Below are 85,674 nucleotides of genomic sequence, written 5' to 3'. Positions count from 1 at the left end.
GCCGGACGTGACGTCCAGCCGGAGGCACGGGCCGCCGCCCGGACCGCCGCGCCGGCGGTCGGCTGGGCTGCCGCCCCAGATCTGGGCGCGCCGGCCACCTTCGTACTGCTGAGGCACGGCGAGACGCCGCTCACCCCCGAGAAGCGCTTCTCCGGCAGCGGCGGCAGCGACCCCTCGCTGTCCGAGGCCGGCCGCCGCCAGGCGGAGGCCGCCGCCGCGGCGCTCGCGGCCCGCGGCACGATCCAGGAGATCGTCAGCTCGCCGCTCACGCGCTGCCGCGAGACCGCGGCGGCCGTCGCCGCGCGCCTCGGCCTGGACGTGCGGATCGAAGACGGCCTGCGCGAGGCGGACTTCGGCGCATGGGAGGGGCTGACCTTCGCGGAGGTGCAGGAGCGGTACCCCTACGACCTCGACGCCTGGCTCTCCTCGGCCAAGGCCGCCCCGAGCGGCGGAGGAGAGAGCTTCGCGGCGGTCGCCCGCCGCGTCGCCGCCGCCCGCGACCGGCTGATCGCCCAGAGCGCCGGACGCACGGTTCTGCTCGTCACCCATGTCGCGCCGATCAAGACGCTGGTCCGGCTGGCCCTGGGCGCGCCGCCGGAATCGCTGTTCCGGATGGAGCTGTCGGCGGCGTCGCTGTCGGCGGTGGCGTACTACGCGGACGGCAACGCGTCGGTGCGGCTGCTCAACGACACATCGCATCTGCGCTGAGCGACGCCCTGTCGTGCCCTGGCAACTGAGCGAGGACGTCGAGGAGTTCCGCCGCGAGACGGATGCGTATCTCGCGGCTGAGGCCGCCCGTGCCACCGCACTGCTCACCGTCAGCGAGACGGTGCGGCGGCACGGCGCGCAGGTGTACGGGGAAGGACCTGCGTCCTTCGGCTGGTGGCGCCGGAACCCCGGCGCGCCGGCCGAGGCCGCCTTCCTCCACACGCCTCCCTGGCCGCCGGCCCTAGGCCCCATGCCGGAGCGGCTCGCGGCGGAACTGGCCGGGGAGCTGCGCGGCCGCGGTGTGCGACTGCCCGGAGTCCGGGGCGGCGACGGGCCCGCGCGGGCGTTCGCCGACGCCTGGGCGGGGCCGGGCGGCTGGCAGCTCACGGGCCGCACCCGCCTGTTCCGGCTGGGCGACCTGACCCCGCCGCACCCCGCCCCGCCGGGCCGCGCGCGCCAAGCGGCCGGTGCGGACCTGGACCTGGCGGCGTCCTGGCTGCGGGAGTTCGCGGCGGCCGTAGGCGAACCGCACGACCTGGACTATGCACAGCTCGCGGAACGGCGCATCGCCGAGGGCGGTCTGCACCTGTGGGAGACCCCGGACGGCCGCCCGGTCTCCATGGCCTCCCATTCGCCGCCGCTCGCGGGCCAGTCCCGCGTCTCCAACGTCTACACCCCGCCCCCGCTGCGCTGCCGGGGATACGCCGCCGGGGCCGCGGCGGCCGTCAGCCACGCAGCCCTGGCGGCGGGCGCGCAACAGGTCCTGCTCTTCACGGACCTGTCCAACCCCACGAGCAACGCGCTCTACCAGCGCCTGGGTTACCGCCTGCTGGCGGACTACGCGGAGATCGCCTTCACGTAGCCCGCCCTCCCGCCTACGCTGTGCCGGAGTACTGCGCCGGCGGCATCCGCCGGACCCGCCCACGGAGCCGGAGGAGGCCGCATGGCCGGCGATCCCACACAGCGGCATCCGCGCGAGGGGGTCCCGCTCGGCCGCAGCGCGGATGCCGTCTGCTTCGGCCCCTGCTACGCCACAGCGACACCGCGCGCCCGGAAGCTGTGCTGGCGCATCAGGGACATCCTGCGCCGGCCGGTGCGGAACAGCGCGGGCCATCGCTGACAGGGCGGCAGAACCGCCCGCGCGACACGTGCCCCCGTGGTGACCGAAGCGCTCGCCGTGCGGCACACCGCGGGCGGTGGCCGCGGTGACGCCGGGCGCGCGCTCTAGTCGGCATGCGGGGCGAGCGGTGCGCGGGTGAGCGCCGCCGCCTCCGCGGCCAGGGCCCGCACCCTGCCCCAGTCCTTCGCGGCGATCGCGTCCGCCGGGAGCATCCACGTGCCGCCCACACAGCCGACGTTGGGCATCGCCAGATACGACGACGCTGAGGCGGCCGTGATCCCGCCGGTCGGACAGAACCGGGCCTGCGGCAGCGGCCCGGCGAGCGCGGCGAGATACGCGGCGCCGCCGGCCGCCTCCGCCGGGAAGAACTTCATCTCGCGCACGCCGCGTTCCAGCAGCCCCACGGTCTCCGACGCCGTCGACACCCCCGGCAGAAACGGCGCCCCCGACTCCCGCATCGCGCCCAGCACCCGCTCGGTCCACCCCGGACTCACCAGAAACCGCGCCCCGGCCGCCGTCGCCGCCGCCACGCCTTCCGCCGAGACGACCGTCCCCGCGCCGACAACCGCCTCGGGTGCCTCCGCCGCGATCGCCCGGATCGCGTCCAGCGCGACGGGCGTCCGCAGCGTCACCTCGACCGCCGGCAGCCCCCCGCCCGCCAACGCCCGCGCGAGCGGCACGGCGTCACGGAGGTCGTCGATGACGACGACGGGCAGGACGGGGGAGAACTCCAGAACAGAGGAGGCGTCGGCCATGCGCGCCATCGTCCCGCCGTACTCCGCACTGCACAATGGTCATTGCGTAATGCGCAACGGGGTCATCCCGTCAGTGGATCGACGTGACCACCACGTCCAGCGCCCACGCCTTGCCCGGCTTCGCCGGAGGCTCCGCCTCCACCACATGGCCCAGGTCGCGCAGCGCCTCCACCAGTTCCGCCGGGTTCGCGGGGCGGGAGCCGGACTCCAGGAGGCTGCGGACGATGCGGCCCTTCGTGGCCTTGTTGAAGTGGCTGACAACGGAGCGCTTCTCGACGCCGGTCACCTTGTCGACCTGCGCATGCAGCACCCGCACCGTGGCCGTACGGCCCGCGACCTCCCCCTTCGGCCGCCAGGCCGTCGTGTACGCGGAGGAGCGCAGGTCCAGCACCAGGCCGTCGCCCGCCGCCTCGGGCAGCACGGAGGCCATCGGGGTCCGCCAGTACGCGCCCAGGGCGCCGAGGCCGGGCAGCTTCACGCCCATCGAGCAGCGGTACGACGGAATCCGGTCGTCGATCCGGACCGCGCCCCAGAGGCCGGAGAACACCAGCAGCGACCGGCGGGCGCGGCGGTGGGCGTCGGCCGAGAGGGTGGCCAGGTCCAGGGCGTCGTACAGCACGCCCGTGTAGACCTCCCCGGCCGGACGCGTGCCCGTGGTCCTCAGCTGCGCGTTCTTGGCGATCTCGCCGCGCAGGCCCTCGCTCAGCCCCAGGACGTCCCGCGCCTTGTCCTCGTCGGCGGAGCACAGCTCCACCAGCTCGTCCAGCACCGCGGCGCGCGCCTCGGCCAGACCCGGCAGCGACAGGGACTCCGGCTTCAGCGCAGCCCCGCGCCCGGGCGCGGCCTTTCCCTCCGACGGCGGCAACAGCACGAGCACGGCGATCTCTCCTTCGTACGCACGGGGGCGGGGGGTGCGGCCCCCGCGCCAGCCTACGGCCCCCGCGGCCGCGGTCCGGGCGTGCGTGACGCCGGCCGGCGGCGTGCGCCCCGCTGGTGCGTCGAGCCCGGCCGGGCCGCCCGGCCGGGCTGTGCCCGCGTCCGCCACCCCGCGCCCGCGTCCGCCACCCCGCGCCCGCGTCCGCCACCCCGCACCCGCACCTGCTCCCCGCACCGGCGTCCCTCGCCCCGCTGCCCACCCGGCGCACGCGCTCCCCGCGTGCCGACCGCCCCCGCCCGCCATAGGCTCGGTGCATGCCCCGCCGCCATCTGCACACCGCGGGCGCAGCAGAGGCCCCGCTCCGGTCCGCCCTGCGCACGCTGCGCACGGAGCTGGACGTCCCCGGCCCCTTCCCGCCCGCGGTCCTCGCCGAGGCGGACGCCGTCGCCAGAGCGCCGCGGCTCCCCGACCGGGACGCGACCGACCTCCCCCTCTTCACCGTCGACCCGCCCGGCTCCACGGACCTCGACCAGGCCATGCACCTGGCCCGCGCGCCCCACGGCGGCGGCTGCACCGTCCACTACGCCATCGCCGACGTCGCCGCCTTCGTCGCACCCGGCGGAGCGCTCGACGCCGAAGCCCACCGCCGCGTGACGACCCTGTACTTCCCCGACGGAAAGATCCCGCTCCACCCGCCCGCCCTGTCCGAAGGCGCGGCCAGCCTCCTCCCCGGCCAGACCGCGCCCGCCCTGCTGTGGCGGATCGACCTCGACGCGGACGGCCGCACCGTGCGTACCGAGGTGCGCAGAGCCCTCGTACGCAGCAGAGCCCGCCTCGACTACGCGGACGTCCAACGCCAGATCGACACCGGCACGGCCGAGGAGCCCCTCGCGCTCCTCGCCGCGGTCGGCCGCCTGCGGCAGCGGCTGGAGATCGCGCGCGGCGGCATCTCGCTCTCCGTCCCCGAGCAGGAGATCGTCGAACGGGAGGGCTCGTACGACCTGGAGTTCCGCGCCCCGCTCCCCGCCGAGGGCTTCAACGCCCAGATCTCCCTGCTCACCGGCATGGCAGCCGCCGATCTGATGACCGCCTGCGGCACCGGCATCCTGCGCACCCTGCCCACGGCCCCGCACGGCGCGGTCGCCCGGCTGCGGCGCACGGCTGCCGCCCTGCGCATCGACTGGCCGCACCATGTCTCGTACGCGGATCTCGTCCGCTCGCTCGATCCGCGCGAGCCGCGCTGCGCCGCGTTCCTCCAGGAGTGCACCATCCTGCTGCGCGGTGCGGGTTACTCGGTCTTCCGCGGCGGCGTCCTGCCCTCGCCGTCGGTGCACGCCGCCGTGGCGGACGAGTACACGCACTGCACCGCCCCGCTGCGACGGCTCGTCGACCGCTACACGGGCGAGCTGTGCGTCGCGGCCGTCGCCGGACGGGAGCCTCCCGAGTGGGTGACGGCGGCGCTCGACGGGCTCCCGAAGGAAATGGAGACCGGCGCGCGGCGCGCCAACACGGTCGAGCGCGAGTGCGTCGACGTCGTCGAGGCGGCGCTGCTGAAGGACCGGCTCGGGGAGACCTTCGATGCCTGTGTGGTGGATGTCCGGGACGACGACCCCGCCGTGGGCACCGCCCAGCTGGCGGACCCGGCCGTCGTGGGCCGCATCGAGAGCGCGGACGGCCCGCTCCCGCTCGGCGAGCGGCTGCTCGTACGGCTCATCGAGGCGAACCCGGGCAGGCAGAAGGTGCTGTTCGCCCCCGCGTGAGCGCCGCGACGACCGCACCAGGGGCATCCGCGTGAAACCTCACCGTCCGCGCGCTGCCCCGCCTCCCCCAGCTCGTCGAGCCGGGCTGCGCCCGCCGCCCGGCGAGCCGGGCAACCATGACGCCGTGGCAGGGTCAGGCACCGCGCGTCCGTACGTCCCCGCACGCCAGGTAGCATGTCAGTCACGGCAGACGAGCCGGGCGGACGGCCGCGTGGAGATCCTCTCCGGATCTCCCCGAGGAACGTCCGGGCTCCACAGGGCAGGGTGGTGGCTAACGGCCACCCGGGGTGACCCGCGGGACAGTGCCACAGAAAACAGACCGCCGGGGGCCTCGCGCCCCAGGTAAGGGTGAAACGGTGGTGTAAGAGACCACCAGCGCCTGAGGTGACTCAGGCGGCTCGGTAAACCCCACCCGGAGCAAGGTCAAAAGGAGCGCCGTGAAACGCGCTCTGCGCGGACGACCGAGGGCTGCCCGCCCGAGTCCGCGGGTAGACCGCACGAGACCGGCGGCAACGCCGGTCCTAGATGGATGGCCGTCTCCCCGGCCGCCGCGAGGCGACCGGGTGACAGAACCCGGCGTATAGGCCGACTCGTCTGCCGCCCCTTCGGGGGCAGGCCCCTGATCAGGTGTTTTACCTGGTCAGGGGCCACTTCTATACCCCCGCAGTCGAGTGAACGCTGCTCACTCTTTGTGACCATTTCCGGGTGTTTCTCGGTGCTGTGTGGCGATCCTGTGGCGGTGGCGACGCACAGCTTGAAGGCCCGGCCCGTCCGCAACGGCGGATGCGACCCGGCCGGGGCCAGGGACTGGCGTCAGGTGGTGTAATCCAGCTCAGTCACGGCGGCCTGGCGTACGGCCGAGGCGAGGTCGTTCATGTCGAGACCGTCCAGGTGCGCCCGAAGCGCCTTGCGGGCCTCGCGTATTCGGTCGGGGAGTGCCGGTCCGGTGATGTCGCCAGGCAGGATGATGCGACGGAACTCCGGGTCCCCGATCGCCTCCGCTACGAGCTTCTCGACCAGCCACAGGGGCGTGCGCTCCCGGATGGCGAACGTCAGGTGGACACTGTGCTCGCCCTCGTCGGTCACGTGAGGGTTGTGGACCCAGCCCCTTGGTAGAAGAAGCGACTGACCGGCCCGCAGGTCGAGTTCCAGGTCCGGGCCCGCGGCTTCCCACTCAGGGATGTAGTGGTCGCGCCAGACGCGCCACGACTCGTTGTACTCCCTCATGGGGGACTCGACGGGCGGGCTCCAGAGCTGCCACCGCTTGGTGCCGGCGACCTGGACGATCACGGCCATCTGCTGATCCCAGTGATGGCGTAGCCCCTGGTTGCCCGGCGGGGTCAGGAAGGCGTGGATGTAGTTGGAGAAGCCCGTCTCTTCCTGAATACCGCGCGAGACCTTCGTCATGAACGGGCTGACTCGTTGCAGGTTGCCGAGCCGGATCGTGTACCCGCTGTCGTACAGCTTGCGGAGCTTGGCCGCGTCGGTGCGGCCATGGGTCATATAGGCGTTCTGGTTCAGAGACGGGGCCGGGGCACGCACAACCGCGATCTCGTTCGCCGGCACGCACCCCGTGAAGGTGCAGCCCGTGAGGAAGCCCTCGGTGACCGTCTCGTCGAGAGCTGTCTTGCCACGCTCGAATACACGCGGCTCGTCAGGCCACGTGTTGAGCAGTTCGATCACACCATCCTCGGGCAGTAAGAGGCTCAGCGACATGGCATCGACTCCTTATGGCGGCGGGAGCGGGCAGGGAATCTCAGGGTGGAACCGGTTCGGGCAGCAGACCACCGAGTACGAGATCAAGTTCTCGGAGGGCATGTAGTACACCCAGCTCACATCGACCCCACGGGGGAGTACGTCCTCGGCGTACTCCAGTTTCCAGTCGAGACCGCAGTACGCCTGGAGCCCGTCAGCGCGCTGGAACGGAGGATTCGCCTCGTAGTGCTTGGTCAGCCAGGCAAGGGCGACACCAACATCAGTCCAGGTGCGGTCAGCGGAGACCAGGTGCTTCTTCATGAGCCAGTAGCCGGTCATCGTCGGTGGCACGTTGCCCGACTGGAACTCGGAGGCAGCCTCGCGGTACCGGTTGAGGGTATCCACCTGCGTCTTGCTCTCGGGGTCCAGCACCATGGGGGCGCCATTGGGATGTGGTGGCCGCCGCCGCCCCTCCCGCCCGTACACCTTCGATGGGCCGACCCACGGGCCGTACCCATGCCAGTGTCCTGACCAGCTCATTTTCGCCTTTCCGGGGGGCGGGCCGCCCTCGGCGATGCCGAGGACGACCCGCTGAAGTGTCCGCCTGACCGAGGGGCAGCCGGGCTAGAAGGTGAGGGAACGCTTCCGGGCCCAGCCGCGCGTGAAGTCGTCCAGCTCCTCCGCGGTGAACCGCAGCTCCAGGCCGGCGCCCTCCGGCTTGGTGTCCCGGACGACGAAGGCCGACTCCGCGCCGGGGATCGCGGCCACGTCGACGCAGGACTCGTGCTCGCCCTGGAGGTTGCCGCCGCAGTAGTTCTCGAACTGAGCGCCCGCGACGGGCAGGTTGTAGAGGTCCATGAGGGGTAGTCCTCCTCAGTGCATCTGCTGTGCGGAGATTCGGTCCCCGCGCCGTCGTGCACTTGCGACCCACCTCGGCCCGACCTGTCCTTGTCTCGGAGCCGGGGTGGGCGTTGAGTTCCGCCCCACGAGGGAAAGCCGCATGGGGGAGCGGGTCGAAGTGACCTCGGAGGCGGAAGATCATGTGGTCAGCCGCCAGTAAGCGGCCATGATCGAGACGGAGGTGAGGATCACGAGGGCCTGGAAGACCCACTGACGCCAGCCGAGCGGACGCGCGTGTCGGCCTCCGGGGCGGCGAAGACGCCGAGCGCCAGGGCGGCCACCAACGCGAGCAGCACCGCGACGTACGCGATCTGTTGTGCCTTGGGGCTCATGGCGCACTGAGCCCGTTCCTCTGGCTGTAGACCCACAGGAAGCGGCGCGTCAGGGCGGCCACCTCGCGCATGTAGAAGTAGGCGACGAAGGTCGGCGCGTCCTGCGAGGGGCGGCGGCTCAGGTCGAGGAGCGCGTAAGCCTGGCGGAACAGCTCTCTGACCGTCTCGTCCTCGTCCGCGCCCAAATCCTCGCTCAGGAGCAGTTGCAGGTGTCCCGTCAGGATCGGCGTCTTCACGTTGATCTGGCTGCGGGTCGTGGTACCCAGCTCTATGAGAAGGGCGGCATCGGTGCTGTCGCCGATCAGTTCCACATCGACGGGCCGGGCATCCTGCATCCGTGTCACGGTGGTCACCACGCGTCTCCCCTCGGTACCGCACGCTGCCGTGGGCTTCTTGGCTGCTTGGGCTTGTTGACGAACGTAGAGCGGTCGATTCCCAAGTCCCAAGCAGATTGCGCGAGTTTGCAGCAAGTCGATTGACGGCGTCGAACTGCCTGGCGACCATCGTCTTGTCGCGCAAACCGGCGCAAGGCAGCGGACGGGAGAGAGGCCATGAAGCTACGGTTCCTTGGTAAGAACTCCACCCCCAGAGACAGTCCCACCCTGTACGCGAGTGACCAGGACACCTACGTGATCCAAGGCTGGAAGGTGTACGCGAACGACTTGCTCATGCAGCTCGACGTGCCGGCGGGACAGAGCGTCATCGAGGTGCCGACCGAGTTGTTCGAGCACCTGGCCAAGGACGGCCACGAGAACGGCGAGATCAAGCGGTTCACGGACCCGATCATGATCCTCACCGACCAGGGAACGTGTGTCCTTCAGGGCCCGGAGATGCGCGATGCTGAAGCCCTGAGCCAGATGCGTATGCCCGATTACGAGACCTGCATCGAGGTCCCCAAGTCCTCGATCGCGGCCCTGCTGGAGGAGACGAGTGGACCTGATCACCAGCGCTGAGCGCGACAAGCTGTTCAACAGGTTCGAGCGGGATGCCTTTCACCTGGAGTTGAGGGACGACTACGGCTCTCCCATCGAGGACACGCCGTACGCCCGATGGAAGAGGGGCGAGCCCGACGACTACGCCTGGCTCGACGACTGGAAGGCGCTGATGAAGCGCGTCACGAGCGAAGGCAAGACGGTACGTCGCGTCCGCGTGGTCACCGAGCCGCACAGCCAGTACGTCACCTGGGAGCACTCGCTCACCCGCCTCAACCTGGAGGTCGGTGAGGACATTCGCTGGCTGCCGCGGCACCGGCTGCCTGAAGGCGTCACCTTCCCCGTGAACGGGAACGACTGGTGGCTGTACGACGATCGACTTCTCGCAGTGGGCCACTTCGACGCTGAGGGGCGGGTGCTCGGGTCCGAGATCATCGAAGACCCCGACATCGTGACCGAGTGCATCCGCTTGCGTGACCTGCTCTGGGCTGTCGCCATCCCGCACGTCGAGTACAAGCCCTGACTCATCAGTGAGCACACAGGCACAAGAAGCACGTGAGGCGCTGGGTGCCCGGCTCCGCGGATTCCGCAAGGATGCGGGATTTGTGAGCGGCCGGGCACTCGCCCGTGCACTCGGCTGGCAGGAGTCGAAGGTCTCACGGCTTGAAAACGGAAAGCAGAACGCCAGTGAGGAGGACATTAGGACCTGGTGCGCGGCGACGGGCCAGGAGCAACACGTCGATGACCTCGTGGCGACGGTGCGCCACATCGACGAGCTATGGCTTGAATGGCGTCGACAGCTCCAGACGGGCGCGGAAAAAAGGCAGAGCAAGGCTCTGCCGGTCTATGCGAAAACCAAGGTTTTCCGCATCTGGCATCCCACGCTAGTGTGGGGGACGCTTCAAACGCCGGAATATGCCGCTAAGACTTTCGAGCAAGTTGTCGCCTTCTATGAGATACCTAATGACACGGAAGCCGCAGTGGCGAAGCGGCTTGAACGACAGCAATACCTGTACCGAGGCGGCCGGATTTTCAATGTGCTACTCGGCGAACAGGCCCTCTACACCAACTTTGGAGGCCCGGAGGTCATGATCGGACAGCTCGATCGACTGCTGTCCGCAATGCGCCTTCCGCGCCTGAGTTTGGGGCTGATCCCCCGATCTTCCCCCCTCAGTGTATGGCCGGGGAACTCATTCTCCATGTTCGACGACAGGCTTGTCCTGGTTGAGACCTACTCGGCGGAGTTCTCTGTTACGCAGCCTCGGGAGATCGAGCTGTACACCAAGGCTTTCGCCTCGCTGAAGCAGTCGGCTGTGTACGGAAACTCCGCACGAGATCTCATTTTCACTGCGATGCAGCATTTCGAGCGCATGCCGCGCGACTAGAAGGGAAAAAATCCTGTGACTCCGAACTGGCGCACCAGCTCCTACACGGGCACGGAAAACTGTGTCGAAGTGGCCGACAACGATCCGAAGAAGGTCATGGTCCGAGACACCAAGGACCGTGACGGCGGAACCCTGGTATTTCCACCGTCGTCTTGGGCTGAGTTCGTGGAATTCGCCCAGCAGTCGTAGACCTCCGTCACACAGTCGGGGTGAGTGTAACCAGGAGTGGCCCGGTGGCCTTGCTCCATTCGAGCCCTGATTCGACCGCCCACTTGCCGGCAGGGCGGCCCGGCCTGCGAGGGCGACCACCTCCGCTCTCCTCGCGGCAGTGGTCCAGCCCGGCACCGTAGCCCTCCAGCGCTGGTCGCCACCGGGCCGAGCAGCCCGGCTGCACCCGGAGGGCGCATGCACGCCTGCTGCCTTCGACCGCAGGCAGGGCGTCCTGGAAATCTGCGAACCTGCCGGGGCGTCATGGCGTTCATGCAGGGCAGCCGGGACGATAAGAGGGCGAACCGCGCATCTTTACACCGGGTGAGGAGCCAGGCATGGCCGAGACCGCCAATGACGCACCCGACGCCCCTGCCGCCGTTGACTGCTGTCCTCAGCTTGAACCGTGCGAGCCCTGCGACACCCTGCACATCGCTTACCGGCTGCCGTACCCAGCGCAGGTCAACGACCGCAGTGTGCCGGTCGAGGTGACGCTGCGTTTTGTGCTGCAGCGCTGTCACGGGCCGCTGGCGCTGGGGCCCTTGGTCTATACGACCACGCTGCTGCCGGGGGAGAAGGTCCGGCTCGCCACTCGTGACCGGCACTCCTCGTTCTCCTTCGACTCGTCGTCCTCTCTCGCCCACCACCACCGCTCCTCCTCCGAGGAGTCCTTCTATACGGCGGGCATGGCCCATGCCGTGTCCGATGTGTCGGTGGTCGACTCCACCCGCCGTGAGTCCACCTACAGCGAATCCGCCGTCTCCGGCGGTGGTGGCGCGGGGCTGGATCTGGGGGTCTTCGAGATCGGCGGATCGGTGAAGGGCTCCAGTTTTGACGCCTCCAGCGTCGCGGAGTCCGTGCGGAACTTCTCCCGGCACGCCGAGTCGTCTCATCACCATGTCCAGGCTGGCGTCCGGGCCGCCAGTTCCGTGTCCGTCGGCGCGGTGTCCTCGCGTGCCCATCGGGAAGGGGAGTCGGAGGACCACTTCGAGGCGTCCTCGCGGGTGTTCTCCAACCCCAACCGCTGCCGGGCCCTGACGTTCTTCTTCCACCAGATCGTCAAGTGCCAGACCGTGAAGTTCTCCCTCGCGGCGATCGACCTGCGGGTGAACGACCCGGCCGCGCCCACGGGCGTGACGCCGGCCAGGCCGCGCCCCCTCACCGGGGTGCAGGTGGTGCCGCAGCAGGTGGTGGCCACCAGTCCCGAGCTGGTCAGGACCGAGGCGGCCGCGCGGCAGGCTGCCGTGGCGCGTACCGCGGAGACCCCGGCCGCCTCGGCGCCGGCCTTCCTCGCGGCCGCCCCGGTGCACGCGGAGCCGCCGCTGAAGAGGCAGGCGATCGAGGTGGTGCGCCGCCAGCTCACGGAGCAGGGGCTGCTGAACCGTGACGGCGCGGTCTCCGCCAAGGCTCAGGAGCGCTACGGATGGGAGCGGGAGCTGGTGCTGCCCACCCCGGGGGTGCGGGTGCGCACCTGCCTGGACGAGTGTGAGGCGTGTGAGCCGGAGCTGAAGAAGCAGATGGAGCTGGAGCTTGAGCGGCTGGCGCTGGAGAACAAGCTGCTGGCGCGCAGGATCGAGCTGATGGACAAGGACCAGGAGCACCGCTGCTGCCCGGGTGAGGCGTCGTCAGAGGGCGGCGGCGCGTAGGCGGTCCCGGTGCGCGAACCGGAAACCAGTGCCGCTCGCTGCCCCAGTGGGCCGTCCGCGACGCGTGCCAGGTGAGCGGTGAAGATCTTGCTTCGTGCTCCGGCGCGCGGGGGCTCTTTGTGTCGAGTCAGGCGTGAAGACGGGCGACTGTGGACCATGTGGGGGAATCCGTCATGTGGGGCAGCCTGCCATGCGGGAGGGGGCGGGGCGGTGTAGGCATGGGGGTGGCGGCATCCGGTTGCCTGCACACGCTCACGCCCGCCTGCCCGCGCCCCGTACGCCCGCCCGTACGCCCGCCCGCACGCATGAGGAGACCCCCGTGGCTATTTCCGTCGACAAGCTCAGCGACCCCGCCGTACGAGAGTTCGTCAGTGCCGTCAACGCGCATGACCGCGAGCGGTTCATGGCGGTCCTCACGCCTGATGCGGCCATGTCCGACGACGGCAGTGAGCGGAACCTCGAAGAGTGGGCCGACCGGGAGATCTTCGAATCGCGCGGGCATATGGACGTCGAGAAGGAGTCCGCCGGGGGGCGGGAGCTGATCGCGCGCTACCGCAATGACACCTGGGGCGAGATGCGCACCAAGTGGCGGTTCACCGTGGAGGACGGGAAGGTCAGCCGCTTCGACACCGGGCAGGCGTAGGGCCCGGTCGGCGCCCGGTTCCGGCTGGCCCGGTTCCGGTCGGCGCCCGGCACCGGTCGTACCGCCGGAAGGGGGGGCGGCGGCTGAGGGCCGAACCCCGGCTCCGGTCGGCCGCGGCCCCAGCCGCGCCCCGCCGCTCAGCCGCGGCCGATATACGGCATCTTCGTCGCCATCACCGTCGCGAACTGCACATTCGCCTCCAGCGGCAGCTCCGCCATATGGCGCACCGTCCGTGCCACGTCCGCCGCGTCCATCACCGGCTCCGCCGCCAGCTCGCCGTTGGCCTGGAGGATGCCCTGCTGCATCGCCGCGGTCATCTCCGTGGCCGCGTTGCCGATGTCGATCTGGCCGCAGGCGATCGAGTAGGCGCGCCCGTCCAGGGACAGTGACTTCGTCAGGCCCGTCAGAGCGTGCTTCGTCGCCGTGTACGGGGCGGAGTGCGGGCGCGGCACATGGGCGGAGATCGAGCCGTTGTTGATGATCCGCCCGCCTTGGGGGGTCTGCTCCTTCATCTGACGGAACGCCGCCTGGGCGCACAGGAACGCGCCGGTGAGATTGACGTCCACCACCGAGCGCCAGGCGTCGTACGTCAGTTCCTCGAAGCGCACCCCGGCGGGCCCGAACGTGCCCGCGTTGTTGAAGAGCAGGTCCAGGCGGCCGAAGCGGTCGCGCACCGCGGCGAAGAGGGCGGCGACGTCCTCAGGGTCTGTCACATCCGTGCGGACGCACAGCAGCTCCGCCGTGGCGTCCGCCAGCGCCGCCGTCTCCTCAAGCGCCTCGACACGCCGGCCCGCCGCGGCCACCGACCAGCCGCTGCGCGCCAGCTCAAGCGCTACGCTCCGGCCGATGCCCGAACCGGCGCCCGTCACCACCGCGACTCTCCGCACACTCTCCACAGCGTTCATGGGGGCGCAGCGTACGCGTACGCCGGGTACCAGGAGCTCATCCGACCGACATATGGATGACATGCACCCGGCAACGTCACGCCCTCGGGCCTCGCTCCAATACGACTGACAACAGCCGTCAGGGGAGGGGCCATGACACCCGAGACGCACCGACGCCACGCTCCTGCCGCCCACCACATGTCAGCCGCTCACCACACGTCAGCCGCCGACCACTCGCCCCAGCTGAGGGCCGCCGCCCGTCACTTCGCACGGCACCTCGGCCGGCGGCGCTTCCTCACCGTCACCTCGGCCGCCGCCGCGCTCGCCTTCGCCGTCGATCTGCCCGGCAGCGCCGAAGCCGCCGCGCCCCGCGAGGCCGACGCCCGCAAACTCGCCGAGTACCCCTTCACGCTCGGCGTGGCCTCCGGCGATCCCCAGCCCGGCTCCGTCGTGCTGTGGACCAGGCTCGCGCCCCGCCCGTACGAGCCGGGCAGCGGCCTGCCCCGCGCACCCTTCCAGGTGAGCTGGGAGGTGGCGCACGACGAGGCCTTCAGCCGCGTCGCCCGCCGCGGAGACGTCCTCGCCCACCCGGAGTTCGACCACAGCGTCCACATCGAGCCGGACGGGCTCGACCCGGACCGCGTCTACTACTACCGCTTCCGCACCGGGGCCTGGATCAGCCCGGCCGGCCGCACCCGCACCGCGCCCGCGCGCGACGCCCGCATCCGCGAGCTGCGCCTCGCCGCCGCCTCCTGCCAGGCGTACTACCACGGCTACTACACCGCCCACCGGCATCTCGCGGCCGAAGACCTCGACGTCGTCTTCCACCTCGGCGACTACCTCTACGAGTATCCGGTGAACTCCGCCGGAGGCGACCGCAAGTACACAGACCGCGTGCTGCCCGCGCACTACAACAAGGAAACCGCCACCCTTGAGGACTACCGGCTGCGCTACGGCCTGTACAAATCCGACCCGGATCTGATGGCCGCGCACGCCGCGCACCCCTTCGTCGTCACCTGGGACGACCACGAGACCGAGAACAACTACGCGGACGACATCCCCGAGAACGACGTGCCTCCGGAGGAGTTCCTGCTGCGCAGGGCCGCCGCCTACCGGGCCTACTGGGAGAACATGCCGCTGCGCGCGCCGCAGCGGCCCGACGGCCCGGACATGCGGCTCTACCGCCGGCTGCACTACGGCCGGCTCGCGCAGTTCGACGTCCTCGACACCCGCCAGTACCGCTCCGACCAGGCGTACGGCGACGGAGCGCAGATACCCGGGCCCGAGTCGCAGGACCCCTCGCGCACCATGACCGGCGCGACCCAGGAGCGCTGGCTGATCGACGGCTGGCACGGCTCCCGGGCGCGGTGGAACGTGCTGCCCCAGCAGGTCACCTTCGCCCAGCGGAAACTGGACCTCAACCCCGTGGCCAGGGTCAGCATGGACGCCTGGGACGGCTACCCGGCCTCCCGCGACCGCGTCCTGGACGGCGCCGAGGCCGCGGGCGTCGAGAATCTGCTGGTGCTCACCGGCGATGTGCACGCGGCGTACGCGTACGACATCAAGCGCGACTACGAGACCCCCGGCGCACGCACGGTCGGCGTCGAGGTCACGGCGACCTCCATCTCCAGCGGCCGGGACGGCGCGGACAAACCCGGCAACTGGGAGACGTACACCCGCGCCAACCCGCATATGAGGCTCTACAACGGCAGGCGCGGCTATGTGAAGGTCACGCTGGGGGAGGAGCTGGCGCGTGTGGACTTCCGGGCCGTGACACATGTCACGACCCCGGGCGGGCAGGTCGGAACAGTCGCCTCATTCGCGATGGAAGCGGGGAATCCCGGCCTCGAACCCATCTGAAACCCTCGAAGAGGCGTGTGAAAGGTGTGCCGGACCGGCTCAGCTCCCTGAGAACATAGGTGAGAGTTAAAGCAATGAGCCTATGAGCTGTGGGAGCCGTCAATGCCAGGCCGTGAACCGGGTCGGATACGCACCGCGGAGCCGCTGCCCTCGTCGTCACCGACCAGGGCAGCGGCTCCGCGCCGGGCGGCCCTGCTGGTCACCCTCGTCCTCGGCGGGCTGACCGCACTGCCGCCGCTGTCGATGGACATGTACCTCCCCGCCCTGCCCGCCGTCACCGACTCCCTCGGCGCACCCGCGGCAACCGTGCAGCTCACCCTCACCGCCTGCCTCGCGGGCATGGCGCTCGGCCAGCTCGTCGTCGGCCCGATGAGCGACAGATGGGGGCGGCGGCGGCCGTTGCTCATCGGCATGGCCGTATACGTCGCGGCCACCGCCGTCTGCGCCCTCGCCCCGACCGCCGAACTCCTCATCGCCTTCCGGCTGGTGCAGGGGCTCGCCGGCGCGGCCGGCATCGTCATCGCCCGGGCCATGGTGCGCGACCTCTACGACGGCGTCGAGATGGCCCGGTTCTTCTCCACCCTGATGCTGATCTCCGGCGCCGCGCCGATCATCGCCCCGCTGATCGGCGGACAGGTGCTGCGGGTGACGAACTGGCGCGGCATCTTCCTCGTCCTGACCGGTGTCGGACTGCTGCTCACCCTTGTCGTCATCGCCTGGCTCAAGGAGACGCTGCCGCCTGAGCGGCGGCACACGGGCGGCGTGGGCCAGGCCCTGCGCACCATGCGCGGGCTGCTCGCCGACCGGGTCTTCACCGGCTATATGCTCACCGGCGGGCTCGCCTTCGCCGCGCTCTTCGCCTATATCTCCGCCTCGCCGTTCGTCGTGCAGGAGATCTACGGCGCGTCCCCGCAGACCTTCAGCCTCCTCTTCGGCCTCAACTCCGTCGGACTGATCGCCGTCGGCCAGATCAACGGCAAGGTGCTCGTCGGGCGGGTCCCGCTCGACAAGGCGCTCGGCTTCGGCCTCGCGGTGATCACCCTGGCCGCGACGGCCCTGCTGCTGATGACAGCCGGCGTCTTCGGGGACGTCGGGCTGGCGCCCGTGGCGGCCGGGCTCTTTGTGCTGATGTCCGCGATGGGGCTGGCGATGCCGAACACCAACGCCTCCGCCCTGATGCGCACCCCGCACGCCGCGGGCTCCGCCTCGGCGCTGCTCGGCACCACCTCGTTCCTCATCGGAGCGCTCGCCTCGCCCCTCGTGGGCATCGCGGGGGAGCAGACCGCGGTCCCGATGGCCGTGGTGCAGCTCGGCTGCGCCGTGGCTGCGGTCGGCTGCTTTCTGCTGCTGTGCCGGCCGTGGCGGCCGCGCCCGGAGCCGTCGGGCGGCGCGCCCGCGTAGCGGCCGGGGACCCGGCGCGCCCGCGTAGTGCTGAGGCCCGGCGCGCCTGCGTCGTGCTGAGGCCGGGGCGCGCCTGCAAGCCCGAGGGCCGCGACCGGCAGCGTTCGCCGGGAAGGGCCGGCAGTTCGCATGCCTAGAATTTCTTGGTGAACGCCTCCCTCCGTATCCCCGTCTCCGACGCCCTGCGCAGCGCCCTGGGCGAGCTGCTTGACGGTCTGCCGCCCCGGCAGGCCGCGCAGGCCGTGGACCGGCTGATCGCCAGCTACCGGGGGCGGACCCCGACCGACGCGCCGGTCCTCCGCGACCGCGCCGACGTCGCCGCATACGCCGCCTACCGGATGCCCGCGACCTTCGAGGCGGTACGGTCCGCCCTGGCCGGGCTGCGCGCCGCGGCTCCCGGATTCGCCCCCCGTACCCATGCCGACATCGGCGGCGGCACGGGCGCGGCGAGCTGGGCCGTCGCCGAGGCATGGGCGGCGGCGGAGCGGCAGGGCGGGCCGCCGCCGCGCACGACAGTGCTCGACTGGGCCGAGCCCGCGCTCGCGCTGGGCCGGGAGCTGGCGCAGGCCTCGGGCGTGCCCGGACTGGACGGCGTCGAGTGGCGGCGCACCCGGATCGGACCCGCGCTCCGCATCGACGACACCGACCTCGTCACCGTCTCGTACGTCCTCAACGAGCTGACGGACGAGGACCGCGCGGCCGTGGTGGACGAGGCGTCGCGTGCGGCGCAGGCCGTCGTCGTGGTCGAGCCCGGCACCCCGGACGGTTACGAACGGATCATCGAGGCCCGCGACCGGCTGACCGCGGCCGGGCTGCGCATCGCCGCGCCCTGCCCGCACAGCGCGCGCTGCCCCATCGAGCCGGGCACGGACTGGTGCCACTTCTCCGCCCGGGTCAGCAGGTCCTCCCTGCACCGGCAGGTCAAGGGCGGGTCGCTGGCGTACGAGGACGAGAAGTTCAGCTACGTCGCCGCCGTGCGGTTCCCGGCGGACCCGGCGCCCGCGCGGGTGACCCGGCGGCCGCAGATCCGCAAGGGGCAGGTGCTGCTGGACCTGTGCGCGGAGGAGGGGCTGCGGCGGGAGACGGTGGCGAAGCGGGAGGGGGCGAGGTATAGGGCGGCGCGGGATGTGGGGTGGGGGGATGCGTGGTCGCCTGGGGCGGCGGGCCGGTAGGCGGTGTCGGGCGGGGCCTTTCCCCTACCGCTCCCCTTCCCATAACCGGGGGCTCCGCCCCCGGACCCCCGCGCCTCAAACGCCGGCGGGGCTGAGTGTGCGCTTGAGGACACGGCCGAAGGCCGTACGGGGGTCTGGGGGCCTGCCCCCAGTTACGGGAAGGGGTGGGGAGGGGAGAAACCAACGCCTACGGCGACGGGCAGCCCGCCGCCCGCAGCTCCTGCGTGCAGCACTTCACGCTGCCGCCCCCCTTCAGCAGCTCCCCGAGATCCATCCCGATCGGCTCAAAGCCCCGCCCCCGCAGCGGCTCGAACAACCCCGTCGCCGCCTGCGGCAGCAGCACATGACGGCCGTCGCTGACCGCGTTCAGCCCGAGCGCCGCCGCGTCCGCCTCCTCGGCGATGAGTGCGTCGGGGAAGAGCCGCGCGAGCACCGCCCGGCTGCCGGGCGAGAACGCCCCCGGGTAGTACATGATCTCGTCGGCCTGGTCGTCCAGCACGCTCAGCGCGGTGTCGAGGTGGTAATACCGCGGGTCGACCAGCTCCAGGCCGATCACCGGGCGGCCGAAGAACTCCTGCGCCTCGTCGTGGGAGAGCGGACTGGACCTAAAGCCGCGCCCGGCCAGCAGATATGAGGCGGTGACCGCGAAGTCGCCCTCGCCCTCGTTGACATGGGCCGGCTCATGGATTCCGGTGAAGCCGTGCGCCCGGAACCAGTCCAGATGGACCGCCGCCTCGGGAGCGCGCTCCACATGGGCGAAGCGCGCGCCGAGCACCCGGCCGTCGACCACGGTCGCGCCGTTCGCCGCGTAGACCATGTCGGGGAGATCGGGCCGCGGGTCGAGCAGCTCGACGGTATGGCCCAGGGAGCGGTAGCGCTCGTACAGGTCTTCCCACTGCGCGAGGGCAAGCGGGAGATCCACGGGCTTGGCCGGGTCCATCCACGGGTTGATGGAGTACGTGACCTTGAAGTGCTCGGGCGGGCACATCAGATAGCGGCGCGGCGAGGCGACGCGGTCGGCGGCGTCCTCACGGGGCGTTGGGCGCAAAGAGAGCTCCTCACGTTCGGCATGGGGCACAGGTGCACAGGGTGTGTGCGTGCAGCCATGGTGCGGCCTGAGACGCCATCCTGCTGTGCCCCGTTCGAGTGATTCACCCCCTTGTGCTTGACGTGTCGCGTGCGATTCGGCTGTGAGACATTCACCACATGGCGCTCGACCGCATGGCGCTCATCGGCAAGACGAACCGTCTCGGTTCGATGCCAGTACATTGACCGACATGACCCACCGCAAGGCGCCCGACTCCAGCCGCCGGAGCGAGGCCTCCCGACGTGCCATCTACGCCGCCGCCCTGGCCCTCGTCGGCGAGACCGGCTACCCGAGGACCACCATCGAGGCAATCGCCGCCCGCGCGGGCGTCGGCAAACAGACCATCTACCGCTGGTGGCCCTCCAAGGCGGCGGTACTCCTCGACGCCTTCCTCGACCTCGCGGAGCAGGCGGCGGACGCCGCCGCCGAGCCCGGGATCCCCGACACCGGCGACCTCGAAGCCGACCTCAAGCTGGTGCTCCGCGCCACCGTCGACGAGCTGAACGACCCCGCCTACGACGCACCGGCCCGCGCCCTCGCCGCCGAGAGCGTGATCGACGCGCGGCTCGCCGCGGAGTTCGTCACCCGGCTCCTCGAACCGCAGCTCCAGCTGTATGTCACACGCCTCACGTCGGCGCGGGAGGCCGGCCAGGTCCGGGCCGGAATCGATCCGCGCATCGCCCTCGAACTGCTCGTCGGCCCGCTCGCGCACCGCTGGCTGCTGCGCACCCTCCCGCTCACCCACGACTACGCGGACACCGTCGTCGACTGCGCCCTGTACGGCCTTGCGCCGCGGCGCGCGAGCCGGGCATAGCGGACCCCGGTTGCTGACTCGGGTCACCCAGGGCGCAGGATGGTGGGACCATGGCAGGGACCGCAGGGGCGAGGACTTAAGTCTGTGAGGGGATACATGGGCGACGGCATCGGCCGCCATCGCGGCACGGGGAGCGGTGCGGAGTCCGGCACGGAGGCCGGGACGGGAACAGAAGCCGGTACAGGAGCAGGGACGGGTACGGGCGCAGGGACGGGGACGGGCGCGTGGCCGGCGGGCCGCGCCTCGGCCGCGGGGAGCAGACCCGAGAGCCGCCTCGCCCAGTGGCTGCGCAGACGCCCCAGGTCCGCCAGGAAGGCACAGGCCGACGCCCCCGACCGCGAGTCGCTGCTGCTGGCCGTCGCCGCCGCGGGACTGCCGCTGGCGCCCGCCGCGTACCCCTCCGGATACCGCTGCTCCTGTGAGCGCATCGGCTGTCCCACCCCCGCCAGGCACCCGGTCTCCTTCGCCTGGCAGACGCAGTCGACCACCGACCGCGCACAGATCGCACGCTGGGCGCAGGCCCAGCCGGAGGCCAACTTCATCACGGCGACCGGAATGGTCCACGACGTCCTCGACGTGCCCCTGGAGGCGGGCCACAGCGCGCTCCGGCGGCTGCTGGAGCGGAACGTCGAGGTGGGCCCGGTCGCCGAGTCCGGCGACGACCGGATGCTGTTCTTCACCGCCACCCGCGGAACCCCCGAGGAGGAGGACGAGTGGTGGCCCTGCGAGCTGGACTGCCACCCCGAGACGATGGATGAGCATCCGGGGCTGCGCTGGCACTGCCGCGGCAGCTATGTCCTGGTGCCGCCCGCCCGGCTGCCCGACGGCCGGGAGGTGGCCTGGGTGCGCGGACCGGAGCATCCGCTGCCCGATCCGCTGACGCTGCTGGAGTCGCTCACGGACGCCTGCGCGCGGTACGCGGGCGAGAACGCGGAGCCGGACCGGCACGAGGTGGCCTGGCCGCTGAGCCGCTGACGCGCGGGGCCGTTGAGCCCCTGAACCGCTGACGCGCCGGCCGGTGGGGGCCGCTGAGCTGTTGAGCCGCTGACTCGCCGCTGAACCCCGGGAGCTCTACGAACCCTTCGCCGCCGTCAGCCCCGCCAGCCTGCCCAGCACCTTCACCTCGCCGCCGCCCGCGCCCGCCGCGGGCACCGTCACCGCCTGGCTGGAGACCCGCTCCTTGGTGAGCGTGGACTTCACCTCGCCCGACAACAGCGCCTGCACATCCGGGTGTACCTTCAGCCGGACGCCCTTGGCGGCCGTCTGCCGCTCGAAGCTGCGCATCGAGAACAGCACGAACGCCCCGCCGTCCTCGGTGGCCAGCCCCAGCGGTGCGAAGGCGCCCTCGTTCAGCGCCTGGTCGCGGTGCTGGGTGGAGATCCCCGGCAGATTGGCCGACTTCTCGCGGCCCGCCCGCCAGCCGGAGGTGTGCGGACCCTCCTTGAAGCGGGCCGGCTTCCCGCTCTGCAGATATCCGGCGTACTGCTCGCTCAGCTCGCCGGGGGCGACCGCCACCGCGGAGCTGTCGGCGGCGACGGGCTCGGCATAGCCGTCCTCATCCGTCGTGAACTCCGGGATCTCGTCCAGGGTGAGCACCGACAGATACGCGGCCCGCCAGGTCTGGTCGGGGCCGGTGCGGATGAAGGCGAGCAGCCAGCGGGTGTCCTGATCGCCCCCGTCCTCGTCGCGGTTGGAGTCCGTGTCCGCGATGAACCAGCGCGGCCAGCCCGCCTTCTTGGGGATGACGAACCGGGCGTCCGTCAGCTCCAGCGGCTTGTGCGACGGATTGCCGTCCGGGTAGTTGACCTGGCGGGAGGCGAGCCCCGCCTGGTTGATCGCGCCGAGCGCCCCGGTGACCACATGCGCGTCGAGGGCGGGGTCGTACGCCCTGTCGGCCGCGTTGTACGCCTCGGTGAAGGCCAGGAGCGCCTGCGCCGCCTCATCCTCTGTCACCGCGGGGACGACCGCCCGCTCACCGTGCACGGTCACGCATCCGCTCGCCGCCAGGGACAGCGCCACTGCCGCCGCGAGCCCTGCCGCCGCCCGACTCAGCCTTCTCATCGGTTGCCTTCTGCTCCTCGACCCCCACTGACCGCCGCAACCCTACCGGGGTCCGGAATCGGCGGTCAGCGGGGACCGTTCGGCTGTGGACGACGGCGGAGCGGGCCGCTCCGGAAGCACCAGCGGCACCCCGGTGCGCGGATGCGGCACCACCTCCACCGGCTGGCGGTAGACCCGGCTGAGCAGCTCCGGGCCGAAGACGCCGGAGGGCGGGCCGCAGGCGGCGATGACGCCCTCGTGCAGCACGGCGACCCGGTCCGCGTACGCCGCGGCCAGGCCGAGGTCGTGCAGCACGACGACGACCGCGTCCCCGGCCTCCGCGCGCTGCCGGGCGAGGCGCAACACCAGCTCCTGATGGCGCAGATCGAGCGCGGCGGTGGGCTCGTCGAGCAGCAGCAGCGGCGCTCGCTGAGCGAGTACGCGGGCGAGGGCGACGCGCGCCCGCTCCCCGCCGGACAGCGCGGAGAAGGGCCGGTCGGCGAAGCCGGTCACCTCGGTCGCCGCCATCGCCTCGGCGACGGCCGCGTCGTCCTCGTCCGCACGGGCCGTCCCGGTCCACGGCGTACGGCCCATCCGGACGACCTCCGCCACCGGGAACGGAAAGGAGAGCTGGGCGGACTGGGGCAGCATGGCGCGGCGCAGGGCCAGCTCGGGCGCGGACCAGTCGGCGGCGGGCCGCCCTGCGATCCGTATCTCCCCCTCGGCCGCGGGCAGATCGGCGGCCAGCGCGGCGAGCAGCGTCGACTTGCCCGCGCCATTGGGTCCGACGAGCGCGAGGACCTCGCCCGCGCGGGCGGACAGCTCCACGCCCCGCAGCACCGGACGGCCGCCCAGCCGGATGTGCAGGGCGTGTGCCTCAGCCAGTACGGTCCCGGGGGCGGCGGGGAAGGGCAGCGCGCGGGCGTGCCGCGGGGCCAGGAGCGTGCACAGGGTGCGCCGGGTCCGCCAGGCGGCGCGTGCGGTCCAGGGTGCGGCGGCGCTCATGCCCAGCCTCCCTGTCGGCGGCGGGTCCTGCGCAGCAGCCAGAAGAAGAACGGGCTGCCGAACAGCGCGGTGAGCACGCCAAGCGGCAGTTCGGCCGGCTCGGCGACCGTGCGGGCGGCGAGGTCCCCGGCGACCAGGACCAGCGCGCCGCCCAGCGCGCTGGCGGGCACCAGGAAGCGGTGGCCGGGGCCGTTCGCCATCCGCAGCAGATGCGGGACGAGCAGACCGACGAAGGTGATGATCCCCGCTACCGCGACCGCCGCCGCGGTGAGCAGCGCGACGACCAGCACCACGGTGATGCGCAGCCGTTCGACGTCCACGCCGAGATGGCGGGCAGGGCGCTCGCCCAGGGCGAGGAGGTCCAGCTTGCGGGAGTGCAGCGGCGCGAGCAGCAGCCCGGCGGCGGCGCAGGGCAGCACCGCGAGAACCTTGGGCCAGGTGGCCTGGGAGAGCGAACCGAGCTGCCAGAAGGCGATCTGCGTGATCTGCGCGTTGTCGGCGAAGAAGATGAACAGGCCGATCAGCGCGCCCGCGAAGGCGTTCACGGCGATGCCGGTGAGGATGAGCGTGACCACCTCGGTGCGGCCGCCGGAACGGGACATCGCATAGACGAGGAGCACGGTGCCGAGCCCGGCGGCGAAGGCGCATGCGGTCACCGTCCAGGAGCCGAGGAAGCTCAGCCCGAGGGCGATCGCCCCGACGGCCCCGGCGGCCGCGCCCGCGGAGATGCCGATGACGCCGGGCTCGGCCAGCGGGTTCCCGAACACGCCCTGCATCAGCGCGCCCGCGCAGCCCAGGGACGCCCCGACGAGCAGCGCGAGGACGACGCGCGGCAGCCGCACGTTCCACAGCACACTCTCCCCGACCCGGTCGAGCGGCGTCCCGCCGAGCCCTATCCGGTGCTGCAGGGACGCGAGTACGTCCCCGAGGGGGATGTGGTACGCCCCCATCCCCGCGGACAGCAGACATGCCGCGACCAGCGCGCCGACGAGCCCGACGGCGAGGACCGGCCCCGACGCGCCGATGCGCGCTCCCGGGCCTGTGGCACCGCCTCCGGGCGGCTGTGTGCCGGTTTCGTGCGCCATGCTGGTTTCGTGCGCTGTGCTAGGCGCGTCAACGCCGCTGTCCGGGCGCGCGGTTGGTGCCGGGGGCCGCCGGTCTGCGGGCGGGGGCGCGGCCCGGCCGCCGTCCGCCGCGGCGGCCCCGGCGACAACGGCCATGCCGGAGGCGGCTGGCCGGTCCTGACGGGCCCTGGAGCCCCGGCCGGCCGCGCTGCCGGTCATTCGCCGGCCCCGTAAAGCTGGTCCACGATCGACTTGAGCGCCCGGTCGGTGCGGGGGCCGTAGCTCAGGAGGGTGCCGTCGTCCACGCTGATGACGCGGCGGTCCAGGCCCGCGGGGGTCTGGGCGACGCCCGGGATCTCCAGCAGGCCGTCGACGCCGCCGACGGACTCAAGTCCCTTCGTCATCACCAGAATCGCGTCGGGCGCGGCCTTTACGAGGGCCTCGCTGGTGATGGGGGTGAAGTCCTTCGTCAGCCCGGACTCCTTGCCCGCGTCCACCGCGCCTGCCGCCTCCAGCAGGGACGCGGCCCCCGAGTCACGGCCGCCGAGCAGATAGACGGACGAGGAGCCCCGCAGATACAGGAAGGCCACCCGCGGCCGCTCACCGCCGCCCGCCGGTTCCGGGATGTCCCGCTGGACCGCCTCGATCCGCTTCCGCGTACGGTCCTTCAGCTCGCCGCCCGCCGCCGGAACGCCCAGCGCGGCCGCGACCGCGTCGATCCGGGCGTCCACGTCGGACAGCGACTTCGCGGGCTCGACCACCACCAGCGGAATGCCCGCGTCACGGATCTGGGCCACGGCCTCGGCGGGACCCGTGGAGGTGTCCGCGATGACGACGGTCGGCTTCAGCGACAGCACGCCCTCCGCGGAGACGTCATGAGCGCGCGTCACCACGGGCAGATCCCTGGCCTGTTCGAACGTGGCGCTGATGTCACGGGCCACCACCCGCTTCCCCAGCCCCAGCGTGAACACGATCTCGTTGAGCGCCCCCGTCAGCGGAACGATTCGGTCCGCCGAGGTGACGGTGACCTGCCGTCCGTCCGCCGACCGCACGGTCGCCGGCAGCCGCGGCACGGGCGCGGAGGCCAGCGGCTCCACCCGGTCGGCGACGGAGGACGCGGCACCCGTTTTGCCCGACGCGCCCGCCGTGTCCGTCGTGCCTGCCGTGCCTGCCGTGTCCGCCGTACGCGTCGTGCCCGGCGGGCTCGCCGAGCCTCCGCCACCGCAGCCCGTCGCCGTCAGCGTGAGCGCGAGCATCGCGACGAGGGCACCCGCCAGCCGGGAAGTGCGCACCGAGAGCACCGCCTTGTCGTTCGTTCCTGGGCTCGTGCTTTCTGCACAAGCTTGCGATAGCTTAGGTTAGCCTTACCTCACTTTCCAGCTCTTGGAGGGGTTCCATGCTGCCGTCCAGACGGGCCGTCCCCGCGCTCGCCGTCGCGCTGCTCGCCGCACTGGCCGGGGTCCTGCTCCCCGCCGCTGCCGCCGTGCGCACGGCTCACGCGGCGTCCGCGGAGGAACGGACGGTCCAGGGGGGTCGGCTCGACTGGGGCGTCAAGTCCTCCTTCCAGCGCTATGTCACCGGCCCCATCGCGGGCGGCAGTTGGAGCCTGACCGGCGGTGCGGCCACCGTCGGCGGCGGTCAGTTCCGCTTCCACTCCGCCCGGGGCTCGTACGACCCCGCGGCCGGCGCCTTCACCGCCGCCTTCTCCGGCGGAGTCCACTTCATCGGCCACCGCACGTCCGACGGCTCCCATGAACTGGACCTCACCATCAGCCGCCCTGCCGTCCGCATCTCCGGCGGCCGCGGCACCCTCCACGCCGACATAGTGAGCAAGGCCAAGTCCACCGGCAAGGTGGCCTCTTCGGCCCAGGTGCCGCTCGCCTCGCTGAATCTCTCCGGTGTGAACATGAAGGGCGGGACCAGTCCCGTACGCCTCACCGGCATACCCGCGACCCTCACCGCACAGGGCGCGCAGGCGTTCGCCGGCTACTACACGGCGGGGACCCCGCTGGACCCAGTGAGCCTCAGCGTCGACGTCGTCTCCGGCGGCGGTGCGGATCCGAAGCCGGAGTCCACGCCGGAGTCCACGCCGGGGGCGAAGCCGAAGCCCGAGCCTGAGGCATCGGCCAGTCCGTCCGCCACGGCCGGCAGCTCCGCGGCCGGATTCCGCGCCGCCGCCGTCGACTGGGGGGTGCGCCGTACCTTCCGCGAGTACGTCACGGGGCCCATCGCCCAGGGGAAGTGGACCCTGTCCGGGGGCGCCCAGGACGGCGGGGCCCTCTTCCGCTTCCCCCGGGGCAAGGGCGTGTACGACCCCGAGAGGCAGACCCTTGACGCCTCCTTCGCCGGAGCCGTGCGCTTCACGGGGAAGCACCTCGACCTCACGCTGACCGGGATCGCCGTCCGTGTCGAGGAGGGCGGCGGAACCCTCCTCGCCGACGTCGTCCACGAGGGAGCGACCGACAAGGCCGTCCCCCTCGTCACCTTCGAAGCACAGGACTTCACGCCCGAGAACGGCCTCGCCGCGCTGACCGAAGCCCCGGCGGTCCTCACGGAGCGCGGCGCGCGGGCCTTCGGCGGCATCTACCGGGCGGGCACGGCGATGGACCCCGTCTCCCTCGCCGTCGCGGTGGCGGACGGGGCCCAGCTGCCCGCCCTCCCTGACCTGGGCAGCGACACCGCGGCCCCCACCGCGGACGCCTCCGCCGACTCGACGGCGGCCGCACCTGCCACGAGCCCCTCCGCGGCATCGGGCTCCCCGACCGGGGCCTATCTCGCCGCCGGAGCCGGAGTGCTCGCCGCCGTGGCGGCCGCCGCGTACGCCGCCATCCGCCGACGCCGCCGCGCGTCGCCGCGGACGGCCGATCCGGCCGACTCCTGGCCTGACCGGCCAACCTGACCCGGCCGGGCCGGCTGGCGGTCCGACCGGCCGACCGGGCCGATCCGGCCGATCCGGGTCAGCATGGCCAACCGGTCAGCCTGACCCCGCGGGTCCGGGCACCCGGGCGGGCTGGCGGTCTGACCAGCCGAACCGGCCGACTGGGCCGATCCGGTCCACCCGGGCCCACCCCGGGCTGACCCGGCTGGCCGGGGGCCTGGCCGGGCGGCTCTCGGCCTGACTGGTCTGCTCGACTGGGTCGATTCGGCTGATTCGGTCAACTGGCCTGACTGGGCCGATCCGGTCCACCCGGGCCCACCCCGGGCTGACCCGGCTGGCCGGGGGCCTGGCCGGCCGGCTCTCGGTCTGAGCGGTCTGCTCGACTGGGTCGATTCGGCTGATTCGGTCAACTGGCCTGACTGGGCCGATCCGGTCCACCCGGGCCCACCCCGGGCCGGCCCGGCTGACCGGGGGCCTGGCCGGGCGGCTCTCGGTCTGAGCGGTCTGCTCGACTGGGGCCGATTCGGCTGATTCGGTCAACTGGCCTGACTGGGTCGATCCGGTCCACCAGGGCACCCGGCCGATCCGGGACACCCGGCGGCCCGGCCGGGTGGCCCGAATCGAACGGGCCACCCAGCGTGGGTGCCGCCGGCCCGGCATGGTCTAACCGGCCGGTCAGGCCTGACCCTCCACCCGGTCGGCCCGGCCCGGCCTGTGTGGCCCGGTCCACCCGGCCGGGGCGATGTGAGCCACCCCCAACCCATCCCAGAACCCGAGGAGATCACCCGACATGGCAGCCACCCGCCGCCCCCTCGTTCTCGCCGCCGCGGTCGCCACCGCGGCCGCGCTCGGCGCGACCGCCTTCGCTCTTCCCGCGCTCGCGGCCACGGACTCCGTCGCCGCCCCCGCGGCCGCGGCTCCGGGCGCGCCGCCCGTCGAGCTGACGGACGGCACGCTGGAGTGGGGCTTCAAGCAGTCGTTCCGCGCGTATGTCACGGGCATGGCCCACGGCGAGATCACCGCCGCCGACGGCGCGACCCAGGCGCCCGGCAATGGCCCGTTCACCTTCACCGACGGCACGGGCGTCTACGACATGGGCACGCATGCCACGGACACGGACTTCAAGGGCAGCGTTCTGTTCGCGTCCAAGGCCCATGGCTTCGAGATAAAGATCGCTGATGTGAAGGTCCTGACCCAGGGCAAGGGCGGCAGCATCCAGGCCGACGTCACCCTCAACGGCGAGACCCAGGACGACATCGACCTCGCCCGGCTCGATCTGACGAACGTCCGCCCCGGTCAGGGTGACGGCGGGGCGATGGTGTTCCAGGACATCCCCTCCACGCTGACCGCGGACGGCGCGAAGGCATTCAACGGCATGTACAAGGAGGGCGACGCGCTCGACCCGGCCACGCTCTCCGTCAAGGCGGCGGGCGGCGGCAAGCCCACCCCGCCGTCCCCGAGCCCCACGACCAGCGCTCCCACCCAGAAGCCCACCGTGGAGCCCACGCCGACCGCGACCGCCACCGGGCCGGGCACGACCGGGAACCCCAGTGGGAAGCCCACCGGCAACCCGACGACGACGCCTGGGGACAAGCCGTCCACGACCGCCGCGGCCGATCCCGGCGCGATCGTCGGCGGAACGCTCGACTGGGGCGTGAAGAAGAGCTTCCGCTCCTATGTCACCGGACCCTTCGCCCACGGCAAGGTCGAACTCAGCGGCGGTGCGACCGGCTCCGGCGACGGCTACCGCTTCCCCGGCGGCAAGGGCTCCTTCGACGCGGACGCCAAGACGCTCGTCGCGTCCTTCGACGGCGGAGTGCGCTTCCTCGGCCACGAGAAGAACGGCGAATACGCCCTCGATCTCTCCTTCTCCGGCTTTGAGATCGAGGTCAGAGGGACCGGCGGCACGCTTGTCGCCGACGTCGTCACCAAGGACCGCGGGACCGGCGAGACCGCCACGTACGAGAACCTCGGCATCGCCTCCCTCACCGTGCCCGCGGGCGGCCTCAAGGCCGAGAACGGCGTGGTGAAGCTGACGGGCGTCCCGGCGAAGCTCACCGCGGACGGGGTGAAGGCCTTCGGCGGCATGTACAAGGAGGGCGACGCGCTCGACCCGCTGACCGTCGCCGTCTCCCTCGACAAGGACGCCCCGCTGCCGGGCAGCGGCGGCACCCAGCCCCAGACCACCGGCGGCACCACGGACGGCGGCACCACCGGCGGCGCCACCGTGGGCGGCACCACCGGCGGCGCCGGGTCCCTCGCCGCCACAGGCGCGGACATCCCGGCCGGCGCGCTGCTCGCCGCGGCCGGAGGCGTCGCCGCCGCGGGCGCGGGCGTCGTCTACGCGGTACGCCGCAGGAACGCCGCCGCGGTGATCTGACCAGCCCTGCTCCACAGTTCATACACGAAAACCCCCGTCTTCTCAGGGCCGCATCGCGCGAACGAGCGCCGGTGCGGCCCTGAGCCCGCGCCGTCCCCGCTCCGAATGCTTCAATGCCCCGGTGACCGATTTCCGACTGCCCACCGCGTCCGAAGTCCCCGAGGTGTCCGGCACCCCGCGCAACGCCCTCGACGTACTCGACGTGCTGCGCGTCTTCTGCGGCCCGGACGGCCGGTTCGGGAACGCCCTCGGAGTCGTACGCGACCCCCGCGGCTACCCGGACGAACCCGCCCGGCAGAAACTGGCCGCCGAACTCGGCTTCAGCGAGACCGTGTTCGTGGACGACCCCGAGCGCGGCGTCGTCGACATCTACACCCCCGGCGCCCGGCTGGCCTTCGCGGGGCATCCGCTCGTCGGCGCGGCCTGGCTGCTTGACCTGGAGTCCGTCAGCCCGCCGGCCGGGGAGGCATGGGCGCGCAGTGACGGGGAGTTCACCTGGATCGAGGCGCGCGCCGAGTGGGCTCCGCCGTGGACCCTGCGGCAGTACGGCTCCGCGGCGGAGGTCGAGGCGCTCGACGTCCCGCCGCCTGGGGTAGGCGCGCCTCCCACGCACGAAGTGCCGTGGGGGAGGCTCTATGCCTGGGCCTGGCAGGACGAGGCGGCGGGCCGGGTGCGGGCCCGCGCGTTCCCGGGGCGAGAGATTGAGCGCGGCGTCAGCCGCTCCAGTGGAGCCGGTGCTTGCACCGGGGGCGTCGAGGAGGACGAGGCGACGGGCGTGGCTGCGCTGCTGCTCAGCGCACAGCTCGGGCGGGCCCTGAACATCACCCAGGGCCGGGGGTCGCAGATCCTCACGGCCCCCGGCCCCGACGGTGTGGTGGAGATCGGCGGCCGCGTCCGCTTCGCAGACGCGGCGGCCCCTGTCACGCGCTGAGCGGGAACCGCGCCCCCAGCTCGTGGAACACGGCGCTGTTGAACGCGAAGGCCCGCTTGCACTCCTCCACGATGCGCTGCTTCTCCAGATCGTCCACGTCCACCTGGTCCAGCAGCTCGCGGTAACCCCGCTTGAACGCGGCCGGGTTGGGGATCCCCTCGAAGACGTAGAACCGCACGCCGTCGCCCTTGCGGGTGAAGCCCCAGGTCTTCTCCGCCTTGTCGCGGATGATCTGGCCGCCGGAGAGGTCGCCGAGATAGCGGGTGTAGTGGTGGGCGACATAGCCCGCGGGCCAGTCGCGGGCGCACTCCGCGATCCGGGCGGAGTAGACGGCGGTGGCGGGCAGCGGCGTCAGCCCCGTGCGCCAGTCGCCGCTGCCGTCGCCGCCGTCGACGCGGGGGCCGCCGTGGCCGTCGCCGCCGTCAGTCCCGTCGCCTTTCGCACCCGCGTAGCCGCCCGCGACGCCGTACAGATGCGCCAGGTCCCGCTCCAGCGCCGCGGTGCGCATCAGCTCGGGCTGTATGAACGGGCCCGCGACCGGATCGTCCCGCAGCGCTTCCGCCGCCTCCTCCAGCGCCCGGTAGACGAACCAGAGCTGCTCGGTGTAGCGGGTGTACGCGTCCACGCCGAGCCTGCCGCCGAGCAGATCGCTCATAAAGGTGGACGTCTCTGCCTCGGTGTGCGCCTCATGGGAGGCCACACGGATGAGCGTCGAGAAGGGCGTGTCCAAGGCGGGCCTCCGAGGGGCCGAAGTGGGACGGGAAGCCGACGGGCGTCGCACGCGCCGCGCGCACGCCCGCTGACATCGCAGATCTTCCTACTTAGGTAAGCCTAAGTCAACCGCTTTCCCGACGGCCTGTCGGTAAATGTGTACCCGCCCGTGGCGTCACGGCAACGTGAGAATCTCCGCCCCGTTCTCGGTCACGGCCAGCGTGTGCTCGAACTGCGCGGTCCGCTTGCGGTCCTTCGTCACCACGGTCCAGCCGTCGTCCCACATGTCGTACTCATGGGTGCCGAGCGTCAGCATCGGCTCGATGGTGAACGTCATGCCCGGCTGCATCACGGTGTTCGCGTGCGGGGCGTCGTAGTGCGGGATGATCAGCCCGGAGTGGAACGAGGAATTGATCCCGTGGCCGGTGAAGTCGCGGACCACGCCATAGCCGAATCGCTTCGCGTAGGACTCGATGACCCGCCCGATGACATTGATCTGGCGGCCCGGCCTGACGGCCTTGATCGCCCGGTTCAGGGACTCCCTGGTGCGCTCCACCAGCAGCCGGGACTCCTCGTCGACGTCACCACACAGATACGTGGCGTTGTTGTCGCCGTGCACCCCGTGGATGTACGCGGTGACGTCCAGGTTCACGATGTCGCCGTCGCGCAGGACGGTGGAGTCCGGGATGCCGTGGCAGATGACTTCGTTGATCGAGGCGCACAGCGACTTGGGGAAGCCGCGGTAGCCGAGGGTGGACGGGTACGCTCCGTGGTCGCACATATAGGTGTGCGCCACCTCGTCCAGCTTGTCCGTGGTCACACCCGGCGCGATCAGCTTGGCGGCCTCCTCCATCGCCTGCGCGGCGATCCGCCCCGCGATGCGCATCCGCTCGATGGTCTCGGCGGACTGCACCTCGGAGCCGGTGTACGGGGTCGGCGCCGGCTTCCCGACGTATTCGGGGCGTCGGATGGCGGCGGGGACGGGGCGGGCGGGGGAGAGCTTCCCGGGTACGAGCAGCGACTGGCCAGACATGACAGCGAGTCTAACCAGCCCGTATGGGGCAGCATGTCCATGAGGGAAGGAGCCGATGATGGCCCTGTTCAAGCGCCGCACAGTGGGCAAGCCCGGTGAGTGGTACTACTGCCTGGAGCACGGCGTGGTCGAGGAGGGCCCGGAGTGCCCGGCGAAGAACCGCTTCGGGCCGTACACCACGCGTGAGGAGGCCTCCCACGCGATGGAGCGGGCCCGGGAACGCAACCTTGAATGGGAGACGGACCCGCGGTGGCACGATGCGCCGAAGCGGGACGACTGACCGGGGGCTCCGCCCCCGGACCCCCCAGTTGGCCGTGGGGCGGGCCACACCCTCCGGCCGGCATATCGCGTCGGTCTGACGATTACACTGAGACCCGTGCCTCAACTTCGCCTCGCTCTGAATCAGATCGACTCGACCGTCGGCGACCTCGCCGGCAACGCCGAATCGATCGTGCACTGGACCCGGCACGCCGCCGGGCAGGGCGCGCATCTCGTCGCGTTCCCCGAGATGGCGCTGACCGGATACCCCGTCGAGGACCTGGCCCTGCGCCCCTCCTTCGTGGAGGCATCGCGGGCCGCGCTGCGGGCGCTCGCCGCGCGGCTCGCGGACGAGGGGTTCGGGGAGCTGCCGGTGATCGTCGGGTATCTGGACCGCTCGGAGCGGGCCCAGCCGCGCTACGGCCAGCCCGCGGGCGCGCCGCAGAACGCCGCCGCCGTGCTGCACCGCGGCGAGGTGGCGCTCAGCTTCGCCAAGCACCATCTGCCCAACTACGGCGTCTTCGACGAGTTCCGGTACTTCGTGCCGGGTGACACGATGCCCGTCATCCGGGTCCACGGCGTCGACGTGGCGCTCGCGATCTGCGAGGACCTGTGGCAGGACGGCGGCCGCGTCCCGGCCGCCCGCTCCGCCGGCGCCGGGCTGCTGGTGTCGATCAACGCCTCGCCGTACGAGCAGAACAAGGACGACACCCGTCTGGAGCTGGTCCGCAAGCGGGCCCAGGAGGCGGGCTGCACCACCGCCTATGTCGCCATGATCGGCGGCCAGGACGAGCTGGTCTTCGACGGCGACTCGATCGTCGTCGACGCCGCGGGCGATGTGGTGGCCCGAGCCCCGCAGTTCGCCGAGGGCAGCGTGATCCTGGACCTGGACCTGCCCGCCGCCTCCGCCGAGCCGGTGAGCGGCGTCGTGGACGACGGGCTGCGCATCGACCGGGCCGTCCTCTCCGGGGAGCCGCTGCCCGCGTACGAGCCCGAGCTGACCGGGGGCTACGCGGAGCGGCTCGACGACGACGAGGAGGTCTACTCCGCCCTCGTCGTCGGTCTGCGCGCCTACGCCGCCAAGAACGGCTTCCGCTCCGTCCTCATCGGCCTGTCCGGCGGCATCGACTCCGCCCTGGTCGCCGCCCTCGCCTGCGATGCGCTGGGCGCGCAGAACGTCTACGGCGTGTCGATGCCGTCCAAGTACTCGTCCGACCACTCCAAGGGCGACGCCGCGGAACTCGCCCGCCGTACCGGGCTCAACTTTCGCACCGTACCGATCGAGCCGATGTTCGACGCCTATATGGGGTCGCTCGGGCTCACGGGCCTCGCTGAGGAGAACCTCCAGTCCCGGCTGCGCGGCACCATGCTGATGGCGATCTCCAATCAGGAGGGCCATATCGTGCTCGCGCCGGGCAACAAGTCCGAGCTGGCGGTGGGCTATTCGACGCTGTACGGCGACTCCGTCGGCGCCTACGGGCCCATCAAGGACGTCTACAAGACATCCGTCTTCCGGCTGGCGCGCTGGCGCAACCGCGCCGCCGAGGAGCGGGGCCAGACCCCGCCCATCCCCGAGGCGTCGATCGTCAAGCCGCCGAGCGCCGAGCTGCGCCCCGGACAGGTCGACACCGACTCGCTGCCGGACTACGACGTGCTGGACCGGATCCTGGAGCTGTACGTCGACCGCGACCAGGGCAAGGACGAGATCGTGGCGGCCGGTTTCGACGAGGAGCTGGTGGCGAAGACGCTGCGCATGGTCGACACGGCCGAGTACAAGCGCCGCCAGTATCCGCCGGGCACCAAGATCTCGGCCAAGGTCTTCGGCAAGGACCGCCGGCTGCCGATCACCAACCGCTGGCGGGAGACGGCCTCCCGCTGAGCGGTCCCGCTGAGCGGTCCGGCTGAGCAGGGCCGCGTGGTCGGTCCCAGCGTGAAGGGGCCCGCCGCACACCGTGCGGCGGGCCCCTTCACGTCTTCGCGTCTTCACGTCACGTCAGAGGTCGACGCGCGCCGCGATCGGCAGATGGTCGCTGTCCGTGCGCGGCAGCGTCCAGGACGCCACCGGCTCCACCCCCCTGACCATGATCTGGTCGATGCGCGCCATCGGGAACGACGCGGGCCAGCTGAAGCCGAAGCCGTCGCCCGCCGCTCCCTGGGTGGAGCGCATCTGGGAGGTGACGTTCCGCAGGGCGCGGTCGTTCATGGTGCCGTTGAGGTCGCCGAGGAGCACCACCCGGTCGAGCGGCTCCTGGGCGATGGCCTCGCCGAGGGCCTCCGCGCTTGCGTCACGCTGATTGGCCGTGAAGCCGGCGTTCAGCTTGACGCGCACGGACGGCAGATGGGCCACATACACCGCGACCGGCCCCTGGGGCGTCGCCACGGTGGCCCGCAGCGCGCGGTCCCAGCCCAGGCGGATGTCGACGCGCCGGGCGTCGGTGAGGGGGTACTTGCTCCACACCCCGACCGTGCCCCGCACATGGTGGTACTTGTAGGTCCCGGCGAGCGCCCGCTCATACTCGGGAACCTTGCCCACCGGCAGCTCCTGGAGCGCCAGCACGTCCGCGCCCGATGTTGCGACCTGCTTCGCGGTGCCCGCCGGGTCGGGATTGCCCGCGTTCACATTGTGGGTGGCGACCGTCAGCTCCCCGCCGGAGGCCGCGGCCTTGTCTGCCAGCAGCCCGCCGAAGAGATTGGCCCAGACGACGGCGGGCAGCATCAGGGCGATCAGCGCCGTGGCCGAGCGCCGCCAGAGCGCCGCGGCGAGGATGACCGGGATGAGCACCCCCAGCCACGGCAGGAACGTCTCCGTCAGACTGCCCAGATTGCCGATCCGGTTGGGGATCTGGGCGTGCAGAGTCATCGTCAGCGCCAGCAGCACGGCGACGGCGGCGAGAAAGACGCCGCGCCGCCAGAGACCTCTGTCATGGCGCAGTCGCTCCAGCAGGTCCCGGACCCGGGATCCGGTGCGCCGGTCAGCCGCGCCGCCGTTCCCAGTCTCCGTCACTTCTGCCTGCGCCATGGAGTTTTCCTCACTGCCTTGCCGTCACACCGCTGTCTCGTCCGGTCTCGCCCGATGACCCTAGGCGACCCGCGCGACGACAGCGGCTTCTTGTGCTGCTTACGGTTTCGAGGACGACGGGGCAGGACGCGGGGTTCCTGGCGCTGGGGCTGATGGGGCGGGTGTGACAGAACGCGCACATACCGGTCGGCAGTGCGTCCCGTGTGCGACAGAGCCTAAGCGGGCGGGCGCAGACCCTGGAGCACCGCGTCGACGATACGCTCCGCACTGCCCTCGCCCGGAGCGGCCTCCGGCCGCAGCACGGTGCGCACCAGCATCGGCCCCACGAACAGATCGCCCAGCAGGTCGAAGTCGACGTCGTCGCGGATCTCGCCGCTCGCGATGCCGCGGCGCAGCACCTCGTCCATCCGCTCACGGCGCGGCAGCACGACGGTGCGGTGGTACATGTCCCAGAGCTGCGGATAGCTCCGCATCTGCGCGAACACGTTGTGCAGCAGGGCGGAGGACCGCTTGGCCAGCCCGCGCCGCCGCAGCGTCTCGACCATCGCGACCAGATCGTCGCGTACGGACGTCCCAGGCAGCGGCGGGTCGGCGGGCTCCATGGAGCGCACGACGTCGACGAGCAGGGCCTCCTTGCCGTCCCAGCGGCGGTACACGGTGGCCTTGCCGACGCCCGCGGTGCGCGCGATCCGCTCGATCGACAGCTCCGAGACGGGCACGCCCTCTTCGAGGAGGCGCACCACGCCGTCGACGATGGCGCGCTCGACCGCCTCGCTGCGGGGCCGCCCGCGCCGCGCCGCGCGCCGCCGCGCCGCCGGCTGTCCGGGCTCCCACTCCGGCTGCCGCGCCGGCTCCCGTACCGGCTCCCGCTCCGTCAGGGGCACGTCCGCTCATCCGCCTCTCGCGCAAATCTCCTCGCGCCGCTCATTCTCGCCGACCTCCACCGCTTCCCGCCCGCCTCCACGGTCCGCCTCCATGGCCCGGCGGCCGGGCTCAGCGGGCGGCGGCCGGTTCCTGTTCCCCGTCCTCCCGCTCGGGATCCCCGTCCGCCCCCGCGGGCCGGGACGGCAGAAAACGCGCCACCACGGCCGCGCCGAGCAGCGCCACGGCCGCGGAGCAGAGCGCCGTGAGGTGCATGGCGTCCAGAAAGGCCGTATGCGCCGGGCCGACCAGCGCCTGGCCGGCCGGGCCGAGCTTCTCGGCGACGGCGAGCGTGGCCTCGATCGACTCGCCCGCAGCCTGCCGCATCCCGCTCGGGACGCCCTGGAGATGGCCCTCGATCTCTCCCCGGTACGCGGCGGACAGCAGCGAGCCCAGCACGGCGACCCCCAGCGCGCCGCCGACCTGGCGGAAGGTGTTGTTCACCGCGGAGCCGGAGCCCGCCTTCTCACGGGGCAGCGACTGCATCACGGACACGGTGACCGGCGGCATGATGTGCGCCATGCCCGCGCCCTGGACGAAGAAGACCGCCCCCAGCGCCCAGACGGGGGTGTCGGCGTCGTAGAGCGTGAAGGCGGCGAGCGCCGCGGCGACCAGCAGCATGCCGCCGGTGCACACGGCCCGCGCCCCGAAGCGGGCGACGACCAGCCGGGCGCGCGGTGCGAAGACCATCTGTGCGACGGCGAGCGGCAGGATCAGCAGCCCGGCCTGCAGGGCGCTGTAGCCGCGCACGCTCTGCAGATAGAAGGCGGAGAAGAACGTCACGCCCAGCAGCGCGAAGAAGACCAGCGCGATCGCGGCGACGGCCGCGGAGAAGGCGGGATTTGTGAAGTACGCCATGTCGAGGGCCGGATGGTCGCTGCGCCTCTCATGCAGCACGAACCCGGTGAGCACCGCGAGCCCCGCGAACAGCGGCAGCAGCACGGAGGGCGCGGTGAAGTCGGCCAGCTCGCCGCCGCGGATGATCCCGTACACCAGCAGCACCAGACCGACGACGGACAGGGCGACGCCCACGGGATCGGTGCGGCCCGGGGAGGGGTCCTTGGAGTCGGGCACCAGCAGCGTCATGGCGAGCAGCGCGACGACCGCGACAGGGACGTTGACCAGGAAGATCGAACCCCACCAGAAGTGCTCAAGCAGCAGTCCGCCGGTGACCGGGCCGATCGCGATGCCGAGCCCCACGCCGCCCGCCCAGATCCCTATGGCCTTGGGCTGCTCCTCCCGCTCGAAGACGTTCATCAGGACGGCCAGGGTGGCCGGCATCACGAACGCCGCGCCGAAGCCCATCACGGCCCGGTAGGCGATCAGCTCGCCCGGGGAGCCCGACAGCGCGGCGAGCGCGGAGCCGCCGCCGAAGACGAGGATGCCGAAGAGCAGCACCTTCTTGCGGCCGACGCGGTCGCCGAGCAGCCCCGCGGTGAACAGCAGCCCGGCGAAGACCAGCGTGTACGAGTTGATCGCCCACTCCAGCTCGCTCTGGCTGGCGCCGATGCCCGTGGGCGGCGGACTGGCGATGGTCTTGACGGCGACGTTCAGGATCGAGTTGTCCAGCACCACGATCAGCAGGCTGAACATCAGGACGGCGAGGATGGCCCAGCGGCGGCGGTGCACGGCTTCGGGGGCGCGGGACATGGGCCCACCCTAAGCGATTTTCGATACGGGCGCGTCTCGTAAAGAAGTAGTCCTCTTTCCCCGCGCGGCACGAAGTGCCACCATGGGAGGCGGTCCGGGGACGCCGTCAGGGCGCCTCGAGATGACGAAGGAGCCGATTGGCCATGACGCTTCAGGCTGCCCAGAAGCCGCCTGCGGGACGCTCCGCCGACAGCAGCAAGGCGCTGTACGGAGGAAAGAGCAACCGCCGCATCACCGTGCACGACATCGCCGCCGCCAAGGAGCGCGGCGAGAAATGGCCCATGCTGACCGCCTACGACGCGATGACCGCGTCCGTGTTCGACGAAGCCGGAATCCCGGTGATGCTCGTCGGCGACTCGATGGGCAACTGCCACCTGGGCTACGACACCACCGTGCCCGTCACCATGGACGAGATGACGCTGCTGTCCGCCGCCGTCGTACGCGGCACCCGGCGCGCCCTCGTCGTCGGAGACCTGCCCTTCGGCTCGTACCAGGAAGGCCCCGTCCAGGCCCTGCGCAGCGCGACCCGCCTGGTCAAGGAAGCAGGCGTGGGCGCGGTCAAGCTGGAGGGCGGCGAGCGCTCCCTGGCCCAGACCGAGCTGATCGTCCAGTCCGGCATCCCGGTCATGTCGCATCTGGGCCTGACCCCGCAGTCCGTGAACACGATGGGCTACCGGGTCCAGGGCCGCAGCGACGAGGCCGCGCACCGGCTGCTCAGCGACGCCAAGGCGGCGCAGGACGCCGGGGCGTTCGCGGTCGTCCTGGAGCTGGTGCCCGCGGAGCTCGCCGCGGAGGTCACCCGCTCGCTGCACATCCCGACCATCGGCATCGGAGCAGGCCCCGACACCGACGCCCAGGTCCTGGTGTGGACCGACATGGCCGGCCTGACGGGCGGCAAGGTGCCGCGCTTCACCAAGCAGTACGCCCAGCTGCGCCAGACCCTGGGCGACGCGGCGAGGGCCTTCGCCGAGGACGTCGCCGGAGGAACGTTCCCCCAGGAGGAGCACACCTTCCACTGAGCCACTGCCGGCACGACCGACAGCCCGCCGACATCCCCCATCGGCGGGCTGTCGTGTTTTCTGTGGCTCGGTTTGCCTCCGGGGTGCTTCAGCGTGTGTCGACGGTCGAACATGCTCGCTCCCTCGTCCCTCGGGACCTGCGCGTGATCTCCCTTTCGACACCCGCGCACCCCTTCGGCTCACTCGCCCATGGGGTACGGGCGCTGCCTTGCGAGGTCTGGTGTCGGCGGGGTGTCGGTCATCTGTCGGCGGTCTGTCGGCGGCGGCTGACAGCGTGGCCGCATGAACCGAATCGACGACGCCCCCCGACACGGCCAGCCCGCCGTCGAGGTGCGGGGGCTGGTCAAGCACTACGGCGAGACCAAGGCGCTGGACGGGGTGGACCTCGACGTCCGGGAAGGCACGGTCCTCGGGGTGCTGGGACCCAACGGCGCGGGCAAGACCACGCTCGTACGCTGCCTGTCCACCCTGGTGGAGCCCGACGCGGGCACGGCGAGGGTCGCCGGGTACGACGTGCTGAGCCAGCCCCGGCAGCTGCGCCGGGTCATCGGACTGACCGGGCAGTACGCCTCGGTGGACGAGAAGCTCTCCGGCTGGGAGAACCTCTACATGATCGGCCGGCTGCTCGACCTTTCCCGCAAGGATGCGCGCCGGCGGGCCGACGAGATGCTGGAGCGGTTCGCGCTCACGGAAGCCGCGGGCCGTCCCGCGATGCAGTACTCGGGCGGCATGCGCCGCAGGCTGGATCTGGCCGCCTCGATGACCGGCCGCCCGGCGGTGCTGTATCTCGACGAGCCCACCACCGGCCTCGACCCGCGTACCCGCAACGAGGTCTGGGACGAGGTGCGGAGCATGGTCGCCGACGGTGTGACGGTGCTGCTCACCACCCAGTACATGGAGGAGGCCGAGCAGCTCGCCCATGAGCTGACGGTCATCGACCGGGGCCGGGTCATCGCAGGCGGCCGGGTGGACGAGCTGAAGGCCAAGGTCGGCGGGCGCACCCTGCAGCTGCGGCCGGGCGATCCGGCGCAGCTGACCGCCATGGCGGCGGCGATCGCCGAGGCGGGGCTGGACGGCGTCGGGGGCGCGCGCACCGTGCCGGAGGAGGGGCAGCTCTATGTGCCGATCCTCAGCGATGAGCAACTGACCGCCGTGGTGGGCCTGCTGGGGGCGCGGGGCTTCGCCCTCGCACACATCGGCACGCATCTGCCGAGTCTCGACGAGGTGTTCCTGGCGATCACCGGACAGAAGAGCGCGCCCGAGCAGCACCGCCAGCCCGAGCAGCGCCAGCAGCACGAGGAGCACGAGGAGGCCGCCGTATGAGCGCCGTCGCCGTCACCGCCGCGGAGGGCCGCATCGGACTGCGGGCCAACCTCCGGCACATCGGGGCGCTGGTACGCCGCAACGCCCTGCAGATCAAGGCCGATCCGCAGTCCATGATCGATGCGCTGCTGATGCCGATCGTCTTCACACTGCTGTTCGTCTATGTCTTCGGTGGATCGGTCGGCGCGTTCATCGGCGGCGGACGTGACGAGTACGTCAACTATGTGATCCCCGGGCTGATGGCCATGATGGGCCTGAACGTCGCCATGGCCGTCGGCACCGGAATGAACGAGGACTTCCGCAAGGGCGTCATGGACCGCTTCCGGACCATGCCGATCGCCCGGCCCTCCGTGCTGATCGCCAAGATCGTGGTGGAGATGGGCCGGATGCTTGTCGCCACGGCGATTCTGCTCGGCATCGGCTTTCTCGTCGGCCTGGAGATCAAGACCTCGGTGTTCGAACTGCTCGCCGCGGTCGGACTGTCCATGGTGTTCGGCGCATCCCTGATGTGGATTTTCATTCTGCTCGGGATCGCCATGAAGACCGCGCAGGCGGTGCAGGGGATCGCCATGCTCGTGCTGATGCCGTTGCAGTTCGGGTCGTCGATCTTCACCCCGCCGGCGTCCATGCCGGGCTGGCTGGAGACCTTCACCGAGTACAACCCGCTCTCCAACCTCGCGGACGCCGCCCGGAACCTGATCAACGGAGGGCCGGTCGCCCACTCGGTGTGGATGACGCTCGGCTGGGCCGCGGCGATCACGGTGATAACGGCGCCGCTCGCGGTGGCCCGGTTCCGCAAGAAGAGCTGACAGCGCCGCCCGTACGGCTCCTGCGTTCCGTACGGCTCAGCGTTCAGTACGGCTCAGAGCAGGGCGGCGGCCTCCTCGACGCTGAGGCCGCCGCCCTCGGCGCGCGCCGCCTCGAACGCCTCGCCCCCGAGCACGGCACGTGTGGACTCCTCCGCCAGCCGCCTGTTCTCCCGCTCGAAGGAGGTGGCGAAGTGGCCGGGCGGCAACAGGCTGTCATGCATGCCGATGAGCCGGGCCGCCCGCAGCGCCCGCCCCTCGCCGCCCAGCCCGGTCAGCGCACGGGCCGCGGTGAGCACCGTGGACGCCGAGAGCTGCGGGGCGACCATCATCGACAGCGGGGTGGAGCCGAGCTCCAGCGCGCGGCGGCAGCGGGCCAGAGCCGCGTCGAACTCGCCGTCCAGCACCTCCACACAGGCGAGCACTCCATGAGCCAGCCCCTCGAACACGGCAAGCGTCTCGGTGCGGAAGTCGTCCAGCAGCACTTCGAGATGACTGCGCGCCTCGACGGTGCGACCCGTCCTGGTGAGCCGGAGGGCGAGGATCAGCCGGGCGGCGAGCGGGCCCTCCCTGCCGCTCTCCGGACCGGAGGCGATCACCTCGTGCAGAATCGTCTCGGCCTCCGCCCCGCGGCCCAACTCGTCAAGCACCCCGGCGAGTCTGGCCCGCAGCAGCGCGACCTGTCCTCGTGCCCCGAGGACGGCGGCGCGGTCGATCGCCCGGCGGTAGTCGGCCGCCGCGGCTTCGTACGCGCCGCTGCGCTCCTGGGCCTCGCCGCGGGCGGAGAGCGCCTCGGCCGCACCCCAGGCGTCACCGAGCCGCTCGAAGATCTCCAGGCTGCGGTCGGCGTCGCGGCGGGCGTCGCCCGCCCACAGAGTGCGGTTGGCCAGCGCGTTGGCCCGCACCTGGAGCACGGCCGCCAACTCCCAGTCGTAGCCCGCCTGCTCCGCGGTGCGGACGGTCGTGTCCAGGATCTCCAGCACGCGCTCGCCGTCTCCGGCGATGAGCACCGCGAAGAGCCACAGCGAGGCGGGGAAGCGGCACGCCTGCGGAAGACCGGGGTGGTACGTTCCGGCCACGGCGTCCAGCCAGCGGCGGCGCTCCGGGGTCATCCACTCCTCGACCGCGTGGTCCATATTGACCATCCGCACCAGCCGGATCTGCCGGCGCGCCTCCGCCAGCAGCTCCGGCCGCAGCGGCGGAGGGGCGTCCGTGCAGCGCTCCGTCAGCGGCGGGGCGGGCACGACCGGCGGCGCGAACGGGTCCGGCCCCAGAGCGGAGACGGCGTCCGTCCAGTGCCGGGCGTCGCTGCGCAGATCCCTCAGCTGCCAGTACCAGGCGAGGGACAGCACCAGGCTGAGCCCCTCGTGCTCGTCGCGGGCGGCGACCGCGTGACGCAGCGCGGTCCGCAGGTTCTCGTGCTCCAGCTGCAGCCGGTCCAGCGCGGCGCGCTGCCCGCCGCCGCGCAGCCGGGGGTCGAGGGTACGGGCCAGCTCCCGGTAGTGCACCAGATGCCGCCGCTCGGCGGCGACCCGCTCCCCGGCCTCGTCGAGCCGCTCGCCCGCGTACTCCGCGACGGTCTCCAGCAGCCGGTACCGCATCTCCCCGTCCGAGCCGGGCACGGCGACGACCAGCGACTTGTCGACAAGCGCCCCCAGAACCCCGGCGACGTCGGCCTCCCGCACACCGGGCCCGTCCGGCACTGCGTGCCACCCGGAGTGGACGGGGGCCGCGGCCCGCGCGCCCGCGGCGGTCGCCGCGCCGGAGCGCTCCGGGTCAGGCCCCCGGCCGTGCACGGCGGGGCGTTGAGGCCCGGACGGCCCGTCGTACGCACCGGGGCGGGCGGGACCCGCGGCCACGTCCCCGGTCGACCCGGGGCATTCGGCGACCGGCGCCTCGGCCGGCCGGCTGCCGGAGGGGCTGGCAAGATCCGCGTCAGCACCCGGGCGGGCTCGGGTCGCGCCACCGGCGGGCCCGGGGGCCTCGGCGGGGCGGCCTGCGGAACTCGGCCCGGCAGTGCGGGAGGGGTGGGCGAGGCCCGCGCCGCCGGCCCGGCAGGCGTGGGTCGGGTCAGCGGCAGGCCCGGGGGAATCAGCGGGGCGGATGCCGGAAGGCGGGCCGGTCAGGTCGGCACGGTCCACATCGTCGCATCCGTCGGGGCGGTGCTCGGCGTTCCCGTACGGGGCCCGCTCTTCCCGCGGCTGCCCGCCTGCCGGCTGCCCGGCGCCCGGCAGCCGGTCGTCACGGGCCGTGTCCCGGCACACCGATTCAGCCGCGGAGAGGTCGCAGCCCCCGGCGAAGACCGACAGCCGGCGCAGCACCGCGCGTTCCGGGGCGTCGAGGAGGTCCCAGGACCAGTCGACGACCGCGCGGAGCGTCTGCTGGCGCGGCAGCACCGTGCGCGCGCCGTTCGTCAGCAGCCGGAACCGGTCGTCGAGGCGGTCGGCTATCTGGCGGGCCGTGAGCATCCGCAGCCGCGCCGCGGCGAGTTCGATCGCCAGGGGCAGCCCGTCGAGGCGGCGGCAGATCTCGGCTGCCGCCGCGTTGGTCGCCTCGTCCGCGTCGATGCGGAAGCCGGGCCGCGCGGCCGCGCCGCGTTCCGCGAGCAGGCGCAGCGCCATCGGGTCCGGCAGCGGGTCCACCGGACGCACCAACTCGCCCGGCACGCCGAGCGGTTCCCGGCTGGTCGCCAGGACTGTGAGCCCCGGGCAGCGCTGGAGCAGCCGCTCGGCGAGCGCGGCCGCCGCGTCGATGACATGCTCGCAGTTGTCCAGGAGCAGCAGCATGCGCCGCCGCGCGCAGTGTTCGGCGAGTCGTACGAAGGCGTCGCCGCTCTGCCTCTCGCCGCCCGCCCGGAGTTCGTCCGCGCCCGCGCCCCACAGCACGGTCTCGCGCGCCCCGAGCGCGCTGAGGACCGCCTCCGGAACGGACTCCGGGCCGTCCACGGGCGCGAGTTCGGCGAGCCAGACGCCGTCCGGCCACGGCTGGTCCGGCCCCGCCGCCGCGGCCCGCTCTGCCGCTTCCTGCGACAGCCGCGTCTTGCCCGCGCCGCCCGCCCCCACGAGCGTGACGAGCCGGGTGCGGGCCAGATCCTGCCCGATGGCCCGCAGTTCGGGCTCGCGTCCCACGAAGCTGTTGAGCCGGGCGCGCAGATTGCCGGGCGGCGGCGTGCCAGGGACGGCCGAACGGTCGGCGACGCCGCCCGCCGTCCCGGTCAGGGGAGGGACGACGGCCGGGCCGGCGGGCCCGGACTGGGCCAGGCGGCCGGTTTCCGGCGCCGTGGCGTCGGCTGTGGAAGCGGTGCTGTCAACGGGCGGCGCGTGCCCGTGCCCGTATCCGTGCCCGTGCCCGTGCCCGTGCCGGGGAGTGTGCCCGGCTTCCCCCGCTCGGGCACTGGCCGTGCCGACCGCATCGGCCCAGGTCATCCCTTCCGGGCCGCCCGCCGGGCCGACGCCGGGGCCGGGCCCCGCCGCGGAGCCGCCCGGCGTCTCGTACGGGTACGGGCGCAGCAGCTCCTCGTGCAGCGCCCGCAGGCCGGGGCCCGGGTCCGTGCCCAGGCGGTCGGCGAGCGTGCCGCGGACCTCCTCGTACGCAGCGAGCGCCTGCGCGGTGCGGCCCGCGTCCCGCAGCGCCCTGAGCCGCAGCTCCTGGAGCCGTTCGTCGAGCGGATGCGCCGCGCACAGCTCCGCCAGCTCCGCGAGGGCCTCCTCCGCCCGGCCGCCGAGGGCGAGCAGCGCGGTCAGCCGGGAGCGGCGGGCGTCGAGCCGCCGCGTCTCCCAGCGGGCGGCCTCGGCGAGCCGGCCCGGCAGATCCGCCAGCACCGGGCCGCGCCACAGCGTGAGCGCCTCGTCGAGCAGCGCCGCCGCCTTGACGGCGTCGCCGTCGGCCAGCGCCCGCGACCCCTCGCCCGCGAGCCGGTCGAACCGGTGCAGATCCACCGCGTCGCGCTCCGCGCACAGCCGGTACCCGCCCCCCTCCGCGGAGGCCACCGCGGCCCTTCCCAAGGCCCTGCGCAACCGCCCCACCAGCGCCTGCACCGCGCCGACCGCGTCCGCGGGCGGTTCCCCGTCCCAGACCTCGTCGACCAGGACGCCCACCGGGACGGCGCGCCCCGGCCGCAGCGCGAGCGCGGCCAGCAGCGCCCGCAGCCGTGCGCCGCCGAGCGTGACGGGTGTGCCGTCGTCGTGGAGTGCCTGGGTCGGGCCGAGTACGAGGTAATGCACCAGGCCATTGTGTCCGCCGGGCGGATGTGAGCGCGCGCGAGTATCCGCCGCGCCCCGCCGGGCCGGGGTACGGAACCCGCACCCCGGCCCGGGACGTTCCACTCCCTGCCGGTACGGTCTGCCGCACACGACAGCCGTACCGCCGCCGTATCGCCATATCTCAGCCGCACACGACGCGGCGCAGCCGCACGCACGTCCGACTTCCGGGAGCCGAAGCCCATGAGCACCGCCGCGACCCGCCACAGCGAGTGGAAGATCAGTCCGGTCTTCCTCGGGATCGTCGCCGTGATGGCGGTGACGGGCTGGGCGGTGTGGACGGACTTCGCCGCGAGCGCCGGGCTTGCGGTGTTCCTGTTCGTGACGTCCGCGTGGGTCGTCTCGCTCTGTCTGCACGAGTACGCGCACGCGCGCACCGCGCACCACAGCGGCGACATCACCATCGGCGCGAAGGGCTATCTGACCCTCGACCCGCTGAAGTACACGCATCCGCTGCTGAGCATCGTGCTCCCCGTGGTCTTTGTGATCATGGGCGGCATCGGTCTGCCGGGCGGCGCGGTCTTCATCGAGCGCGGCCGCATCCGGGGCCGCTGGAAGCACAGTCTGATCTCGGCCGCGGGTCCGCTGACGAATGTGCTGTTCGCGATCGTGTGCACCGCGCCGTTCTGGCTGGACGCCCTGGACGGGGTGCCGGCCGTCTTCCGCTTCGCGCTGGCGTTCCTGGCGCTGCTCCAGGTCACGGCCGCGATCCTCAACTTCCTGCCGGTGCCGGGCCTGGACGGCTACGGGGTGCTGGAGCCCTGGCTCTCGTACAAGGTCCGCCGGCAGGTGGAGCCGTTCGCGCCGTTCGGACTGATCTTTGTGTTCGTGCTGCTGTTCTTCGTCCCGGAGGTCAACAACGCGTTTTTTGACGCGGTGTACGCGCTGCTGGACGGTCTGGGCGTCGGCCAGAACGACGCCTACTGCGGGTATCAGTACTTCCGCTTCTGGCAGGACGCGAACCCGCTGTGCGAGCAGCTGGCCGGCTGACGGTCAGCCCTTGACGCTCCCCGTGCCCGCGCCCGTCCCCGTCCCCGTGCCCGCGCCTGTGACCTTGGCGCGGCGCAGGTAGTACCACGCCATGTTGGAGGAGACGCCGACCAGCAGCACCCAGACGATCCCCAGCCAGCTGCCCCGCACAAAGGACACGGCGGCGGCCGCCATGGCGAGGGCGCAGACGACGAGGGCGTAGAGGGCGAGACGGGGCATGGGGGTCGGCTCCTGTCCGGTGGTGCGTACCGCAACAGTGTCCCTCATGCCCCGTCCCGCCCGGTACACCGGTCACACGTCGGTAACCCGCAGACCCGCGTGCGCCTTGTAGCGGCGGTTCACCGAGATCAGATTGGCGACCAGCGACTCCACCTGGTGGGCGTTGCGCAGCCGACCCGCGAAGACGCCGCGCATACCCGGGATGCGGGCGGCCAGCGCCTGTACGACGTCGGTGTCGGCGCGGCTCTCGCCCAGCACCATCACATCGGTGTCGATCTCGTCCAGCGAGGTGTCCTGGAGCAGCACGGCGGACAGATGGTGGAAGGCGGCGGTCACCCGCGAGTCGGGCAGCAGGGCCGCGGCCTGCTCGGCGGCGCTGCCCTCCGCGGGCTTGACGGCGTACGCGCCCTTCTTGTCGAAGCCGAGCGGATTGACGCAGTCCACGACCAGCTTTCCGGCCAGCTCCGTGCGCAGGGACTCAAGCGTCCTGGCGTGTCCGTCCCAGGGCACGGCCACGATCACCACATCGCTGCGGCGCGCGCACTCGGCGTTGTCGAGGCCCTCCACGCCGAGGCCGATCCCGGCGGCGGCGGCCTCGGCGCGCTCCGCGGCGCGCGAGCCGATGATCACCTTCTGTCCGGCCCGGGCGAGCCGGTAGGCGAGGCCGCGGCCCTGGTCGCCGGTGCCGCCGAGGACGCCGACGACGAGACCGGAGACATCGGGAAGGTCCCAGGGGTCCTTGGCGGGGGGCTTGGGCGCGGCGCCGGCGCCGGGGCCGGGGCCAGTGCCGGGGCCGGAGCCGGTGTCGGCGGAGCCAGTGTCGTGTGAAGTCATGGCCCCGACATTACTGGCTGGTTTTGTAGTCCGTACGGGTGAGGCGGGCGGCAACCCCCGCGCGGGCGGACGCGCCGGATACCAGGGTGCCGCCATGGATGCGGTGCGCGTGGCGCTGTTGCGCGAAGTCCTGGGCGGTACGGAGTGGCCCGAGGCGACCCGGCGGTTCGCCCGGGTGCTGCGGGCCTCGGTCCCGCCCGGCCACGTCGGCGGGCTGCTGCTCGTCGGCACGGAGCAGTACGAGCCCTGGCATCTGGCGGCGCATCTGATGGACGAAGCGGCCTGGTCGGGGCTGCCGGAGCTGACTCCGACGCTGGTGCGGCACCGGGTGCGGCCCGGGGACCCGGCGCAGCTGGCCGCCGGTCTGGGCCGGCTGGAAGCCGCAGGCCGGGGCGAGGCGCTGCTGCTGGTGGCTCCGGCGCCGCCGGGCGCGGACGTGCTGGAACGGGTCCACGGCGCGCGGCGCGCGGGGGCGACGGTGCTGTCCCTGGACGGCGGGCATCCGGAGGTCCAGGGGCTGGCCCATGAGTCGCTGACGGTGGATCAGTCCACGGCGGTGGACCTGGACACGGTGCAGCATCTGGTCAGTGCGGCGGCGGGGGAGAACTGCGGGCCCGCGCCGCGCGGGCGACGGCCCTTCAGGGACCGGCTGTCGCGGCTCGCGGACCGGCTGACCTCGCCGCCGCCGACGGGCTGGTGACACTCCGGCAATCGGCCCGGCCGCCGGAAAAAAACCCGGAAACACTGGAAACACCGGAAACACCGGGAAAGCTGGGAAAGCTGGGAAAAGAAAACTGGTTGCCCGGGTCCACCGCCTGCGCGAACCATGGCCCCTTGTGACCTCTTCGAACAGGCTGTCGTCGATCCTGCCCGATCTCTCCCCCTGGCGGTCGTCCCGCGACTTCCGGCTCCTGTGGATCCAGGGCCTGGTCACCTTCTTCGGCAGCTTCATGGCGATGGTGGCGCTGCCGCTCCAGATCAAGGAGCTGACCGGATCGCCGCTGGCCGTCGGCGCGATGGGCGCGGTGGAGCTGGTGCCGCTGGTGGTCTTCGGGCTGTACGGGGGCGCCCTCGCCGACGCCGTCGACCGCCGCAAGCTGATCCTCGGCACCGAGGCGGGGCTCGGAGTGCTCGCCCTGGTCCTCCTGGTGAACGCCATGCTGCCGGAGCCGCTGCTGTGGCCGCTGTATCTGGTGGCGGCCGGGGTCTCCGCGCTCGCCGGGCTGCAACGCCCCGCCCTGGACGCCCTGATGGCCCGGATCGTCCCCCATGACCAGCTCACGGCCGCGGCCGCGCTGAACGCGCTGCGGTGGCAGCTCGGCGCGGTCGTGGGGCCGCGCTCGCGGGTCTGGTGGTGGCCTACGCGGGCCATGCGACGGCGTACGCGGTCACCGTCGGCGCCTTCGCCGTCTCCGTGCTCCTGTGCACCCGGCTCACGGCCGCGCCGCCCGCGCTCGACGCCGACAAGCCGTCGCTGCGGGGGATCGCGGAGGGGGCGCGCTACGCGTGGTCACGGCCGGTGCTGCTGGGCACCTATGCGATCGACCTGGTGGCGATGTTCTTCGCCTTCCCGAACACGATCTTCCCGTTCCTCGCGGACGACCTGGACGCCGAGTGGTCGCTCGGCCTGATGTACGCGGCGGGCTCGGCGGGCTCCGTGGCCCTCAGCCTGACCAGCGGGTGGACCTCGCGCGTCCGGCGGCACGGGCTGCTGGTGGTCTTCGGGGCGGCGGGCTGGGGCCTGGCGATCGCCGCGGCGGGCTGGTTCTCCAACGTCTGGCTGGTCCTGCTGTGCCTGGCCCTCGCGGGCGCGGGCGACATGCTCAGCGGCCTGGGCCGCTCCACCATCTGGAACCAGACCATCCCCGACGAACTCCGCGGCCGCCTCGCCGGCATCGAAGTCCTCTCCTACAGCGTCGGCCCCCAGCTCGGCCAGGTCCGCGCCGGCGCCATGGCCGGCTGGACGGGCACCCGCCCGGCGATCTGGAGCGGCGGCCTCGTGTGCGTCGCGGGCGTCGGCCTGCTGGCGGCGGCGCTGCCGAAGCTGGTGACGTACAACGCGGACACGGATGAGGATGCGGTGAAGCGCCGGGCGCAGAGGAAGCGGAGGGAGGAGACGGCAGGGTGAACTTTCCAGGGCTGGCCCCGGACCCTCGCGCCTCAATCTCCCCCCGACTCCGTCCGGGGGTACCCCCACGGGGGGCACGGCCTTCAGGCCGTGTCGGCGCGAGCGGCGCGAAGGTGCCGCGCGATGGGGTGCGGGGCGGCAGCCCCGTAACCCCTCCCCCCGAAGGGGGGCTGGGGCTGGCCCCAGCTGCGGGAAGCCGGGGTTCCCCCACGCCCCCGGGCAACGCCGTTGCACTGACCGGCCCAGGACCGCTGGGTAAGGCAACGGCAATTGCCCCCAGGGCGCAGGGGGAGCGGGGCGCAGCCCCGGAGGCGTCAGCGGCGGTAGCCGAGGACCGTCATCATGCCCGCCTCCGCGTGGTAGACGTTGTGGCAGTGGAGCATCCACAGGCCCGGGTTGTCCGCGTCGAAGTCCGCCGTCAGCGTGGCGTTCGGGAGGATGATCGCCGTGTCCTTGCGGGCGCCGCGAGAGTGGCAGAGGCGGTCCGGGGGACGGCGCCGGTGCCGGCACTGGTGCCGGTCAGGGCGAAGGTGTGGCCGTGCAGATGCAGCGGATGCCACATCGCGGTCGCGTTGGTGAACTCCAGCCGGACGCGTTCGCCCGCGCGCACCGGCTGGCGGCGGTCCGGTGCGTACGGCGTGCCGTCGAAGGCCCAGTCGTACGTGGCCATGCCGCCGGTCAGGCGGATGCGGATCGTCCGGTCCGGGGTCCGCGCGGGGAGCGCGGCGGACTCGGCCGCGCGCAGCCGGTCCGCGGTCAGCACCCGGCCGCGGAGTTCGCCGGGGCGTACGGAGGCGGCCGGGGCGGCCCCGCCGCCTGTACGCAGCAGGGCCCGCGCGGCCGCCGACTTGCCCTCGGCCTCCGCTGTCAGCGGGAAAACGCCGTCGCCCGCAGTGACCAGCACGTCATAGCGCTCGCCCATGCCGAGCAGCAGCGCGTCCGTGCGGGTGTGCTCCACCGGGAAGCCGTCGGTGTGCGTCACCGTCAGCTCATGGCCGCCGAGCGCCACACGGAACGCCGTGTCCCCGCCCGCGTTCACGATCCGCAGCCGGATGCGGTCGCCCGGCTTCGCCGTGAAGACCGAAGGGTCCTCGGCCGTACGGCCGTTGACGAGATAGTGCGGGTAGGCGACATCGCCCGCGTCCCCGCCGAGCAGCTCGCTGTGTGCGCCCATCATCATGCGGGAGGGACCGGAGCGGGCCGGCCCCGAGGCGCTGTCGTCCATGGCCCCTTGCTCCGTGGTTCCGTGGCCCATGGGTGGTCCATGCCCGCGTGGTCGGCCATCCCCTGCGAGAGCTCCGCCAGCACCGCGTCCGGCGTCGAGCCGTCCACCCCGTCGACCCAGTCGTCCAGGACCACGACCCACTCCCGGTCGTACGCCAGCGGCTCCTTCGGGTCCTCGACGACCAGCGGTGCGTACAGTCCGCGGTCCTGCTGCACACCGGAGTGCGGATGGAACCAGTACGTGCCCGGGTGCGGGAGGGTGAAACGGTAGGCGAAGTCCTCGCCCGGCCGGATGGCGTCCTGCGTGACCCCGGGCACGCCGTCCATGTCGTTGCGCAGAGCCAGCCCGTGCCAGTGCAGCGAGGTCGGCTGCGGCAGCCGGTTGGCGAGGGTCAGGTCCAGGGTGTCGCCGGCGGTGACCCGGACCTCCTGGCCAGGCAGCCGCTCCCCGTACGCCCACGAGCTGACGGTGCGTCCGCCGCCCAGGTCGAGCGAGGACTCGGCGGCGGTGAGCTTCACCGTCCGTACGGGACCCGTGCCGCGGGCTGCCTCGGCGGCTGTGACCTCCTTGCCGTCGGGGGAGACATACGTGGGGCCGGCGGCGGGGGAGGAGGCGGAGCGGCCGGGGGAGCAGGCGGCCAGAACTCCCGTGCCCGCCGCGGCGAGCGTCGCCGTGAGCAGGGAGCGGCGCGTGATGTGGTGGTGCATGGTGAGATGTACCTCGTGTGTTGTCGGTGAGGGATGGGGCTGAAGCGCGAAGCGCTCCTAGATCCGGAGCACCGACAACTGCGTGAGGAGAGTCCGCGGGGGCGGCGGGTTGGGGCGCAGTGCGTCCGGCAGCCGGGCGCGGGCCGCCGTCAGCAGGCCGTCGCCTTCGTCGCGCGCCGCCGGCCGTATGGCGATCAGCGCGACGCCCCAGGCCGCCAGCCCCGCCAGAACCGCCAGACAGACCGCGGACGGGTCCATCCCGGTGCCGCGGGACTTGCCGTGCGCCGCATGCCCCTCGCCCGCCTCGCCGACCGCGGTCCGCGCGGCCGCCGGTCCTTCGAGCGCCTGCTGCGCGGCCGCCGGCGCCTGCTGCGCGGCTGCCGCCGCCGGGTGCGCGGGCGCCGCGGCGGGCTGCCCGGCCGCCGGTCCTTCGAGCGCAGGCCGTCCGACGGTTGCCGCCTGGTGCGCCGCCGCGATGGCAGGTCGGCTGAACGCCGCGCCGTCGAGCGCGTGTTGCACGACCTTTGTCGCCGGGTACGCCTCCGCCGAAGCGGGCCGCGCGCCGGCTCCATGTGCCGCGTCGGCGGCACGGGCCGCCTGCCCGGTCGCCCGCCCAGTCGCATGGGCGGTCGCATGGACGGTGCCCGCCCCCTGCGCCGCGCTGTCCCCCTGCGCCGCGCCCATGGCCGGATGGCCGGCCGTGTGCATCGTCGTGATCCCGAAGAGCAGCGCGGCGAACAGCAGCAGCCGCCTGACACGCATGCCGCTCGAATCCCGGACGATCACCACGCCCGAAGCCTGCCTCCCTACCCCCACCGGGTATCGGAGGGCATGCGGGAAGTCCCATACGATCAGTCCACTATGTCCTCACGTGCCCCGTCCCAGCGTGCTCGGCCCCCGCGCGCCGCACGGCCCGCCGCCCTGCTGATCGCGCTGGGGGCCGTCGCCTACACCGCATGGGTGCTGGAGGTCGTCGTGGCGACGGGGCTCAACCCCGTACAGACGTACGTCAGCGAGCTCGCCGCCGCCGACCAGCCGCTCGGCGGGCTCTTCCGGGCCACCGACCTGGCCGCCGGGCTGCTCGTCCTCGCCGGGGCGGTGACGGCCCTGTGGGGCGGCGGACCCTCCCGGCGCACCGTGTGGGCGGTCGTCGGCTGGGCGGGGCTCGCCCTCTTCGGGGCCGCGACGGCCGTGGACTCCCGGCTGCCGCTGAGCTGCGCGCCCACCGCCGACCCGGTGTGCGCGGCCCGGGAGACCGCGGGCCTCGTCCCCGCTACGCACACCGCGCACGCCGTCAGCTCCGCGCTCGCGATGACCGGGGCGCTCCTCGGCGTCGTCGCGCTCACCGTCGCCGCACGCCGCGGCGGCCGGCCGTCGCCGCTGGCCCGCGTCGGCCCCGCGCTCGTCGCCCTCGAACTGGCCGCCACCGTCTGGACGCTGGCCGCGGTCGCCGCCTTCGAAGCGGGGCGCGGGACCTGGGCCCTGGGCGCGGGCCAGCGGCTCCAGGTGCTCCTCGTGGCGGCCTGGCTCGCGGTGCTCGCCCTGACCGTCGTACGCGAACGGACCGTCGCAGCCGAACGGAAGGAGGACACGCGCACATGACCGCCGTCGACGCCTTCGTGCGGGTGGGAGGCGTGCCGCACCATGTGGTCGTCGAAGGCCGCGGGCCGGTCTGCGTGCTGAGCGCCGGTCTCGGCATGAGCTGGTTCGACTGGGACCCCGTCGTCCCCCTCCTGGCCCCGCACCGCACCGTCGTCCGCTTCGACCGCCCCGGCCACGGGCTCAGCGGCCCCGCCGCCGTGCCGCCGTCCGCCGCGGGGGAGGCCCACCGGATCGCCGCCCTCCTCGACGCGGCCGGCCTCCGGGAGCCCGCGGTGGTCGCCGGGCACTCGATCGCCGGGTTCCACGCGGAGGCGTTCGCCCGGCTGCACCCGGACCGCACAGCCGGGCTCGTGCTCATCGACTCCTCGGTCGAGGAAACCGCACGCCCGCCCGCCGCCCCCGCCGTGCGCACAGCCCTGGCCCGCGGGCTCGGGGCCGCCCTCAGCGCCGTCGGGGCGCCCGCCGCCCTCGGCCCGGCCGCCCGGCGGGCCGCGGTGCGCCTGTCCCGTGCGGGGGGCGGCGACCCCGCCCCGTACCCCCTGGTCCGGCGCTGCTACGCCACCTCCCGGGTGACCCGCGGCATCCTGCTGGAAAACGCGCACTACCGCGCCGTCGCCGCCGAACTCCTCGCGCTGCGCGGACGCCGGCCGCTGCCGCGCGGCCTGCCGGTCACGGTCCTCGCGGCGGGCGCGGACGCCCGCTGGACCGGGCGGCAGCGCGCGCTGGCCCGGCTGCTCGGCGCGGCCCGTTTTGAGCCGGTCGAGCAGTCGGGCCATCTGATGACGCTGGACTGCCCGCGGACGGTGGCGCGGGCGATCCTCGAAACGGGCGTCGTCGAAACCGGCGGCCTCGAAACGGGCGGCCCTTGAGCGGGCCGCGTCCGCTCACTTGAAGGCGTACACCCGCTCCATCCAGTGGGCGAGCTGCTCGTCGCTCAGATGCTTGGCGAGATCGGCCTCGCTGATCATCCCCACCAGCCGCTTGTTCTCGATCACCGGCAGCCGGCGGATCTGGTGGTTCTCCATCTCATTGAGCACGGCCTCCACATCGGAGTCCGCCTCGATCCAGCGCGGCGTGCCCTTGGCCATCTCCTCGGCGGTGACCCTTGAGGGGTCACGGCCCATGGCCACACAGCCGACCACGATGTCGCGGTCGGTGAGAATGCCGCACAGCCTTTCGTTCGCGTCGGCGATGGGGAGCGCCCCCACGCCGTGCTCGCGCATGAGCTGAGCGGCCCGGTCGAGCGTCTCGTGTGCGGGGATCCACTGAGCCCCGGAGTGCATGATGTCTCGTGCGGTCGTCATGATGTGCACCTCCTGTCACCATCGTCATTGCGCCGTTCGCAGGACGCGACCGCAGACGACTGAACGGGGTGTACGGGGCACCCCGCACAACACGGGGTACCCCGGCCGCCGTACGCGACACCTACGCTCCGCTATGCCCCGCTACGCCCCGCGGTGCGCTTGCGCAGCATGTCCGCCATCAGCTCGATCTCCGAACGCTGCGCGTCGACCATGCCCTGGGCCAGCTTCCGCTGGGGCTCCACGGCGCACTGCTCGACGCAGCCCTCGGCCATCGCGACCCCGCCCTCGTGGTGGGCGGTCATGAGCTGAAGGAAGCGGATCTCGGCGTCCCGCCCCGAGGCGGCGCGCAACTCTTCGAGCTGCTTCCTCGTGGCCATGCCCGGCATCAGCGCGCCGCTGGCCGCGGCCTGGTGGCCGCCGCCCCCGGCCTCGTGGCCGCCGTGTCCGCCGCCGCCCGTCATCCAGGCCATCGGCTCGCTGCCGGCCTCCAGCGCGGGCAGCCCCCACAGATCCAGCCAGCCCAGCATCATGCCGCGCTGATTGGCCTGCGTGTTGGCGATGTCGTACGCGAGCCTGCGCACATCCTCGTCGTCCGTGCGGTCCCGGACGATGAAGGACATCTCCACCGCCTGCTGGTGATGGACCGACATATCACGGGCGAATCCCGCGTCCGCCGAGTCTGTTGACGGTGTACGGGACGCGTCGTCGCCGCCCCCTTCCACGGCGGAGAAGATGGTCGCCGCCCCGGCGAACAGCAGCGCTGACACCACCGCGGCGATCGCCGCCCACTGAGTACGCGTCAGGCTGTTTCCGATCGGACTGTTTCCGGCCGGACTGTCTCCGGCCACGCTGTTTCCGGCGCCGCTCACTTGCCGTCCATCCCGCCGGTGCAGACCGCACCGCGCTCCGGGGTCTGCGGGCCCTGGACGTACTTCGTGAGGAACCGGTCCACCCGCGGGTCATCCGCCGCGTCGACCGTCAGCTGCTTGCCCCAGGCGCTCAGCATGATCGCCCCGGTCTGCTCCGGAACCGGGCTGATCAGCGAGTACGGGGTCTTCTTCACCTTCGCGGCCAGCGCGGCCACATCGGCGTCGGACGCCTTGCCGCTGTAGGTCACCCAGACCGCGCCGTGCTCCAGCGAGTGCACGGCGTTCTCCGCGGGGACCGGCTGCTCGTAGACGTCCCCGTCGCAGTTCATCCACACGGGGTGGTGGTCGCCGCCGACCGGCGGCTTCATCGGGTAGCTGACGGGGGTCTCGACATGGTTGCGGCCCAGCGTCTGCGCGTCCCAGGACTTCTCGTCCGCGATCGGCGCCTTGGCCTGCGCCTCGCGCCGCTCCTTCTTCTCCGTCTCCTGGCCGAGGGCGAAGACGCCGAAGCCGACGAGTCCGGCGACGACGACGCCGCTGACGGCGAAGGTGAGGATGCGGCTGCGCCGTTCACGTGCCTGCTCGGCGCGGCGCATCTGCTCTATCCGGGCCCGGCGGTCGCTGCTGCGGGAATTCATGGTGGGAAAGGTCCTTCGTGAGTGGGTGTGCTGGTCTGACGGAACTGGTACGGGTCGTCCAGGTCCGGCTAGGTCCGCAGCACTTGAAGGACATGCAGATCGGGGGCGCGGGGCTGGGCTTCACCGCGGGGCGGCCGCCCGTGGAGCTGTGTCCGGGCGATATGAGCCGGTGCGGTGTCCGCGTCCTGCGGTGCGTCCGCCGGGGGGCCGGTGAGCACGGCGGCGGTCAGCACCGGCGTCAGCGCGCAGTGGTCCTCGTCGTACGGACAGGTGTACGCGCTCCGTGCGGGGTTCAGCGGCGTCTGCGCGTGTTCGGCGGAGAGGCCGAAGGCGCGGGCGGGGGTGCCGGCGGGAGTGTCGGCGGACGTGTGGTGCGGGCCGAGACAGAGGAAGAGCGCGCCGAGGAGCGTCGCCACGGCGGTCATCAGAGCCGTGGGACGTGCGGCGTACGCGAGGCGGCTGGGCCGCGGGGCCCCCATGGCCGCCGATGGTAGTGCGCGGGCCGTCCCACGCCTCCCGCGGGTTCGGCTCCGCCGGGGTGGGGGAGAGGCCGCGCCGCCCGCCGCCCGCTGCCCGCTGCCCGCTGCCCGCCGCCCGCTGCCCGCCGCCCGCGGCGGCGGGCGGGCTCCTGCCCCTCCCTCCTTCCTCCTCCCTCCCGCCCGATTACCGCCCTCCGCTGGTGCGGGGTGCGGTATCCCTCCCCGCGTGTGCGGGGAGGTGCTATCGGGCGGGAGGGAGAGACGAGCAGCGGCCTGCGGCCCGCGTGGCGGTCGCTTCGGTGTCGGCCCGTGCCAGAGGCGCGGTCGTTGTTGTTTGCCGGGGTGGCGGGTGGTTGGTCCCGCGTGCCGATCCCCGCCGCCCGCGGATGCGGGGTGCGGCAACCCGCTCCGCGCGTGCGGGGAGGTGCAATCGGGCGGGTGGGCGGGACAAGCACCTGCCCGCGCCCCGGGCGGCGGTCGCCACCGTCAGGCGGCCGTCCCCCGGGCGCGCGGGCAGACACGCGAGCACGCGCGCGGCGTCAGACGTGTTCCGGGGCGCGCTCGCGCCGCTGGGACGCGTCCCGCTCCAAGGTCTGCGCGGGGCGGCGGAACAGGCTCCCCGGCCACCAGAACCAGCGGCCCAGGTCGAGCGCCAGCGCCGGCACCAGGACCGTGCGGACCAGGAAGGTGTCCAGCAGCACCCCGAGGCCGACGATCACGCCCATCTCGGCCATCGTCACCAGCGGCAGCCCGGCGAAGACCGCGAACGTCGCGGCGAGCACGACGCCCGCGCTGGTGATGACCCCGCCGGTGGTCGTCAGGCCCGCCAGCACCCCGCGGCCGAGGCCCAGCCGGGCCGACTCCTCCTTGACGCGGTGCATCAGGAAGATGTTGTAGTCGATGCCGAGGGCGACCAGGAAGACAAAGCCCATCAGCGGGATCGACCAGTCGACTCCGGCGTAGCCGAGGACGTTCTCGAATAGCAGGTTCGAGGCGCCGAGTGCGGCGAAGTACGACAGGACGACGGTGGCGAGCAGCAGCACGGGGGCGACGATCGCCCGCAGCAGCCAGATCAGCACCAGCAGGACGACGGCGAGCACGGCCGGGATCACGACCCGCAGATCGCGGTCGGCGGCCCGCTGGGTGTCCAGCGTCTGCGCGGATGTGCCGCCGACGAGGGCGTCGGCCCCCTCGACCGCGCCCACGGCCGTCCGCAGCGCGTCCACCGTGTCCTTGGCGGCCTGGCTGTCCGGGGCGGCCTTGAGCACCACGGAGAGGGTGGCGCGGGCGCCGTCGGGGGTGCGGTCGCCGTCCTCGACGCGGGCGACGCCGGGGACCTCGCTCGCCGCGGCCTTCACCTCGGCGGCCCGGGTCGCGTCGGTCACCACGGTCGCCGGATCGGAGGCTCCGGACGGGTAGTGGGCCGAGATCCGCTCCTGGGCGACGACCGACTCGGGCTTGGTCTGGAACATCTCGGACTGCCGCAGCCCCATGTCGATGCCGACGGCGCTGAAGGCAAGCACCCCGGTGACGGCGACGGACATCATCCAGGACCAGCGGGGACGGCGGGCGACGGCATGGCCGATGCGGGACCAGACGGTCCGCGCCTTGCGCACCGGCGTGCCGTACGCGGGGACGAACGGCCAGAAGACCCAGCGGCCCGCGATCACCAGCAGGGCGGGCAGCACGGTCACCATGGCGAGGAATCCGCAGACCACGCCGACCGCGCCGACCAGGCCCATGGAGCGGGAGGAGTTGACATCGGCGAGGGAGAGGCAGGCCAGGCCGACGGCGATGGTTCCCGCGGAGGCGAGGATCGCCGGTCCCGAGCGGCGCAGCGCCAGCTTCATGGCGGCGTGCCGGTCCTCCTGGCGGTGCAGTTCCTCGCGGTAGCGGGCGATCAGCAGCAGGGCGTAGTCGGTGCCGACGCCGAAGACGAGGACCATCAGGATGCCCGCGCTCTGCGGATCGACGGGCAGGCCCGCGTACTTCGCCAGCAGATAGGTGCTCACCTGGGTGAGGACCGCCGCGAAGCCGACGGACAGCAGTGGCAGCAGCCACAGCACCGGGCTGCGGTAGGTGACCAGCAGCAGGAAGGCGACCACCAGACCGGTGGCGATCATCAGGGTGGCGTCGAGGGTGTCGAAGACGGCGACCTGGTCGACCAGCGACCCGGCCGGTCCGCCGACTTCGACGTCCAGCCCGGGCGGCGCGTTGGCGCCCGCGATCTGCCGGATCTCCTCGACCGTGCCGGTCAGGCCGTCCTCGGCGGAGTTCAGCGGCACCACGGTCAGCAGGGCCCTGCCGTCCTCGGAGGGGACGGGGGGAGCGATCTGCTCGCCCTGGGCCGCGTACGGCTCGAACGCGGTCCGGTCGGCCTCCGCCTTGGCGCGGGCGGCCGAGTCGATCGTGCCGGTCTCCTCGCCGGAGCTGTAGACGATGACGGCCGGCATCAGGGCGTCGTCGCGGAACCGCTCCAGCTCGGTGTTGACCTGCGCGGACTCCGCCCCGCGCGGCAGGAAGGCGTTGGGCCCGGTCTCCTCGACCTCGCCGAGCTTCCCGGCGAGGGGGCCGAGGGCGGCGACGACGATCAGCCAGCCGGCGAGCACCAGCCACTTGGCGCGACTGCCGCCCGGTGCCCTGGCCAGACGCTTGAGCAGCGCTTTCATGAGTACTCTCCTTGTGTGGAGTGAAGGCGCACGGTGCCCTGCGCCGCGGCGTGAGGCTGTGACGACCTGCCGCGGCGCATCAGCGCCTGTGCGTGTGATGTGTACGAACTCCATGGGTACGGCCGGGAGTTGCCGCTCCTGGCCGTACCGGTTCCGGTCCCGGTCCCGGTCCCGGTCCCGAACCGGGCCGGGTCGCCGCTTACTCGATCTCGCGCATCATCTTCTCCATCGAGGTCAGCGAGGCGCGGGTCTGCGTCAGCTCGTCGAGGGTGCGGCGGTGCAGCTCGGTGCTGTCCTCCAGCAGCCGGGCGTAGCGCTCGGCGAGCCGCCGGTACTCGTCCTCACGGGCGGCCAGCATGCGGGCCCGCCAGGTCGCCGCGACCTGCCAGACGATCACGATCAGCAGAAGGAAGACCCCGCCGGCTCCGACCGCCGCCACCGTGTCCGCGTTCATGTTGCCGTCTCCTTCTGATCTTTCTGATCCTTCTGGGTGTCTTTGCGGTCCCCGGCACGGTCGTCGGCACGGTCCCCGGTGAGCGTCCGCGCCGCCGCCCCGACGGTCTCGGGGGTGAGCGAGACGCAGAACGGCGTCAGCGCGAAGTACTTCATCGCCTTGCCGCCCTCGGACAGCTCCAGCTCGCCTTTGACCAGGCCCGCGGCCTCCAGCCGCTGCAGATGCATATGGAGCAGCGGGCGGCCGATGCCGAGGTCGCGGGCGAGGGCGCTGACGTAGTTGCGTCCGCCGAGCAGCGCGGCGACGATGCGCATGCGGTGGGGGTTGCCGAGGGCCGTGAGGACCTTCAGCAGCGCGTCGCCGGAGAGCGCGTCGCCGGACGGGCCGGAGGCCGGTCGCTGGCTCATCGCGGCCCCCTTCTTCGGTATCTGTCAGTCCAGGCTGACGCACCCCGAAGGGGGTGTCAAAGAAAACTGACACATGTCGGGGTGCAATAAGGGGACCTCAGGGTCGTCTCGGGGTTCGCCCTGACCCACAATGGCCTCAGCCGCGGCGCGCAACGCGTCTGAAACGCACAGGTGCGATGCTCGACAGCGCCAGGCGGCCTGACCGGCAAGGATGGGTAGGACAGCGAACATGGATAAGCAGCAGGAATTTGTGCTCCGCACGCTTGAGGAGCGCGACATCCGCTTTGTGCGCCTCTGGTTCACCGACGTGCTGGGCTTTCTCAAGTCGGTCGCCGTCGCCCCCGCCGAGCTTGAACAGGCCTTCGACGAGGGCATCGGCTTCGACGGCTCGGCGATCGAGGGATTCGCCCGGGTGTATGAGTCCGACATGATCGCCAAACCGGACCCCAGTACCTTCCAGATCCTGCCCTGGCGTGCCGAGGCCCCCGGAACCGCCCGGATGTTCTGCGACATCCTGATGCCCGACGGGTCCCCGTCCTTCGCGGACCCGCGCTATGTGCTCAAGCGCATCCTGGCCAAGACCTCCGACCTCGGGTTCACCTTCTACACCCACCCCGAGATCGAGTTCTTCCTGCTCAAGGACAAGCCGGTGGACGGCAGCCGGCCGGTCCCGGCGGACAGCTCCGGCTACTTCGACCACACCCCGCAGAACGTCGGCATGGACTTCCGCCGGCAGGCCATCACCATGCTGGAGTCGATGGGCATCTCGGTGGAGTTCAGCCACCATGAGGGCGCGCCCGGCCAGCAGGAGATCGACCTGCGGTACGCCGACGCGCTGTCCACCGCCGACAACATCATGACCTTCCGGCTGGTGATGAAGCAGGTGGCGCTGGAGCAGGGCGTCCACGCCACCTTTATGCCGAAGCCTTTCAGCGAGTACCCGGGCTCCGGCATGCACACCCACCTCTCCCTCTTCGAGGGAGACCGGAACGCCTTCTATGAGTCCGGCGCCGAGTACCAGCTCTCCAAGGTCGGCCGCTCCTTCATCGCGGGCCTGCTGCGGCACGCCGCCGAGATTTCCGCCGTCACCAACCAGTGGGTCAACTCCTACAAGCGCATCTGGGGCGGCTCGGCCCGCAGCGCCGGAGCGGGCGGCGAGGCCCCCTCGTACATCTGCTGGGGCCACAACAACCGCTCCGCCCTGATCCGCGTCCCGATGTACAAGCCGGGCAAGACCGGCTCCGCCCGGGTGGAGGTCCGCTCCATCGACTCCGGCGCGAACCCCTATCTGACGTACGCGGTGCTGCTGGCGGCCGGCCTGAAGGGCATCGAGGAGAGCTACGAACTCCCCGCCGGCGCCGACGACGACGTCTGGGCCCTCTCCGACGCCGAGCGCCGCGCCATGGGCATCGAGCCGCTGCCGCAGAACCTCGGCGAGGCGATCTCCCTGATGGAGCGCAGCGAGCTGGTGGCCGAAACCCTCGGCGAGCATGTGTTCGACTTCTTCCTGCGCAACAAGAAGCAGGAGTGGGAGGAGTACCGCTCCGAAGTCACCGCCTTTGAGCTGAAGAAGAACCTCCCGGTGCTGTAGCCGGTCCGGCGCCGGTCCGGTCGCCGTCGCCGTCCGGCCTCCGTGCGGATGCGGATCGCGCGGGGTGCGGGGACCCTGGAGAGCGGGGGTCGAACAGCGTCGAGAGGATGACCCGATGTCCATGTTGGACAAGCTCAAGAGCATGCTCAAGGGCCACGAGAGCCAGGTCGACAAAGGCATCGACAGGGCCGGTGACATGGCCGACGAGACGACCCGCGGCAAGTACCAGGAGCAGATCGACACGGCCCAGCAGAAGGCCAAGGACCAGCTGCGGCGGGATCCCGAGGCGCCGGGGCGCGAGCAGGACAACCCGCCCCAGGCGTGACGTCCCGCTAGTCGGTTGTGGTGGTGAGGGACCGCAACACCTCGTGCAACGGCTCGGCGGCGCGTCTGCGGAACTCCTGCACCGCCCAGCCGTTGCCGTCGGGGTCCGCGAAGTACAGGAACGTGCCCCCGTCGCCGGGGGCGACCTCCACCGGGCCGGTCACCTCCAGGCCGCGCCCGGCCAGCTCGTCGCGCGCCGCCTGGATGTCGGCGACCACCAGCTGAAGCCCCTGGTACGAGCCGGGCTTGGGCGACGGCGCGCCGCCGGGCATCGGGACGTTCTCCCCGATGACGATCGAGCAGCCGGAGCCGGGCGGGGTGAGCTGGATGAGCCGGGTGCTGTCGTCGATGCGGAAGTCGATGTCGACGTGGAAGCCCACCTTGTCCCGGTAGAAGTCCCGCGCCCGCTCCACATCGGAGACGGGCACCACGATCACTTCGAGCGTCCAGTCCATGGACTTGTCTCCTTGTCTCCTTCGCCGAGCCTACTGACCGCGGCGCCCGCCGGGAATCATCGCCTTCGCCCCGGTCAGCCGATTGTCCGATACCGAGAGCGGCTAGGCTCGGTGCCGGACCTTGGTCGGGCGGTAGAGGCGGGAGACGGCTTGATGACGGTGCCAGGACGCAGAAGCAGTTCCTTCACCCGACTCCTGCGGCACGGCTTCACCGACCCCTCCGCCGCGGAACGGCTGCTCGACCTCCCGGAGATGGCCCCCGTCCGCGGCGCCCCCGTCCTGCTCGACGCCCTCGGCGACACCGCCGACCCCGACCTCGCCCTGCGCGGCCTCGTCCGCCTCGTCGAGGCACAGCGGCCCGACGAGCGGCAGGGCCTGCTGGACACCCTGCTCACCGCGAAGCCGCTGCGCGACCGGCTGCTCGGCGTCCTCGGCGCCTCCGAGGCGCTCGGCGACCACCTCGCCCGGCATCCGCGCGACTGGCAGGCGCTGCTCGCCTACGAGGCGGCCGATCTGCACCCCGGCGTGGCGGAGTTCGAGCACTGGCTCGCCGAGGCCGGGGACCCGGTCGCCCTGCGCATCGCCTACCGGCGCTGTCTCCTCGCCATCGCGGCCCGCGACGTCTGCGGCACCATCGACGTCGCCGAAACCGCCGCCGAACTCGCCGACCTGGCCACCGCCACCCTGCGGGCCGCCCTCGCCATCGCCCGCGCCGCCGCCCCCGAGGACGCCGCGCAGTGCCGGCTGGCCGTCATCGCCATGGGCAAGTGCGGCGGCCGGGAGCTCAACTACGTCTCCGACGTCGATGTGATCTTCGTCGCGGAGCCCGCCGCCGCTGCCGGGGACGACGAGAGCACCGCCCTGCGCGCCGCCACCCGCCTCGCGTCACATCTGATGCGGATCTGCTCCGAGACCACCGTCGAGGGCTCGATCTGGCCGGTCGACGCCAATCTGCGCCCCGAAGGCCGCAACGGCCCCCTGGTGCGCACCCTGTCCAGCCATCTCGCCTACTACCAGCGCTGGGCCAAGACCTGGGAGTTCCAGGCGCTCCTCAAAGCCCGGCCCGTCGCCGGCGACCTCACCCTCGGCGAGTCGTATATCGAGGCCCTCGCCCCGCTCGTCTGGCAGGCCGCGGAACGCGAGAACTTCGTCGCCGACGTCCAGAAGATGCGCCGCCGCGTCGTCGACAACATCCCCGCCGCGGAGATCGACCGCGAGCTCAAACTCGGCCCCGGCGGACTGCGCGACGTCGAGTTCGCCGTACAGCTCCTGCAGCTCGTGCACGGCCGCAGCGACGTGACCCTGCACAGCGGCGCCACCCTGGACGCACTGCGCGCGCTGGCCGCCGGCGGCTATGTGGGCCGCGCGGACGCCGCACAGCTCGACGAGGCGTACCGCTTCCTGCGCGCCATGGAACACCGCATCCAGCTCCACCGGCTGCGCCGCACCCACCTCGTCCCCGAGGGCGAGGCCGATCTGCGCCGCCTCGGCCGCTCGCTCGGACTGCGCGCGGAACCCGTCGCGGAGCTCAACCGGGAGTGGCGTCGCCACGCCTCCGCGGTCAGACGGCTGCACGAGAAGATCTTCTACCGGCCGCTGCTGGACGCGGTCGCGCAGCTCGCCCCCGGCGAGAGGGGACTCAGCCCCAAGGCGGCGCAGCAGCGCCTCGAAGCGCTCGGATACGCCGACCCCGGCGCGGCCCTGCGCCATCTGGAGGCCCTCACCTCCGGCATGACACGCGCCGCGGCGATCCAGCGCACCCTGCTGCCCGTGCTGCTCGGCTGGTTCGCGGACTCGGCCGATCCGGACGCCGGCCTTCTCGGCTTCCGCAAGGTCTCCGAGGCGCTCGGCAAGACGCCCTGGTATCTGCGGCTGCTGCGCGACGAGGGCGCGGCCGCGGAGAACCTCGCCCGGGTGCTGTCGGCCGGACGCCTCGCCCCCGATCTGCTGCTGCGCGCCCCGGAGGCGGTGGCGATCCTCGGCGACCCGCAGGGGCTCGCCCCGCGCGGCCGCGAGCATCTGGAGCAGGAGGTGCTGGCCGCGGTGGGGCGCGCTGACTCCGCGGAGGCCGCCGCGGCCGCCGCACGCGGGGTCCGCCGCCGGGAGCTGTTCCGCACCGCGGCCGCGGATCTGATCGCCTCGTACGGCGTCGACCAGAGCCCCGCCGCGGACCGGGACACCTCCGCCGCGCTCGCCGGAGCCGGCCCGATCGACCACGGCGCTCTGGTGGACCAGGTGGGCGGCGCCGTCACCGACCTCAACGCGGCCACCCTCGCGGGCGCGCTGCGCGCCGCCGTACGCGCCCAGTGGGGCGACACCCTGCCGACCAGGTTCGCTGTCATCGGCATGGGCCGCTTCGGCGGGCGCGAGCTGAGTTACGGCTCCGACGCCGATCTGCTGTTCGTGCACGAGCCGCGCGACGGAGTGGACGAGCAGGAGGCCGCCCGCGCCGCGTACGCCGTCGTCGCCGAGATGCGCCGGCTGCTGCAACTGCCCACCGCTGACCCGCCGCTGCTGATCGACGCCGATCTGCGCCCGGAGGGCAAGAGCGGGCCCCTGGCGCGCACCCTCAAGTCGTACGAGGCGTACTACCGCCGCTGGTCGCTGGTGTGGGAGAGCCAGGCCCTGCTGCGCGCCCAGCCGATGGCGGGCGACGCCGACCTGGGGGCGCGGTTCATCGAGCTGATCGACCCGCTGCGCTATCCGCCCGAGGGCCTGGGCGAGGACGCCGTACGCGAGATCCGCCGGCTGAAGGCCCGGATGGAGACCGAGCGGCTGCCGCGCGGCGCCGACCCCACCCTCCACACCAAGCTGGGACGCGGCGGGCTGACCGATGTGGAGTGGACGGTCCAGCTGCTGCAGATGCGGCACGGGTGGGCGGAGCCGGGCCTGCGCACCCCCCGCACCCGCGAGGCGCTCGCCGCCGCGCACGCCGCGGGACTCATCGGCACGGACGACGCCGCCATCCTGGACGAGGCCTGGGTGCTGGCGACCCGCGTGCGCAACGGCGTGATGCTGGTACGCGGCCGGCCCGGCGACACCTTCCCCTCCGACGGGCGCGAACTGGCCGCCGTCTCCCGCTATCTGGGCTATGGGCCCGGCCATGTGGGAGACATGCTCGACGACTACCGCCGGATCACACGCCGTGCGCGGGCGGTGGTCGACGAGCTGTTCTACGGCGCGGCTGTCTGACCCCGCTGCCCCCTCCGCCCCCTCGGAAGTCTCCTCATCGGGCCTCCGGCCGACCCCGGCCGTCACCTGGCGCCGTCGCGCAGGGTGCGCAGGATGCGCTCCAGCGCCTGGCGGTCCTGTTCCGACAGCCGGCCGGTGAAGTGCTTCTCCAGCTGAGCCACATGGGCGGCCAGTGCGCGATCCAGCGCCTCGCCGCCCTCGTGCGTCAGCACGGCGTAGGAGGCCCGCCGGTCGTGCGGGCAGGGATCGCGCCGCAGCAGGCCGGCCTCCTCCATGCGGTCCGCGAGCCGGGTGAAGCCGCCCGAGCTGAAGGAGACCGCCGCCGCGAGATCGGTCATCCGCAGCCGGCCGCCGGGCGTCCGGCCCAGCCGCAGCAGCACCTCGAACCAGCTCTCGGGCATGCCCAGATCGCGGTTCACCAGGGGCTTCAGCCGGGTGTACGCCTCCACGAACAGTCCGTACAGCGTCACGTCGTCGTCATCTCGAAGGTGCTCCGTCACAGGACAAGGGTCGCAGAAAGTGACTTCATCGGGAAGAAGGTGTCCTTGCAATATCTGCATCAGCAGACATATTATCTTGCTCGGCAGATACTTTTCCAGCAACTTATCCGCTCAGAAGGAACACCCCTGATGACCATCCCCACCACCCCCATCGCACCCCTGAAGCTCGCCGTCCTCGGCGCCACCGGCATGGCCGGCAGCCGTATCGTCGCCGAGGCGCTCGACCGCGGGCACGCCGTCACCGGCTTCGCCCGCCGCCACGACGGGCAGGAGGCCGCCGCCGAGCGTCCCGGCCTGACCCGCGTCACCGCCGATGTGAGCGCCGCCGCGACCTTGGAGCAGGCGGTCGACGGCACGGACGCCGTCGTCAGCGCCCTGCCCGGACGCGCCGTCCTGCCCATCCTGGACACGCTCGCCGGCCTGGCCCGCGCCCGGCAGCGCCGCCTGCTCTTCGTCGGCGGCGCCGGCAGCCTGCTGCTGCCCTCCGGCGAGCGCGTGATCGACCAGCCGGGCTTCCGTGACGAGTGGAAGCCCGAGGCCTCCGCCCACGTCGAGCTGCTGGACGCGCTGCGCGCCCTGCCCGACGACGCCGACTGGACCTTCCTCAGCCCGTCCGCGCTGTTCACCCCCGGTGAGCGCACCGGGGTCTTCCGCCTCGGCGGGGATGAGCTGCTGACCGACGCGGAGGGGGACTCCCGGATCTCGGGGGAGGACTACGCGGCAGCGCTGCTGGACGAGATCGAGCGGCCGGCGCATGTGCGGCGGCGCTTCACGGTGGGCTACTAGTTCCTGAAACCGGGGGCTCCGCGCCCGGACCCCCATGTCTTTTTGAGCCCCTCCGGCGATTGGGGAGCGGGGGTCCGGGTGCGGAGCCCCCGGGTCGGAACCCGCGGCAGCCGGTGCGGCAGCGCCCGGTACCACGCGTACGAGAGCGCGAAGCCGAACGCCAGGCAGATCATGCCGCCCACCGCGTCCAGCCAGAAGTGATTGGCCGTGGCGACGATCACTATCAGCGTCGCCGTCGGATAGAGCACCCCGAGGATCCTCGCCCACGGCGCGGACGCCACCGCGAAAATGATCAGTCCGCACCACAGCGACCAGCCGATGTGCATCGAAGGCATCGCCGCGTACTGGTTCGACATGTTCTTGAAGTTGCCGGAGGCCATCGAGCCCCAGGTCTCATGGACCAGAACCGTGTCGATGAAGTTCTGTCCGCTCATCAGCCGCGGCGGCGCGAGAGGATACAGATAGTAGCCGACCAGTGCCACCGCGGTGGTGGCGAACAGCGCCAGCCGGGCGGCCGCGTAACGGCCCGGATGGCTGCGGTACAGCCACACCAGCACGCCGATGGTCACGATGAAGTGCAGGGTGGCGTAGTAGTAGTTCATCGTCACGATCAGCCATGTCACGGAGTTCACGGCGTGGTTGACCGTCTGCTCGACCGCTATGCCGAGCGTCCGCTCGACGTCCCAGATCCAGTCCGCGTTCCGCAGCGCCTGCGCCTTCTGCTCCGGCACGGCATTGCGAATGAGCGAGTACGTCCAGTAACTGACCGCGATGAGCAGGATTTCGACCCAGATCCGCGGATAGCGGGGGGTGCGCAGCGTGGTCAGCCGGTGACGCGCGGGGGCGTCCTCGGGGGCCTCGTCCACCATGGGTGACGGGGTAAACGGGGTGGCCCTCTGGCCGTCCAAAGTCTTCACGGTCGTTTCACCCATGGGACGAGAGTCTGCCAGATTCGCCCCCCACACTGATCATCCCTCGGGTGGGCTAATGGCGCACCCGGTAGTACTTGCGGACGACCCCGCCCCTTCAGAGGCGGGGCCGGGCCCGCCCAGGCCGTCTGACCGGGCCTGCTCAGGCCGTCTGACCGGGCCCGGAGGCGGTCGAGCCGCGCACCACCAGCTCCGGCATGAAGACGAACTCGCTGTGCGGCGCCGGAGTGCCGCCGATCTCCTCCAGGAGCGTGCGCACCGCCGCCTGCCCCATCGCAGGCACCGGCTTGCGGACCGTGGTCAGCGGCGGGTCCGTGAACGCGATCAGCGGGGAGTCGTCGAAGCCGACGACCGATATGTCCTCGGGCACCCTCAGACCCCGCTGCCGCGCGGCCCGTATCGCTCCCAGCGCCATCATGTCGCTGGCGCACACCACCGCCGTGCACCCGCGGTCCATCAGCGCCGAGGCGGCCGCCTGGCCGCCCTCCAGCGTGAACAGCGAGTGCTGGATCAGCTCCGCTTCGATCACCTCGGGGGCGAGCCCCAGCTGATCCCGTACGGCCCCGACGAAGCCCTCGATCTTCCGCAGCACGGGGACGAAGCGCTTCGGCCCCAGCGCCAGACCGATCCTGGTGTGGCCCAGTGCCGCCAGATGCGTCACCGCCAGCGTCATCGCCGCCCGGTCGTCGGGGGAGATGAACGGCGCCTGCACCTCCGGCGAGAAGCCGTCGACGAGGACGAACGGCACACCTTGCGCCCGAAGCTGGGCATAGCGCTGCATATCGGCGGAGGTGTCGGCATGCAGCCCCGAGGCGATGATGATCCCGGCCACGCCGCGGTCCACCAGCATCTCGGTCAGCTCGTCCTCCGTGGACCCGCCCGGCGTCTGGGTGGCGAGCACCGGGGTGTAGCCCTGGCGGGTCAGCGCCTGCCCGATCACCTGCGCAAGCGCGGGGAATATCGGGTTCTCCAGCTCCGGGGTGATCAGCCCGACCAGTCCCGCGCTGCGCTGGCGCAGCCGCACCGGACGCTCGTAGCCGAGAACGTCCAGTGCGGCCAGTACGGACTGGCGGGTGGTCGCGGCGACTCCGGGCTTTCCGTTGAGGACGCGGCTCACCGTCGCTTCGCTGACCCCCGCCTGGGCTGCGATGTCTGCCAGTCGTGCGGGTGCGGTCACGGGATGCGACTGTACCGGGCGCATCTCAGACTGCCCACCAGACGCAGGTCTCGCCCGGGATGCGCACGGCGGCGCCGCTGAACTCCAGCGCCGCGGAGGCCAGCACCGGCCGCCCCGGCACCGGCATTTCGGCCTCCGTGTCCAGGGTGTTCAGCGTGCACACCAGACCGGGCCTGCGGAAGGCCAGCACCCCGTCGGGTCCGGGCAGCCACTCCATCTCCCCGTCGCCCAGGCCCTCCAGCTGCCGCCGCAGCGCCAGCGCCGAGCGGTACAGCTCCAGCGTGGAGCGCGGGTCGCCGGTCTGCGCCTCGACCGAGAGGCCGGCCCAGGCGTCGGGCTGCGGCAGCCAGGAGCCGCCGGGGCCGAAGCCGTACGGGGCCCGGGACCCCGACCAGGGCAGCGGCACCCGGCAGCCGTCCCGCTTGCCGTCCTGGCCGTCGCCGCGGAAGAACGCCGGGTCCTGGCGCACCGCGTCCGGCAGATCCTCCACCTCCGGCAGGCCGAGCTCCTCACCCTGGTACACATAGACGGAGCCGGGGAGGGCGAGCGTGAGCAGGGCCGCGGCACGGGCCCGGCGCAGCCCCTGCTCCCCGCCGCCATAGCGGGTGGTGTGCCGCACCACGTCGTGGTTGGACAGCACCCAGGTGGTGGGCGCGCCGACCGAGCGGGTCGCCAGCAGCGACTCGTCGATCACCCGGTGCATCGCGGCCGCGTCCCACTCGCAGGTCAGAAACTGGAAGTTGAACGCCTGGTGCAGCTCGTCCGGGCGGACGTACAGCGCGAGCCGCTCCGCGTTCGGGGCCCAGGCCTCGGCGACGCCGATGCGGTCGCCCTCGTAGCTGTCGAGCAGCCGCCGCCAGGAGCGGTGGATCTCATGCACGCCGTCCTGGTCGAAGAACGGCAGCACCTGTGCGCCGATCAGCTTCGCCTGCTCGCTCAGCCCGATGTCCGGCAGCCCCTCGGCCTTGACCATGCCGTGCGCGACGTCGATGCGGAAGCCGTCCACGCCCAGGTCCAGCCAGAAGCGGAGGATGGACTCGAACTCCTCGCGCACCGTTGGAGAGTCCCAGTTGAGGTCCGGCTGCTCGGGCGCGAAGAGATGCAGATACCACTCGCCGTCGGGGGTGCGGGTCCAGGCGGGGCCGCCGAAGACCGACTCCCAGTCGTTCGGGGGCAGCTCGCCGTTTTCGCCCTTGCCGGGGCGGAAGTGGTAGAGCCGCCGCTCGGGGGCGTCCGGGCCGCCGGCGAGCGCCGCCCGGAACCAGGCGTGCCGGTCGGAGGTGTGGTTGGGGACGATGTCCACGATCACCCGCAGCCCCAGCCGGTGGGCCTCGCGCACCAGGTCGTCGGCGTCGGACAGATCGCCGAACAGCGGGTCCACGGCCCGGTAGTCGGCCACGTCATAGCCGCCGTCGGCCTGCGGGGAGGCATAGAAGGGGGTGAGCCAGACGGCGTCCACACCCAGGTCCGCGAGGTGCGGAAGGCGCTCTCTGATGCCCCGCAGATCGCCGATGCCGTCCCCGTCGCTGTCGGCGAAGGAGCGCACGTACACCTGGTAGATGACGGCGTCCCGCCACCAGCCGGCGGAGTGTGCGGCGGCCGGGCTGCTGGGCATGGGAGCGAGCTCCTGGGTCATGTACGTTCCCTCGTTGGTCGTCAACTGCGTGGTACTGCTTCTCTGCTCTGTCGTGCTGGTCAACGCGCGGTGCGCGGACCGGATACGAAGCCGGCCGGGCCGGGGCCGGTCCGGCTGCCTCTTTCGCTCACCCTTCGCTCACCCCTTGGTTCCCCCCGCGGTGAGTCCCGCGACCAGATGGCGCTGTGCGAAGAAGAACAGCAGTCCGGCCGGGACCATGATCAGTACGGAGGAGGCCGTCATCAGGCCCCACTCGGCGCGGTGCGGGCCGACGAAGGTCTGCAGGCCGACCGCGAGCGTGTACTTGCCCTCGCTGCTCATGAAGGAGGTGGCGAAGGCGACCTCGCTCCAGGCGGTGAGGAAGGTGTAGAAGGCGGTGACCGCGAGGCCCGGCCGGGCGAGCGGGACGATCAGCCGCCAGAAGGTGCCGAACGGGGTCAGTCCGTCGACCCGGCCCGACTCGTCGATCTCGGTGGGGATGGTGTCGAAGTAGCCCTTGAGCATCCAGGCGCAGAACGGCACCGACACCGAGCAGTAGGTGATGATCAGTCCGCCGTAGCTGTCCAGCAGCCCCAGCCGGCCCAGGATGTTGTAGAGCGGCACGATCAGCACCGCCACCGGGAACATCTGGCACAGCAGGAACGACCACATCAGCGACTTGTCGCCGGGGAAGCGCATCCGGGAGACCGCGTAACCGGCGCTGGCCGCGATCAGCACGCCCACCAGCATGGTGCCGCCCGCGACGATCACGGAGTTCAGAAACCACGTCAGAAACTCGGTGTCGCCCAGGACGTGGGTGTAGTTCTCCAGCGTGAAGCCGGTCATCTCCGTCGGGTGGGTCCAGCCGTTCTCACCGCGGATCGAGACCAGCACGATGAAGACGATCGGGAACAGCGCGATGACGGAGGCGACGACCAGGGTGGCGTGCAGCGCGACGGACGCGCCCGCGGAGCGCTCGCCGCGGCCGCGCCGGCGGGCTGCGGGGGCGGTCGCCGCCGGGGCCGGGAGCTTCTCGGGCGCGCGGGCCGGGGTGCTGACGGTGCTCACTTGGCGACCTCCTGGCGGCTGAGCATCCGGCGGTAGAAGACGGAGAAGACCAGCAGCAGGGAGAGGATCACGATGCCGTACGAGGCGGAGCCCGCGTAGTCCCGTACGCCCTGGAAGGCGAGCCGGTAGGCGTAGGTCACCAGGATCTCGCTCTCGGTGCCGCCGGCCTGGCCGATCACCAGATAGATGATCGGGAACATATTGAAGGTCCAGATGGTGCCCAGCAGGATGATCGTGCTGGAGACCGGCCGCAGCCCCGGCACGGTCACATTCCAGAACCGCTGCCAGGCCGAGGCGCCGTCCATCTCGGCCGCCTCGTGCAGCTCCCTGGGGATGGACTGCAGACCGCCGAGGATCGCGACCATCATGAAGGGCACACCGAGCCAGGTGTTGACGGCGATCACCGACAGCTTCTGGATCGTCGGGTCGCCCAGCCAGTCCACCGCGCCGATGCCGGCCTTGGAGAGCAGCGCGTTGAGCACGCCGTTGTCGGTGTTGTACATCAGCTTCCAGGCGAAGGCGGCGACGAACGCCGGGACCGCCCACGGCAGGATCAGCAGCACCCGGTACAGGGAGCGGCCGCGGAGCTGCCGGTTCAGCAGCATCGCCAGGCCGAGGCCGATGGTGTAGTGCAGGAGGACACAGCTGGCGGTCCAGATGACCGTCCAGGTCAGCCGGGGGTAGAAGGACCCCTCCTGGCCGGACAGGATGTGCCAGTAGTTGTCGAGGCCGACGAACTGATAGCTCGCCGGGACCTCGAAGTCGCCGATCGTACGGCCGATGTTGGCCTCGTTGGCGTCGGTGAAGGAGAGGTAGATGCCGCGGCCCAGCGGATACCCGACGAGCACGGCGAGCACCACGACGACCGGCAGGACCATGGCCCACGCGTACCAGTGCGTGGCGAAGGACCGTCTGGTGCGGGTGACGGTCTTGGCTATCAGGGTGCTCATCTCTCTCCGTAGGGAACGGCCGGACTGCGGGGACGGTGGACCGGCCCGGCCGGCTGGGCGCGTGGGGTCCGTCCCACGCGTAGCGGGGAACGGATCCCCCAGCCGACCGGACCGGAGCTGCGCTGGCGCGCTTGCGCGTCAGCCGATCGAGTAGTCCTTCAGCAGCTTGGTGTTCCACTCCTTGGCGAGCGCGTCCAGGCCCTCCTTGGGGGAGACGTCGCCGCGCAGGATCTTCACGTAGTGCTGGTCGTACGCCACGAACAGATCGCCGACCCCCGGGATGACCGGACGGGACCTGGAGACCGCGAGCGCCTCCTGGAAGGCCTTCTTCGCCGGGTCGGAGGTGACCGCGTCGGTGTAGGCGGACTTGCGTGTCGGGAGGGTGTTGATCTCCTTGGCGGTGAACTCCTGGCTCTTCGCGGAGGACATGAACTTCACGAAGAGATACGCCGCGTCCTTGTTCTTGGAGCCGCGGTAGACGGAGTAGTTGTGGCCGCCGATCGGCGCGCCTGCCTTGCCGGATGAGCCCGCCGGGATCGGTGCGATGCCCAGATTGGCGCGGTCCGAAAATGCCTTGCCCGTGTAGTCGTCGGAGACCGACCACGGGCCGTTGATCACCATGGCGGCCTTGCCGTCCTTGAAGGAGGTCTGGGCCGCGACATAGCCGTCGGTGGTGGCGGGCTTGAGGGCGACATCGGACTGGACCAGCTTCAGCGCGGTCTCCATGCCCTTGACGGCCTCGGGGGAGTTCACCGTGATCTTCTTGTTCTCGACGTCGAGCATGTCGGCGCCCTCGCCGTACAGGAACGGCAGCGAGAAGTAGCCCTCGGGGTTCAGCTGGATGCCCGCGACCCCGGTCTTCTTCTTGATCGTCTTGGCGGTCTCGATCAGCTCGTCCCAGGTGGCCGGGGGCTTGCTGATGCCGGCCTTCTGGAAGATCTCCTTGTTGTAGAGGAGGCCGAGGGTGTCGGTGACCTGCGGCACGCCGACGGTCTCGCCGTTGAACTTCGCCGTGGACAGCGGGCCCTCAAGGAAGTCGTCCGCGTTGTCGAGTGCCGGGGTGCCGTCCAGCGGCTGGAGGTATCCGAGGTTGGCGAACCCCGCCGACCAGCCGACGTCGGTGCGGATGACGTCCGGGGCGCCCTTGCCGTTCTGGGCGGCCGTCTTGAACTTCTGCTCGGCCTGGTCGAAGGAGACGGAGGTCCGATTGACCTTGATCTTCGGGTATTCGGCCTCGAACTGCTCGATCAGCGTGTCGTACGCCGGGCCCTCGGCTTCATTGGAGGTGTCCCACCAGGTGATGGAACCGCTCACGCTCTGGGGGTCCTCGGCGGCCTTCTTGCCGCTGCTGTCACTCGCTCCGCCGTTGTCCCCGCAGGCGGTCGCGGTAAGAGCCAGGGCGCCGACGAGCGCGGCGACCGATATGCCCTTGCGCATGGTGATCTCCTCGTTGAGGTCAGGCCCTGACCTGTCCCTCGGGCCGGGCTGCTGCGGCGTGAAGTTAACAGCCTTGCAAGAGCTTGCGAAAGACCTTGCAGAAAGAAAACAGGGAGATTTCCAGGTTGTGACCGTCTCGTGTCCTGGGTCTTGACCGTGGTCGTTCAGCCTTCTACGGTCGGCAGCGCAGCGGCTGTTGAGAGCTTGCTGCAAGAATCACCAAGACCTGCAAGAGCCTTTCAGGCATGGCGCGTTGTCTTACGAGGCTGCGGGGCTCCCCCCATTCCGCACAGTGCCGTGCAGGAGGCAACACATGGCCAGCAGACCTCGACCTCTGGCCGCCGCGCTCGCCCTGGCGGCGGCCGCGGCGGTCGCCGTCGCCGCGCCGGTGGCGACCGGCGTCGCACAGGCGGCCCCGCCCGGAGACAAGGACGTGACCGCCGTCCTCTTCGAGTGGCGCTTTGACTCGGCAGCCCGGGCGTGCACCGACACGCTCGGGCCCGCCGGATATGGATATGTTCAGGTTTCTCCGCCCCAGGAGCATATCCAGGGCCCGCAGTGGTGGACGTCGTACCAGCCCGTCAGCTACAAGATCGCCGGACGGCTCGGCGACCGGGCGTCGTTTGCGGACATGGTGAACACCTGCCATGCCGCGGGCGTCAAGGTCGTCGTCGACGCCGTGATCAACCATATGGCGGCGGGCGACGGCACCGGCACAGGCGGCTCGCCGTATCAGAAGTACGACTATCCGGGCATCTACTCCGGAAACGATATGGACGACTGCCGGTCCGTGATCACCGACTACCGGGACCGGAGCAACGTCCAGAACTGTGAGCTGGTCGGCCTCGCGGACCTCGACACAGGCGAGGAGTACGTCCGCGACCGCATCGCCGCCTACCTCAACGACCTGCTGTCCCTCGGCGTCGACGGCTTCCGCGTCGACGCCGCCAAGCACATGCCCGCCGCCGACCTCGCCGCGATCAAGTCCCGGCTGACCGACCCCGGCGTCTACTGGAAGCAGGAGGCCATCCACGGGGCGGGCGAGGCGGTCTCGCCGAGCGAGTACCTCGGCAACGGCGACGTACAGGAATTCCGCTACGCCCGCGACCTCAAGCGCGTCTTCAACGACGAGAACCTCGCACATCTGAAGAACTACGGCGAAGGGTGGGGCTATATGGACTCCGGCTCCGCCGCGGTCTTCGTGGACAACCACGACACCGAGCGCGTCGGCGACACCCTCAGCTACAAGGACGGGGCGAACTACACCCTCGGACACGTCTTCATGCTGGCGTGGCCGTACGGGGCGCCGGACGTCCACTCCGGATACGAGTGGACCGACAAGGACGCCGGCCCGCCCAACGGCGGTGCCGTGACCGCCTGTTACAGCGACGGCTGGAAGTGCCAGCACGCCTGGCCGGAGATCGCCTCCATGGTCGGCTTCCGCAACGCGGCCCGCGGGCAGGGCGTCACGGACTGGTGGGACAACGGCGCGGACGCGATCGGCTTCGGGCGCGGGGACAAGGCGTATGTCGCCCTCAACCACGAGACGTCCCCGCTGACGAGGACCTTCGACACCTCGCTGCCCGCGGGGACATACTGCGACGTCCAGTCCGGCCGGAGCGTGACCGTGGACGGCGGCGGCCGCTTCACCGCCACGCTGGGCCCGAACACGGCGGTCGCCCTGCACGCCGGCGCCCGGGAGTGCGCGCCCGCCGCCGGGGCCTCGTTCAACGTGACGGCCGCCACCGTGTGGGGCGAGAACGTGTACGTCACCGGAAACCGCCCCGAACTGGGCGGCTGGAACCCCGGCGCGGCGCTGAAGCTCGACCCGGCGGGGTATCCGGTGTGGCGCGGGGACGTCACGCTGCCCGCGGGCGCGGTCTTCGAGTACAAGTACCTCCGCAAGGACGCGGAGGGGCGGGTGACTTGGGAGGCCGGGGCGAATCGTGTGGCGACGGTGCCGGACTCGGGGGCGGTGACTCTGTCGGACGCGTTCCGGGAGTGAGCGGCGTCGCCGGCCGCGCGGTGAGTTTCCCGTAACTGGGGCTCCGCCCCAGCCCCGCTTTCCCGGGGGCTCCGCCCCCGGACCCCCGCGCCTCAAACTCCCCCAGCTACCTCCCCCAGACTCCGTCCGGGGGGACCCCCACGGAGGTGCCCCCACGAGGCTGGAATGTGCAGCCCCTTGCGCCTCAATCTCCCCCAGACTCCGTCCGGGGGCAGCCCCACGGGGCTGGGTTTCCGGCTCCCGCGGCTCAGTCGTCAGCGGGGCTCATTTGAGCCCGTTGGGGTGCACCTCCTGGAGGCGCCTCCGTGGGGGCACCACCCAGCGGTAGCTGGGGGAGGAGTCCGGGGGTTTGAGGGTACGGCGGCGCGAAGCTGCCGCCCGCCAGGGGGCGCGGGGCGTCAGCCCCGCAGCCCCTCCCCCCGAAGGGGGGTCTGGGGGCGAAGCCCCCAGTTACGGGAAGTGGGGGTCCCCCCACGCCCAAGGGGGAGGGGTGGGGGAAACCCGCCCGGGCACCCACACCGCACACGAACCCCCGCCGCACCGCGGCAAATCCCACCCATCCCTCACCACCGAAAGGGAACCGCATTCGTGTCCACCACCGCACCGCCCCGGCGCCCCAAACGCCCCACGGCGACCACCGCCGTCACCATCACCGCCGTCGCCGCCGCCCTGCTCGCGGGCCTGATACCCGCCGTACAGGCGGCGCCAGCCGCCGCGGCCGCCACCGGGTACAAACCCCCGCGGCCGCCGTCGGACCGCGCGCTCGCCGCGGAGCCCGCGCGGCACGATCTGACGCGGGAGCAGTTCTACTTCGTGCTGCCGGACCGTTTCGCCAACGGCGAGACGTCCAATGACCGGGGCGGTCTGCCCGGCACCCGTCTCGACCATGGCTATGACCCCGCCGACAAGGGCTTCTACCAGGGAGGGGACCTCAAGGGGCTCACCGAGAAGCTCGACTACATCAAGGGTCTCGGCACCACGGCCATCTGGCTGGCCCCGATCTTCAAGAACAAGCCCGTCCAGGGCACGGGGAAGAACGCCTCCGCGGGCTACCACGGGTACTGGATCACGGACTTCACCCAGGTCGACCCGCACTTCGGCAGCAACGAAGACCTCGAAACCCTCATCGACAAGGCGCACGCCAAGGGGATGAAGGTCTTCTTCGACGTCATCACCAACCACACCGCCGACACCGTCGACTACGCGGAGAAGGAGTACGGGTACCGGCCCAAGGGCGCCTACCCCTACCTCGACAAGGACGGCCGCCCCTTCGACGACCGGCAGGCGGACCGCGCCGACTTCCGCGGGGTCGACGAGGACTCCTTCCCGTACACCCCGCGCACTGCCGGCGGCAAGACGCCCGCCTGGCTCAACGACCCCACGATGTACCACAACCGCGGGGACTCCGCCTTCGCGGGCGAGAGCAGCGAGTACGGCGATTTCGCCGGCCTCGACGACCTGTGGACCGAGCGGCCGGAGGTCGTCCGCGGCATGGAGCGGATCTATCAGAAGTGGGTCCGCGACTTCGACATCGACGGCTTCCGCATCGACACCGTCAAACATGTCGACCTGGAGTTCTGGACCCAGTGGGCCACCGCCCTGGACCGGTACGCCGCCAAGCGGGGCCGGGAGGACTTCTTTATGTTCGGCGAGGTGTACTCCGCCGACACGGCGATCACCTCCCCGTATGTCACCCGCGGCCGCCTCGACGCCACACTCGACTTCCCCTTCCAGGCCGCGGCCCGTGCCTTCGCCTCCCAGGGGGCGTCCGCCGACCGGCTCGCCGCCGTGTTCGGCGACGACTACCGCTATACGACCGACAAGGCCAACGCCTATGAGCAGGTGACCTTCCTCGGGAACCACGACATGGGCCGCATCGGGACGTTCCTGAAGCAGGACAACCCGGGCGCGGGCGAGGACGAACTGCTGCGGCGGGCGCGGCTCGCGAACGAGCTGATGTTCCTCAGCCGCGGCAACCCGGTCGTCTACTACGGCGATGAGCAGGGCTTCACCGGCGCGGGCGGCGACAAGGACGCACGCCAGACCCTCTTCGCGTCCCGCACCGCCGACTACCTCGACGATGACCAGCTGGGCACGGACCGCACGCACGCCTCGGACGCCTACGACCCCGGCCATCCCCTCTACCGGCAGATCGCGGAGCTCTCCCGGCTCACCAAGGAGCACCCGGCGCTGCGCGACGGCATCCAGCAGGAGCGCCACGCCGACGGCTCCGTCTACGCCTTCTCCCGCACCGACGCCCGCCGGAAGACCGAACACACCGAGTACCTTGTGGCGGTCAACAACGCCTCCGCCCCGAAGACGGTCACTCTCGCCGCGGACGCCGACGCCTACACCACCCTGTACGGCGACGGCCCGGACGGCACGCTCCGCTCCGCCGACGGCAAGGTGACCGTCACCGTCCCGGCCCTGTCCTCCCTGGTGCTGAAGGCCGGCACGCCTCTGCCGGCCCCCTCCGCCAGGCCGGAGATCGGCCTTGCCGCGCCGCCCGCCGGGGCGACCGGCACGGTCACCGTCACCGCGGACGTCCACGGCGGGCAGCTCAACCGGGTCGTCTTCGCCGCCCAGACCGGCAACGGCAAATGGCGGGTCCTCGGCTCCGCCGACCACGCCCCGTACCGGGTCACCCACCATCTGGACGACTCCGTCCGCGCCGGAACCCCGGTGCGCTACAAGGCCGTCGTCGTCGACAGCGCGGGCCGCACCGCGAGCGCACGCGCCGAGACGACCGCGGGCCAGGCTCCGCCCCCCGAGAAGCCGACCGCCGTCGACCGCGACTACGCGGTGGTCCACTACCACCGCCCCGACGGCGACTACGACGGCTGGCGGATCAGCACCGGCGGCACGACCGCGCCCTTCACCGGCCGCGACGCCTATGGCGCGTTCGCCTGGGTCAGGCTCGCGGAGGACGCCTCCTCGGTCCCGTACACCGTCGAACACACCGACGGCACGACGGACGGTCCGCGCCGCACCGTCGAGTTGTCCCGCACCGGACAGGTGTGGATCGAGCAGGGTGAGGCCGGCCAGCACACCACGGCCCCCGACGGGGCGTACCCGCCGCAGGACCAGACGAAGGCCGTACTGCACTACCACCGCCCGGACGGCGACTACGACGGCTGGGGTCTGCACACCTGGACCGGGGCCGAGCAGCCCACCGACTGGTCCACGCCGCTGCGGCCGGTGCAGCGGGACGCGTACGGCCTCACCTTCGAGGTGCCGCTCGCGTCCGGCGCGACCTCGCTCAGCTATATCGTCCACCGGGGCGACCAGAAAGATCTGCCCGCCGACCAGTCGCTGGACTTCGCGGCCCACGGCAAGGAGGTGTGGCTGCTGGCCGGGCAGCCGGCGTATCTGCTGCCGCAGACCGGCGGCGCGCCCGATCTCGATCTGACCGCGTCCAAGGCGCAGTTCATCGACCGTGACACCGTCGTCTGGAACGTCAAGGCGACGGACGCCACGAGCCAGCAGCTCGTGTACGCCCGCGACGGAGGGATCTCCGTCGTCGACGGTGCCCTGTCCGACGAGGGCCGCTGGCTGCGGCTGGTCCCGGCCGCCCTCACCGACGTCCAGAAGAAGAAGTACCCGCACCTCAAGGACCGCCCGGCATTCACCGTCGACCCGCGGGACCGCGACCGGGTGCGGGAGGCGCTGCGCGGCCAGCTGGTCGCCACCCAGCGGGCCGCCTCAGGAGCGCTGCTCGCCGCGACCGGCGTCCAGATCCCCGGCGTGCTCGACGATCTGTACGCGGCCGATGCCGTGGTCAAGGACCTCGGACCGGTCTTCCGCCGCGGCCGCCCCACCCTCTCCGTGTGGGCGCCCACCGCGCAGTCCGTCTCCCTGGAACTCGACGGGCGCACCATCCGGATGCGCCGGGACGACGACAGCGGCGTCTGGTCCGTGACCGGACGGCGCGGCTGGGCGGGCAAGCCCTACCGGTACGCCGTCAAGGTGTGGGCGCCCAGCGTCCAGCGGGTCGTCGTCAACAAGGTCACCGACCCGTACTCCACCGCCCTGACCGCCGACTCGGCGCGCAGCCTGATCGCCGACCTCGACGATCCGAAGCTCGCCCCCAAGGGCTGGCAGCGGCTGAGCAAACCGGCCGCCGTGCTGCTGCGGGACGCGCAGATCCAGGAACTGCACATCCGGGACTTCTCCATCGCGGACCCGACGGCGAAGCACCCCGGGGAGTACCGGGCCTTCACCGACCGCGACTCCCGCGGCATGCGGCATCTGCGCGACCTCGCCGACTCCGGCACGTCCCATGTCCATCTCCTCCCGGCCTTCGACATCGGCACCATCCCGGAGAAGAAGTCCGACCAGGCCCGGCCCGCCTGCGATCTCAAGGTGTACGCCCCCGACTCGGCCGAACAGCAGGCGTGCATCGCCCGCGTCGCCGCGAAGGACGCCTACAACTGGGGCTACGACCCGCTGCACTACACCGTCCCGGAGGGTTCGTACGCCTCCGACCCGGACGGCACCCGCCGCACGGTCGAGTTCCGGCAGATGGTGCAGGGACTCAACGCGGCCGGGCTGCGGACCGTGATGGACGTCGTCTACAACCACACGGTGGCCGCCGGGCAGTCGGAGAAGTCCGTGCTCGACCGGATCGTGCCCGGCTACTACCAGCGGCTCCTCGACGACGGAACCGTCGCCACCTCCACCTGCTGCGCCAACACCGCACCCGAGAACGCCATGATGGGCAAGCTCGTCGTGGACTCGGTCGTCACCTGGGCGAAGCAGTACAAGGTCGACGGCTTCCGCTTTGACCTCATGGGCCACCACCCCAAGGAGAACATCCTCGCCGTGCGTGCCGCCCTGGACGCGCTCACCCCGGAGAAGGACGGGGTCGACGGAAAGAACATCATCCTCTACGGGGAGGGCTGGAACTTCGGCGAGATCGCCGACGACGCCCGCTTTGTCCAGGCCACCCAGAAGAACATGGCCGGCACCGGCATCGCGACCTTCTCCGACCGGGCGCGGGACGCGGTGCGCGGCGGCGGGCCGTTCGACGAGGACCCCGGAGTGCAGGGCTTCGCCTCCGGGCTGTACACCGAGCCGAACTCCTCCCCGTCCAACGGCACGCCCGCGGAGCAGAAGGCCCGGCTGCTGCGCTACCAGGACCTGATCAAGGTCGGGCTGTCCGGCAATCTGGCGTCGTACACCTTCACCGACTCGGCCGGCCGCCGCGTCAGGGGATCGGAGGTCGACTACAACGGCGCGCCCGCGGGCTACGCGGCAGTGCCCGGCGACGCCCTCGCCTACGCCGACGCACACGACAACGAAACCCTGTACGACGCGCTCGCCTTCAAGCTGCCCGCCGCCGCCTCACCGGCCGACCGGGCACGGATGCAGGTGCTGGCGATGGCGACGGCCGCGCTGTCCCAGGGGCCCGCGCTCTCCCAGGCGGGGACGGACCTGCTGCGCTCCAAGTCGCTGGACCGCAACTCGTACGACAGCGGGGACTGGTTCAACGCCGTCCACTGGGACTGCCGGGACGGCAACGGCTTCGGCCGCGGGCTGCCGCCGGCGGCCGACAACCAGCCCAAGTGGCCGTACGCCAAGCCACTGCTGACCGCTCCGTCCCTCACCGTCGGCTGCCCGGAGATCACCGCGGCCTCCGCCGCCTACCGGGAACTGCTGACCATCCGCACCACGGAGGACGTCTTCAGCCTGCCGACCGCCGGCGCGGTGCAGGCGCAACTCTCCTTCCCGCTGTCGGGGAAGGACGAGACGCCCGGAGTGATCACCATGCGGCTGGGCGATCTGGTCGTGGTCTTCAATGCCACCCCGGACGAGCAGACCCAGCGGATCACCTCCGCGGCGGACACCGCGTACACGCTCCACCCGGTCCAGGCGAAGGGCGCCGACCCTGCCGTGAAGACGGCCTCGTACGACCGTCCGTCGGGAACCTTCACGGTCCCGGCGCGCACGGTCGCGGTCTTCACCCGCTCCTGACCCTGTGAGAAGCCGAAGGGCCCGCCGATCCTCGCCGGCGGGCCCTTCCGCACGCTCTGCCAGCGGACTCTCAGCGATTCCTCAGCGGACCGGCTGCGCGGGCACGGTCCGCCGCGCCGCGGGCGCAAGGGCCATCAGCCGCCCCACCAGCTCCGCGAAGGGCCCGTCGGACGGCTCGTCCGCGAGCATCCGCAGCAGGATGCCCGCCATCTCCTCGTCGTACGCGGCGCTCACCGCGGTCAGCGCGGCGAAGTCATGCACCAGCTGCAGCTCCAGCTCGCCACGCGGCACCCGGTGCCCGTCCAGCCAGATCAGGGCGGTCGTCTCGGCGAGCGACACCCAGGACCGCACCACCAGCTCCAGCCGCGGCGGGGGCTCTTCGATCCCCAGATGCGCCATGATCTGGTCATAGGCGGCCTGCCGCACCTCGTCGACCATCGCGTAGGCGGTGGAGGACCCCGCGGACGGCCCGCCCCGCATCAGCGCCGAAAAGCCGGGCCCATGCCCCTCGACAAAGTCGAAGAACCGTCCCATCACCCGCAGCAGCCGCGAGCCGAGCGGCCCTTCGTGCGGCTCCGCGAACCGCGCCGCCAGCTCATCGGCGGCCCGCCGCAGCGCCGCCTCGTACAGGCTCTGCTTCCCGGGGAAGTAGTGGTACACGAGCGGCCGGGAGATCCCGGCGGCCGAGGCGATCTCATCGATGGACACCTCGTCCGGCGACCGCCGGCTGAACAAGTCCAGCGCCACACCGATCAACTGCTGTCTGCGCTCTTCGACGCCCATCCTGCGGCGAACCCCGGTCGTCGTCATACCGAACACCCTAACGGGCGACGCCCGGTCGGCCCTTCCGGGACGGCTGTGGGGCCGCACACCACAGGTGTGCGGCCCCACGGGTCACTCAAGGACGCGTCACCGCCACTGGGGCGGGATATGGGAGAGCTGCTCCAGCAGATCCCAGTCCTTCGGCTTGCGGCTCGAATGCCACTGCGCGCCGTTGCCGACCCAGTAGCCGCGGTAGTTGCGGATTCCGCTCAGCCCGTCCCAGCTTCCGGGTTCCCCCATGTCGCCGACGCCGGACTCGGTTCCGCAACAGTCGCAGATGACCGACGTCGGCCAGCCGTCCTCCCAGAACGCGGAACCGTCGCCGTATCCGCAGATCCGACAGAAGTACTCGCTGTCGTCGTCGTCCGTCATGGCCGCCTCTTCGCTGATGGTGATGGAGTGCCGTTCACCGCTCGGTCTGCCCCTGAGCCCGCAGATAGTCCTCCAGAGTGGGGAACCTGTTGGTGTCATAGCCGTAGGGGTTGTCCGCGCTCTTCGGTGCGGGCCTGTTCAGGGTCTTGGGAAGCCCGTCCGCATCGTATGAGACAAGGGTGTTCGACTCCTTGTGGTACACGACATAGCCTGCGGACGAGCCGTCCCTCTTCTGTCGGTCCCAGACCCGGTATCCCTGCGGCGGCTGCGGCAGGTCGGCTGCCGACCGGTGCGCATGGGCCAGCTCGACGTACTCTCTCGCAGAACCCAGCTCAGGGAACTCCTTCTTGTGCTTGCTCCAGTGGCCGGCGGCGTTCTGGGCATGGCCCTTGGCCCTGGAGGCCGCCCAGATATGCGGCGCTTTGCCCGCGGCGCGCTGAGCCTTGAAGAAGGCCTCCACCGCACTGTAGCCCTTGGCGCCCCACTTCGTGCCGGTCGCCCCCCAGCCGACGATCGGCACCGCGGCCGCGCAGGACAGGGCGGAGTTGAAGGCGTCGCCCTCCGCGCCGTACCAGCCGCAGTTGATCAGGTCCGCCGGTTCGCCGATCACCGGGACGACTCCGGCGACGTCGAGGACCAGGTGACCGGCCTCGGAGAGGTAGTCCCAGACGTCGGACTCCTCCTCGGCCGCGGCCTCCAGGAACTCGTCCTCCATCTCCTGGAGCTCGGTCGTCGCCTTGCGGCGCTCCTCGTCGCGGCGTGCGGCCTCCGCCTCGGCGCGGAGCTTCTCGGCGACCGCCACCCAGGCCTCCAGCGCCGCCTTGTTTGCGGCGACCGAGTCCTTGCCGGCCGCCTCGGCGGAGGCGCGGGCCTCGTTCGCCGCCGCCCAGGCCGCGTTCGCAGAGCCACGCGCGGCTGCGGCGGACGCGGCCGCGTTGGATGCCGAGATCTGGGCGCTGCGCGCTGCCCGGTGGGCGTCCGCCTCAGCTTCACGGGCCGTCCTCGCGGCCTGTGCCGCGGAGGCAGCGGACTTCTCCGCCGCCTCGGCCGACCGCTTGGCCTGTGCCGCGTAGTCCTTGGCCTGATCGGCCGAGACCCGTGCCTGCTTGGCGTACTTGTCCGCATCAGCGGCCGCCTTGCGGGCGATCGCGGCCACCCGGGCGGCCTCCGCGGCGTTCTGCTGGGCCGTGGCCGCGACCGCCGAGGCATCCGCGATCAGCTTCTGCACCTGCGCGACATGCGTGGCGGCGAGCTGGTCCTTGCGCTTGGCCTTGTACTGGCCGGACTCGATGAAGGCGTGCAGCAGCTGCGGCGGGCCCTCCAGGGCGATCCGGGCCGCGGCCTTGACCTCGGGGCCGCCGCTGTTCATCAGCTGGACCGCGCGGACGCGCTCGTCGTTGTTACGGGCGGTGTACCGGTCCGTGACGATGAACTCGCGCAGCGCCTCGGTGGTGCCCGCGTTCAGCGCGGCCTGTCCCGCTGACTTGACGCCGGGCCCTGCACCGTCCATCAGCTGGACGACCTTGACGCGGTAGTCGTTGGCCGCGGCCCGGTGCTGTCCCTCGGCGAGGAAGGCGCTGATCGCCGCCGCGTCGCCGTCGAGCGCCTGCTCGGCGGCCGTGCGGACGGCGGCGGACTCGGCGGAGGCGGCGAGCCGCTCGACGCGGGAGTGCTCGTCCTGCTCTGCCGCGTCCTGCCAGCCGCTGCGCACATAGCGGACCATGGCCTCGTCATCGCCCGCGAGGGCGACTTCGGCAGCCGTACGGCTCCACGGACCCCGGGTCTTCATCGCCAGCAAGGCGATTCGACGGCCCTTGTCGGCCACCTCCTCGGGATCGGCCTGCGGGTCGGCCGCCTCGGCGGCCAGGCGTACGGCCTCGGCGTCCAGGTCCTTTGCCTCCTGGACGGACTTGGCCGCGTCCGCGCGGCGCTCGTCCTCGCGGGTCTTGAGGTCCTTGGCCTGCTCGACGGCGGCCGCAGTGCGTGCCGCCAGCTCCTCGGCCTCGATCTTGCGTGCGATGCCATGGACATCACGGGCTTTGGACACCGCGTTTGACGCGGTGTCGGCAGCGGTCTTGGCGGCTTGGGCGTGGGCCGTCGCCTTGGCGGCCGCGGTGGCGGCGTCTCCCGCGTGGTCGGCCGCTTCGTCGGCGGCCTTTGCCGCGTTCTCGGCGTGGGCGGCCGCGGAGTTGGCGGCGTCCCGTGCCTCCCGGGCCGCCGCGGCGGACTGGCGGGCCAGCGCCTCGGCCGCGTTCGCGGCGCGGGTCGCCTCGTTCGCATGGCGGCGTGCCTGAGCGGCGGCCGCGCGTGCGGCTGCGGACGATGCGCCCGCCTGGTCGGCGTATCCGCTGGCCTGCTCTGCCGCGGCGGCCGCCGCGTTGGCGTTGACACCGGCGCTCACCGCGTGCTTGGCGGCGTTGCCCGCCGCCGTTGCCGCGGCGCCTGCCTGCTCGGCCGCTTGGGCAGCCTTGCGGGCGC

Annotated in this window: 73 protein-coding genes, 1 other RNA gene and 2 pseudogenes; 35 read left to right on the top strand and 41 right to left on the bottom strand. The window is 72.0% G+C overall.

Annotation, left to right across the window (positions count from 1 at the left end):
* From OF819_RS21935 to OF819_RS21925, 3 genes are all read left to right on the top strand, one after another.
* Positions 1-708: histidine phosphatase family protein (locus tag OF819_RS21935; RefSeq protein ID WP_267245320.1), on the top strand; the 708-nt coding region annotated here is incomplete at its 5' end.
* Positions 709-721: 13 nt separating this feature from the next.
* Positions 722-1,570 (top strand): GNAT family N-acetyltransferase, encoded by an 849-nt coding sequence (locus OF819_RS21930; protein WP_267245319.1) that lies wholly within the window; start codon positions 722-724, stop codon positions 1,568-1,570.
* 81 nt (positions 1,571-1,651) lie between these two features.
* Complete coding sequence (locus OF819_RS21925; RefSeq protein WP_267245318.1) at positions 1,652-1,828, top strand: hypothetical protein; 177 nt, start codon at positions 1,652-1,654, stop codon at positions 1,826-1,828.
* A gap of 104 nt (positions 1,829-1,932) precedes the next feature.
* Here OF819_RS21925 and eda read toward each other — a convergent pair whose 3' ends face one another.
* Positions 1,933-2,583, bottom strand: coding sequence for a bifunctional 4-hydroxy-2-oxoglutarate aldolase/2-dehydro-3-deoxy-phosphogluconate aldolase (gene eda / locus OF819_RS21920; protein ID WP_267245317.1), 651 nt, complete (start codon positions 2,581-2,583; stop codon positions 1,933-1,935).
* A 70-nt stretch (positions 2,584-2,653) separates the two neighbouring features.
* Entirely contained in the window at positions 2,654-3,460 is an 807-nt protein-coding gene (yaaA, locus tag OF819_RS21915; RefSeq protein WP_267245316.1) for a peroxide stress protein YaaA, read from the bottom strand.
* Between the two features lie 314 nt (positions 3,461-3,774).
* On the opposite strand from yaaA, the gene OF819_RS21910 reads away from it, so the two are divergent.
* Together OF819_RS21910 and rnpB are read left to right on the top strand one after the other, a co-directional pair.
* Complete coding sequence (locus tag OF819_RS21910; protein WP_267245315.1) at positions 3,775-5,220, top strand: RNB domain-containing ribonuclease; 1,446 nt, start codon at positions 3,775-3,777, stop codon at positions 5,218-5,220.
* A 191-nt stretch (positions 5,221-5,411) separates the two neighbouring features.
* An RNA gene (gene rnpB, locus OF819_RS21905) (RNase P RNA component class A) lies at positions 5,412-5,817 on the top strand.
* 216 nt (positions 5,818-6,033) lie between these two features.
* Here rnpB and OF819_RS21900 read toward each other — a convergent pair.
* From OF819_RS21900 to OF819_RS21880, 5 genes are all read right to left on the bottom strand, one after another.
* On the bottom strand, positions 6,034-6,936 hold the full coding sequence (locus OF819_RS21900; protein ID WP_267245314.1) for a JmjC domain-containing protein: 903 nt from the start codon (positions 6,934-6,936) through the stop codon (positions 6,034-6,036).
* A gap of 12 nt (positions 6,937-6,948) precedes the next feature.
* The gene (locus OF819_RS21895) at positions 6,949-7,350 is read right to left on the bottom strand and encodes a hypothetical protein (RefSeq protein ID WP_267245313.1); all 402 of its coding nucleotides are present in this window, start codon (positions 7,348-7,350) and stop codon (positions 6,949-6,951) included.
* A gap of 189 nt (positions 7,351-7,539) precedes the next feature.
* Complete coding sequence (locus OF819_RS21890; RefSeq protein ID WP_267245312.1) at positions 7,540-7,773, bottom strand: DUF397 domain-containing protein; 234 nt, start codon at positions 7,771-7,773, stop codon at positions 7,540-7,542.
* A gap of 230 nt (positions 7,774-8,003) precedes the next feature.
* Positions 8,004-8,147 (bottom strand): hypothetical protein, encoded by a 144-nt coding sequence (locus OF819_RS21885; RefSeq protein WP_267245311.1) that lies wholly within the window; start codon positions 8,145-8,147, stop codon positions 8,004-8,006.
* Positions 8,144-8,503, bottom strand: coding sequence for a hypothetical protein (locus OF819_RS21880; RefSeq protein WP_267245310.1), 360 nt, complete (start codon positions 8,501-8,503; stop codon positions 8,144-8,146). The genes OF819_RS21885 and OF819_RS21880 overlap by 4 nt, the downstream gene beginning before the upstream one ends.
* Positions 8,504-8,698: 195 nt before the next feature.
* On the opposite strand from OF819_RS21880, the gene OF819_RS21875 reads away from it, so the two are divergent.
* The 6 genes from OF819_RS21875 to OF819_RS21850 all read left to right on the top strand — a co-directional run bounded on the left by OF819_RS21875 (position 8,699) and on the right by OF819_RS21850 (position 12,960).
* Positions 8,699-9,100, top strand: a complete 402-nt coding sequence (locus OF819_RS21875) for a hypothetical protein (protein ID WP_267245309.1) — start codon at positions 8,699-8,701, stop codon at positions 9,098-9,100.
* On the top strand, positions 9,078-9,602 hold the full coding sequence (locus OF819_RS21870; RefSeq protein WP_267245308.1) for a DUF6879 family protein: 525 nt from the start codon (positions 9,078-9,080) through the stop codon (positions 9,600-9,602). The genes OF819_RS21875 and OF819_RS21870 overlap by 23 nt, the downstream gene beginning before the upstream one ends.
* A 7-nt stretch (positions 9,603-9,609) precedes the next feature.
* A complete protein-coding gene (locus OF819_RS21865) occupies positions 9,610-10,464 on the top strand; it encodes a helix-turn-helix domain-containing protein (protein ID WP_267245307.1) in 855 nt (284 codons plus the stop codon).
* Positions 10,465-10,479: 15 nt separating this feature from the next.
* The gene (locus OF819_RS21860; protein ID WP_267245306.1) at positions 10,480-10,653 is read left to right on the top strand and encodes a DUF397 domain-containing protein; all 174 of its coding nucleotides are present in this window, start codon (positions 10,480-10,482) and stop codon (positions 10,651-10,653) included.
* Positions 10,654-11,009: 356 nt separating this feature from the next.
* The gene (locus tag OF819_RS21855) at positions 11,010-12,317 is read left to right on the top strand and encodes a hypothetical protein (RefSeq protein ID WP_267245305.1); all 1,308 of its coding nucleotides are present in this window, start codon (positions 11,010-11,012) and stop codon (positions 12,315-12,317) included.
* A 319-nt stretch (positions 12,318-12,636) separates the two neighbouring features.
* Positions 12,637-12,960, top strand: coding sequence for a nuclear transport factor 2 family protein (locus OF819_RS21850; RefSeq protein WP_267245304.1), 324 nt, complete (start codon positions 12,637-12,639; stop codon positions 12,958-12,960).
* A gap of 137 nt (positions 12,961-13,097) precedes the next feature.
* Here OF819_RS21850 and OF819_RS21845 read toward each other — a convergent pair whose 3' ends face one another.
* Positions 13,098-13,865, bottom strand: a complete 768-nt coding sequence (locus OF819_RS21845; RefSeq protein ID WP_267245303.1) for an SDR family oxidoreductase — start codon at positions 13,863-13,865, stop codon at positions 13,098-13,100.
* A gap of 177 nt (positions 13,866-14,042) precedes the next feature.
* On the opposite strand from OF819_RS21845, the gene OF819_RS21840 reads away from it, so the two are divergent.
* The 3 genes from OF819_RS21840 (at position 14,043) to OF819_RS21830 (ending at position 18,277) form a co-directional block, all read left to right on the top strand.
* Positions 14,043-15,704 (top strand): alkaline phosphatase D family protein, encoded by a 1,662-nt coding sequence (locus OF819_RS21840; RefSeq protein ID WP_267245328.1) that lies wholly within the window; start codon positions 14,043-14,045, stop codon positions 15,702-15,704.
* 102 nt (positions 15,705-15,806) lie between these two features.
* The gene (locus OF819_RS21835) at positions 15,807-17,105 is read left to right on the top strand and encodes a Bcr/CflA family multidrug efflux MFS transporter (protein WP_267245302.1); all 1,299 of its coding nucleotides are present in this window, start codon (positions 15,807-15,809) and stop codon (positions 17,103-17,105) included.
* A 146-nt stretch (positions 17,106-17,251) separates the two neighbouring features.
* Positions 17,252-18,277, top strand: coding sequence for a small ribosomal subunit Rsm22 family protein (locus OF819_RS21830; RefSeq protein WP_267245301.1), 1,026 nt, complete (start codon positions 17,252-17,254; stop codon positions 18,275-18,277).
* Between the two features lie 187 nt (positions 18,278-18,464).
* On the opposite strand, the gene ddaH is transcribed toward OF819_RS21830, so the two are convergent.
* Positions 18,465-19,325, bottom strand: coding sequence for a dimethylargininase (ddaH, locus tag OF819_RS21825; RefSeq protein ID WP_416370591.1), 861 nt, complete (start codon positions 19,323-19,325; stop codon positions 18,465-18,467).
* 229 nt (positions 19,326-19,554) lie between these two features.
* Between ddaH and OF819_RS21820 the strand changes: the two genes are divergently transcribed.
* Together OF819_RS21820 and OF819_RS21815 are read left to right on the top strand one after the other, a co-directional pair.
* Positions 19,555-20,178, top strand: coding sequence for a TetR/AcrR family transcriptional regulator (locus OF819_RS21820; protein WP_267245300.1), 624 nt, complete (start codon positions 19,555-19,557; stop codon positions 20,176-20,178).
* Between the two features lie 84 nt (positions 20,179-20,262).
* Positions 20,263-21,153: a bifunctional DNA primase/polymerase gene (locus OF819_RS21815; RefSeq protein ID WP_267245299.1), complete on the top strand. Its 891-nt coding sequence runs from the start codon at positions 20,263-20,265 to the stop codon at positions 21,151-21,153.
* A 96-nt stretch (positions 21,154-21,249) separates the two neighbouring features.
* Here OF819_RS21815 and OF819_RS21810 read toward each other — a convergent pair whose 3' ends face one another.
* The 4 genes from OF819_RS21810 to OF819_RS21795 all read right to left on the bottom strand — a co-directional run bounded on the left by OF819_RS21810 (position 21,250) and on the right by OF819_RS21795 (position 25,543).
* The gene (locus tag OF819_RS21810) at positions 21,250-22,239 is read right to left on the bottom strand and encodes a hypothetical protein (RefSeq protein WP_267245298.1); all 990 of its coding nucleotides are present in this window, start codon (positions 22,237-22,239) and stop codon (positions 21,250-21,252) included.
* 42 nt (positions 22,240-22,281) lie between these two features.
* A complete protein-coding gene (locus OF819_RS21805; RefSeq protein ID WP_267245297.1) occupies positions 22,282-23,223 on the bottom strand; it encodes a heme ABC transporter ATP-binding protein in 942 nt (313 codons plus the stop codon).
* The gene (locus tag OF819_RS21800) at positions 23,220-24,308 is read right to left on the bottom strand and encodes an iron ABC transporter permease (protein WP_323748952.1); all 1,089 of its coding nucleotides are present in this window, start codon (positions 24,306-24,308) and stop codon (positions 23,220-23,222) included. Before OF819_RS21800 ends, OF819_RS21805 begins: the two co-directional genes overlap by 4 nt.
* A 194-nt stretch (positions 24,309-24,502) precedes the next feature.
* Complete coding sequence (locus OF819_RS21795; RefSeq protein ID WP_267245325.1) at positions 24,503-25,543, bottom strand: heme/hemin ABC transporter substrate-binding protein; 1,041 nt, start codon at positions 25,541-25,543, stop codon at positions 24,503-24,505.
* 140 nt (positions 25,544-25,683) lie between these two features.
* Here OF819_RS21795 and OF819_RS21790 point away from each other — a divergent pair, with 140 nt between their 5' ends.
* The 3 genes from OF819_RS21790 (at position 25,684) to OF819_RS21780 (ending at position 30,476) form a co-directional block, all read left to right on the top strand.
* Positions 25,684-27,186 (top strand): HtaA domain-containing protein, encoded by a 1,503-nt coding sequence (locus OF819_RS21790; RefSeq protein WP_267245296.1) that lies wholly within the window; start codon positions 25,684-25,686, stop codon positions 27,184-27,186.
* A gap of 769 nt (positions 27,187-27,955) precedes the next feature.
* Complete coding sequence (locus OF819_RS21785; RefSeq protein WP_267245295.1) at positions 27,956-29,545, top strand: HtaA domain-containing protein; 1,590 nt, start codon at positions 27,956-27,958, stop codon at positions 29,543-29,545.
* Between the two features lie 163 nt (positions 29,546-29,708).
* The gene (locus OF819_RS21780; RefSeq protein ID WP_267245324.1) at positions 29,709-30,476 is read left to right on the top strand and encodes a PhzF family phenazine biosynthesis protein; all 768 of its coding nucleotides are present in this window, start codon (positions 29,709-29,711) and stop codon (positions 30,474-30,476) included.
* Here OF819_RS21780 and OF819_RS21775 read toward each other — a convergent pair.
* Entirely contained in the window at positions 30,466-31,206 is a 741-nt protein-coding gene (locus OF819_RS21775; RefSeq protein WP_267245294.1) for a heme oxygenase (biliverdin-producing), read from the bottom strand. The genes OF819_RS21780 and OF819_RS21775 overlap by 11 nt on opposite strands.
* Positions 31,207-31,362: 156 nt before the next feature.
* Positions 31,363-32,220: a type I methionyl aminopeptidase gene (map, locus tag OF819_RS21770; protein WP_267245293.1), complete on the bottom strand. Its 858-nt coding sequence runs from the start codon at positions 32,218-32,220 to the stop codon at positions 31,363-31,365.
* A gap of 58 nt (positions 32,221-32,278) precedes the next feature.
* On the opposite strand from map, the gene OF819_RS21765 reads away from it, so the two are divergent.
* Both OF819_RS21765 and OF819_RS21760 read left to right on the top strand, forming a co-directional pair.
* Positions 32,279-32,500, top strand: coding sequence for a hypothetical protein (locus OF819_RS21765; RefSeq protein ID WP_267245292.1), 222 nt, complete (start codon positions 32,279-32,281; stop codon positions 32,498-32,500).
* A 96-nt stretch (positions 32,501-32,596) separates the two neighbouring features.
* Positions 32,597-34,357 (top strand): NAD+ synthase, encoded by a 1,761-nt coding sequence (locus OF819_RS21760; protein WP_267245291.1) that lies wholly within the window; start codon positions 32,597-32,599, stop codon positions 34,355-34,357.
* Between the two features lie 114 nt (positions 34,358-34,471).
* On the opposite strand, the gene OF819_RS21755 is transcribed toward OF819_RS21760, so the two are convergent.
* The 3 genes from OF819_RS21755 to OF819_RS21745 all read right to left on the bottom strand — a co-directional run bounded on the left by OF819_RS21755 (position 34,472) and on the right by OF819_RS21745 (position 38,068).
* The gene (locus tag OF819_RS21755) at positions 34,472-35,497 is read right to left on the bottom strand and encodes an endonuclease/exonuclease/phosphatase family protein (protein WP_267245290.1); all 1,026 of its coding nucleotides are present in this window, start codon (positions 35,495-35,497) and stop codon (positions 34,472-34,474) included.
* 215 nt (positions 35,498-35,712) lie between these two features.
* Positions 35,713-36,381, bottom strand: coding sequence for a TetR/AcrR family transcriptional regulator (locus OF819_RS21750; RefSeq protein ID WP_267245289.1), 669 nt, complete (start codon positions 36,379-36,381; stop codon positions 35,713-35,715).
* Positions 36,382-36,490: 109 nt separating this feature from the next.
* On the bottom strand, positions 36,491-38,068 hold the full coding sequence (locus tag OF819_RS21745; RefSeq protein ID WP_267245288.1) for an MFS transporter: 1,578 nt from the start codon (positions 38,066-38,068) through the stop codon (positions 36,491-36,493).
* A 143-nt stretch (positions 38,069-38,211) separates the two neighbouring features.
* Between OF819_RS21745 and panB the strand changes: the two genes are divergently transcribed.
* The 3 genes from panB to OF819_RS21730 all read left to right on the top strand — a co-directional run bounded on the left by panB (position 38,212) and on the right by OF819_RS21730 (position 41,219).
* Positions 38,212-39,087 (top strand): 3-methyl-2-oxobutanoate hydroxymethyltransferase, encoded by an 876-nt coding sequence (gene panB, locus OF819_RS21740; RefSeq protein ID WP_267245287.1) that lies wholly within the window; start codon positions 38,212-38,214, stop codon positions 39,085-39,087.
* 282 nt (positions 39,088-39,369) lie between these two features.
* Complete coding sequence (locus tag OF819_RS21735; protein ID WP_267245286.1) at positions 39,370-40,410, top strand: ATP-binding cassette domain-containing protein; 1,041 nt, start codon at positions 39,370-39,372, stop codon at positions 40,408-40,410.
* Positions 40,407-41,219: an ABC transporter permease gene (locus OF819_RS21730; protein ID WP_267245285.1), complete on the top strand. Its 813-nt coding sequence runs from the start codon at positions 40,407-40,409 to the stop codon at positions 41,217-41,219. Before OF819_RS21735 ends, OF819_RS21730 begins: the two co-directional genes overlap by 4 nt.
* A 53-nt stretch (positions 41,220-41,272) precedes the next feature.
* Here the strand turns inward: OF819_RS21730 and OF819_RS21725 are convergent, their stop codons facing one another.
* Positions 41,273-45,439: a BTAD domain-containing putative transcriptional regulator gene (locus OF819_RS21725; protein ID WP_267245284.1), complete on the bottom strand. Its 4,167-nt coding sequence runs from the start codon at positions 45,437-45,439 to the stop codon at positions 41,273-41,275.
* A 219-nt stretch (positions 45,440-45,658) separates the two neighbouring features.
* On the opposite strand from OF819_RS21725, the gene OF819_RS21720 reads away from it, so the two are divergent.
* Positions 45,659-46,465, top strand: a complete 807-nt coding sequence (locus OF819_RS21720; protein WP_267245283.1) for a site-2 protease family protein — start codon at positions 45,659-45,661, stop codon at positions 46,463-46,465.
* Between the two features lie 3 nt (positions 46,466-46,468).
* On the opposite strand, the gene OF819_RS21715 is transcribed toward OF819_RS21720, so the two are convergent.
* On the bottom strand, positions 46,469-46,732 hold the full coding sequence (locus OF819_RS21715; RefSeq protein ID WP_323748951.1) for a hypothetical protein: 264 nt from the start codon (positions 46,730-46,732) through the stop codon (positions 46,469-46,471).
* Positions 46,733-46,756: 24 nt separating this feature from the next.
* Positions 46,757-47,518, bottom strand: coding sequence for an NADPH-dependent F420 reductase (gene npdG, locus OF819_RS21710; protein ID WP_267245282.1), 762 nt, complete (start codon positions 47,516-47,518; stop codon positions 46,757-46,759).
* A 94-nt stretch (positions 47,519-47,612) separates the two neighbouring features.
* Between npdG and OF819_RS21705 the strand changes: the two genes are divergently transcribed.
* A complete protein-coding gene (locus tag OF819_RS21705; protein ID WP_267245281.1) occupies positions 47,613-48,218 on the top strand; it encodes a hypothetical protein in 606 nt (201 codons plus the stop codon).
* 136 nt (positions 48,219-48,354) lie between these two features.
* Positions 48,355-49,646, top strand: a pseudogene (locus OF819_RS21700) (MFS transporter).
* A gap of 314 nt (positions 49,647-49,960) precedes the next feature.
* Here the strand turns inward: OF819_RS21700 and OF819_RS21695 are convergent.
* A pseudogene (locus tag OF819_RS21695) lies at positions 49,961-51,578 on the bottom strand (multicopper oxidase family protein).
* A gap of 57 nt (positions 51,579-51,635) precedes the next feature.
* Positions 51,636-52,340 carry a hypothetical protein gene (locus OF819_RS21690; RefSeq protein ID WP_267245280.1) on the bottom strand — a complete coding sequence of 235 codons (705 nt, stop codon included), beginning with the start codon at positions 52,338-52,340 and terminating at the stop codon, positions 51,636-51,638.
* Between the two features lie 99 nt (positions 52,341-52,439).
* Here OF819_RS21690 and OF819_RS21685 point away from each other — a divergent pair, with 99 nt between their 5' ends.
* Complete coding sequence (locus tag OF819_RS21685; protein ID WP_267245279.1) at positions 52,440-53,180, top strand: DUF998 domain-containing protein; 741 nt, start codon at positions 52,440-52,442, stop codon at positions 53,178-53,180.
* The gene (locus OF819_RS21680) at positions 53,177-54,049 is read left to right on the top strand and encodes an alpha/beta fold hydrolase (protein ID WP_267245278.1); all 873 of its coding nucleotides are present in this window, start codon (positions 53,177-53,179) and stop codon (positions 54,047-54,049) included. The genes OF819_RS21685 and OF819_RS21680 overlap by 4 nt, the downstream gene beginning before the upstream one ends.
* Before the next feature lie 15 nt (positions 54,050-54,064).
* On the opposite strand, the gene OF819_RS21675 is transcribed toward OF819_RS21680, so the two are convergent.
* From OF819_RS21675 to OF819_RS21645, 7 genes are all read right to left on the bottom strand, one after another.
* Positions 54,065-54,484 carry a CBS domain-containing protein gene (locus tag OF819_RS21675; protein ID WP_267245277.1) on the bottom strand — a complete coding sequence of 140 codons (420 nt, stop codon included), beginning with the start codon at positions 54,482-54,484 and terminating at the stop codon, positions 54,065-54,067.
* Between the two features lie 131 nt (positions 54,485-54,615).
* A complete protein-coding gene (locus tag OF819_RS21670; RefSeq protein WP_416370592.1) occupies positions 54,616-55,287 on the bottom strand; it encodes a DUF305 domain-containing protein in 672 nt (223 codons plus the stop codon).
* Positions 55,288-55,349: 62 nt separating this feature from the next.
* Positions 55,350-55,991 (bottom strand): DUF3105 domain-containing protein, encoded by a 642-nt coding sequence (locus OF819_RS21665; protein WP_267245276.1) that lies wholly within the window; start codon positions 55,989-55,991, stop codon positions 55,350-55,352.
* Between the two features lie 68 nt (positions 55,992-56,059).
* Positions 56,060-56,470, bottom strand: a complete 411-nt coding sequence (locus tag OF819_RS21660; protein WP_267245275.1) for a hypothetical protein — start codon at positions 56,468-56,470, stop codon at positions 56,060-56,062.
* Between the two features lie 539 nt (positions 56,471-57,009).
* A complete protein-coding gene (locus OF819_RS21655; RefSeq protein WP_267245274.1) occupies positions 57,010-59,139 on the bottom strand; it encodes an MMPL family transporter in 2,130 nt (709 codons plus the stop codon).
* Positions 59,140-59,338: 199 nt separating this feature from the next.
* Positions 59,339-59,593, bottom strand: a complete 255-nt coding sequence (locus tag OF819_RS21650; RefSeq protein ID WP_267245273.1) for a hypothetical protein — start codon at positions 59,591-59,593, stop codon at positions 59,339-59,341.
* Entirely contained in the window at positions 59,590-60,000 is a 411-nt protein-coding gene (locus OF819_RS21645) for an ArsR/SmtB family transcription factor (protein WP_267245272.1), read from the bottom strand. The genes OF819_RS21650 and OF819_RS21645 overlap by 4 nt, the downstream gene beginning before the upstream one ends.
* A gap of 229 nt (positions 60,001-60,229) precedes the next feature.
* On the opposite strand from OF819_RS21645, the gene OF819_RS21640 reads away from it, so the two are divergent.
* Complete coding sequence (locus tag OF819_RS21640) at positions 60,230-61,591, top strand: glutamine synthetase family protein (RefSeq protein WP_240135914.1); 1,362 nt, start codon at positions 60,230-60,232, stop codon at positions 61,589-61,591.
* Between the two features lie 115 nt (positions 61,592-61,706).
* Positions 61,707-61,916, top strand: coding sequence for an antitoxin (locus OF819_RS21635; protein WP_267245271.1), 210 nt, complete (start codon positions 61,707-61,709; stop codon positions 61,914-61,916).
* Positions 61,917-61,923: 7 nt separating this feature from the next.
* Here OF819_RS21635 and OF819_RS21630 read toward each other — a convergent pair whose 3' ends face one another.
* Positions 61,924-62,370: a VOC family protein gene (locus OF819_RS21630; protein ID WP_267245270.1), complete on the bottom strand. Its 447-nt coding sequence runs from the start codon at positions 62,368-62,370 to the stop codon at positions 61,924-61,926.
* A gap of 153 nt (positions 62,371-62,523) precedes the next feature.
* Between OF819_RS21630 and OF819_RS21625 the strand changes: the two genes are divergently transcribed.
* Positions 62,524-65,562, top strand: a complete 3,039-nt coding sequence (locus OF819_RS21625) for a bifunctional [glutamine synthetase] adenylyltransferase/[glutamine synthetase]-adenylyl-L-tyrosine phosphorylase (protein WP_267245269.1) — start codon at positions 62,524-62,526, stop codon at positions 65,560-65,562.
* Between the two features lie 62 nt (positions 65,563-65,624).
* On the opposite strand, the gene OF819_RS21620 is transcribed toward OF819_RS21625, so the two are convergent.
* Positions 65,625-66,062, bottom strand: a complete 438-nt coding sequence (locus OF819_RS21620) for a MarR family winged helix-turn-helix transcriptional regulator (protein WP_267245268.1) — start codon at positions 66,060-66,062, stop codon at positions 65,625-65,627.
* Between the two features lie 129 nt (positions 66,063-66,191).
* On the opposite strand from OF819_RS21620, the gene OF819_RS21615 reads away from it, so the two are divergent.
* Positions 66,192-66,848, top strand: coding sequence for an NAD(P)-dependent oxidoreductase (locus OF819_RS21615; RefSeq protein ID WP_267245267.1), 657 nt, complete (start codon positions 66,192-66,194; stop codon positions 66,846-66,848).
* Here the strand turns inward: OF819_RS21615 and OF819_RS21610 are convergent.
* The 6 genes from OF819_RS21610 to OF819_RS21585 form a co-directional block, all read right to left on the bottom strand.
* The gene (locus OF819_RS21610) at positions 66,845-67,717 is read right to left on the bottom strand and encodes a phosphatase PAP2 family protein (protein ID WP_416370590.1); all 873 of its coding nucleotides are present in this window, start codon (positions 67,715-67,717) and stop codon (positions 66,845-66,847) included. The genes OF819_RS21615 and OF819_RS21610 overlap by 4 nt on opposite strands.
* Positions 67,718-67,919: 202 nt before the next feature.
* Positions 67,920-68,954, bottom strand: coding sequence for a LacI family DNA-binding transcriptional regulator (locus OF819_RS21605; protein WP_267245265.1), 1,035 nt, complete (start codon positions 68,952-68,954; stop codon positions 67,920-67,922).
* A 25-nt stretch (positions 68,955-68,979) separates the two neighbouring features.
* A complete protein-coding gene (locus OF819_RS21600; RefSeq protein ID WP_267245264.1) occupies positions 68,980-70,590 on the bottom strand; it encodes a glycoside hydrolase family 13 protein in 1,611 nt (536 codons plus the stop codon).
* Between the two features lie 138 nt (positions 70,591-70,728).
* Positions 70,729-71,637, bottom strand: coding sequence for a sugar ABC transporter permease (locus tag OF819_RS21595; RefSeq protein WP_267245263.1), 909 nt, complete (start codon positions 71,635-71,637; stop codon positions 70,729-70,731).
* The gene (locus tag OF819_RS21590) at positions 71,634-72,587 is read right to left on the bottom strand and encodes a carbohydrate ABC transporter permease (RefSeq protein WP_267245262.1); all 954 of its coding nucleotides are present in this window, start codon (positions 72,585-72,587) and stop codon (positions 71,634-71,636) included. The genes OF819_RS21595 and OF819_RS21590 overlap by 4 nt, the downstream gene beginning before the upstream one ends.
* A gap of 138 nt (positions 72,588-72,725) precedes the next feature.
* Complete coding sequence (locus tag OF819_RS21585; RefSeq protein ID WP_267245261.1) at positions 72,726-74,024, bottom strand: extracellular solute-binding protein; 1,299 nt, start codon at positions 74,022-74,024, stop codon at positions 72,726-72,728.
* 313 nt (positions 74,025-74,337) lie between these two features.
* Between OF819_RS21585 and OF819_RS21580 the strand changes: the two genes are divergently transcribed.
* Together OF819_RS21580 and pulA are read left to right on the top strand one after the other, a co-directional pair.
* A complete protein-coding gene (locus OF819_RS21580; RefSeq protein WP_267245260.1) occupies positions 74,338-76,029 on the top strand; it encodes a carbohydrate-binding module family 20 domain-containing protein in 1,692 nt (563 codons plus the stop codon).
* Positions 76,030-76,677: 648 nt separating this feature from the next.
* Positions 76,678-82,002, top strand: coding sequence for a pullulanase-type alpha-1,6-glucosidase (gene pulA, locus OF819_RS21575; RefSeq protein ID WP_267245321.1), 5,325 nt, complete (start codon positions 76,678-76,680; stop codon positions 82,000-82,002).
* Positions 82,003-82,083: 81 nt separating this feature from the next.
* On the opposite strand, the gene OF819_RS21570 is transcribed toward pulA, so the two are convergent.
* The 3 genes from OF819_RS21570 to OF819_RS21560 form a co-directional block, all read right to left on the bottom strand.
* Positions 82,084-82,812, bottom strand: coding sequence for a TetR/AcrR family transcriptional regulator (locus OF819_RS21570; protein ID WP_267245259.1), 729 nt, complete (start codon positions 82,810-82,812; stop codon positions 82,084-82,086).
* 99 nt (positions 82,813-82,911) lie between these two features.
* Entirely contained in the window at positions 82,912-83,196 is a 285-nt protein-coding gene (locus OF819_RS21565; protein ID WP_267245258.1) for a hypothetical protein, read from the bottom strand.
* Between the two features lie 34 nt (positions 83,197-83,230).
* Positions 83,231-85,674, bottom strand: a 2,444-nt coding sequence (locus OF819_RS21560; RefSeq protein WP_267245257.1) for an ALF repeat-containing protein, incomplete at its 5' end; no start/stop codon positions are given.

Origin of the sequence: Streptomyces sp. PR69, assembly GCF_026420845.1 — a bacterium.
Classification (GTDB): Bacteria; Actinomycetota; Actinomycetes; order Streptomycetales; family Streptomycetaceae; genus Streptomyces.
This window is presented reverse-complemented; position numbering and strand designations above follow the sequence as displayed.

Excerpts from the sequence above, each read along its gene's own strand:
- OF819_RS21925 (WP_267245318.1), top strand. The coding sequence starts at position 1,652 with ATGGCCGGCGATCCCACACAGCGGCATCCGCGCGAGGGGGTCCCGCTC.
- eda (WP_267245317.1), bottom strand. The coding sequence starts at position 2,583 with ATGGCCGACGCCTCCTCTGTTCTGGAGTTCTCCCCCGTCCTGCCCGTC.
- OF819_RS21910 (WP_267245315.1), top strand. The coding sequence starts at position 3,775 with ATGCCCCGCCGCCATCTGCACACCGCGGGCGCAGCAGAGGCCCCGCTC.
- OF819_RS21900 (WP_267245314.1), bottom strand. The coding sequence starts at position 6,936 with ATGTCGCTGAGCCTCTTACTGCCCGAGGATGGTGTGATCGAACTGCTC.
- OF819_RS21895 (WP_267245313.1), bottom strand. The coding sequence starts at position 7,350 with ATGGTGCTGGACCCCGAGAGCAAGACGCAGGTGGATACCCTCAACCGG.
- OF819_RS21890 (WP_267245312.1), bottom strand. The coding sequence starts at position 7,773 with ATGGACCTCTACAACCTGCCCGTCGCGGGCGCTCAGTTCGAGAACTAC.
- OF819_RS21885 (WP_267245311.1), bottom strand. The coding sequence starts at position 8,147 with ATGAGCCCCAAGGCACAACAGATCGCGTACGTCGCGGTGCTGCTCGCG.
- OF819_RS21875 (WP_267245309.1), top strand. The coding sequence starts at position 8,699 with ATGAAGCTACGGTTCCTTGGTAAGAACTCCACCCCCAGAGACAGTCCC.
- OF819_RS21855 (WP_267245305.1), top strand. The coding sequence starts at position 11,010 with ATGGCCGAGACCGCCAATGACGCACCCGACGCCCCTGCCGCCGTTGAC.
- OF819_RS21845 (WP_267245303.1), bottom strand. The coding sequence starts at position 13,865 with ATGAACGCTGTGGAGAGTGTGCGGAGAGTCGCGGTGGTGACGGGCGCC.
- OF819_RS21840 (WP_267245328.1), top strand. The coding sequence starts at position 14,043 with ATGTCAGCCGCTCACCACACGTCAGCCGCCGACCACTCGCCCCAGCTG.
- OF819_RS21835 (WP_267245302.1), top strand. The coding sequence starts at position 15,807 with ATGCCAGGCCGTGAACCGGGTCGGATACGCACCGCGGAGCCGCTGCCC.
- OF819_RS21820 (WP_267245300.1), top strand. The coding sequence starts at position 19,555 with ATGACCCACCGCAAGGCGCCCGACTCCAGCCGCCGGAGCGAGGCCTCC.
- OF819_RS21810 (WP_267245298.1), bottom strand. The coding sequence starts at position 22,239 with ATGAGAAGGCTGAGTCGGGCGGCGGCAGGGCTCGCGGCGGCAGTGGCG.
- OF819_RS21805 (WP_267245297.1), bottom strand. The coding sequence starts at position 23,223 with ATGAGCGCCGCCGCACCCTGGACCGCACGCGCCGCCTGGCGGACCCGG.
- OF819_RS21800 (WP_323748952.1), bottom strand. The coding sequence starts at position 24,308 with ATGGCGCACGAAACCGGCACACAGCCGCCCGGAGGCGGTGCCACAGGC.
- OF819_RS21795 (WP_267245325.1), bottom strand. The coding sequence starts at position 25,543 with ATGCTCGCGCTCACGCTGACGGCGACGGGCTGCGGTGGCGGAGGCTCG.
- OF819_RS21790 (WP_267245296.1), top strand. The coding sequence starts at position 25,684 with ATGCTGCCGTCCAGACGGGCCGTCCCCGCGCTCGCCGTCGCGCTGCTC.
- OF819_RS21785 (WP_267245295.1), top strand. The coding sequence starts at position 27,956 with ATGGCAGCCACCCGCCGCCCCCTCGTTCTCGCCGCCGCGGTCGCCACC.
- map (WP_267245293.1), bottom strand. The coding sequence starts at position 32,220 with ATGTCTGGCCAGTCGCTGCTCGTACCCGGGAAGCTCTCCCCCGCCCGC.
- OF819_RS21765 (WP_267245292.1), top strand. The coding sequence starts at position 32,279 with ATGGCCCTGTTCAAGCGCCGCACAGTGGGCAAGCCCGGTGAGTGGTAC.
- OF819_RS21755 (WP_267245290.1), bottom strand. The coding sequence starts at position 35,497 with ATGGCGCAGGCAGAAGTGACGGAGACTGGGAACGGCGGCGCGGCTGAC.
- OF819_RS21745 (WP_267245288.1), bottom strand. The coding sequence starts at position 38,068 with ATGTCCCGCGCCCCCGAAGCCGTGCACCGCCGCCGCTGGGCCATCCTC.
- panB (WP_267245287.1), top strand. The coding sequence starts at position 38,212 with ATGACGCTTCAGGCTGCCCAGAAGCCGCCTGCGGGACGCTCCGCCGAC.
- OF819_RS21735 (WP_267245286.1), top strand. The coding sequence starts at position 39,370 with ATGAACCGAATCGACGACGCCCCCCGACACGGCCAGCCCGCCGTCGAG.
- OF819_RS21730 (WP_267245285.1), top strand. The coding sequence starts at position 40,407 with ATGAGCGCCGTCGCCGTCACCGCCGCGGAGGGCCGCATCGGACTGCGG.
- OF819_RS21720 (WP_267245283.1), top strand. The coding sequence starts at position 45,659 with ATGAGCACCGCCGCGACCCGCCACAGCGAGTGGAAGATCAGTCCGGTC.
- OF819_RS21715 (WP_323748951.1), bottom strand. The coding sequence starts at position 46,732 with ATGAGGGACACTGTTGCGGTACGCACCACCGGACAGGAGCCGACCCCC.
- npdG (WP_267245282.1), bottom strand. The coding sequence starts at position 47,518 with ATGACTTCACACGACACTGGCTCCGCCGACACCGGCTCCGGCCCCGGC.
- OF819_RS21705 (WP_267245281.1), top strand. The coding sequence starts at position 47,613 with ATGGATGCGGTGCGCGTGGCGCTGTTGCGCGAAGTCCTGGGCGGTACG.
- OF819_RS21690 (WP_267245280.1), bottom strand. The coding sequence starts at position 52,340 with ATGCGTGTCAGGCGGCTGCTGCTGTTCGCCGCGCTGCTCTTCGGGATC.
- OF819_RS21685 (WP_267245279.1), top strand. The coding sequence starts at position 52,440 with ATGTCCTCACGTGCCCCGTCCCAGCGTGCTCGGCCCCCGCGCGCCGCA.
- OF819_RS21680 (WP_267245278.1), top strand. The coding sequence starts at position 53,177 with ATGACCGCCGTCGACGCCTTCGTGCGGGTGGGAGGCGTGCCGCACCAT.
- OF819_RS21675 (WP_267245277.1), bottom strand. The coding sequence starts at position 54,484 with ATGACGACCGCACGAGACATCATGCACTCCGGGGCTCAGTGGATCCCC.
- OF819_RS21665 (WP_267245276.1), bottom strand. The coding sequence starts at position 55,991 with ATGAATTCCCGCAGCAGCGACCGCCGGGCCCGGATAGAGCAGATGCGC.
- OF819_RS21660 (WP_267245275.1), bottom strand. The coding sequence starts at position 56,470 with ATGGGGGCCCCGCGGCCCAGCCGCCTCGCGTACGCCGCACGTCCCACG.
- OF819_RS21655 (WP_267245274.1), bottom strand. The coding sequence starts at position 59,139 with ATGAAAGCGCTGCTCAAGCGTCTGGCCAGGGCACCGGGCGGCAGTCGC.
- OF819_RS21650 (WP_267245273.1), bottom strand. The coding sequence starts at position 59,593 with ATGAACGCGGACACGGTGGCGGCGGTCGGAGCCGGCGGGGTCTTCCTT.
- OF819_RS21645 (WP_267245272.1), bottom strand. The coding sequence starts at position 60,000 with ATGAGCCAGCGACCGGCCTCCGGCCCGTCCGGCGACGCGCTCTCCGGC.
- OF819_RS21640 (WP_240135914.1), top strand. The coding sequence starts at position 60,230 with ATGGATAAGCAGCAGGAATTTGTGCTCCGCACGCTTGAGGAGCGCGAC.
- OF819_RS21635 (WP_267245271.1), top strand. The coding sequence starts at position 61,707 with ATGTCCATGTTGGACAAGCTCAAGAGCATGCTCAAGGGCCACGAGAGC.
- OF819_RS21630 (WP_267245270.1), bottom strand. The coding sequence starts at position 62,370 with ATGGACTGGACGCTCGAAGTGATCGTGGTGCCCGTCTCCGATGTGGAG.
- OF819_RS21625 (WP_267245269.1), top strand. The coding sequence starts at position 62,524 with ATGACGGTGCCAGGACGCAGAAGCAGTTCCTTCACCCGACTCCTGCGG.
- OF819_RS21615 (WP_267245267.1), top strand. The coding sequence starts at position 66,192 with ATGACCATCCCCACCACCCCCATCGCACCCCTGAAGCTCGCCGTCCTC.
- OF819_RS21610 (WP_416370590.1), bottom strand. The coding sequence starts at position 67,717 with ATGGTGGACGAGGCCCCCGAGGACGCCCCCGCGCGTCACCGGCTGACC.
- OF819_RS21600 (WP_267245264.1), bottom strand. The coding sequence starts at position 70,590 with ATGACCCAGGAGCTCGCTCCCATGCCCAGCAGCCCGGCCGCCGCACAC.
- OF819_RS21590 (WP_267245262.1), bottom strand. The coding sequence starts at position 72,587 with ATGAGCACCCTGATAGCCAAGACCGTCACCCGCACCAGACGGTCCTTC.
- OF819_RS21585 (WP_267245261.1), bottom strand. The coding sequence starts at position 74,024 with ATGCGCAAGGGCATATCGGTCGCCGCGCTCGTCGGCGCCCTGGCTCTT.
- OF819_RS21580 (WP_267245260.1), top strand. The coding sequence starts at position 74,338 with ATGGCCAGCAGACCTCGACCTCTGGCCGCCGCGCTCGCCCTGGCGGCG.
- OF819_RS21570 (WP_267245259.1), bottom strand. The coding sequence starts at position 82,812 with ATGACGACGACCGGGGTTCGCCGCAGGATGGGCGTCGAAGAGCGCAGA.
- OF819_RS21565 (WP_267245258.1), bottom strand. The coding sequence starts at position 83,196 with ATGACGGACGACGACGACAGCGAGTACTTCTGTCGGATCTGCGGATAC.